The 110,625-nt window shown below is 63.0% G+C and carries 112 protein-coding genes, 2 tRNA genes and 3 pseudogenes (1 of these 117 only partly in view); 90 read left to right on the top strand and 27 right to left on the bottom strand.

The window, feature by feature from the left end:
- From AC54AF_RS12945 to AC54AF_RS12925, 5 genes are all read left to right on the top strand, one after another.
- Window positions 1-165: the 3' portion of a sugar dehydrogenase complex small subunit gene (locus AC54AF_RS12945; protein ID WP_496636860.1), read on the top strand. Its footprint begins 495 nt before the window's first position; 165 of the gene's 660 nt are visible here — the last part of the coding sequence; the start codon falls outside the window, past its left edge; its stop codon occupies window positions 163-165.
- Window positions 162-1,820, top strand: coding sequence for a GMC family oxidoreductase (locus AC54AF_RS12940; protein WP_496636859.1), 1,659 nt, complete (start codon window positions 162-164; stop codon window positions 1,818-1,820). The genes AC54AF_RS12945 and AC54AF_RS12940 overlap by 4 nt, the downstream gene beginning before the upstream one ends.
- Window positions 1,817-3,286, top strand: coding sequence for a c-type cytochrome (locus AC54AF_RS12935; RefSeq protein WP_496636858.1), 1,470 nt, complete (start codon window positions 1,817-1,819; stop codon window positions 3,284-3,286). Before AC54AF_RS12940 ends, AC54AF_RS12935 begins: the two co-directional genes overlap by 4 nt.
- 132 nt (window positions 3,287-3,418) lie before the next feature.
- Entirely contained in the window at window positions 3,419-3,820 is a 402-nt protein-coding gene (locus AC54AF_RS12930; protein WP_131687170.1) for a GtrA family protein, read from the top strand.
- Between the two features lie 72 nt (window positions 3,821-3,892).
- Window positions 3,893-5,191, top strand: a complete 1,299-nt coding sequence (locus tag AC54AF_RS12925; protein WP_496636857.1) for an NCS2 family permease — start codon at window positions 3,893-3,895, stop codon at window positions 5,189-5,191.
- 83 nt (window positions 5,192-5,274) lie between these two features.
- On the opposite strand, the gene AC54AF_RS12920 is transcribed toward AC54AF_RS12925, so the two are convergent.
- Window positions 5,275-5,982, bottom strand: a complete 708-nt coding sequence (locus AC54AF_RS12920; protein ID WP_496636856.1) for a GntR family transcriptional regulator — start codon at window positions 5,980-5,982, stop codon at window positions 5,275-5,277.
- A gap of 280 nt (window positions 5,983-6,262) precedes the next feature.
- On the opposite strand from AC54AF_RS12920, the gene AC54AF_RS12915 reads away from it, so the two are divergent.
- Window positions 6,263-6,338 (top strand) — tRNA-Asn (locus AC54AF_RS12915).
- Between the two features lie 152 nt (window positions 6,339-6,490).
- On the opposite strand, the gene AC54AF_RS12910 is transcribed toward AC54AF_RS12915, so the two are convergent.
- A complete protein-coding gene (locus AC54AF_RS12910; protein WP_496636855.1) occupies window positions 6,491-6,874 on the bottom strand; it encodes a hypothetical protein in 384 nt (127 codons plus the stop codon).
- Between the two features lie 338 nt (window positions 6,875-7,212).
- Between AC54AF_RS12910 and AC54AF_RS12905 the strand changes: the two genes are divergently transcribed.
- Window positions 7,213-8,004 (top strand): alpha/beta fold hydrolase, encoded by a 792-nt coding sequence (locus tag AC54AF_RS12905; RefSeq protein WP_496636854.1) that lies wholly within the window; start codon window positions 7,213-7,215, stop codon window positions 8,002-8,004.
- 5 nt (window positions 8,005-8,009) lie between these two features.
- On the opposite strand, the gene AC54AF_RS12900 is transcribed toward AC54AF_RS12905, so the two are convergent.
- Window positions 8,010-8,666, bottom strand: coding sequence for a hypothetical protein (locus AC54AF_RS12900; RefSeq protein WP_496636853.1), 657 nt, complete (start codon window positions 8,664-8,666; stop codon window positions 8,010-8,012).
- A gap of 139 nt (window positions 8,667-8,805) precedes the next feature.
- Here AC54AF_RS12900 and AC54AF_RS12895 point away from each other — a divergent pair, with 139 nt between their 5' ends.
- The 4 genes from AC54AF_RS12895 (at window position 8,806) to AC54AF_RS12880 (ending at window position 15,453) form a co-directional block, all read left to right on the top strand.
- On the top strand, window positions 8,806-9,645 hold the full coding sequence (locus AC54AF_RS12895) for a M15 family metallopeptidase (RefSeq protein ID WP_496636852.1): 840 nt from the start codon (window positions 8,806-8,808) through the stop codon (window positions 9,643-9,645).
- Window positions 9,646-9,862: 217 nt separating this feature from the next.
- Window positions 9,863-13,675: a type VI secretion system membrane subunit TssM gene (gene tssM / locus AC54AF_RS12890; RefSeq protein WP_496636851.1), complete on the top strand. Its 3,813-nt coding sequence runs from the start codon at window positions 9,863-9,865 to the stop codon at window positions 13,673-13,675.
- A complete protein-coding gene (tagF, locus tag AC54AF_RS12885) occupies window positions 13,672-14,652 on the top strand; it encodes a type VI secretion system-associated protein TagF (protein WP_496636850.1) in 981 nt (326 codons plus the stop codon). The genes tssM and tagF overlap by 4 nt, the downstream gene beginning before the upstream one ends.
- 9 nt (window positions 14,653-14,661) lie before the next feature.
- Window positions 14,662-15,453 carry an OmpA family protein gene (locus AC54AF_RS12880; RefSeq protein ID WP_496636849.1) on the top strand — a complete coding sequence of 264 codons (792 nt, stop codon included), beginning with the start codon at window positions 14,662-14,664 and terminating at the stop codon, window positions 15,451-15,453.
- 14 nt (window positions 15,454-15,467) lie between these two features.
- Here AC54AF_RS12880 and icmH read toward each other — a convergent pair whose 3' ends face one another.
- From icmH to tssJ, 3 genes are read right to left on the bottom strand one after another with little or no spacing between them, the layout of a single operon-like run.
- On the bottom strand, window positions 15,468-16,256 hold the full coding sequence (icmH, locus tag AC54AF_RS12875; protein ID WP_496636848.1) for a type IVB secretion system protein IcmH/DotU: 789 nt from the start codon (window positions 16,254-16,256) through the stop codon (window positions 15,468-15,470).
- A complete protein-coding gene (gene tssK, locus AC54AF_RS12870; RefSeq protein WP_496636847.1) occupies window positions 16,253-17,623 on the bottom strand; it encodes a type VI secretion system baseplate subunit TssK in 1,371 nt (456 codons plus the stop codon). The genes icmH and tssK overlap by 4 nt, the downstream gene beginning before the upstream one ends.
- Window positions 17,624-17,660: 37 nt before the next feature.
- Window positions 17,661-18,248 (bottom strand): type VI secretion system lipoprotein TssJ, encoded by a 588-nt coding sequence (gene tssJ, locus AC54AF_RS12865; RefSeq protein WP_496636846.1) that lies wholly within the window; start codon window positions 18,246-18,248, stop codon window positions 17,661-17,663.
- A 277-nt stretch (window positions 18,249-18,525) separates the two neighbouring features.
- Here tssJ and AC54AF_RS12860 point away from each other — a divergent pair, with 277 nt between their 5' ends.
- From AC54AF_RS12860 to AC54AF_RS12805, 12 genes and pseudogenes are all read left to right on the top strand, one after another.
- Window positions 18,526-19,122, top strand: a complete 597-nt coding sequence (locus AC54AF_RS12860; RefSeq protein ID WP_496636845.1) for a hypothetical protein — start codon at window positions 18,526-18,528, stop codon at window positions 19,120-19,122.
- 39 nt (window positions 19,123-19,161) lie between these two features.
- Window positions 19,162-19,671, top strand: a complete 510-nt coding sequence (gene tssB, locus AC54AF_RS12855) for a type VI secretion system contractile sheath small subunit (RefSeq protein WP_496636844.1) — start codon at window positions 19,162-19,164, stop codon at window positions 19,669-19,671.
- A 1-nt stretch (window position 19,672) separates the two neighbouring features.
- Window positions 19,673-21,168: pseudogene (gene tssC, locus AC54AF_RS12850) on the top strand (type VI secretion system contractile sheath large subunit).
- 31 nt (window positions 21,169-21,199) lie between these two features.
- The gene (locus AC54AF_RS12845; RefSeq protein WP_034750126.1) at window positions 21,200-21,691 is read left to right on the top strand and encodes an Hcp family type VI secretion system effector; all 492 of its coding nucleotides are present in this window, start codon (window positions 21,200-21,202) and stop codon (window positions 21,689-21,691) included.
- A 65-nt stretch (window positions 21,692-21,756) separates the two neighbouring features.
- The gene (gene tssE, locus AC54AF_RS12840) at window positions 21,757-22,230 is read left to right on the top strand and encodes a type VI secretion system baseplate subunit TssE (protein WP_131687186.1); all 474 of its coding nucleotides are present in this window, start codon (window positions 21,757-21,759) and stop codon (window positions 22,228-22,230) included.
- Window positions 22,227-24,869, top strand: coding sequence for a type VI secretion system ATPase TssH (gene tssH / locus AC54AF_RS12835; protein WP_496636843.1), 2,643 nt, complete (start codon window positions 22,227-22,229; stop codon window positions 24,867-24,869). The genes tssE and tssH overlap by 4 nt, the downstream gene beginning before the upstream one ends.
- 21 nt (window positions 24,870-24,890) lie before the next feature.
- Entirely contained in the window at window positions 24,891-25,922 is a 1,032-nt protein-coding gene (tssA, locus tag AC54AF_RS12830; protein ID WP_496636842.1) for a type VI secretion system protein TssA, read from the top strand.
- Window positions 25,923-25,955: 33 nt separating this feature from the next.
- Complete coding sequence (locus tag AC54AF_RS12825) at window positions 25,956-26,765, top strand: substrate-binding periplasmic protein (RefSeq protein WP_496636841.1); 810 nt, start codon at window positions 25,956-25,958, stop codon at window positions 26,763-26,765.
- A 21-nt stretch (window positions 26,766-26,786) separates the two neighbouring features.
- On the top strand, window positions 26,787-27,299 hold the full coding sequence (locus AC54AF_RS12820; protein ID WP_496636840.1) for a lipocalin family protein: 513 nt from the start codon (window positions 26,787-26,789) through the stop codon (window positions 27,297-27,299).
- A 263-nt stretch (window positions 27,300-27,562) separates the two neighbouring features.
- A complete protein-coding gene (locus AC54AF_RS12815; RefSeq protein WP_496636839.1) occupies window positions 27,563-29,332 on the top strand; it encodes a methyl-accepting chemotaxis protein in 1,770 nt (589 codons plus the stop codon).
- Window positions 29,333-29,403: 71 nt separating this feature from the next.
- Window positions 29,404-30,099 (top strand): tRNA-uridine aminocarboxypropyltransferase, encoded by a 696-nt coding sequence (locus AC54AF_RS12810; protein WP_496636838.1) that lies wholly within the window; start codon window positions 29,404-29,406, stop codon window positions 30,097-30,099.
- A gap of 80 nt (window positions 30,100-30,179) precedes the next feature.
- Window positions 30,180-31,370: a PA0069 family radical SAM protein gene (locus tag AC54AF_RS12805; protein WP_496636837.1), complete on the top strand. Its 1,191-nt coding sequence runs from the start codon at window positions 30,180-30,182 to the stop codon at window positions 31,368-31,370.
- On the opposite strand, the gene AC54AF_RS12800 is transcribed toward AC54AF_RS12805, so the two are convergent.
- On the bottom strand, window positions 31,367-31,993 hold the full coding sequence (locus AC54AF_RS12800; protein WP_496636867.1) for a gamma-glutamylcyclotransferase: 627 nt from the start codon (window positions 31,991-31,993) through the stop codon (window positions 31,367-31,369). The two genes, AC54AF_RS12805 and AC54AF_RS12800, sit on opposite strands and share 4 nt — an antisense overlap.
- Before the next feature lie 70 nt (window positions 31,994-32,063).
- Window positions 32,064-33,032, bottom strand: a complete 969-nt coding sequence (locus AC54AF_RS12795) for a LysR substrate-binding domain-containing protein (protein WP_131687193.1) — start codon at window positions 33,030-33,032, stop codon at window positions 32,064-32,066.
- Between the two features lie 127 nt (window positions 33,033-33,159).
- On the opposite strand from AC54AF_RS12795, the gene AC54AF_RS12790 reads away from it, so the two are divergent.
- The 15 genes from AC54AF_RS12790 to AC54AF_RS12720 all read left to right on the top strand — a co-directional run bounded on the left by AC54AF_RS12790 (window position 33,160) and on the right by AC54AF_RS12720 (window position 44,966).
- Window positions 33,160-33,693: a VOC family protein gene (locus AC54AF_RS12790; protein WP_496636836.1), complete on the top strand. Its 534-nt coding sequence runs from the start codon at window positions 33,160-33,162 to the stop codon at window positions 33,691-33,693.
- Between the two features lie 52 nt (window positions 33,694-33,745).
- Window positions 33,746-34,774, top strand: a complete 1,029-nt coding sequence (locus AC54AF_RS12785; RefSeq protein WP_496636835.1) for a fumarylacetoacetate hydrolase family protein — start codon at window positions 33,746-33,748, stop codon at window positions 34,772-34,774.
- An 11-nt stretch (window positions 34,775-34,785) separates the two neighbouring features.
- A complete protein-coding gene (maiA, locus tag AC54AF_RS12780) occupies window positions 34,786-35,436 on the top strand; it encodes a maleylacetoacetate isomerase (protein WP_496636834.1) in 651 nt (216 codons plus the stop codon).
- Window positions 35,437-35,571: 135 nt separating this feature from the next.
- Window positions 35,572-36,351, top strand: coding sequence for a uracil-DNA glycosylase family protein (locus AC54AF_RS12775; RefSeq protein WP_496636833.1), 780 nt, complete (start codon window positions 35,572-35,574; stop codon window positions 36,349-36,351).
- Window positions 36,352-36,389: 38 nt separating this feature from the next.
- Complete coding sequence (gene ybiA / locus AC54AF_RS12770) at window positions 36,390-36,941, top strand: riboflavin biosynthesis intermediates N-glycosidase (RefSeq protein ID WP_496636832.1); 552 nt, start codon at window positions 36,390-36,392, stop codon at window positions 36,939-36,941.
- 189 nt (window positions 36,942-37,130) lie between these two features.
- Window positions 37,131-37,607 carry a Fe-S cluster assembly transcriptional regulator IscR gene (gene iscR, locus AC54AF_RS12765; RefSeq protein ID WP_034779566.1) on the top strand — a complete coding sequence of 159 codons (477 nt, stop codon included), beginning with the start codon at window positions 37,131-37,133 and terminating at the stop codon, window positions 37,605-37,607.
- 42 nt (window positions 37,608-37,649) lie between these two features.
- Window positions 37,650-38,906, top strand: a complete 1,257-nt coding sequence (locus AC54AF_RS12760; protein WP_131687199.1) for an IscS subfamily cysteine desulfurase — start codon at window positions 37,650-37,652, stop codon at window positions 38,904-38,906.
- A gap of 54 nt (window positions 38,907-38,960) precedes the next feature.
- On the top strand, window positions 38,961-39,347 hold the full coding sequence (gene iscU / locus AC54AF_RS12755) for a Fe-S cluster assembly scaffold IscU (protein ID WP_034750082.1): 387 nt from the start codon (window positions 38,961-38,963) through the stop codon (window positions 39,345-39,347).
- Window positions 39,348-39,504: 157 nt separating this feature from the next.
- Window positions 39,505-39,825 carry an iron-sulfur cluster assembly protein IscA gene (gene iscA, locus AC54AF_RS12750; protein WP_010399774.1) on the top strand — a complete coding sequence of 107 codons (321 nt, stop codon included), beginning with the start codon at window positions 39,505-39,507 and terminating at the stop codon, window positions 39,823-39,825.
- Window positions 39,826-39,891: 66 nt separating this feature from the next.
- The gene (gene hscB / locus AC54AF_RS12745) at window positions 39,892-40,407 is read left to right on the top strand and encodes a Fe-S protein assembly co-chaperone HscB (RefSeq protein WP_100873814.1); all 516 of its coding nucleotides are present in this window, start codon (window positions 39,892-39,894) and stop codon (window positions 40,405-40,407) included.
- 108 nt (window positions 40,408-40,515) lie between these two features.
- Complete coding sequence (hscA, locus tag AC54AF_RS12740) at window positions 40,516-42,396, top strand: Fe-S protein assembly chaperone HscA (RefSeq protein WP_496636831.1); 1,881 nt, start codon at window positions 40,516-40,518, stop codon at window positions 42,394-42,396.
- Window positions 42,397-42,591: 195 nt separating this feature from the next.
- On the top strand, window positions 42,592-42,933 hold the full coding sequence (gene fdx, locus AC54AF_RS12735) for an ISC system 2Fe-2S type ferredoxin (RefSeq protein WP_035820570.1): 342 nt from the start codon (window positions 42,592-42,594) through the stop codon (window positions 42,931-42,933).
- 1 nt (window position 42,934) lies between these two features.
- Window positions 42,935-43,129 carry a Fe-S cluster assembly protein IscX gene (gene iscX, locus AC54AF_RS12730; protein WP_070288776.1) on the top strand — a complete coding sequence of 65 codons (195 nt, stop codon included), beginning with the start codon at window positions 42,935-42,937 and terminating at the stop codon, window positions 43,127-43,129.
- A complete protein-coding gene (locus tag AC54AF_RS12725; RefSeq protein WP_496636830.1) occupies window positions 43,116-44,033 on the top strand; it encodes a class I SAM-dependent methyltransferase in 918 nt (305 codons plus the stop codon). The genes iscX and AC54AF_RS12725 overlap by 14 nt, the downstream gene beginning before the upstream one ends.
- A gap of 174 nt (window positions 44,034-44,207) precedes the next feature.
- Complete coding sequence (locus AC54AF_RS12720; RefSeq protein WP_496636829.1) at window positions 44,208-44,966, top strand: rRNA pseudouridine synthase; 759 nt, start codon at window positions 44,208-44,210, stop codon at window positions 44,964-44,966.
- On the opposite strand, the gene AC54AF_RS12715 is transcribed toward AC54AF_RS12720, so the two are convergent.
- From AC54AF_RS12715 to AC54AF_RS12695, 5 genes are all read right to left on the bottom strand, one after another.
- Window positions 44,963-45,391: a group III truncated hemoglobin gene (locus tag AC54AF_RS12715; protein WP_496636828.1), complete on the bottom strand. Its 429-nt coding sequence runs from the start codon at window positions 45,389-45,391 to the stop codon at window positions 44,963-44,965. The genes AC54AF_RS12720 and AC54AF_RS12715 overlap by 4 nt on opposite strands.
- A gap of 63 nt (window positions 45,392-45,454) precedes the next feature.
- Window positions 45,455-45,991 (bottom strand): RDD family protein, encoded by a 537-nt coding sequence (locus tag AC54AF_RS12710; RefSeq protein WP_496636827.1) that lies wholly within the window; start codon window positions 45,989-45,991, stop codon window positions 45,455-45,457.
- Window positions 45,981-46,736 carry a DUF3106 domain-containing protein gene (locus AC54AF_RS12705; RefSeq protein ID WP_496636826.1) on the bottom strand — a complete coding sequence of 252 codons (756 nt, stop codon included), beginning with the start codon at window positions 46,734-46,736 and terminating at the stop codon, window positions 45,981-45,983. Before AC54AF_RS12705 ends, AC54AF_RS12710 begins: the two co-directional genes overlap by 11 nt.
- 2 nt (window positions 46,737-46,738) lie before the next feature.
- Entirely contained in the window at window positions 46,739-47,143 is a 405-nt protein-coding gene (locus AC54AF_RS12700) for a DUF3619 family protein (RefSeq protein ID WP_496636825.1), read from the bottom strand.
- A complete protein-coding gene (locus AC54AF_RS12695; protein WP_034779551.1) occupies window positions 47,140-47,709 on the bottom strand; it encodes an RNA polymerase sigma factor in 570 nt (189 codons plus the stop codon). The genes AC54AF_RS12700 and AC54AF_RS12695 overlap by 4 nt, the downstream gene beginning before the upstream one ends.
- A gap of 497 nt (window positions 47,710-48,206) precedes the next feature.
- Here AC54AF_RS12695 and AC54AF_RS12690 point away from each other — a divergent pair, with 497 nt between their 5' ends.
- The 9 genes from AC54AF_RS12690 (at window position 48,207) to AC54AF_RS12650 (ending at window position 57,928) form a co-directional block, all read left to right on the top strand.
- The gene (locus tag AC54AF_RS12690) at window positions 48,207-49,937 is read left to right on the top strand and encodes an acetolactate synthase 3 catalytic subunit (RefSeq protein ID WP_071650268.1); all 1,731 of its coding nucleotides are present in this window, start codon (window positions 48,207-48,209) and stop codon (window positions 49,935-49,937) included.
- 2 nt (window positions 49,938-49,939) lie between these two features.
- A complete protein-coding gene (gene ilvN, locus AC54AF_RS12685) occupies window positions 49,940-50,431 on the top strand; it encodes an acetolactate synthase small subunit (RefSeq protein WP_010399754.1) in 492 nt (163 codons plus the stop codon).
- Window positions 50,432-50,500: 69 nt separating this feature from the next.
- The gene (ilvC, locus tag AC54AF_RS12680) at window positions 50,501-51,517 is read left to right on the top strand and encodes a ketol-acid reductoisomerase (RefSeq protein WP_034750044.1); all 1,017 of its coding nucleotides are present in this window, start codon (window positions 50,501-50,503) and stop codon (window positions 51,515-51,517) included.
- Between the two features lie 149 nt (window positions 51,518-51,666).
- A complete protein-coding gene (locus tag AC54AF_RS12675) occupies window positions 51,667-52,077 on the top strand; it encodes a hypothetical protein (protein ID WP_496636824.1) in 411 nt (136 codons plus the stop codon).
- A 176-nt stretch (window positions 52,078-52,253) separates the two neighbouring features.
- Window positions 52,254-53,492 carry an MFS transporter gene (locus tag AC54AF_RS12670; protein ID WP_496636823.1) on the top strand — a complete coding sequence of 413 codons (1,239 nt, stop codon included), beginning with the start codon at window positions 52,254-52,256 and terminating at the stop codon, window positions 53,490-53,492.
- 207 nt (window positions 53,493-53,699) lie between these two features.
- The gene (locus tag AC54AF_RS12665; RefSeq protein WP_496636822.1) at window positions 53,700-54,455 is read left to right on the top strand and encodes an SIMPL domain-containing protein; all 756 of its coding nucleotides are present in this window, start codon (window positions 53,700-53,702) and stop codon (window positions 54,453-54,455) included.
- Between the two features lie 103 nt (window positions 54,456-54,558).
- Window positions 54,559-55,326, top strand: coding sequence for an SIMPL domain-containing protein (locus AC54AF_RS12660; RefSeq protein ID WP_496636821.1), 768 nt, complete (start codon window positions 54,559-54,561; stop codon window positions 55,324-55,326).
- Between the two features lie 157 nt (window positions 55,327-55,483).
- Complete coding sequence (gene pssA, locus AC54AF_RS12655; RefSeq protein ID WP_131687214.1) at window positions 55,484-56,335, top strand: CDP-diacylglycerol--serine O-phosphatidyltransferase; 852 nt, start codon at window positions 55,484-55,486, stop codon at window positions 56,333-56,335.
- 48 nt (window positions 56,336-56,383) lie between these two features.
- Window positions 56,384-57,928, top strand: coding sequence for a 2-isopropylmalate synthase (locus AC54AF_RS12650; RefSeq protein WP_131687215.1), 1,545 nt, complete (start codon window positions 56,384-56,386; stop codon window positions 57,926-57,928).
- An 18-nt stretch (window positions 57,929-57,946) separates the two neighbouring features.
- Here the strand turns inward: AC54AF_RS12650 and bamE are convergent, their stop codons facing one another.
- Window positions 57,947-58,444 carry an outer membrane protein assembly factor BamE domain-containing protein gene (gene bamE, locus AC54AF_RS12645; RefSeq protein ID WP_496636820.1) on the bottom strand — a complete coding sequence of 166 codons (498 nt, stop codon included), beginning with the start codon at window positions 58,442-58,444 and terminating at the stop codon, window positions 57,947-57,949.
- Window positions 58,445-58,629: 185 nt separating this feature from the next.
- Between bamE and rpsO the strand changes: the two genes are divergently transcribed.
- The 33 genes from rpsO (at window position 58,630) to AC54AF_RS12480 (ending at window position 88,283) form a co-directional block, all read left to right on the top strand.
- The gene (gene rpsO, locus AC54AF_RS12640) at window positions 58,630-58,899 is read left to right on the top strand and encodes a 30S ribosomal protein S15 (protein WP_010399743.1); all 270 of its coding nucleotides are present in this window, start codon (window positions 58,630-58,632) and stop codon (window positions 58,897-58,899) included.
- A 232-nt stretch (window positions 58,900-59,131) separates the two neighbouring features.
- Complete coding sequence (gene pnp, locus AC54AF_RS12635; RefSeq protein ID WP_131687217.1) at window positions 59,132-61,249, top strand: polyribonucleotide nucleotidyltransferase; 2,118 nt, start codon at window positions 59,132-59,134, stop codon at window positions 61,247-61,249.
- Window positions 61,250-61,456: 207 nt separating this feature from the next.
- Window positions 61,457-62,152, top strand: coding sequence for a hypothetical protein (locus AC54AF_RS12630; RefSeq protein WP_496636819.1), 696 nt, complete (start codon window positions 61,457-61,459; stop codon window positions 62,150-62,152).
- Between the two features lie 6 nt (window positions 62,153-62,158).
- A complete protein-coding gene (locus AC54AF_RS12625; RefSeq protein ID WP_496636818.1) occupies window positions 62,159-62,458 on the top strand; it encodes a hypothetical protein in 300 nt (99 codons plus the stop codon).
- A gap of 132 nt (window positions 62,459-62,590) precedes the next feature.
- Window positions 62,591-64,537 carry a methyl-accepting chemotaxis protein gene (locus tag AC54AF_RS12620; RefSeq protein ID WP_496636817.1) on the top strand — a complete coding sequence of 649 codons (1,947 nt, stop codon included), beginning with the start codon at window positions 62,591-62,593 and terminating at the stop codon, window positions 64,535-64,537.
- 151 nt (window positions 64,538-64,688) lie between these two features.
- The gene (locus tag AC54AF_RS12615; RefSeq protein WP_496636816.1) at window positions 64,689-64,898 is read left to right on the top strand and encodes a hypothetical protein; all 210 of its coding nucleotides are present in this window, start codon (window positions 64,689-64,691) and stop codon (window positions 64,896-64,898) included.
- 108 nt (window positions 64,899-65,006) lie between these two features.
- A complete protein-coding gene (locus AC54AF_RS12610; protein WP_496636815.1) occupies window positions 65,007-65,768 on the top strand; it encodes a GIN domain-containing protein in 762 nt (253 codons plus the stop codon).
- Between the two features lie 64 nt (window positions 65,769-65,832).
- Complete coding sequence (locus tag AC54AF_RS12605) at window positions 65,833-66,441, top strand: tetratricopeptide repeat protein (RefSeq protein ID WP_496636814.1); 609 nt, start codon at window positions 65,833-65,835, stop codon at window positions 66,439-66,441.
- A gap of 68 nt (window positions 66,442-66,509) precedes the next feature.
- The gene (locus AC54AF_RS12600; RefSeq protein WP_496636813.1) at window positions 66,510-67,490 is read left to right on the top strand and encodes an NAD(P)H-quinone oxidoreductase; all 981 of its coding nucleotides are present in this window, start codon (window positions 66,510-66,512) and stop codon (window positions 67,488-67,490) included.
- Between the two features lie 72 nt (window positions 67,491-67,562).
- Window positions 67,563-68,312 carry a triose-phosphate isomerase gene (tpiA, locus tag AC54AF_RS12595; protein ID WP_496636812.1) on the top strand — a complete coding sequence of 250 codons (750 nt, stop codon included), beginning with the start codon at window positions 67,563-67,565 and terminating at the stop codon, window positions 68,310-68,312.
- Window positions 68,313-68,340: 28 nt separating this feature from the next.
- Window positions 68,341-68,751: a preprotein translocase subunit SecG gene (secG, locus tag AC54AF_RS12590; protein ID WP_070255615.1), complete on the top strand. Its 411-nt coding sequence runs from the start codon at window positions 68,341-68,343 to the stop codon at window positions 68,749-68,751.
- Window positions 68,752-68,942: 191 nt separating this feature from the next.
- Window positions 68,943-69,027, top strand: a tRNA-Leu gene (locus AC54AF_RS12585).
- A 177-nt stretch (window positions 69,028-69,204) separates the two neighbouring features.
- The gene (locus AC54AF_RS12580) at window positions 69,205-69,564 is read left to right on the top strand and encodes an NADH-quinone oxidoreductase subunit A (RefSeq protein ID WP_071076971.1); all 360 of its coding nucleotides are present in this window, start codon (window positions 69,205-69,207) and stop codon (window positions 69,562-69,564) included.
- A gap of 3 nt (window positions 69,565-69,567) precedes the next feature.
- Window positions 69,568-70,044 carry a NuoB/complex I 20 kDa subunit family protein gene (locus AC54AF_RS12575; RefSeq protein ID WP_010399733.1) on the top strand — a complete coding sequence of 159 codons (477 nt, stop codon included), beginning with the start codon at window positions 69,568-69,570 and terminating at the stop codon, window positions 70,042-70,044.
- Between the two features lie 17 nt (window positions 70,045-70,061).
- Window positions 70,062-70,655: an NADH-quinone oxidoreductase subunit C gene (locus tag AC54AF_RS12570; RefSeq protein ID WP_496636811.1), complete on the top strand. Its 594-nt coding sequence runs from the start codon at window positions 70,062-70,064 to the stop codon at window positions 70,653-70,655.
- A complete protein-coding gene (locus AC54AF_RS12565) occupies window positions 70,655-71,908 on the top strand; it encodes an NADH-quinone oxidoreductase subunit D (RefSeq protein WP_034749992.1) in 1,254 nt (417 codons plus the stop codon). Before AC54AF_RS12570 ends, AC54AF_RS12565 begins: the two co-directional genes overlap by 1 nt.
- Window positions 71,909-71,920: 12 nt before the next feature.
- Window positions 71,921-72,400 (top strand): NADH-quinone oxidoreductase subunit NuoE, encoded by a 480-nt coding sequence (gene nuoE / locus AC54AF_RS12560; protein ID WP_035820520.1) that lies wholly within the window; start codon window positions 71,921-71,923, stop codon window positions 72,398-72,400.
- On the top strand, window positions 72,397-73,692 hold the full coding sequence (gene nuoF, locus AC54AF_RS12555) for an NADH-quinone oxidoreductase subunit NuoF (protein ID WP_496636810.1): 1,296 nt from the start codon (window positions 72,397-72,399) through the stop codon (window positions 73,690-73,692). The genes nuoE and nuoF overlap by 4 nt, the downstream gene beginning before the upstream one ends.
- Before the next feature lie 22 nt (window positions 73,693-73,714).
- Window positions 73,715-76,048: an NADH-quinone oxidoreductase subunit NuoG gene (nuoG, locus tag AC54AF_RS12550; protein WP_496636809.1), complete on the top strand. Its 2,334-nt coding sequence runs from the start codon at window positions 73,715-73,717 to the stop codon at window positions 76,046-76,048.
- Window positions 76,048-77,130, top strand: a complete 1,083-nt coding sequence (gene nuoH / locus AC54AF_RS12545) for an NADH-quinone oxidoreductase subunit NuoH (RefSeq protein ID WP_496636808.1) — start codon at window positions 76,048-76,050, stop codon at window positions 77,128-77,130. The genes nuoG and nuoH overlap by 1 nt, the downstream gene beginning before the upstream one ends.
- Before the next feature lie 14 nt (window positions 77,131-77,144).
- Window positions 77,145-77,633 carry an NADH-quinone oxidoreductase subunit NuoI gene (gene nuoI / locus AC54AF_RS12540; protein ID WP_010399726.1) on the top strand — a complete coding sequence of 163 codons (489 nt, stop codon included), beginning with the start codon at window positions 77,145-77,147 and terminating at the stop codon, window positions 77,631-77,633.
- Window positions 77,634-77,698: 65 nt separating this feature from the next.
- Window positions 77,699-78,331, top strand: a complete 633-nt coding sequence (locus AC54AF_RS12535) for an NADH-quinone oxidoreductase subunit J (RefSeq protein ID WP_034749981.1) — start codon at window positions 77,699-77,701, stop codon at window positions 78,329-78,331.
- Complete coding sequence (nuoK, locus tag AC54AF_RS12530) at window positions 78,328-78,636, top strand: NADH-quinone oxidoreductase subunit NuoK (RefSeq protein ID WP_010399724.1); 309 nt, start codon at window positions 78,328-78,330, stop codon at window positions 78,634-78,636. Before AC54AF_RS12535 ends, nuoK begins: the two co-directional genes overlap by 4 nt.
- A gap of 46 nt (window positions 78,637-78,682) precedes the next feature.
- Complete coding sequence (nuoL, locus tag AC54AF_RS12525) at window positions 78,683-80,767, top strand: NADH-quinone oxidoreductase subunit L (RefSeq protein ID WP_496636807.1); 2,085 nt, start codon at window positions 78,683-78,685, stop codon at window positions 80,765-80,767.
- Between the two features lie 29 nt (window positions 80,768-80,796).
- On the top strand, window positions 80,797-82,296 hold the full coding sequence (locus AC54AF_RS12520; protein ID WP_131687226.1) for an NADH-quinone oxidoreductase subunit M: 1,500 nt from the start codon (window positions 80,797-80,799) through the stop codon (window positions 82,294-82,296).
- 16 nt (window positions 82,297-82,312) lie between these two features.
- Window positions 82,313-83,815, top strand: coding sequence for an NADH-quinone oxidoreductase subunit NuoN (gene nuoN, locus AC54AF_RS12515; protein ID WP_131687227.1), 1,503 nt, complete (start codon window positions 82,313-82,315; stop codon window positions 83,813-83,815).
- Between the two features lie 3 nt (window positions 83,816-83,818).
- Window positions 83,819-84,148: a DUF2818 family protein gene (locus AC54AF_RS12510; RefSeq protein WP_496636806.1), complete on the top strand. Its 330-nt coding sequence runs from the start codon at window positions 83,819-83,821 to the stop codon at window positions 84,146-84,148.
- A gap of 57 nt (window positions 84,149-84,205) precedes the next feature.
- The gene (locus tag AC54AF_RS12505; RefSeq protein WP_496636805.1) at window positions 84,206-84,763 is read left to right on the top strand and encodes an NUDIX domain-containing protein; all 558 of its coding nucleotides are present in this window, start codon (window positions 84,206-84,208) and stop codon (window positions 84,761-84,763) included.
- Window positions 84,764-84,771: 8 nt separating this feature from the next.
- Window positions 84,772-85,467: a hypothetical protein gene (locus AC54AF_RS12500; RefSeq protein WP_496636804.1), complete on the top strand. Its 696-nt coding sequence runs from the start codon at window positions 84,772-84,774 to the stop codon at window positions 85,465-85,467.
- A 12-nt stretch (window positions 85,468-85,479) separates the two neighbouring features.
- Window positions 85,480-86,205 (top strand): 2-C-methyl-D-erythritol 4-phosphate cytidylyltransferase, encoded by a 726-nt coding sequence (ispD, locus tag AC54AF_RS12495; RefSeq protein ID WP_496636803.1) that lies wholly within the window; start codon window positions 85,480-85,482, stop codon window positions 86,203-86,205.
- A 17-nt stretch (window positions 86,206-86,222) separates the two neighbouring features.
- A complete protein-coding gene (gene ispF / locus AC54AF_RS12490) occupies window positions 86,223-86,723 on the top strand; it encodes a 2-C-methyl-D-erythritol 2,4-cyclodiphosphate synthase (protein ID WP_496636802.1) in 501 nt (166 codons plus the stop codon).
- Between the two features lie 36 nt (window positions 86,724-86,759).
- Window positions 86,760-87,923, top strand: a complete 1,164-nt coding sequence (locus AC54AF_RS12485; protein WP_496636801.1) for a PQQ-dependent sugar dehydrogenase — start codon at window positions 86,760-86,762, stop codon at window positions 87,921-87,923.
- A gap of 57 nt (window positions 87,924-87,980) precedes the next feature.
- A complete protein-coding gene (locus AC54AF_RS12480; protein WP_436503214.1) occupies window positions 87,981-88,283 on the top strand; it encodes a hypothetical protein in 303 nt (100 codons plus the stop codon).
- 4 nt (window positions 88,284-88,287) lie between these two features.
- Here AC54AF_RS12480 and AC54AF_RS12475 read toward each other — a convergent pair whose 3' ends face one another.
- A complete protein-coding gene (locus AC54AF_RS12475) occupies window positions 88,288-89,502 on the bottom strand; it encodes an MFS transporter (RefSeq protein WP_496636800.1) in 1,215 nt (404 codons plus the stop codon).
- 92 nt (window positions 89,503-89,594) lie between these two features.
- Between AC54AF_RS12475 and AC54AF_RS12470 the strand changes: the two genes are divergently transcribed.
- Complete coding sequence (locus AC54AF_RS12470; protein WP_496636799.1) at window positions 89,595-90,215, top strand: TetR/AcrR family transcriptional regulator; 621 nt, start codon at window positions 89,595-89,597, stop codon at window positions 90,213-90,215.
- Here AC54AF_RS12470 and AC54AF_RS12465 read toward each other — a convergent pair whose 3' ends face one another.
- Entirely contained in the window at window positions 90,216-90,596 is a 381-nt protein-coding gene (locus AC54AF_RS12465; protein WP_496636798.1) for an MmcQ/YjbR family DNA-binding protein, read from the bottom strand.
- Between the two features lie 472 nt (window positions 90,597-91,068).
- Here AC54AF_RS12465 and AC54AF_RS12460 point away from each other — a divergent pair, with 472 nt between their 5' ends.
- Window positions 91,069-91,725, top strand: a complete 657-nt coding sequence (locus tag AC54AF_RS12460) for a CCXG family PEP-CTERM protein (protein ID WP_496636797.1) — start codon at window positions 91,069-91,071, stop codon at window positions 91,723-91,725.
- A gap of 97 nt (window positions 91,726-91,822) precedes the next feature.
- Here the strand turns inward: AC54AF_RS12460 and AC54AF_RS12455 are convergent, their stop codons facing one another.
- From AC54AF_RS12455 to AC54AF_RS12430, 6 genes are all read right to left on the bottom strand, one after another.
- Complete coding sequence (locus AC54AF_RS12455) at window positions 91,823-92,803, bottom strand: FHA domain-containing protein (protein WP_496636796.1); 981 nt, start codon at window positions 92,801-92,803, stop codon at window positions 91,823-91,825.
- The gene (locus AC54AF_RS12450) at window positions 92,800-94,167 is read right to left on the bottom strand and encodes a S1 family peptidase (RefSeq protein WP_496636795.1); all 1,368 of its coding nucleotides are present in this window, start codon (window positions 94,165-94,167) and stop codon (window positions 92,800-92,802) included. Before AC54AF_RS12450 ends, AC54AF_RS12455 begins: the two co-directional genes overlap by 4 nt.
- Window positions 94,168-94,270: 103 nt before the next feature.
- Complete coding sequence (gene ribA / locus AC54AF_RS12445; protein ID WP_131687237.1) at window positions 94,271-94,924, bottom strand: GTP cyclohydrolase II; 654 nt, start codon at window positions 94,922-94,924, stop codon at window positions 94,271-94,273.
- A gap of 220 nt (window positions 94,925-95,144) precedes the next feature.
- Window positions 95,145-97,388, bottom strand: a complete 2,244-nt coding sequence (locus AC54AF_RS12440; protein ID WP_496636794.1) for a PhoX family protein — start codon at window positions 97,386-97,388, stop codon at window positions 95,145-95,147.
- A gap of 111 nt (window positions 97,389-97,499) precedes the next feature.
- Window positions 97,500-97,886: a DoxX family membrane protein gene (locus tag AC54AF_RS12435; protein ID WP_131687239.1), complete on the bottom strand. Its 387-nt coding sequence runs from the start codon at window positions 97,884-97,886 to the stop codon at window positions 97,500-97,502.
- Between the two features lie 31 nt (window positions 97,887-97,917).
- On the bottom strand, window positions 97,918-98,619 hold the full coding sequence (locus tag AC54AF_RS12430; protein ID WP_496636793.1) for a pirin family protein: 702 nt from the start codon (window positions 98,617-98,619) through the stop codon (window positions 97,918-97,920).
- Between the two features lie 166 nt (window positions 98,620-98,785).
- Here AC54AF_RS12430 and AC54AF_RS12425 point away from each other — a divergent pair, with 166 nt between their 5' ends.
- Together AC54AF_RS12425 and AC54AF_RS12420 are read left to right on the top strand one after the other, a co-directional pair.
- A complete protein-coding gene (locus AC54AF_RS12425; RefSeq protein WP_496636792.1) occupies window positions 98,786-99,712 on the top strand; it encodes a LysR family transcriptional regulator in 927 nt (308 codons plus the stop codon).
- Between the two features lie 154 nt (window positions 99,713-99,866).
- Complete coding sequence (locus tag AC54AF_RS12420) at window positions 99,867-102,026, top strand: putative bifunctional diguanylate cyclase/phosphodiesterase (RefSeq protein WP_496636791.1); 2,160 nt, start codon at window positions 99,867-99,869, stop codon at window positions 102,024-102,026.
- Here the strand turns inward: AC54AF_RS12420 and AC54AF_RS12415 are convergent.
- Entirely contained in the window at window positions 102,023-102,949 is a 927-nt protein-coding gene (locus AC54AF_RS12415) for a LysR family transcriptional regulator (RefSeq protein ID WP_496636790.1), read from the bottom strand. The two genes, AC54AF_RS12420 and AC54AF_RS12415, sit on opposite strands and share 4 nt — an antisense overlap.
- An 86-nt stretch (window positions 102,950-103,035) precedes the next feature.
- On the opposite strand from AC54AF_RS12415, the gene AC54AF_RS12410 reads away from it, so the two are divergent.
- Window positions 103,036-104,259: an MFS transporter gene (locus AC54AF_RS12410; RefSeq protein WP_496636789.1), complete on the top strand. Its 1,224-nt coding sequence runs from the start codon at window positions 103,036-103,038 to the stop codon at window positions 104,257-104,259.
- A gap of 13 nt (window positions 104,260-104,272) precedes the next feature.
- On the opposite strand, the gene AC54AF_RS12405 is transcribed toward AC54AF_RS12410, so the two are convergent.
- Window positions 104,273-105,163 (bottom strand): EamA family transporter, encoded by an 891-nt coding sequence (locus tag AC54AF_RS12405; RefSeq protein ID WP_496636788.1) that lies wholly within the window; start codon window positions 105,161-105,163, stop codon window positions 104,273-104,275.
- Window positions 105,164-105,240: 77 nt separating this feature from the next.
- On the opposite strand from AC54AF_RS12405, the gene AC54AF_RS12400 reads away from it, so the two are divergent.
- Entirely contained in the window at window positions 105,241-105,729 is a 489-nt protein-coding gene (locus AC54AF_RS12400; protein ID WP_496636787.1) for an Lrp/AsnC family transcriptional regulator, read from the top strand.
- A gap of 16 nt (window positions 105,730-105,745) precedes the next feature.
- Window positions 105,746-106,567, top strand: coding sequence for an APH(3') family aminoglycoside O-phosphotransferase (locus tag AC54AF_RS12395; RefSeq protein ID WP_496636786.1), 822 nt, complete (start codon window positions 105,746-105,748; stop codon window positions 106,565-106,567).
- A gap of 13 nt (window positions 106,568-106,580) precedes the next feature.
- Here the strand turns inward: AC54AF_RS12395 and AC54AF_RS12390 are convergent, their stop codons facing one another.
- Complete coding sequence (locus AC54AF_RS12390) at window positions 106,581-107,108, bottom strand: hypothetical protein (RefSeq protein ID WP_496636785.1); 528 nt, start codon at window positions 107,106-107,108, stop codon at window positions 106,581-106,583.
- Window positions 107,109-107,232: 124 nt separating this feature from the next.
- Here AC54AF_RS12390 and AC54AF_RS12385 point away from each other — a divergent pair, with 124 nt between their 5' ends.
- Window positions 107,233-107,616, top strand: coding sequence for a glutaredoxin domain-containing protein (locus AC54AF_RS12385; RefSeq protein ID WP_496636784.1), 384 nt, complete (start codon window positions 107,233-107,235; stop codon window positions 107,614-107,616).
- Between the two features lie 8 nt (window positions 107,617-107,624).
- Here AC54AF_RS12385 and AC54AF_RS12380 read toward each other — a convergent pair whose 3' ends face one another.
- The gene (locus AC54AF_RS12380; protein WP_496636783.1) at window positions 107,625-107,861 is read right to left on the bottom strand and encodes a DUF3820 family protein; all 237 of its coding nucleotides are present in this window, start codon (window positions 107,859-107,861) and stop codon (window positions 107,625-107,627) included.
- A gap of 351 nt (window positions 107,862-108,212) precedes the next feature.
- Here AC54AF_RS12380 and AC54AF_RS12375 point away from each other — a divergent pair, with 351 nt between their 5' ends.
- Complete coding sequence (locus tag AC54AF_RS12375; RefSeq protein ID WP_496636782.1) at window positions 108,213-110,051, top strand: esterase/lipase family protein; 1,839 nt, start codon at window positions 108,213-108,215, stop codon at window positions 110,049-110,051.
- A gap of 182 nt (window positions 110,052-110,233) precedes the next feature.
- A pseudogene (locus AC54AF_RS12370) lies at window positions 110,234-110,479 on the top strand (MFS transporter); the annotation flags it as partial.
- On the opposite strand, the pseudogene AC54AF_RS12365 reads toward AC54AF_RS12370, so the two are convergent.
- Window positions 110,466-110,625, bottom strand: a pseudogene (locus AC54AF_RS12365) (IS481 family transposase); the annotation flags it as partial. The pseudogenes AC54AF_RS12370 and AC54AF_RS12365 overlap by 14 nt on opposite strands.

The raw sequence follows: 110,625 nt of genomic DNA, 5'->3' as shown, positions 1-110,625 counted from the left end.
ACGGTGGCCGATGGCCAGGTCGTGCCCACCTATTGCAATTACGGCCCCCTGTGGTGGCTGAAGGCGCCGCCGGCCGTGCGCGTCGCCGCGCCCGTGGCGCCAAAACCCGTACCGGCCCCGGCCACCACTGGCACTCCCGAACCGAAAGGCAAGCAAGCAAAATGAAATCACCCCAATTCAAGAGTAATGGCGACGTCGTCGCCGATGTCGTCATCGTCGGGACCGGCGTCGTCGGCGCCATGATGGCCGACCAGCTGGCCGCGCAGGGCCATTCCGTGATCATGCTGGAAGCGGGCCTGCGCATCGAGCGGGGGCAAGCCGTGGAAAACTGGCGCAACATGCCGTTCGAGAACCGCGTCGGTTCCGACTTCCAGGGCCTGTATCCGCAGGCGGACAATGCGCCCGCGCCGCTGTATTTCCCAAAGAATAACTACGTGGAATTGTCCGGCCCCAGCGGCAGCAGTTTCCAGCAAGGCTATCTGCGCACGGTGGGCGGCACCACCTGGCACTGGGCTGCGTCGTGCTGGCGCCATTTGCCGTCCGACATGCGCATGAAAAGCGATTACGGGGTAGGGCGCGACTGGGCTATTTCCTACGATGAGCTGGAACCGTACTATTGCCGCGCCGAGCAGGAAATGGGCGTAGCCGGCCCCAACGATCCCGCCCTGCAATCGCCCAGCGAGCGCAGCGCGCCGTATCCGATGGACATGGTGCCATGGGGCTATGGCGACAAGCGCTTCGCCGAAGTGGTCAACCCGCACGGCTACCGCTCCGTGCCGATTCCGCAAGGCCGCTCGACGCGCCCGTGGCAGGGCCGCCCGACTTGCTGCGGCAATAACAATTGCCAGCCGATCTGCCCCATCGGCGCCATGTACAACGGCATCCACCACGTGGAGCGGGCCGAGCTGAAGGGCGCGGGCGTGCTGGCCGAGGCCGTCGTCTACCGCATCGATACGGACCAGAACAACCGCGTGACGGCCGTGCACTGGTATGACGCGAAAAAACAGTCGCACATGGCGACGGGCAAGGCCTTCGTGATCGCCTGCAACGGCATCGAAACGCCGCGCCTTTTACTCCTGGCGGCGAACCGGAACAATCCGAACGGCATCGCCAACAGTTCGGATCAGGTCGGCCGCAACATGATGGACCACTCGGGCTTCCACTGTACCTTCCTCGCCAACGAGCCGATCTGGACGGGCCGTGGTCCCGCACAGAGCAGCTGCCTGGTCGGACCGCGCGATGGGGCCTTCCGCGCGCAGTATTCGGCCAACAAGATGATCCTGAACAACATCACCAGGGTGGGACCTGCCACGCAGCAGTCGTTGAAGCTGGGCCTGGTGGGCAAGGATCTCGACGACGAGATCCGCCGCCGCGCCGCGTTCGGCGTGGACTTGTCGATCAGCCTGGAACCGTTGCCCGAGGCGCACAACCGCCTGACCTTGAGCAAGACGCGCAAGGACCCGCTGGGTCTGGCCTGCCCCGACATTTACTATGACGTGGGCGATTACGTGCGCGATGGCGCGAAGGCCGCGCATGCGCAGCTCGAGCACATCGGCAAGCTGTTCGGCGCCGTGGAATTCCACATCACCGACAGCCTGAACGCGAATAACCACATCATGGGCGGCGTCATCATGGGCCGTAACCGTCTTGACTCCGTCGTCGACGGTAATTGCCGCGCGCACGATCACGCCAATTTGTGGCTGCCGGGCGGCGGCGCCATGCCGTCAGCCAGCGTCGTGAACACCACCCTCAGCATGGCCGCGCTCGGTTTGCGCGCGGCCGACGACATCGCCCGTACCCTGGCAAGGGAGGCAGCATGATGCACCGTTTATTGCTGAGTCTGGCGCTGGCGGCTATCTTGCCCCTGGCCGCGCACGCCGTGCCACAGGCACCGCCCGTCACGCTGACGCCGGACCGTCCGGCCGCGCCGGCTGCAGTCGCTGCGGCTGGCCCCGATGCGCGTCTGGAGCGCGGCCGCTACCTGGCCATCGCGGCCGACTGCATGGCGTGCCATACGGCAGCGGGTGGCAAGCCGTATGCGGGCGGCTACGCCATCGACTCGCCGCTGGGCACGATCTACGCGACGAATATCACGCCATCGAAAAAAGGCGGCATCGGGCATTACAGCGAAGCCGATTTTGCGCGCGCGCTGCGCGAAGGCGTGCGCGCCGACGGCAGCCATCTGTATCCGGCCATGCCGTACACCAGCTATGCGCAGCTGACGGATGCGGACGTGGGCGACCTGTATGACTACTTCATGCAGGCCGTCAAGCCAGTTGACGAGCCGGCGCGCCAGACGGCCCTGCCATTCCCGTTCAATGTGCGCCTTTCCATGTTGGGCTGGAATACCTTGTTCCTTGACAGTAAACGCTTCGTGCCCGACCCGGCAAAGGGCGCGCAGATCAACCGTGGCGCCTACCTGGCCGAAGGCCTGGCGCACTGCAGCGCCTGTCACACGCCGCGCAACGCGCTGATGGCGGAAATCGGCAGCCAGACCCTGGCGGGCGCGTCGCTCGGTTCCTGGCATGCGCCGAATATCACGTCCGACAAGGTCAGCGGCATCGGCGCCTGGACGGATGCGGAACTCACGGCCTACCTGAAGACGGGCCATGTGGAAGGCAAGGGGCAGGCGGCGGGTGGCATGGCCGAAGCCATCCAGAACAGCCTGCAATTCTTGCGCGATGACGACGTGGCCGCCATCGTTGCGTGGCTGCGCACGGTGCCGCCCGTGCGCGCGCCGGGACAGACCAAGGCTGCCTTCAGCTATGGCAGCGCCGCCAGCGAAGAAGCTGCGCTGCGCGGCATGGCCAGTTCCACCGAGCACCATTCGCTCAACAGCGGTGCCGTGCTGTTTTCCGGCTACTGCGCCAGCTGCCATTCGGCCAGCGGCGCCGGCAGCACGGGCCAGGCGTATCCCGCTCTGTTCCACAACACGGCGACGGGCGGCAACACGCCGGCCAACCTCGTCTCGGCCATGTTGTTCGGCGTCGAGCGCAAGGTCGAAGGGGAGGAGCACGAAGCGTTCATGCCCCGTTTCGACCAGCGTTCCTACGTGCAGCCCTTGACGGACGAGCAGATCGCCGCTATCGCCAATTACGTGCTGAAACAGTATGGCAACCCGGCCGTGTCCGTCACCCCCGCGTATGTGGCGCAGGCGCGCAGCGGCGGCGAGAAACCCGTGCTGGCGCGCATGCAGCCGTTCATGCTGCCGGGCGGCATCGTGGGCATCTTGCTGCTGATCGCGCTGTTTGTATGGCTGCGCAGGCGCCGCCAGCGCAAGGAATAAGTGTCGAAGCGGCGGCGAATATGAACGTTGGGCGCAACTTGCAGTAAAATGCAGGCTGAAAAATGGTTACGAGCAATCGTAGCCATTTTTTATTCTGGCCCGATCCTGCTTTCGCTCATTTGAAAATTGACAATGTCCCATTCCCTGCATCACCAATTTTTGCGTTTCGCCGCCGTCGGCGCTTCCGGCACGGCCGTGCAATACAGCGTGCTGTGGGGCGGCGTGGAATGGGCCGGCATCAGCGCCGCCGCCGCGTCCGGCATCGGTTACATCCTCGGTTCCGTCGTCAACTACGTCCTCAATTACTTTTTCACGTTTAAAAGCGACAAGGGACATGGCGAGGCGGCTTCCAAGTATTTCACTTTGCTGGGCATCGGCTGGTGCATCAATACGGGCCTGATGTGGCTGCTGGTTCACCAGCTGGGCTGGTATTACTGGCTGGCGCAGGTGCTGGCGACGGGCATCGGGCTGGTCTGGAATTTTGCGGGCAGCCGCTGGTGGGCCTTCAAGCCGGCCAACGCAGCGACCAAATAAATAGTTGCAAGAAAAAAAGATGCGCATAGTCCAAGACCAGGCGCGCGGTTTTACCAAAACAAGGGGTTAATCATGCAGTTCCTGGAACGCTATTTCAAACTGAAGGACAACGGGACCAATGTGCGCACGGAGCTGCTGGCCGGCCTGACCACGTTCCTGACGATGGCCTACATCATCTTCGTCAACCCATCCATCCTCGGCGACGCGGGCATGCCGAAAGACTCCGTTTTTGTCGCCACCTGCCTGGCGGCCGCCATCGGTACCCTGATCATGGGCCTGTACGCGAACTACCCGATCGCGCTGGCGCCGGGCATGGGCTTGAATGCGTATTTCTCGTACACGGTGGTCAAGGGCATGGGCATGAGCTGGGAAGTGGCGCTGGGCGCCGTCTTCATTTCCGGCTGCCTGTTCATCCTGGTCAGCCTGTTCAAGGTGCGCGAGATGATCATCAACAGCATCCCGCCCGCGCTGCGCACGGCCATCACGGTCGGTATCGGCCTGTTTCTGGCCATCATTTCCCTGAAAAGCGCCGGCGTGGTGGTGTCGAACCCGGCCACCATCATCGCCCTGGGCGACTTGCATAAGCCGGCGCCCATCCTGGCCATCCTCGGCTTTTTCATCATCGTTGCGCTGGACCGCCTGAAGGTGCAGGGTGCTATCCTGATCGGCATTCTCGCCATCACCATTGCCAGCTTCTTCTTTGGCGGCAACCAGTTCAACGGCATCGTCTCGCTGCCGCCCGCCATCGAGCCGACCCTGTTCAAGCTCGACATCATGGGCGCGCTGTCGATCGGCATCATCAATGTGGTGCTGGTGTTTTTCCTGGTCGAATTGTTCGATGCGACGGGCACCCTGATGGGCGTGGCCAACCGTGCCGGCTTGTTGAAGGACGGCAAGATGGAGCGCATGAACAAGGCCTTGTTGGCCGACAGCACGGCGATCGCCGCCGGCGCCTGCCTGGGCACCTCGAGCACCACGGCCTTCGTGGAAAGCGCGGCTGGCGTCCAAGCGGGCGGTCGCACGGGCTTGACGGCCGTGGCGGTCGCGCTGCTGTTCCTGGGCAGCCTGTTCTTTGCCCCGCTGGCCCACACGGTGCCGCCGTACGCGACGGCGCCCGCGCTGCTGTACGTGGCTTGTCTGATGCTGCGCGAACTGACTTTCATCGACTGGGATGACAGCACGGAAAGCATTCCTGCCGCCATCACGGCGCTGATGATGCCGTTTACCTATTCGGTGGCCAGCGGCGTCGCTTTCGGCTTCATCACCTATGCGGTATTGAAACTGTTGACGGGCAAGGGCAAGCAGGTATCGGTGGTGGCTTACATCATTGCCGCCATCTTCCTGTTCAAGTTTATCTACTTGAGCGAGTAGCGCATTTGCCGGCAAGCGGTTGCTGGCGCATGAAACAAGGCCGCCCGTGCACCCGCATCGGCGGCCTTTTTTGATGGGGCGGCTTACATCAGCAGCGCCGCCACCAGGTCTTTCTTGGCCTCGCCGGCGCTGCCGTCGAAGCGCAAGGCTGCTTCCACGTGTGCCAGGTGCTCCACCATCAGGCGCGCCGCCAGGTCGGCGTCGCCGCTGCGCGCGGCCTGGAGAAAGCGGCCGTGTTCGTCGCACGAGCAGGCCGCGGCGTGGCCGGACTGGTACAGCATGGTGATCAGCGAGCTGCGGCCCACCAGTTCGCGCACGATGTCGCGCAGGACGGCGTTGCCAGCGATATCGGCCAGCAATACGTGAAAGTCGCCCAGCAGTTGCGAGCGTAGCGGCGTGTCCCGGGCCAGCGCCTGGCGCTCCGCTTTCAGGTGGCGCTCCAGCATCCTGTAGTCGGCGGCTTTGGCCCGCGCGACGAATTCGCGCGCCAGGGCCGCCTCGATGATGCGCCGCGCGGCAAAGATGTCGCGCGCCTCCGCTTCCGTCGGCTGGCTGACGAAGGCGCCCTTGTCGGGCACCATGCGTATGAGTTTGTCTTTCGAGAGAATCAGCAGGGCGGCGCGGATCTTGGTGCGGCTGACGCCATACAGCCGGCACAGCGCCTCTTCGCGCAGCCGTGTGCCGGGCGGCAATTGGCGCGCCACGATGGCGGCCGCCATATGCTCGGCAATTTCCGCCGAGCTGTCGCCGCTGCCGGGTTTGTCCACCAGGGTTGCGCTTGATTCTGTCATGTCGGATGAGAGCAGTCAGCCAGGGGCAAGGCGAACCTTGCAAGCGCATGTCCGCGCGGGGCGTGGTTGACGCCTCGCAGCCGGCATGCCGTTGTGTGCCTTGCGTGTCGGCAAGGCCTGGCTATTCTACTATCTTGCGTGACGCCGCGCAGACGGACACAGCCATCCGTCGAGGCTTGCCCGCTGGCGGCCTGTTTTGCCGGCCATGCAGCAACCGTGCAGCAACGATGTGGTAACGACTGGACATGAGAAATTTTGACGTATATAATTCGGCCTCCTTTCCCTGATAGCTCAGTTGGTAGAGCGACGGACTGTTAATCCGCAGGTCCCTGGTTCGAGTCCAGGTCGGGGAGCCAGAACAAGCAGTAGCGAAGGGCCACGTGGCAACACGTGGCCCTTTTGTCATGCGCGCACGGTTTCCGTCCACGCTTGGCCATCCCTTCAGTGCCTTAGCGACGTGCGCGCTGCCGGCCAGCTGGTGGCTGGGACACGCGCCGTGTTTCCCGGATCAGGGATCGACAAACACGTCGAAACGTACCTTGAGCGGGCTGCCCCAGGAGATATCCACCCAGGCACGGAAGCCGCCGTTGTACGGTGCGATGTTGTACACGGCCATGCGGGCGGCGCCAATGAAGCGGTCCTGGGCATTCGCGCCATATTCGCTGATGTTGAGCAACACGCGCGAATTGGCCTTCACATTGGCATTGACGAAGTTGACCGAAGGATGCACGCCATTGGCGGTCCACGTGTAATAGGTGGTGAAGGCGGCGGCGCTCAGGTTCAAGTCCTGTGCGGCTGCGCCTTTTGCGCTTTTTCCTTCCTGCTCCATCGGCGCATTGGTTTCTTCCAGTGCCAGGTTGCTGCCGGTGCGATGTTCTACTTTCATTTCCATGATGTACTCCTGATCGATAGTTTGGACGCCGCGCCTGTCGTCGTGCGGCAAGACGCCCTATCTGTTGCCGTGACGGCCAGTGTCACGGCCTGGCTGATAAGGTAGCCGCCTGCTCCATGCTGTTGGAGTAAGCCATTCTAGGTAAACGCGCAGGCAAAAAGCGCGCGGCGCCGCCGGAAAAACGGCACTCACTTGTGCTGGCGCAAACACCGTGCAGGCAAGCGGCCATATCTTTTCCTCCAGGCTATTTCTACGCAGGCGCCACGCATGCCGCGCAGGACAATGGCACAATAGGTCCAGCCGACCTGTCGATGCGCAACCCGTTGCGAGCCTAGCCCATGCCGATACTGAACCTGAGTGCCGAAACCGATATCTATTACGAACTGATCGAAGGCGATCCCGCCAAGCCCTGCCTGGTCTTCCTGCACGAGGGACTCGGCTGCTGTGCGATGTGGAAGGATTTTCCCGCGCAGCTATGCCAGGCGACGGGCTGCCGCGGCTTGCTGTATGACCGCCACGGCTATGGTCAGTCGTCGCCGCTGGCGGGGCGGCGCCAGCTCCATTACTTGCACGACTATGCGCTGTGCGAACTGCCGCAGGTGCTCGCCGCACTGCTGCCGGGGCAGGACCATTTTTTGATCGGCCACTCCGATGGCGGCAGCATCGCCCTGATCTATGCGGCGCAGCAGCCGCCGCGCTTGCGCGGCATCATCACCGAGGCGGCGCATGTGTTTGTCGAAGGCATCACGCTCGACGGTATCCGCGTGGCGGACGCGGCGTTTGGCGCGGGCAAGCTGCGCGCGCTGGCGAAATACCATGGCGACAAGACGGAGACCATCTTCAAGGCCTGGTCGGATACCTGGCTCAGCTATGGATTCCAGTTCTGGAACATCGAATACCTGCTGCCTTCCGTCGAATGCCCGGCGCTGGTGCTGCAGGGCAGCGAGGACCAGTACGGTAGCGCGGCCCAGGTCGACACGATCGTGGCGCAGGCGCTCAACGCCGTGTCCGCCATGGTCGAGCAGTGCGGCCATACGCCGCACCAGGAACAGCCGCAGGCCTTGCTGGCGCTGATGGAAGGCTTCTTGCAAGGCCGCATGGCCGCGGCCGCTCACCCGCGAAATACGTGAGTTTCTCAGTGGCAGGCCGGATCGCTGTCCCAGCGGCCCGAGCAAATGCGCGAGCGGCACAGCATGCCTTCGATCAGGCCCAGCTGCTGACAGCGCCGCAAGAGTTCCGCCGTCTCTTCTTCCTGCCTGCGCAGCACCACGTCGCGCGCAGGCGCTGCCGTGCCTTCTTGCCGGTGCGCATGGGCGACCATGGCCGTCAGCAAGGCGACGTCGCTGTCGCCGGGCGCGACAGCCGGCCTAGTCCCCTGTTCTCGCGCGGCGGCCTGGCGCACGGGCGGTGGCGTCTTGCGCGGCGCACTCGCGGCCGCCACCTGGGGCAAGGGCGGTGCCGCCGTATTGACGATGGTGGCCGCCTGCATCGCGTGCGGCAGTAGCGTTGGCGCCGGCATTCCGGGCGCCGTCATGGCCGCGGCGGGCGCTGGCGGCTGGGGCGGGACTTCCTTCTCATAGGCAAGTACGGCGGTGATCAGCACCGCCAGGCACAGCGCGCCAGCGCTCCAGTGCCGCCAGTCAGGATGCCAGCGCACGGCCGGCCTGGCCGCAGGCACGGCGACGCCGTGTTCGAGTTGTGACAGGATGCCCTTGCCTTCGATAGGCGCGCCCGCCTTGCTCAGCAGGTCAGGACCGCGCGCCTGGCCATTCCCGGTTTTCAATACAGACAAAATATCACCTCCGCAGTGGATCAAACTCGACTGACCTTGATGTAAACCGCGCTCATGCGGGCCGCGGACGCCTACGATCTAGCGATACCGCCGGGCAATTGCCTGTCCGGCCCCGACTATCCCCATCACGGAGCGCCCCATGTTCGTCGCCCTGGTCCTGATGTATTTCCTGCTTGCCTGCTTTGCCTGCTGGCTGCTGCTGTTCCCCGGCGGCCGCGCCATCGTGCTGCACACGCTCGTCAACCTGGGCTGGCGCATGCAGCGGCGCGCGCAACACCTGAAAGGCGGCAGCGGCGCGCAGTGGCAGCGCGTGCAGCAGCATACGGGGTCGGGCATGGCGCGCGCCTGGCAGCTGCTGTGGCGGCATCGCTGGCTGAGCCTGGCCGGCAGCGTGCTGGTCATCGTGCCGCCGCTGCTGGCCTGGCTGTCCAGCGACCGCATCGCCCTGCGTGGCTATGCGGACCAGCAACATGCGATCAATGAGCAGGTCAGCGACTTGCTGAAAGGCGAGCAGCTGGTGCCGCCGCCGGCCTTGCCGCCGCTGCTGTTTTCCACGGCGGAAGTGACGCAGCTGCGCCCGCTGCTGGGCGGCGCCAGCCGCAACTGGCAATTGCTCGACCACGATTTCGCGCAGCGCCTGCTGCTGGTCTTCAAGATCATGAAGGACGTGCATGGCTACGACATGGTCTTGCTGGAAGGCTATCGCAGTCCCGCGCGCCAGGATCAGCTGGCGGCGGCCGGCCCGAACGTGACGAACGCCAGGGCGTTTCAAAGCTATCACCAGTATGGCCTGGCGGCCGATTGCGCATTCATGCATGAAGGAAAGCTCATCATTTCTGAAAAAAATGCCTGGGCCATGCGCGGCTACCGTTTGTATGGCGTGACGGCCGAATCGGTGGGCCTGCGCTGGGGCGGACGCTGGACCATGATGGATTTTGGCCACACGGAATTGCCGCGACCGCGCGTGCTGGGCAAGTAAGCCGCGCCAGCCATTCTAGCGCCGCGTGGCGGCCCGATTTTCACAGCTGCAAGCTTGCTTGCGCAGAGTCAATGGCACGCCGGCGCCTGCCGCGCGCTGGCGCCTGGTACTTGTCATATGTCAACAAAGGCAGGCCGCATTGCTGTCAGCATGGGCCGACTCCGCCTCGCTGCGCGGCGGCATTCCCCCTGCTTTGCGACCTCACCCTGGGCTCATCATGCTGCGACGAATCTGGCATTTCCTCACCGACAGCCGTAATCTGACCATCTTCGGCTTCGTGGCGCTGGCCGTGTTCCTGTACCTGGGCGCCGGGGCGCTGGAAGTGGCGCTGATCTGGGCGCTGGCCTTGCTGCTGCTGGCCTTTGTCTCCTGGCTGGGCTGGTGGCTGTGGCGCCGGCGCCGGGCGCGGCGCGATGCGCAGGCGCTGGGCCAGGCCATCCTCAACGAGGCCGAGATCGCCGCCGCGCAAGCGGCGTCCGCGTCCACGGCCAGCAGCACCCAGCTGGGCGAACTCGACGCCGTGCGCACGGGCATGCTGGCCGCCATCGAGACCATCAAGACGTCCAAGCTGGGCCTCAAATCGGGCGCCGCCGCCCTGTACGAATTGCCGTGGTACATGATCATCGGCAATCCGGCAGCCGGCAAGAGCAGCGCCATCCTGCATTCGGGCTTGCAGTTCCCTTTCGCCGACGGCAAGATCATGCAAGGCGTGGGCGGCACGCGCAACTGCGACTGGTTTTTCACGACGGACGGCATCGTGCTCGACACGGCGGGACGCTATTCCGTCGTCGACGAGCACCGCGGCGAATGGTTCGGCTTTCTCGACCTGCTGAAAAAATACCGGCGCAAGGCGCCCATCAACGGCATCCTCATCGCCGTCAGCATCGCCGAACTGGGCGGCGACCCCGACGTCGGCATGCAACTGGCGCGCAGCCTGCGCAAGCGCGTGCAGGACGTCATCGAGCGCCTGGAAGTGTTCGCGCCCCTGTACATCGTGTTTACCAAGGCCGACCTGATCGCCGGCTTCACGGAGTTTTTCGCCGATGCCGAACGCAGCGAGCGCGAGCGCGTCTGGGGCGCCACCATGCCCTACCAGCGCAAGCTGCCCACGGCGGACTTGCTGGCGTTTTTCGACCAGAGTTTCGATGAATTGCACGATGGCTTGACGGAGCTGAGCCTGGCGAACATGGCGCACCGGCAACGCAAGACGATGGCGCCCGGCGTCTTTACCTTTCCGCTGGAGTTCGCCGCCATCAAGCCGGCCCTGCGCGCCTTCATCGCCACCCTGTTCGAGGAAAACCCGTTCCAGTTCCAGCCCGTGTTCCGCGGCTTTTACTTTACCAGCGCGCTGCAGGAGGGCGAGCCCGTGAGTGCCTCTTCGCAGCAGGTGGCGCGCCGCTTCGACCTGGCCTTCGCGCCGGCCCCGGCCGCGGCGCCGTCCGGCGCGCGCCAGCATGGCTATTTCCTGCTGGAGTTGTTCCGCAAGGTGATCTTTGCCGACAAGCACCTGGTCGCCAACTATGCCAACCGCGCCAAGCTGCGCTTCAAATATGCCGTGTTCTTTGCCGCGACGGTGTCGCTGGGCGCCTGCCTGGGCGGCTGGAGCTGGTCCTACCTGGGCAACCGGCAACTGGTGGCCAATGTCGAGGCCGATCTGAATAAAGTGGTGAAGCTGCAGGAGCGGCGCCTGGACTTGCAGTCGCGCCTGGAAGCGCTCGAGATCTTGCAGGACCGCATCGAGCAGCTGGAAGCGTACCGCACGCAGCGGCCCTGGTCCTTGCGCCTGGGCCTGTACCAGGGCGAATTGCTCGAACGCAAGCTGCGCGAGGAGTATTTTGCCGGCGCGCGCCAGGTCATGCTCATCCCCGCGGCGGGCGCGCTGGAAGCGCTGCTGTTCGAAATGAACGCCAGCGCCGACCAGCTGCAGCCCACGGCGCGCACGCCGCAGACGCCGGCCGCCGCGCCGCGCAGCGTGCAGTACCAGGCGGCCAGCGCGACGAATGTGGAAGACGCCTACAACGCGCTGAAAACCTATCTGATGCTGGCCGATAAGGCCCACGCCGAAAGCAGCCACCTGAACGACCAGCTGACGCGCTTCTGGCGCGGCTGGCTGGAGGCAAACCGGGGCGCCATGCCGCGCGAGCAGATGATACGCAGCGCCGAACGGCTGCTGACCTTTTACCTGGCGCAGATCGGCGACCCGTCCTGGCCGCGCATCGAGCAGAAGCTGGCGCTGGTCGACCAGGCGCGCGAAAACCTGCGCCGCGTGGTGCGCGGCATGCCGGCGCGCGAGCGCGTGTATGCCGACGTCAAGGCGCGCGCCTCGACGCGCTTTCCCGGCATGACGGTGGCGCGCATCGTCGGCGAACAGGATCAGGCGCTGCTGGCGGGCAGCTACGCCGTCTCCGGCGCCTTCACGCGCCGGGCGTGGGAAAAGTTCGTCGAGGGCGCATTTCGCGACGCCGCCAACCGCGAGCTGCAAAGCGCCGACTGGGTGCTGAAAAGCGCCTCCACCGACGACCTGACGCTGGAAGGCAGTCCGGAGCAGATCGAGAAAAACCTGGTGGCCATGTACAAGGCCGACTACGCGCGCGAGTGGCAAAAATTCGTGCAGGGCGTCGCCGTCGCCGACCTGAAAGGCTTCGACGGCGCCGTGCAGGCGATGAACCGCCTGGGCGACCCGCAAGCGTCGCCAATTGCCAAACTGCTGACGACCATTTACGAGGAAACTTCGTGGGACAACCCGGCGCTGCAGAATGCCCAATTGCGCAAGGCCGAGCGGGGCATCGTCGCCTGGTTCAAGGAAACCGTGCTGCGCCGGGCGCCATCGCAGCTGACGGCCAATCCCGGTCTCCATGCGCAGCTCGATCCGGCCCGCCTGGATAAACCCATGGGACCCGTGGGGCGCGAATTTGCCGGCGTGGGCAAGCTGGTGGCGACCAGGGACAACAATGCCTCGCTGATGCGCGCCTACCTGGAAGCGCTGTCGAAACTGCGCAGCCGTTTGAACCAGCTGAAGAACCAGGGCGACGCTGGACCGGGCGCGCGCCAGTTCATGCAGCAGACCCTGGAGGGCAGCGGTTCCGAACTGGCCGACGCCTTGACACTGGTCGACGAGCAGGTGCTCACGGGGATGAGCGACGCGCAAAAGCAGGCGATTCGTCCCATCCTCGTGCGCCCGCTGATGCAGACCTTTGCCGTCATCGTCGCGCCGGCCGAACTCGATATCAACAAGACCTGGGCGGCGCAGGTGTATGAGCCGTTCCAGAAATCGCTGGCCAACAAGTATCCGTTTGCGCCCACGGCGCGCATCGAGGCGAGCAACCTGGAGATCGGCCAGTTCTTCGGCCCGGAAGGCCTGGTGGCGAAATTCGTCACGACCTCCATGGGCCCATTGGTGGTGCGGCGCGGCGACGTGCTGGCGCCGCGTACCTGGGCCGACATGGGCATCAGCCTGGCGCCGCAGGTGGTGGCGCGCTTTCCCGGCTGGATCGCGCCGCTGGGCGCGGGCGGTGTGGCGGCCACCTCGACGGCGGCACAAACCGTGTTCCAGATCCAGCCGTCGCCCGCGCCGGGCACGCTGGAATACACGGTGGAGATCGACGGCCAGCAGCTGCGCTACCGCAATACCCCGGCGCAGTGGACGAACATGGTGCATCCGGGCCCGCAGGGTGCATCGGGCCAGCAAGGCGCGCGCATCACGGCCGTCACCTTCGACGGGCGCACGGTGGAGCTGTTCAACGAGCCGGGGCAATTCGGCTTGAAGCGCATGATCGATGCGGCCACCAAAAAGCGCAAGGAGGGCGGCGTGTTCGAACTGCGCTGGGCGCGCGGCGAGGTGGCCGTGGCGGTCGACCTGAAAATCACCAGCAGCGCGGAGACGGCCGGCGCGGGCGGGACTGCGGCGCTGCAGGAGCAGGGCTTTCGCGGCATGCAGCTGCCAGAGACCATCGTCGGCGCGCCTGCCGCGCCAGTGCAAGTGCCGGCGCCGGCCATCGCCGCCGCAGCCATGCCCGGGGTGGCGCCATGATGCGCGCGCAACAGCAGGTGCGCCTCGGTTACTTTGGCAAGATCCCCGCGCGCGGCGACTTCATCAAGGCTTGCGACAATCACGCGCTGGTGCAGCTGCTCGACGACTGGCTGGCGCAGGTCATGATTGCCCTGACGGTGGAACCGCGCTGGAAGCTCAATTACGACGCCTTGCCGCCGCTGCGCTTTGCCTTTGTCGGCACGCGCAGCCGGCGCGCCATCGCCGGGCGCCTGGAAGCGAGCAACGACCAGTCGTTGCGGCGCTTTCCCTTCATGGCCATGGGCGCGCTGGAAGTCGATGACGCCGACGCCTTTGTCGCTTGCAGCCCGCTGGCGCTGGCGCCGCTGTGGCGGCGCGTGGAGCAGCTGTCGCAAGGCATCGTGGCCAGCGCCGAACCGGGGCCGGCCCTGCTGGCGCTGGCCGGCAACGTGGTCGAAGTCGAACCGGACGCACCTGGCCACGCGGCGCGGCTGGCCGCCTTTTTGCAGGCGCAGACGGTGCATGGCCTGCAGATGATGCTGGCGTCGCCCGCGTTTCCCGTGACGGTGCGCGAATTGCTGCTGGGCCTGGGCCTGCTGCTGCAGCCCGTGCGCCAGAGCGGCTTGCCGCGCCTGGAAAAAAGCCTGGTGCTGCCGCTGCCGCAGGATGCGCAGCTGCGCGAACTGGTGGCCAGCTTCTGGCTGCACCTGATCGCGCCTTTCCTGCGCCAGGCCGATTTCGAACTGGCGCTGTTCTTTTCCCACCTCGACGAGGCGCCGGTGCTGGTGATCGGCTTTTGCGGCGCCGACCCGCACGGTTTGCGCGCGCTGATCGATCCGCAGGCGGGCTGCGAACGGCTGATCGTCTTCGACCAGCTCGACTGGGTGGAGGAGCAGCTGGGACGCGATGCGGCGCTGCGCCAGTTTTCCGCCTGCCTGCAGCAGGAGCAGCTGTCGCTGCGCTCGGCCTGCGCCATGTTTGCCGATACCTTTGTCTGAAGGATTGCGATGAAATCTCCTGTCATGTTCCTGCTGCTGCCGCTGCTGCTTCCTGCAGCCACTGCCTGCCGCGCGCAGGCGCAAGCGCCCCAGACGCCGATGCCGGGGCAGATCCTCGTCACGGGCACCCTGGCCGACGAAGCGGGCAAGGCGGCCGTGCTGGCCCGCCTGCGCGAACTGTACGGCGCCGAGCGCGTGGTCGACCAGATCGCCATCGGCAACGTGGCCGTGCCAGCCAACTGGAACGCCTACGTGCAAAAGCTGATCGCGCCGAACCTGAAGCTCATTTCACGCGGCCAGATCAGCATCGCCGGCAACAACGTCAGCGTGCGCGGCGAAGTGGCGAACGAGGCGCAGCGCCAGCAGATCGCCAGCGACATCGCCACCAGCCTCAATCCCACGTATGTCGTCAACAATGGTTTGCGGGTCAGGGCGGCCGAGGCCGAGCAGGGTTTGCTCGACGCGGCGCTGGACACGCGCATCATCGAGTTCGACAGCGGCAAGGCCACCGTCACGCCGGCCGGCCTGGCCATCCTCGACGAGATGGCGGCCGCCATGCTCAGGCTGCGGGGCCGCAAGGTGGAGGTGATCGGCCACACCGACGACACGGGCCTGCGCGCCAGCAATGTGGCCCTGAGCCAGGCGCGTGCCGAAGCCGTGCGCGCCTACCTGGCCAGCAAGGGCATCGTGGCCGATTCGGTGCTGGTGTCGGGCCAGGGGCCGGACCGCCCCGTGGCCAGCAACGCCACGGCCGATGGCCGGGCGAGGAACCGGCGCATCGAGTTCCGTATTGCGCAATGATCCGTGCGCAATGATCAGGGTAGTGTAATCGTCAGGTGCGCAGGACTTGGCGCCAGTTTGACCAGGTCCGCATATGCGGCCAGGGTCGTTTGCGTGCCGCGCGTCAGATGCGTTTTCAGGCCCAGGTAGGCGCAGATGGCCAGCAGGGCGAAAAAGCTCGACAGGGCCCACAACGGCACGTCGCTGCCGCGTTTGTTGACCACCTGGTCGGGCCGTTCCGCGCGCGGCGCGAAGCCGCAGCTCTTGCCCTTGATGTGGGCGATCTCGTCGCCCAGGCGTGCCGTCAGGTAGCTGAGCTTTTCGCCGCCGTCGATCGCATACTTGCCCTGGAAACCCAGCAATAAACACATGTGGAAGACCTGCAGCGCCTGCACGCGCATGGCGCCCTTGCCGCGCAGGGCGTCGAGGCGGTCGAAAAAGTGTTCGCCGGCCAGCTGGTCGCCGAAGATCAGCAGCTGCAGCGGGCGCCGCTCCCACTGTTTGCGCAGGGCGAAAGGCGAGGCCAGGATGATTTCATCGACGGCCGCGCAGAACGCGTATTTGGCCGCCGCGATATCGTCGCCATCGGCGCGGATCTTTTTTGCTTCACGCTCGAAGTCGTCGAGGAAGGCCGTGATGCGGTCCATGAAGCTTTGCTCGTCGCCGGGCGCCGAACCGTGCTTCAGCATGAACAGCATGTAAAAGCCTTCGTGCATCAGATCCAGCAGGGCGCTGCCGGCATGCCGGCTGGCCGTGCCGGCAGGGGCTGAACCGCGTGGTCCCAGCAGGGAGGGCGCCGCGCGCCGTTCGATGAGCTGGCTCATGCCGTCACCGCGATCAGTTCCAGCTGCAGGTCGCGTATGCCGGCCGGCACGTACACGGAAATCGACTGCGCCTTGAGCATCTGCTCATACTGCGCGCCACGGTTTTCAATCGCAAAGTAATAGGTGTCGGGGCGCACGGGGATGGCCGCCGGCACTTGCGGCGCATGCGACAATTTGAGGCCGGGCATGGCCGTGAGCACGCATTTTTCCACGTCGTCGGGCGCGCCCACTTTCACGCGCAGCGGCACCACGTCCACCAGTTCGATGGCGGGCATGGCGGCGCGAATGGCCAGGTACAAGGTGGTGTGCTGGTCGATCTTGCCCGAATCGAGCTTGCCCAGGTAGTACGACGGCTTGTCTTCCAGCAGGGCGATGGAAAAATACTTCGACGAGATGACGGTGTCGAGCAGTTCGCGGATGATCGCGTCGATGGCGTCGAAGCAGGCGCCTGGCTGTGCGTGGTCGTAGGCGGGCAGGCTGGCCAGGGTGTAGTGCTTGGAGTAGCTGAGCAGGCCACCCGCCAGGCCCAGCAGCGCTTCGTACAGGCGCTCCGGGTGCAGGGCCGGATGGCGCACGTAGTGCATCAGCGCGGCGGCGGCCGTGCTGACCGTGTGCAGCAGCCAGAACGAGGACACGTCGCCCGAGCGGAACTCGATCACGTTGCGGCTCGGTTCGCGGTGGTGGCCGTGCAGCGCGCTCACTTTCGCCTGCAGTGCGTCGAGCAGGTGTTCCAGCACGCCCTGCAGGCGCGGCGCGCCGGCGATTGCCAGGCTGGGCGCCATGAACGAGGGCACGGGCTCGAAGCCGCCCGACACCGTGCGCCGCAGGGCGATCAGCGGCAGGCAGTCGTAGGAGCCGCGCGCCTCGCTGTCGGGAATCAGGCGCACGGTCTTTTTCAGGTAGGCCACGTCGGCCACGGCGGACTCCGTAAACAGGTCGGGCGTGGCGCGCATGGCGTGGGCAAAGCGCGTGGCCGCCGGCGTGCCCGCCGTTGACGCCTGCGCCGTGTAATTCATGCCTTCGCGGTTGAGGATGGGCAGCGCCGCATAATAGGTCACTTCCTGCACCGCCGGCGGCAGCGCTTCCAGGTTCACCGGCGGGGGCAGGGTATCGCTGCCGGGCGCGCCGTCGCCCAGCGACTCGAACACCTCGCCGTCGCGGAAGATCGCCGACAGGGCATGCAGGCGCAAGGTGCCCGTCTTCAGCGCCGCCAGGTCCCACGCCATGTGCGCCACGCCCCACAGGTAGGGATGCAGCGCGCTGGCCGTGTGATGCAGGCGCGCTTCGTGATACTGGTCCTGGCGCTGGAAATGCTGCGGCCGCAGGAACAGGCCTTCTCCCCACAAGACTTTTGCTGCCATGCCCATCTCGTTTCTCCTTGAATGTGTGGCGTGTCGGTGTGCGTTACTGGCAGCGCGGCGCCGACAGCGTGGACATGCCGCCGATGCTGAGTGCGCAGGCGTGCAGGCCGACGGTGATGCCGCCGCGTTCCGCATCGGCGGCGGCAAAGGTGGCGCGCCAGCGCTGTGCCGCAGGCGCGCGGAACAGGGCCACCACGCCGATGAAATACGCTTCCTTGCTGACTTTTTCCTGCACTTCGTAGCGCTGGCCCGGCACCAGCAGCACCTCCTTCACTTCCATCAGGTCGGCGCCCAGCGCGGCCTTTTCGCGCTGCGTGTCGAGAAAACTGTCGTAGGGCGCCTGCTCGAAGGCGGCGCTCTGGCGCAGCTTGTAGATGCGCGCCACCAGCGCCAGCGGCCGGCCGTCGGCATCCGTGTTGAGGCGCTGCGCCGCATGCAGGCGGATGCTGACGTTGCGCGGCGGCTTTTGCGCGTCCGGCAGTTCCGGTGGCGGCTTGGCCACGCCGGCCATTTGCAGCGCCGCGTTGGCCAGGGTGCCGATGGCGCCGCCCGCGCAGCCGGCCAGCAGAAGGGCCGGCAGCAGTAGCGCGGTGGCGCGGACCAGGCGGCAGAGCGGGGCGTCAGATGGCATGGGTGATCTTTGCAAGGTGAAGGGTGGAAACAAAAGTGTTGCAGTCATTTAAGCGCATGCAGGGGCGACCTGCTTGCGTTGACGCAAAGTCCGTCTGCGATCAAGACAATTACTGCGCCAGATCAGGCTTCATGTCGCCGCACGCGGCTGTAGCGTGGAACTTCTTCTTTGCTGATTAATCTCAATCTGGCAAAAAAATTGGCGATCAATAATGGCCTCCACCAAGGCGCCGCCCATCTTTCCCAGCGGTAGCGTCCTCCACGTGAAGGAATGCCCGATGAAGCCAGCCACCATGTTGCCCCGTATTGCCTGCCTCGCCAGCGCCTTGCTGTTGGCCGCCTGCGCCACGCCGGACCAGCCGGCGCCCAAAAAACCTGCCGCGCCGACCCTGGCGCAAGTGATGAGCGAGGCCGATGCGGCCGCGCGCGCCGGCCAGTACGAGCGCGCCATGACCCTGCTTCAGGGCGGCGGCAGCAGCTACCCGGCCGACAAGGCGCCGTGGCTGCAAATGGCGCAGATGAAGTTCGACCGCGGCCAGTACGGTGACGCCATCGGCCATGCGCTCGAAGCGCTGGAGCGCGACCCCGACGACAAGGTCGCCAACAGCATCGTCGCCGTCAGCGGCTTGCGCCTGTCCGGCAAGGCGCTGGCCGACCTGTCGCGGCAAAACAATCTGAATGGCTCGCTGCGCTCGGAAGCGCAGGACCTTGCCAAGCTGCTGCGCGCGAGCATCGGCGAAGAGGTGCTGGTGCCGCCGGCCAAGCGCCCGCCGGCAGCCGGCAAGCGCGCTGCCAGATACGGTTCCGGCGCGCCGGCGGCGAAAGGCGAGGCGCAGCAAGGCAGCGCGTCCGATCCGTTCAGCGGCCTGAAATAAGCCGGCACTCCCACCATCCCCCTTAGCAAAGGAAGCGACATGGCCAAGTCCGACAGCGTGCAAAAACGCCTGAAGCAGATACGCGCGCCGCGCGTGCAAATGACCTATGACGTCGAGATTGGCGACGCGATTGAGAACAAGGAGCTGCCCTTCGTGGTCGGCGTGCTGGGCGACTTCGGCGGCAATCCGGACAGCGAGAAAAAACGCCTGAAGGACCGCAAGTTCGTCGCCATCGACCGCGACAACTTCGACGAAGTGCTGGCCGGCGTGGAGCCGGTGGCGCGTTTCGCCGTGCCGAACCGCCTCAGCGAGGCGGGCGGCACGTTCGCCGTCGACCTGCACTTCCGCTCGATGGATGACTTCCGCCCGGAATCGGTGGTGCGCCAGGTCGACCCCTTGCGCAAGCTGCTCGAGGCGCGCACCAAGCTGGCCGACCTGCGCAACAAGCTGGCCGGCAACGACAAGCTGGAAGACTTGCTGACGGAAGTGCTGAACAACACGGACAGCCTGGCCAGTTTGAAACCGCAGTTCCCAGTGCAGGAGGATTGAGATGAGCGCCCAGGCAGAAGCCCCAGAATCCCTCGCTGTCTCCGCATCCGATGCGCCGGCCGCCACCGACTTGCTGGACCAGATCGTCGAGCAAAGCCGCGTGGCCAAGTCCGGCGCCGAACATGCGCGCGCGACCTGATTTCGGAAGTGGTGGCGCAGGTGCTCGATGGCACGGTGCTGATGTCGGCCAGCCTGTCGGCCACCCTGGACGGGCGCGTGGCGGAAATCGACCGCCTGATCTCCGCTCAGCTCAGCGAAATCATGCACGCGGCGCCATTCCAGCAGCTCGAACAAAGCTGGACGGGGCTGCGCTACCTGGTCGGCAATTCCGACACGGGCACGCGCCTGCAGATCCGCATGTTCAACGCTACCAAGCGCGAGCTGGTGAAGGATTTTCAGGCCGCGCTGGAGTTCGACCAGAGCAGCATGTTCAAGAAGGTGTATGAAGAGGAATTCGGCACCTTCGGCGGCGCGCCGTTCGCCGCGCTGCTGGGCGACTTCGCCATTTCGCGCCAGCCGGAAGACATGTATTTCGTCGAGCAGATGTCGCACATCGCCGCCGCCGCGCATGCGCCGTTCATCGCCTCGGCCGCGCCGGAACTGTTTGGCCTGGAAAGCTACGGCGACCTGGGCAAGCCGCGCGACCTGGCCAAGGTGTTCGACACCATCGAGTACGCGAAATGGAAAGCCTTCCGCGAATCCGAGGATGCGCGCTATGTCGGCCTGACCTTGCCCCGCTTCCTGGGCCGGCTGCCGTTCAACCCCGTCGATGGCACCACCGTCGAAGGTTTCAACTTCGTCGAGGAAGTCGACGGCAGCGACCATCACAGATACCTGTGGTGTAACGCCGCGTATGCGTTCGGCTGCAAGCTGACGCGCGCCTTTGCCGACTACGGCTGGTGCGCCGCCATCCGCGGCGTGGAGGGCGGCGGCCTGGTGGACGACCTGCCCACCCACACCTTCAAGACGGACGAGGGCGACGTGGCCCTGAAATGCCCGGCCGAAGTGGCGATCACCGACCGCCGCGAAAAGGAATTGTCGGACCTGGGCTTCATCTCGCTGGTGCACTGCAAGAACACGGCGTATGCGGCGTTTTTTGGCGCGCAATCGGCGCAGAAAAGCCGCAAATACAACAGCGATGCGGCCAATGCGAACGCAGTGCTGTCGTCGCAGCTGCAGTACATCTTCGCCGTCTCGCGCATCGCCCATTACATGAAGGCCATGATGCGCGACAAGATCGGCAGCTTTGCCGCCGCCTCCAACGTGGAAGATTTTCTGAACCGCTGGCTGATGCAGTACGTGCTGCTCGACGATAACGCCAGCCAGGAACAGAAGGCGCAGTTCCCGCTGCGCGAGGCGTCCGTGCAGGTGCATGAAGTGCCGGGCCGGCCCGGCGTGTACCGCGCCGTGTCGTTCCTGCGTCCCCATTTCCAGCTCGATGAGCTGTCCGTTTCGCTCCGACTGGTCGCGGAGTTGCCGAAGTCGACCAATTCCTGATTCACCCATCTTTCAACCACAGGAGCACACCATGGCAATCGATGTATATCTGCAGATAGACGGCATCAAGGGCGAGTCCACCGATGACAAGCACAAGGACTGGATCGAGTGCAAATCGGTCAGCTGGAGCGTCGAGCAGCCGAAGTCCGCCACCGCTTCGACGGGCGGCGGCCACACGGCCGAACGCTGCGAGCACAAGGACATCGTCATCTCCAAGCTGGCCGACCTGGCCTCGCCGGTGCTGCTGCAGACCTGCTCGGCCGGCAAGACCATCCCCAAGGCGCGCTTCGAATTCATGCGCGCCGACGGCCAGGGCGAGCGCGTCAAGTACTTTGAAATCGAAATCGAGAACGTCTTGATCGGCGCCGTGACGCCGAACGTGGAAGAAGGCGACATCCTCGGTGAACACGTCGGCTTCAAGTTCTCGAAAGTGAAGTGGAAATACACGCAGCAAAAAGTGACGGGCGGCGCCGGCGGCAATACCTCGGGCGGCTGGGATCTGGCCGCGAACCGCGTGGCTTGACCCATCGTGCGCGGCGCGCGGCGGCGACTTTCGCCCCGCGCCGCGCCGACTTTTCAGGAGAGCGCATGGACGGTTATGTACCTGGCCTGTTCGACCGCCTGATGGACGACGGCGGTGCGGCGGGCGGTGTGGCGGCGCGCCTGTCGCTCGATCAATTGAAGGATGCGGTGGCGCGCGACCTGGAAGAGCTGCTCAATACGCGCGTGGCCCTGCCGCCCGGCGCGCTCGACGCCTTTCCGGAATGCGCGGCATCCATCGTCAACTATGGCCTGATCGATTTCGCCGGCATGTGCTTGTCCAGCAGCGATGACCGCGCCCGCATCTGTGCCGCGCTGAAGGCCGCCATCGAACGCCATGAACCGCGCCTGCGCAATGTGCGTGCCCGCCTGGAGCGCGAAGCGGGCGCCATCAATCGGGTCGGCTTTGTCATCAGCGGCACTCTGGCCGTGAGGTCCGGCGGCGAGACGGTCAATTTCGACGCCGTGCTGCAGCCGTCGTCGTTGCGCTATTCGATCAACCGCAAGGGAGCCGCCGCATGAGCAATCATTTGAAAACCCTGATCGCCAAACTGAATGACACGGCGCGTACGGCCGCCACCCGCGCCGCCGCCATCTGCGTGGGCCTGGGCCAGTATGAAGTCGATATCGAACATCTGTTTCTGGCCTTGCTGGAGCAGGAGTGCAGCGATTTCGTCACCATCGCGCGCTGCAGCGAGATCAGTCTGACGGCGCTGGAAGCGGACCTGCGCCGCGAGATCGGCGGCTTCAGGACGGGCAGTGCGCGCACGCCCGTCTTCTCTCCCCATTTGCCGCTGCTGTTCGAACACGCCTGGCTGATCGCTTCGCTGGACACGGCGCAGCCAGGCCCCATCCGCAGCCGCCACCTGTTACTGGCGCTGCTGACGGAGCCGGAACTGTCGCAGCTCGCGTACCGCGGCTCGAAGCTGTTCGCCCGCTTCAGCGTGGAGCAGCTGAAACACCATGCGGACAAGCTGACGGCCGGCTCTGGCGAGGAGGAAAGCGCGGCAGTGCCGCGGCTTTCCGAAACGACCGTTGATCCGGTAACTGTCCTGGCCAGCAAGACCCCGGCGCTGGACCAGTTCACCACCGACCTGACGCAACTGGCGCGCGACGGCAAGCTCGATCCCGTGATCGGCCGCGAGGGAGAGATACGCCAGGCCGTCGATATCCTGCTGCGCCGGCGCCAGAACAATCCGATTCTCACGGGCGAGGCGGGCGTGGGCAAGACGGCCGTGGTGGAAGGGCTGGCCTTGCGCATCGCTGCCGGCGACGTGCCCGAGGTGCTGCAGGGCGCGCACATCCACGCGCTCGACATGGGCTTGCTGCAGGCTGGCGCCAGCGTGAAGGGAGAATTCGAAAGTCGGCTGAAAAATGTCATCGACGATGTGGCGAAAAGCCCGCACCCCATCATCCTCTTCATCGACGAGGCGCACACGATGATCGGCGCCGGCGGCCAGGCGGGGCAGAACGATGCGGCCAACTTGCTGAAACCGGCGCTGGCGCGCGGCGCCCTGCGCACCATCGCCGCCACCACCTGGAGCGAGTACAAGAAATATTTTGAAAAGGATGCGGCGCTGGCGCGACGCTTCCAGGTGGTGAAGGTGGAAGAGCCCAGCGAAGACATCGCCTGCGCCATGCTGCGCGCCATGGCGCCGCTGATGGAGCGCCATTTCGGCATCCGCGTGCGCGATGCCGCCATCGTCGAGGCGGTGCGCCTGTCGCACCGCTACATCAGCGGACGCCAGCTGCCCGACAAGGCCATCAGCGTGCTCGATACGGCGTGCGCCAAGGTGGCGCTGGGCCAGCGCGCCACGCCGGCGCAGCTGGAAAACGCGCATCGGCGCCAGGAACGCATCGGCGCGGAAATCGCCGCCCTGATGCGCGAGGCGGCCGATGGCGAAGTGCCCAACAAGGCCGGCACCGCGCGCCTGGCGCAGCTGCGGCGCGAGCATGACGAAGGGCAGGCGATGATCGCGGCGCTGGCGCAGCGCTGGGAGCGCGAAAAGGCGTTGGTGACGCAGATCGGCGATTTGCGCGCGCAGCTGCGCGGCGAGCGGCCGGGCGAGATCGGCGCGGCGCGTCTGCTGGCGCTGAAGGAAGAACTGGCGGCGCTGCAGGGAGAAGCGCCGCTATCGCCGCTGGAAGTCGATGCCCAGGTGGTGGCCGGCATCGTCGCCGCATGGACCGGCATCCCGCTGGGGAAAATGCTCAAGGATGAAATTCGCACGGTGCTGACCCTGGATGGGGCGCTGCGCGAACGGGTGCTGGGGCAGGACCACATCATCGAGGCGGTGGCGCAGCGCGTGCGCACGGCGCGCGCCAGCCTGGACGACCCGAACAAGCCGCAAGCCGTGTTTCTGTTCACGGGGCCGTCCGGCACGGGCAAGACGGAAACGGCGCTGGCGCTGGCCGAGCTGCTGTATGGCGGCGAGCGCAAGCTCATTACCATCAACATGAGCGAGTATCAGGAGGCGCACAGCGTGGCCGGCCTGAAAGGCTCGCCGCCCGGCTATGTCGGCTATGGCGAGGGCGGCGTGCTGACGGAAGCCGTGCGGCGCCAGCCCTACAGCGTGGTGCTGCTCGATGAAGCGGAAAAGGCCCATCCCGATGTGCTGGAATTGTTCTTCCAGGTCTTCGACAAGGGCGTGCTCGATGATGCGGAAGGGCGCGAAGTCGATTTTCGCAACACCATCATCATCGCCACCTCGAACCTGGGTTCCGGCGCCATGATGGCCGCCTGCCTGAACCGGGCGGCGCAAGACTTGCCCACGCCGGGCGCGCTGGAAGAACTGGTGCGCCCGCAACTGGTGGCGCATTTCAAGCCGGCCCTGCTGGGACGCCTGAAGGTGCTGCCCTTCTATCCCCTGAACGACGCGGTGCTGGCCGAGATCATCGTGCTGAAGCTGGCGCGCATCGGGCAGCGCATCGCGCGCAACCACCAGGCGCAGTTCAGCCATGACGCGGGCCTGGTCGACGCCGTGCTGGCGCGCTGCACCGAGGTCGATTCGGGCGCGCGCAATGTCGACCAGATCCTCAACGGCAGCTTGCTGCCGGCGCTCGCCGAAGCGGTGCTGGCGCGCATGGCCGAAGGCGAGCCGGTGGCGTCGATACGCGTCAGCGCCGGCAAGCAGGGGCAGTTCAAATACACCATCAAGTAACGTCACCCTGCGGAGAACGCCATGTTCAATCTGGAACAGTTGCTGCACCCCGTCAGCGCCGTCAGCCCATGCGGCGAAGACATCACCTTCAGCCAGGAGCTCGACGCCATCGCGCGCGCGCGCCAGCACGACGATCCCAGTCTGGACCAGGGCGAGTGGGTAACGGCGCTGAAGGAAGCCGACTGGCCTTTCGTGGCGACGCGCTGCGAACAGCTGATCGCAGCGCGCAGCAAGGATTTGCGCCTGGCCGTGTGGCTGGCCGAGGCGCATGCGAAGACGCGCCACTTCCGTGGCCTGGGCGATGGCTACGCGCTGCTGGCCGGCCTGTGCGAGCGTTACTGGGAGGGCCTGTACCCGCCGGCGGAAGAGGGCGACCAGGAACAGCGCATCGGCAATGTCTTCTGGCTGTTGTCGCGCACGCCGCAGCTGCTGCGCGAGATTCCGCTGACCGAAGGCGCCGACGGCCTGTTTTCAGTGCAGGATTTCGATGTGGCGCGCCAGCGCGCGGCCGCCAGCCTGGCGCAGGGCGCGGCCGATCAGGGCTGGGGCGATGCGCGCCACGACGAAGGTCCGACCCTGGCGCAGATGGAGGCGGCGCGGCAAAGGAACACGCGCGCATTTTCCGATGGCTTGCTGGCCGATGCGCAATACTGCATGCAGTCGCTGCTGGCGTTCGAGCGCAGCGTCGATGCGCGTTTCGGCGCCGACGGCCCGAGTTTTCGCGCCGCGCGCGAAGCGCTGGAAAACGTCATTCACTTTATCGCGCCGCTGTCACCGGGCGCGGATTTTGCCGGCGTGCCGCCCGCTGCTGGCCAGGTCGCCGGCGGCAGCGGGGGCGCCATCGTGCAGCGCCAGCAGGCGCTGGCCCAGCTGCGCCAGGTCGCCGATTTCTTCCGCCGCACCGAGCCGCACAGCCCCGTCGCCTACCTGGCCGACAAGGCCGCCAGCTGGGGCGAGCTGCCGCTGCACCTGTGGCTGCGCGCCGTCGTGAAGGATTCGGGCACCCTGGCGCAGCTCGATGAAATGCTGGGCACGAACAGCGCGAACGGGTGATCGCTGCTGGCGCTTCCATGCTAATCTTTGGGCATGCTCAAAATGCTCATGTTGCCTGCCGCGCTATGCCTGTTCATCGCTGCTGGCGCTCGGGCCGGGGCTGCGCTGCCGCTGGTGATTTATGGCGACGATGATTATCCGCCGTACTCGTACGTGGAAAACGGCCAGCTGAAAGGCATCTACACGGAGATCGTGCGCGAGGCGGCGCAATCGATGCCGCAGTATGCGGTGCAGCTGCGCCCCGTACCCTGGAAACGGGGCGTGCTGATGCTGCAGACGGGCGAGGCGTTTGCCCTGTATCCGCCGTATTCGTGGCGCAGCGAGCGGCCGTACGTGCGCTATTCCGTGCCGCTGCTGATGGAGCAGCTGGTGGTGCTGTGCAACCAGGACGTGCTGGCCAAACGCACGCTGCGGCAGTGGCCCGTGGATTACGGCGGCCTGCACATCGGCGTGAACGCGGGTTTTCTGCTGGGCGATGCGGCGCTGACGGCGTCCTTGCGCGCCGAAAAAATCGTGCTCGCCCCGGCCAAGGGCACGCGCACGAATCTGCTCAAGCTGATGCGCGGGCGCATCGATTGCTATGTCAGCGACCGCCTGTCGGCGCAGTGGGAATTGCAGCGCATCCGGCGCGCAGGGTCGCCGGGCACGCCGATGCAGGCGCTCCAGGCGATACAGGAAACCGCGCAGCTGGCCAGCCAGCAGGGCCACCTGGGCTTTACGGCGCGCCGGCCGGCCGCCTACCCTTATCGCGATGATTTTATCGAACAATTCAATGCCGCTATCGTGCGCATGCAGAACGATGGCGCGATCCGCCGCATTGTCGACCGCGCGCTGCAACCCTGATTCCACCGTTTGGAGAAAAATATGAAAAAACTGCTGTTCCTGTGTGTGCTCGTGCTGGCCGGCTGCATGGGCCGGCCTGAGAATATTGTGCCAGTGAGCAACTTCGACACGACCCGCTATCTGGGGAAATGGTATGAGATCGCGCGTCTGGACCACTCGTTCGAACGGGGCCTGAGCCATGTGACGGCCGACTACAGCCTGCGCCAGGATGGCGGCCTGAAAGTACTCAACCGCGGCTACAAGGATGCGGACGCGAAGTGGAAGGAAGCCGAGGGCAAGGCATATTTCGTCGACAAGAAAGACGTGGGCTACCTGAAAGTGTCGTTTTTCGGCCCCTTCTATGGTTCCTACATCGTGTTTGATTTGGACCAGCAAGACTACAGCTACTCCATGATCAGCGGCCCCGACAAGTCTTACTTCTGGTTGTTGTCGCGCACGCCCACCATGGATCCTGCCTTGCAGCAGCGCCTGGTCGAGAAAGCCGCTGGCCTGGGTTTCGATACGTCAAAATTGATTTATGTGAAGCAAAACTGACCTTGCTTGCCCGCCGCCCGTTCGTGGCGGCATAGCGCCTTCAAATTGTTGCTTTTCTGCATGTTATTTCTTGCAATGCCACTCTGATTCACTCACAATCTGCTCCAAAGTGGTGCGCCGTGGCGTGCTGCCATTCTGGTGACGGGGCTAGCGTTGCGTCGCCGCTCGTGATTGCCGCACGGCAGATGCCTGCTATGTTGTACGTAGCGGCAAGTCGGTTTCGTGGCGTCTGTGCATTGTTTTTTTCAGATAGGGATCACGCAATGAAAAACCTCAAAATCGGCGTACGTCTCGGTGGCGGTTTTGCCGCCGTTCTGGCCCTGTTGACCAGCCTGACCGTGGTGGGCATCGTGCAGATGCAAAACGCCAGCAAGGAAACCGATGCGCTCGTCAACGTCAAGGTACGCAACGAGCGCCTGATCGGTGAATGGACCAAGGTCATCGAGGTCAACGCGGCGCGCACGGCGGCCGCCTGGAAAGTCAGCGATCCCGAACACCAGAAGCAGTTTGAAAAGGAAATGGCGGTCTCGTCGTCGCGCGCCACGGAAATTCAGGACGCTATTGGCAAGAGCCAGCTGAGCGCCGAAGAGCAGGCGCTGTACCAGGACGTGCTGAGCACGCGCAAGGCCTACACGGACGTGCGCAAGAATGTGTTCAAGGCCAAGAATGCGGGCGATCTGGAACTGGGCAAGCGCCTGTACGACGGCGATATGGCCGTCAAGCGCGACATCTATCTGGCGGCGCTGAAGAGACTGGAATTGCTGGAAGCCAGATTGCTCGATGAAACGGCGGCGCAAATCCGCGCGCGCTATGAAAACGGCCGTTGGCTGCTGATCTCGCTGGGCGTGGCCGCCATCCTGCTGGGCATCGCCTGCGCGTACTGGATCACGCGCTCGATCACGCGTCCCATCACGCGTGCCGTCGAGGTGGCGGAAGCCGTTTCCGCTGGCGACCTGACCAGCCATATCGTCGTGGAAAGCCGCGATGAGACGGGGCAGCTGATGCATGCGCTGAAAAACATGAACGATAAACTGGTCAGTATCGTCGGCCAGGTGCGCGCCGGCACCGAATCCATCGGCACGGCGTCGAGCGAGATTGCCGCCGGCAACCTGGACTTGTCGTCGCGCACCGAAGAGCAGGCCAGTTCGCTGGAAGAGACGGCGTCTTCCATGGAAGAGCTGACCTCCACCGTGAAACTGAACGCCGACAATGCGCGCAGCGCGAACCAGCTGGCCATCGACGCCTCGCAGATCGCCAGCAAGGGCGGCGTGGTGGTGTCGGAAGTGGTCAGCACCATGGGCTCGATCAACGATTCCTCGCGCAAGATTGTCGACATCATCAGCGTCATCGACGCCATCGCCTTCCAGACGAATATCCTGGCTCTGAACGCGGCAGTGGAAGCGGCCCGGGCCGGCGAGCAGGGCCGTGGTTTTGCCGTCGTGGCCTCCGAAGTGCGCAACCTGGCACAGCGTTCCAGCGCGGCGGCCAAGGAAATCAAGGGCTTGATCGACGACTCCGTGCAAAAGGTCGAGGCCGGTTCGCAACTGGTGGACAAGGCGGGCCGTACCATGGACGAAATCGTGCAAAGCATCAGCCATGTGACGCAGATCATGAACCAGATCACGGACGCCAGCGATGAACAGCGCGCCGGCATCGAGCAAGTCAACCAGGCCATCGGCCAGATGGACCAGGTGACGCAGCAGAATGCGGCGCTGGTGGAAGAGGCGGCCGCGGCGGCGGAATCCATGCAGGAACAGGCGGCCAAGCTGGCCGACGTGGTGGGCCTGTTCAAGCTTGATGCAACGCAGCACCATGTTTCCGCCAGTGCTGGTCCGTCCGTGACGGCGTCTGCAGCAGGAAAAGCTGCCATGCGAGCTGCCACGCGGCCCGCCATCCAGCCTGCCAAACACCGCGCGCCGGCACCAGCCGTGACTGCACCCGCGCCGGGCAAGGCAGCGCAAACGGAAGCGGTGCGCGCACGCACGCCGAAGACGCCGGTGGCATCCGGTGCCGATGAATGGGAAGAGTTTTAAGGGCTGATGCCCCGTGGCATGGCGCGGGCGCTACAATCGCGGCTTGAAGACAGCCGCGAACGCGCTCCGCCATGACCACCCGCCATATATCCCACCCTACCTCCAGTCCTGCCGCTGCACCGTCCAGCCTGGCTGAGCCGGCCAAACGCGCTCACTGCCCAGCCTGCCTGCGCGCCGTATCCAGCTGCATCTGCCGCTGGATCGCCCCCGTTGCCCACGCGGTGGACGTGCTGATCCTGCAACATCCGCTGGAAGTCCACAACGCCAAGGGCAGCGCCCGTTTGCTGCACCTGAGCCTGCCAAACAGCCGCATGCTGACGGGCGAGCAGTTTGCCCCGGATACGCTCGCCGAGTTGCTGGCCGACAAGCACAACGTGCTGCTGTACCCGGATACGCCCGGCGACCGTTCGCTGGGCATCGCGCCGCCGCCAGCGCTCGACCCCGCCATCTTGCTCGATCCGTCCCGATATTTGAGCCGATTGCGGCTGGTGGTGCTGGACGCCACCTGGCGCAAGAGCCGCAAGATGCTGTATCTGAATCCCCCGTTGCAGCAGCTGCCGCGCCTGCCCCTGCGCGACACGCCCGCTTCCCATTACCTGATCCGCAAGGCGCACGCGCCAGACCAGTTGTCGACCCTGGAAGCGACGTGCTATGCCCTGATGCAGTTGGAGCAGGACGCGTCCCGCTTCGTTCCCCTGATCGCCGCATTTGACGGCTTTGTCGCGCAGCAGTTGAGTTATGTCATGCCGCATGGTGGAAAAGCGTGAAACGGCATCACGCCAGCCCTTGATCTTGTCCGCACAGCGGCATAGTATACTGTACGTATATACAGTTAATGGGGCCGTTCATGAAAGCAATCATTCCAGAGCACGATGACAGCTTCGCCGGGCAAGCCATGTTGCCGCCGCAATCGCTGAAGGCCCAGAAGGGGCGCGGGGCCGTGTCGAACCTGCAAGGGCGCTACGAGGCGCACGCGCGCACCGGTTTCGATGATGGCTGGAGCGTGGGCGGCCTGGATGAAACGGCCGGGGAAGAGGGCGCGCCGGGCTGGAAGACGCAGGTCAGCGACGAGCAGGCGCGCACCATCCTCACGCGCAACGCTTCGCCCGATTTGCCGTTCAATGTATCGCTGAATCCGTACCGGGGCTGCGAACATGGCTGCATCTATTGCTTTGCCCGCCCCACGCACAGCTACCTGGGCCTGTCGCCTGGGCTGGACTTCGAAAGCCGCATCTACGCCAAGGTGAATGCCCCTGAGCTGTTGCGGCGCGAACTGGCCAGGCCGTCGTATGTGGCCGAACCGATCGCCCTGGGCGTCAATACCGATGCGTATCAGCCATGCGAACGCGAACGGCAGCTGACGCGGCGCGTGCTGGAAGTGCTGCACGAGTGCGCCCACCCGGTGGCGCTGATCACGAAATCGTCGCTGATCGAGCGCGATATCGACATGTTGGCGCCGATGGCTGCCAGGCGCCTGGCGGCCGTGGCCGTGACTGTCACCACGCTCGACCCAGCCATCGCGCGCACCCTGGAACCGCGCGCGGCGGCCCCGGCGCGGCGCCTGCGCACCATTCGCACACTGACCGAGGCGGGCATCCCCGTCGGCGTGAGCATCGCGCCCATCATCCCGTTCGTGACGGAACCGGAAATCGAGCAGCTGCTCGAAGCCGTGCGTGACGCGGGCGCCATTCACGCCCATTACGTCGTGCTGCGCCTGCCGTGGGAAGTGAGTCCCCTGTTCCAGCAATGGCTGGAAGCGCATTTCCCGGAACGGGCCCAGCGCGTGATGAACCGGGTACGCGAAATGCGTGGCGGCAAGGATTACGACAGCGCGTTCGGCGCGCGCATGCGGGGCGAAGGCGTGTGGGCTGACCTCATCCGCCAGCGCTTTGACAAGGCCGTGCACCGGCTGGGCTTGCATGGCAAGGGTGGCCGCTTCAAACAGCTCGACTGCACGCAGTTCCACCGGCCGCTGGTGGTGCCGCCGCTGGGCGCAAAAGTGAAAAATGGCAATGCGGGGCAGCTGGATCTGTTTTAGGTTAAACCAGCGTCAGCGCTGATGTCGCAGGGGTGCGCTGGGGCGCTGTCCTGGCTGTGTATCTGGAGCTGGTCCAGATGTTGCTCGATGGCGAAGACATGCGGATCGCTCTTGCCCAGCTCACGCAGGGCGCTGGCCAGGTGCAGCAGGTATTCGCTGTTCGGGCCGCTGGGGCCGTGTGAACGGGCGATCTGGCGCGCGATATCGAGTTCCGGGGCGGCACCGAGGAAGGCGGCGTTTTCCTCGTTGGCGATGTACACCAGGCCTTCGGCCTTGCTGCCATCGTCGAAGGTGATGTCGGTGGCCAGGCGCAGGTAGCCGTTCTTTTCGCGGTGGTCGAGGTGGGCGAAGACTTCGGGCGTGATCAAATAGGCCATGCCGTCGCACACGGCGCCTGCCTGCGGCACGATGGTGGCGACCCGGCCCGGCGCCATCGGCGTGCCCCGGTGGTCGTGCGAACCTTGCCAGAAGCGCCGCGTCCAGCCGGCGATGCTGGTCGGGCGGCGCTCGATGTAGGGGAAATCGGCCTTGTAGATCAGCGAGCCATAGCCGAACAGCCAGACCTGTGCATGGCCGTCGAATCGGTTCATGCGCTGGTTGATGGCGATGGTGGCGGCGTCGATGGCGGACAGGTCGTTCTGGACAGGCTGGGTCATGGCATGTTTGCAGTGTTTGCGGAGGGGCGATGCGCCATTATAAAACGCTGCCTGCCGCGCCGCTGGCCGGCAGGGCATCGCGCGCCGCACCGCCGCCCGCACCGACGTTCCACTCGTGCGTCTCGACGAACTGGAACAGGAAGGCCATGAAGCTTTCGGCGGCCGGCGACAGCGAGCGGCCCGTCTTCGTGTAGACGAAAAAGCGCCGCGTCAGTTCCGGCTCGTGCAGGGCGCGCATGTGCAATCGATATAGTTTGACCATCGGTTCCGCGTACGGCAGGCAGACGGTGATGCCCAGGTTGGCGCTGACCATGGCCAGCGCCGTCGTCATGAACGTGACTTCGTTATAGGGGTTGAGCGACAGCTCGCGAAACGCGCCGTGCATGTCGCGCAGCAGGCGTTCCGTGAACTGGCCCTGCAGCGAAATGAACGGGTAGTCGCCTACGTCGGCCCAGGTGACGCGCTCTTTCTGCTGCAGCGGGTGCTGCTCGGGGAAGACCAGCACGAAGGGCATTTCGAACAGCACTTGCGCGGCGATTTCCGCCGTCGGATCGCGTTCGGGGCCGATGCCGAAATCGACTTCGCCGCTGAAGACGCGCGCCGACACGTTTTCCACGGGGCAGTCGACCAGGCGCAGCTGTACGTCCGGGTGCGCCTGGCGGTAGGCGGCGATCACTTCCGGCAACAGGGTGCATGCCATCATCTGCGGCGCGGCGATGCGCACCATGCCTGTTTTCAGTGCCTTGCGCTGGGCGATGCCGGCCATGGCGCCATCGAGGTCTTCGATCATCTTTTCGAACAGCGGGTACAGTTCGCGGCCGATTTCCGACAGCTGTGTCTTGCGCGTGCTGCGCTCGACCACGCGCACCCCCAGCACGCTTTCCAGTTCCTTGATCAAGCCGCTCAAGGCCGATTGCGTCACGTGCAGGTATTCGGCGGCCAGGGTGAAGCTGCCGGTCTTGGCCAGCGCCACGAAGGCGCGCATCTGCCGCAAGCTTGGACTCATAAGATAATCCGATAAATCAATGGTTAAAAATTGTTTGTATGATAGCTGGAACTCGATTCTAATGGTGAAAAGCTGAAAAACAGGCCAGCCATTGCGCCCAGGGCGCCATCCATCGGAGACAGACCGCATGAAAATCAAGCAAATCCACCACGTCGCCTACCGCTGCATCGACGCGAAGAAAACCGTCGAGTGGTACGTCAAGCATTTGAACATGCATTTTGTCCTCGCCATCGCGGAAGACCTGGTGCCGTCGACCAAGGCGCCGGACCCGTACATGCACGTCTTCCTCGACGCGGGCCAGGGCAATGTGCTGGCCTTCTTCGAGCTGCCGACGCAGCCGCCGATGGACCGCGACCGCAATACACCGGCCTGGGTGCAGCACCTGGCGCTGGAGGTGGGCAGCATGGAAGAGCTGCTGGCCGCCAAGGAGCGCCTGGTGGCCGGCGGCATCGAGGTGCTCGGTCCCGTGAATCACGCCATCTTCCAGTCGATCTATTTCTTTGACCCCAACGGCCACCGCCTGGAACTGGCGGCCAACGTGGGCACGCCCGAAATGATGGCCAAACTGGACGCCGTCAAATGGGAAATGCTGGAAGAATGGTCGCAGACGCGCCGCGCGCCCAAGCACGCCGCCTGGATGCACGCGCCGGCCGAAGCGTGAGCGCCAAAGATCGACACCATCTGAACACTACGCCAAACAAGGAACACATTCCATGAAACTCGCAACCCTGAAAAACGGCAGCCGCGACGGCGCCCTGATCCTCGTCAGCCGCGACCTGCGCCAGTATCAGCGCGTGGCAGCCATCGCGCCCACCCTGCAGGCCGCGCTCGACAACTGGGACGCCGTGGCGCCCAAGCTCGAACTTGCCTACGCCGACCTGAACGCGGGCCAGGCGCCGGACGCGCAGCCGTTTGACGCGGCACTGTGCCACTCGCCGCTGCCGCGCGCCTACCAGTGGGCAGACGGTTCCGCCTACATCAACCACGTGGAACTGGTGCGCAAGGCGCGCAACGCGGAAGTGCCGGCCTCGTTCTACACGGACCCGCTGATGTACCAGGGCGGCTCCGACAGTTTCATCGGCCCGCGCGACCCGATCTTCGCCCTGTCCGAAGAGTGGGGCATCGACCTGGAGGCGGAAGTGGCCGTGATCACGGGCGACGTCGCCATGGGCGCCAGCGTGGACGACGCGGCGAAAGCGATTCGCCTGGTCATGCTGGTCAACGATGTCTCGCTGCGCAACCTGATCCCGGGCGAACTGGCCAAGGGTTTCGGCTTCTTCCAGTCGAAGGCGGCCAGTGCGTTTTCGCCCGTCGCCGTCACGCCCGATGAGCTGGGTGCCGACTGGGCGGACAGCAAGCTGCACTTGCCGCTGCTGGTAGACCTGAACGACAAGCCGTTCGGCAAACCGAATGCGGGCGAAGACATGACCTTCAACTTTGCGCAGCTGGTGGCCCATGCGGCCAGGACGCGCGAACTGGGCGCCGGCAGTATCGTCGGCTCCGGCACCGTGTCGAACAAGCAGGGCAACCTGTTCGGTTCCAGCATCGGGAACGGTGGCGTCGGCTACTGCTGCCTGGCCGAAGTGCGCATGTATGAAACCATCGAGCACGGCGCGCCAAAGACGGCCTACCTGAAGTTCGGCGATACGGTGCGCATCGAGATGCGCGACGCGGCGGGCGCCAGCATCTTCGGCAGCATCGAGCAGACCGTGGCCCTGTACGCCGGCGCCACGCGCGCCTGAGGAGGCCGCCCGTGAAGCTGTACACCTACTTTCGCAGTTCGGCCGCCTACCGCGTGCGCATTGCCCTCCACCTGAAGGGCATCGCCTACGACAGCATCCCCGTGCATCTGCTGCAGGATGGCGGCCAGCAGCTGCTGCCGGTCTACCGCGCCGTCAATCCGTCGGCGCTGGTGCCGGCGCTCGACGACGACGGCGCCATCCTGACGCAGTCGCTGGCGATGCTCGAATACCTCGACGAGACGCGCCCTGGCGTGCCGCTGCTGCCAGCCGATGCGCTGGGACGCGCCCGCGTGCGCGCCCTGGCGCTGGCCATCGCCTGCGATGCCCATCCGCTGACGAATCTGCGCGTCCTGAAATACCTGAAAGCCACCCTGGGACTGTCGGACGAGGCCAAGCAGGAGTGGTACCGCCACTGGATGGCCGAGGGACTGGCCGCCGTGGAAGCGCTGCTGGCGCAGGGCGACCCTGCCGGCACGGGCCTGTTCTGCCATGGCGACAGCCCGACCATGGCCGATTGCTGCCTGGTGCCGCAGGTGTTCAATGCGCAGCGCTTCGCCATCGACCTGGCGCCGTATCCGCGCGTGGCGCGCATCCACGCGCATTGCGCCGGCTTGCCAGCGTTTATCGCCGCGCATCCGTCGCAGCAGCCTGACGCCGAATAGTCTGGATGTGGCGCAAGACAAAAATCCCCGGCCTGGCAACAGACCGGGGATTTTTTATGCATGCTTGATTTGGGGCAGTCAAGTCCAGCTTGCCGGTGCGCTACAATTTGCGTTTGCCCAAATATTTCACGCCCCATGACCGCAACAACTGTTCCTGCCGGCATCACCGATGCCCTGTCCCTGGCGCATGCTTCCTGGCACCCCATCCTGCTGCGTGGCTTGCAGGCCGTGATGGCGGCCGATCCCGCCTACCTGCCGGCGCTGGCCGTTGACGACTATCTGCCCACGCAAGGCCGGCTGTTTGCCGCCTTTGCCTTGCCGCTGGCGCAGGTGCGCTACGTGCTGGTGGGAGAGGGGCCGTATCCGCGCGCCGACAGCGCCACGGGCGTGTGCTTCATGGATGGCGCTGTCGGCAGTTTATGGTCGGCCACGGGGCTGTCGAAGCCCGTGAATCGCGCCACGTCCCTGCGCAACTTCATGAAGATGCTGCTGGTGGCCGATGGCCAGCTGCAGGGCGGCGACACGTCCGGCTTGGCCATGGCGCCCGTGGCGGCCGCCGCGCAGCAAGCCAATAGCGGCGTGATCCAGACCCTGCCCGACTTGCAGCGCAAGATGACGGAGCAGGGCTTCTTGCTGCTCAACGCGGCGCTGGTGTTCCGTTCCCACGTGCCGCCCGTGCAGGATGCGCGCGGCTGGCTGCCTTTCCTGCAAGTGGTGCTGGAAGCGCTGGCGCAGCAGGGCGGGGCGGCTTCGCCGCAACTGGTACTGTGGGGCAAGATTGCCGAGCTCATCAAACGCCTGCCGGTGGCGGCATCCTTGCCGCAGGTGACGGCGGAACATCCGTATAATCTGTCCTTTATCGGCAATCGTGACATGCAGGCCTTGTTTGGCCCGATGCAACTATTGCGTGCTTGAGCTTGAATCATCGCCTGTCTGGCGGAAGTGCGGGGAATATGCAAATCAGTAACGTGGAAGAATTGAAGGCGTGGATCGCGGCGGGCGGCGTGCCCGACTATCTGTATTTCTGGGGCCACACGCCGGCGCAGCCGCAAGTGCCCGACAAAAGCTGCTTCAGCCAGTGGTTCCCGTCACCGTTCAGCCTGGCCGGCGTGACGTACGCCACTGCCGAGCACTACATGATGGCGCAAAAGGCGGCCCTGTTTGGCGACACGGGCGTCCAGGCGCGCATTGTGGCGGCCGGGCGGCCGTCGGAAGTGAAAAAGCTGGGGCGCGAGGTGGCGAACTTCGACGCCAGGGTATGGGAAGCGGCGCGCGCCGGCATCGTCTTCGATGGCAATTTCGCCAAGTTCTCGCAAAAGGCCGCGCTGCGCAAGTTTTTACTGGGCACGGGCGAGCGCGTCATCGTCGAAGCCAGCCCCGTCGACCGCATCTGGGGCGTGGGCCTGGCGTCCGACAATCCGCGCATCGGCGATCCCGCCACCTGGGACGGCTTGAACCTGCTGGGGTTTGAGTTAATGAAAGTGCGGACCGCTCTGCGCGCTTGACGAGTACTGTTGTTTTCCTGAAGCCGCCGCGCCTGGCGCGGCCGGCCATGCCCCTGCCAGCCCTGTGGTCATCGAGGGGCGCTCTGACAAACCCCGCCGAATTTGTTATACTTGACTAAATCATTCAACTACTCAGGGTTTGAGGAGTTGAAATACCGCAATATTTTAAACTAGTTGAACCGAGGATGTATGCGTCTGACTACAAAAGGCCGTTTTGCCGTGACTGCGATGATCGATCTTGCCCTGCGCCAGGGCAAAGGTCCGGTCACCTTGTCCGGCATCAGCCAGCGCCAGTCGATTTCCCTGTCCTACCTGGAACAGCTGTTCGGCAAGTTGCGCCGCCATGAGATCGTCGAATCGATTCGCGGCCCCGGCGGCGGCTACAGCCTGGCGCGCCGTGCAGACAAAGTGACGGTGGCCGACATCATCATCGCCGTCGACGAGCCGCTGGACGCCACGCAGTGCGGCGGCAAGGAACATTGCCACGGCGCCGACGCGGCCACGGGCGCGCGCTGCATGACGCATGAATTGTGGTCCACGCTCAACGAAAAAATGGTCGATTACCTGGATTCCGTGTCCTTGCAGGACCTGGTCGACCAGCAGAGACAAAAGATTGCCGAACAAAGCGTGATGGTGATGCACCGTAACCACGCCGCCCTCGGTTGAATATTACAAAATACTAAGTTGCTGATTGCATTGGAGTTATTGATGAACGCCCCTGAAAAAAACGTAGGCCAAGTGCACTTTGAAACCGCACCGCATTTCCCGATCTACATGGATTACTCGGCCACCACGCCGATCGATCCACGCGTCGCCGACAAGATGATTCCCTACCTGCGCGAGCAGTTCGGCAATCCGGCATCGCGCAGCCACATGTATGGCTGGACGGCGGAAAAAGCCGTGGAAGAGGCACGCGGCTACGTGGCGGCCCTGGTGAACGCCGATCCGCGCGAAATCATCTGGACTTCCGGCGCGACGGAAAGCAACAATCTGGCCATCAAGGGCGCGGCACAGTTCTACAAGACCAAGGGCAAGCACATCATCACCGTCAAGACCGAGCACAAATCCGTGCTCGACACGGTGCGCGAACTGGAACGCGTCGGCTTCGAAGCGACCTATCTGGAGCCGCAGGACAACGGCCTGATCACCGTCGAGCAGCTGGCCGCGGCCGTGCGCCCGGACACCATCCTCGTGTCGGTGATGCTGGTGAACAACGAAATCGGCGTGATCCAGCCGATCGACGAAATCGGCGTGTTCTGCCGCTCGAAAGGCATCATCTTCCATTGCGACGCGGCGCAAGCGACGGGCAAGGTCGTCATCGACCTGCAAAAGACCAAGGTCGACCTGATGACCTTCACGGCACATAAAACCTACGGCCCGAAAGGCGTGGGCGCCCTGTACGTCTGCCGCAAGCCGCGCGTGCGCCTGGAAGCGCAGATGCACGGCGGCGGCCATGAGCGCGGCCTGCGCTCGGGCACCCTGCCGACGCACCAGATCGTCGGCATGGGCGAAAGCTTCCGCATCGCCAAGGAAGAAATGGACAGCGAAATCGGCCGCATCAAGGCCTTGCGCGACCGCCTGGCGAAGGGCTTGCAAGAGATCGAAGAAGTCTACATCAACGGCGACATGGACCACCGCGTGCCGCACAACCTGAACGTCAGCTTCAACTACGTCGAAGGCGAGTCGCTGATCATGGCGATCAAGGATATCGCCGTGTCGTCCGGTTCGGCCTGCACCTCGGCCAGCCTGGAGCCATCGTACGTGCTGCGCGCCCTGGGCCGCAGCGACGAACTGGCGCACAGCTCGATCCGCTTCACCATCGGCCGTTTCTCGACCGAGGAAGACATCGACTTCGCCGTGAACCTGCTGAAATCGAAAGTACACAAATTGCGTGAGCTGTCGCCCCTGTGGGACATGTTCAAGGAAGGGATCGACATCAATTCGATCCAATGGGCGGCACACTAACCATCACGAAGGCTCCGCTCACGGGGCCGGCAAGAATATTAAAGGAGCATCAAAATGGCTTACTCGGACAAAGTACTCGATCACTACGAAAACCCGCGCAACGTGGGCGCTTTCGACAAGGGTGATGAAACCATCGGCACCGGCATGGTAGGCGCGCCTGCCTGCGGCGACGTGATGAAACTGCAGATCAAGGTCGGCGCCGATGGCCTGATCGAAGACGCGAAATTCAAGACGTATGGCTGCGGTTCGGCCATCGCGTCGAGCTCGCTGGTAACGGAGTGGGTCAAGGGCAAGACCCTGGACCAGGCGCTGGCCATCAAGAACACGCAGATCGCCGAAGAACTGGCCCTGCCGCCAGTGAAGATCCACTGCTCGATCCTGGCGGAAGACGCCATCAAGGCGGCAGTGCTGGACTACCAGACCCGCCATCCGGCAGCGTAGAGCGCCTGAGAAAACGCCCATGGCTGCGTTGCATTGCCTTGTCGTACTAGTCGTACTGCCTTCGGCAATGCGCCTTGCCCTGAACGTTTTTCAGGCACTCTAGAATTTGTTGGATTTTGATACCTGTTCCCATGTGGGAACAGGAGCGGAGAAATACATGATCACACTGACCGAAAAAGCGGCGAAACACATCAACCGCTATATCGAACGGCGCGGCAAGGGCATGGGCCTGCGCTTTGGCGTGCGCACCACGGGCTGCTCGGGCCTGGCCTACAAGCTTGAATATGTCGATGAAGTGGCGGCCGAAGACAGCGTCTTTGAGTCGCACGGCGTGAAGGTCTTCGTCGACCCGAAAAGCCTGCCTTACATCGACGGCACGGAACTCGATTTCGCGCGCGAAGGCTTGAACGAAGGCTTCAAGTTCCACAATCCGAACGAAAAAGACGCCTGCGGCTGCGGCGAGTCCTTCAGGATTTAAACAGCTGGCAAGACCCCGGTCGGTGCGCTGTACCCATCGATTGCGGTACAGCGACCACTGACCATTATGCAAAACCACTTCGAATTATTCCAGTTGCCGGCGCAGTTCGGGCTCGACATGAGCGCGCTCGACGCGGCCTACCGCGACGTGCAGGGCAAGGTCCATCCGGACCGCTTCATCAACGCCAGCAGTGCTGAAAAGCGCGTGGCGATGCAATGGGCCACGCGCGCCAATGAAGCCTATCAAACCCTGAAAAGCCCGCAAAAACGCGCGCAATACCTGTGCGAACTCCATGGCGTCGACCTGCAGACGGAGTCGAACACGGCCATGCCCGTCAGCTTCCTGATGCAGCAGATGGAATGGCGCGAGGAGCTGGGCGACGCCCGTGCCGGCAAGGATGCCGATGCGCTCGACGCCCTGGACCGCCAGCTGCGCGGCGAACGCAAGGCGCTGCTGGCCCAGGTGGCGGCCCAGCTGGACGCCGCCGACTATGTGAATGCGGCGCAAAGCGTGCGCGCCCTGATGTTCCTCGACAAATTCGGCGAGGAAGTGCGTTTTGCCTATGAGGCCATCGAGGCTTGACTGGCCAATCGCTTGACCGGCGTGCCAAGCGCCGGTCCGGCCACCGTCTTATAATGCGCACCAGGCATCAGCTGCATCACGCAAAAAATTAATCGAGGCACGAATACAATGGCACTTCTGCAAATTTCCGAACCAGGCATGTCGACCGCGCCGCACCAGCACCGCCTGGCCGTCGGCATCGATCTGGGCACCACCAATTCCCTGGTCGCCACCGTGCGTAACAGCATCCCCGAGGTGCTCAACGACGAAGACGGGCGTTCCCTGCTGCCCTCCGTCGTGCGCTACCTGCCGAACGGCCACGCGAACATCGGCTACAAGGCCCTGTCCGCGCAAACCACCGACCCGAAAAATACCATTGTGTCCGTGAAGCGCTTCATGGGCCGTGGCCTGGCCGACATCGCCTACGCTGAAAACCTGCCGTACGACTTCCAGGACACGCCAGGCATGGTGCAGCTGAAAACCGTCGCCGGCGTGAAAAGCCCGGTCGAAGTGTCGGCGCAAATCCTTGCCACCCTGCGCCAGCGCGCGGAAGATTCGCTCGGCGACGACCTGGTGGGCGCCGTGATCACCGTGCCCGCCTACTTTGACGACGCGCAGCGCCAGGCGACCAAAGATGCGGCGCAGCTGGCCGGTATCAACGTGCTGCGCCTGTTGAGCGAGCCGACGGCCGCCGCCATCGCGTATGGCCTCGACAACGCCTCCGAAGGCGTGTACGCCGTGTATGACCTCGGTGGCGGCACCTTCGACATCTCGATCCTGAAGCTGAGCAAGGGCGTGTTTGAAGTGCTGTCCACGGGCGGCGACTCGGCCCTCGGTGGCGACGATTTCGACCGCCGCCTGTTCTGCTGGATCAGCGAACACGCCAAGCTGGCGCCCCTGTCGGACGAAGACACGGCCATCCTGATGGTGAAAGCGCGCGAGATCAAGGAAACGCTGTCGACCAAGTCGGAAACGATGATCGACGCGGCCCTGAACTCGGGCGAAGAAATCCACCTGCGCATCACGGCAACGGAATTTGCCGCCATGACGCAGCACCTGGTGGGCAAGACCATGAACGCCATCAAGAAAGCCCTGCGCGACGCGAACGTGGATGCGGACGACGTCGACGGCGTGGTGATGGTGGGCGGCGCCACGCGCATGCCGCACGTGCAGCGCGCCGTGAGCGAATTCTTCCACACGACGCCGCACGCGAACATCGACCCGGATAAAGTCGTGGCGCTGGGCGCGGCCATCCAGGCGAACTTGCTGGCTGGCAACCGCGCCGCCGGCGACGACTGGCTGCTGCTGGACGTGATCCCGCTGTCGCTGGGCATCGAGACCATGGGCGGCCTGGTGGAAAAAATCATCCCGCGCAACTCGACGATCCCGTGCGCCCGTGCGCAGGAATTCACGACATTTAAAGATGGCCAGACGGCGCTGGCCGTGCACGTGCTGCAGGGCGAGCGCGAACTGGTGAGCGACTGCCGTTCGCTGGCGCGCTTCGAGCTGCGCGGCATTCCGCCGATGGTGGCGGGCGCCGCGCGCATCCGCATCACGTATCAGGTCGATGCGGACGGCTTGCTGTCGGTGTCGGCGCGCGAGCTGCGCTCGGGCGTGGAAGCGTCGATCAGCGTCAAGCCGGCCTACGGCCTGGGCGACGACGACATTGCCCGCATGCTGCAGGATTCCTACACCTCGGCCGACGTCGACATGGTGGCGCGCGCGCTGCGCGAAGAGCAGGTGGAAGCGGAACGCATCCTGCTGGCCACGCAGTCGGCCCTCGATGAAGACGGCGGCTTGCTCGATGACGCCGAGCGCGTCACCGTGGATGGCTTGATGCACAAGGTGCGCGAGGCGATTGCGCAATCGCAAAGCGGCGCCATCGACCACCAGGCCCTGAAGCTGGCGATCGAGCTGCTCGCCGACGGCACCGAGGATTTCGCCTCGCGCCGCATGGACCGCAGCGTGCGCACGGCCTTGACGGGCAAGTCCCTGGACCAGGTCGTGTGAGGACACCTGACCAAACCTACTGCGCGTCGCGCTTTGCGGCCGGCGATGCTCACCGTACTAGAGTACGGTTGCGCTTCTCGGCCACAAATCACTGCCGCTCGCTACGGTTTTGTCAGGTGCTGTAATAGTGTTGACATGCGCGCCGTGTGCCATTGCTGCGGCAGCGCCCCAAATCATTGAAATTGTAGAGGTAATATGCCCCAAATCGTCATTCTGCCGCACGCCAAGCTTTGCCCGGACGGCGCCGTCATCGAAGCCCCTGCCGGCAAGTCCATCTGTGACATCCTGCTGGAAAACGACATCGACATCGAGCACGCCTGCGAAAAATCGTGCGCCTGCACCACGTGCCACGTGCTGGTGCGCGAAGGCATCGAATCCCTGAACGAAGCGACGGAACTGGAAGAAGACATGCTGGACAAGGCCTGGGGCCTGGAAGCCGTGTCGCGCCTGTCGTGCCAGTCCATCGTGGCCGATGCCGACCTCGTCGTCGAAATCCCGAAATACACGATCAACCAGGTCAGCGAAGGCAGCCACTAACATGAAATGGTCCGACATACACGCGATCGCCGAGGCTTTGTTCGACGCGCATCCGGATATCGATCCCCTGACCGTGCGTTTTACCGACCTGCACAACTGGGTGGTGGAACTGGACGGCTTCGACGATGACCACACGCGCGGCGGCGAAAAAGTGCTCGAAGCGATACAGATGGCGTGGATCGATGAAGCGCGCTAAGGGCGCGGCAGCCGCCGCCACCGCAGTCGCTGCGCCGAAAGACGTCATCACGGCCGCCAGCAACATGCCCGAGATCAAGGATGGCCAGTCGGTCGCCTTGCTGCAGGAATTGCACATCCTGACGCGCGACGGCAAGATGAACCAGGACAGCCGCCGCAAGCTGAAACAGGTATATCACCTGACGCAGTTCATCGAGCCGCTGCTGCGCGAAGTGCAACTCGACCACCCCGGCGTCTCGCTGGTCGACCACGGCGCCGGCAAGTCCTACCTGGGTTTCATCCTGTACGACCTGTTCTTCAAGAACGGCAACGACGGTTCGCACATCTACGGCATCGAGACGCGCGAAGAACTGGTGCAGCGCTCGCAAGAACTGGCGAAGAAATTCAAGTTCCCCGGCATGTCGTTCTTGCCCCTGTCTGTGGCCGAATCGACGGAATCGAACTTGCTGCCGCAGCAGATCGACATCGTCACGGCCTTGCACGCGTGCAACACGGCCACCGATGACGCGATCCATTTCGCCCTGAAGAAGAAGGCGAAATTCATGGTGCTGGTGCCATGCTGCCAGGCCGAAGTGGCTTCCGTCTTGAAGAAGAACAAGGGCAAGAGCCTGGGCAAGAGTGCCTTGACGGAATTGTGGCGCCACCCGCTGCACACGCGCGAGTTCGGCAGCCAGATCACCAACGTGCTGCGCTGTCTGCAGCTGGAAGCGCATGGCTACCAGGTCAGCGTGACGGAGCTGGTGGGCTGGGAGCATTCGATGAAGAATGAACTGATCATCGCCAGTTACAAAAACCTGCCGCGCCAGCGTCCGACGGAACGCCTGCAGGAAGTGCTGCAGACCCTGGGCCTGGAAGAGATGGGCCACCGTTTCTTTGCCGAGGAATTGGCCAAGGCCACGGCCTGATTGTTGGATTACGCGGCAAGCCGCTAATCCAACCTACAAAATCTGTCACGGCCGCGTAGGTCGGATTAGCGCGCAAGCGCGTAATCCGACAACCACTAGCGCACTCAACAAGAGGGGAGGAGCGGGTCGGTTACAATACCGGCTTTCTCCTCCTCTTGCTTTTTGCGCCTCCCCATGACCACACCACACGAAATGCCCACCGTCCGCCTGGCCAAGCGCCTGTCTGAAGACGTACCCTGTTCGCGCCGCGAGGCCGAGCTGTATATCGAGGGCGGCTGGGTCACGGTCGATGGCGTGCTGGTGGAAGAGTCGGGCGCGCGCGTGGCCGACAATCAGGCGGTGGTGCTGTTGCCGAACGCGACCCTCGACGAAATGCCGCCCGTGACGATTCTGCTGCACAAGCCGGCCGGGATCAACGGCGGTGTCGGCGCGGAAGGCAAGCCAGCGTTGAGCTGCCTGCATCCCGAAGAAATTTTCACGCCGGAAAATGTGGCGCCCAGCTCCGTTACGCGCTTCCTCAAGCGTCATCTGATCGGCCTGACCATCACCAATCCGCTCGAGACCATGGCGTCCGGCTTGCTGGTGTTTACCCAGGATTTCCGCGTGGCCCGCAAGCTGGTCGACGAAGCGAAAACGGTGGAGCAGGAATTCATCGTGGAAGTGTCGGGCGCCATTGCCGACAACGGCCTGGCGCTGCTCAATCACGGCTTGCCGTTCAATGGCAAGCCTTTGCCGCCGATCAAGGTCAGCTGGCAGAACGAGACGCGTTTGCGCTTCGCCCTGAAAAACGTGCAGCCGGGCCAGATCGCCCATATGTGCAAGATGGTGGGACTGGACGTCGTCGCCATGAAGCGCTTGCGCATCGGCCGCATCCCGATGGGCGCCATGCCCGTTGGCCAATGGCGCTACCTGCAAGGCTACGAGAGGTTCTAAAGCTGCGGCGCCACGATGGAATGGCTTTCCGCAAAGCTTTTCCATAGCCGTTCGGCAATATTCAAGGCGATGGTATCGGCTTTCTCTTGCAGGGCCGCATTGCCCATGCTTTCGGTCGTGGCGAAGAACAGGGTCAGCCAGCGGCGGAACATGCACGGCGTCAGGTGTTCCATTTGCGCGTGCTGGGCCAGCGGCTTGCCGTGGTAGCGCATGGTGCCGCGCAGCAAGCCTGACCAGAAATCGATCAATGTTGCCAGGTGGGCATCCCAATCCTTGACCTCGGCGGCAAAGATGGGGCCCAGCATGGCGTCGTCGCGCGCGGCCGCATAAAAGGTGTGGACGAGATGCTTGACTTCGTCTTCGCTGCAGACTTCTTCGCGGTACGGAGCGAAGCGTGTGTGGGGGAGGGGGGCGGTATTGTTCATGGCATGCCATGATCGCAGAGCCCCCGTGGCACTTCAATGACCCAGGTCAAGCCGTGCAAAAACTCAGGCGGCGACTTTCTTTGGCTTCTTCGCGGGGGCTGGTAATTGCACGATGTGCGTGCCGACCAGCTTGTCGTGCAGGAATTGCCCATTGCCCGTGAACAGGGCCGTGCTTGACCAGGCCAGGATGCCCACGCCGATGGCGCCCAGTGCCGCCCAGTGCTGCAAATCGAATGCATACGACACCAGCAGGGCTGGCAGCAGCCACATCCATGACAGCACGTAGCGGTACGCGGCCACGCGCAGCGGCACGTGGGCGTGGTCCGCCAGCACCAGTTGCAAGCGCCACGTCTTCATGGCCAGGGTCTGCCCTTCGCGGCTCCATTGATGGATGAAATACGCCCCCATGACGAGGAAGGCCAGGCATTGGCGCATGTGTTCCGTCAACGGCGTATGTGCGCCTTGCACGGCCAGTTCAAACAGCAGGAAGGGCAAGAACAGCACGGCCAGGGCCAGCAGCGACTCGTACACCATGGAAATCAGGCGGCGCTTGATCGTGGGATGGGAAGTGACGCAGGCGGCAGGCGTGCTATTTGGCATTGGTTGGCAGTGGGGCAGGCGTGGTGGGTGGCGTGACAGGCACGGTGGCGGGGGGCGCGGCAGGATCGCTTGCCGGCACGGCCGTCGCTGCGGGAGCGGGCGGCGGGACGGGCGCGGCGGCAGGCGCTGCCGGCGTGGCGGGCGCCATGAGCACGGGCGGCTTGCTCGTGTTGGAATTGATCGCGGGCACTTTCTCCAGCGGTTTTTTCGGCACGAGTTCCGTCGCCAGCTTTTTCTTTTGATCTTCCGGCAATTGCTGGTATTGCTCCCATTGTGCGGTTTTCTGACCCGGATCAATCTTCTTCGTGCGCGTATAGTTTTCGCGCACCAGGCTGCGCTGTGCCGGCGTCAGCTTGACCCATACACGCATGCGTTCATGCACGCGGGTTTGCTCGTTGGGCGACATGGAGGCAAAGCGGCTGGCGATATCGAGCCATTTCTGCTTGCGCAGCGGTTCCAGCTTGTTCCATTCGCCCGCCAGCGGCTGCAGGGCTTCCTGCTGCGCGCGCGACAGCTTGTTCCACGCTGGATTCTCGCCGGTCTTCGGCGTGCCGCCTTTGCCGGCAGTGCGGGGCGAGCCGGGCTTGGCGGCCGGCGCCGGCGCCACCACGGGTGCGGCTGCCACGGGAGGCGCGGCGGGCGCGGCATGTTGCTGCGCGCCTACCCAGGCGGCGCCAGCGAGGGCGCAGGCACCCAGGGCGATGCCGCCAGCCAGCCAGCCTTTGCGTACGCTCGAGCGTGCCATGCTTATTGCTCGCGTTTCGTCAGGTAGGCATTGAAGCCATGGTCCATGTAGGCGGAGAGCGGCAATTCATCCGACAGCACGGCGGCGTCGATTTCTGCCAGTTCGGCGATATGTTGTTCCTGCTCAAACTGATAGATGCCCACCAGGCCGCCGGCCAGCAGCAGCAGGGGGATGATGACGCTCATGCGGCCCAGCCACGACAGCGGTGCGACCAGCAAATGGCTGGCGACGCCGGCGAACACGTTCTGGCGCACGCCAACGGCGCCGGGCGCGTTCGCCTTCTTGCGCGACAGGGCCAGCTTGCGTGCCGCTGCCAGGCGATCGGTGGCCGATGCGGGCAGGTCGTCGAGCTTTTCGTTCAGTGCATGGCGCACTTTATAGGCGAAATTGAGATCGTCGGTGTTCATAATTTAATTCCCTTGGCTTTCAGCGATTCGGCGAGCGTGTGGGTAGCTCTAGAGCAATGTGTTTTCACGCTACCTTCGGAGCAACCCATCGCTTCCGCTGTTTCAGCCACATCCATGTCCTGCCAGTAACGCATGAGGAAGGCTTCGCGTTGACGTGAGGGCAGTTTTTGTACCTCTGCATCAATCAAATCAAGGATCTGCGCGCGTTCGACCTGGTCGGCCGAGGATTCGGCGGCGCTGCTGCCCTGTTCCGATTCATAGGTGTCAAGTATATCAAAATCCTCATGCTCGTCGCCCGAGGGTTTCATGCCGGAAAACAGACTGACCCAGGTGTTGCGCACTTTTTCGCGGCGGAAATAGTCGAGTATGGTGTTTTGCAAGATGCGCTGGAACAGCATCGGCAGTTCGGCGGCCGGCTTGTCGCCGTATTTCTCGGCCAGTTTGATCATGGCATCCTGCACGATGTCGAGTGCCGATTCTTCCTTGCGGACCGCGTAAGCGGCCTGCTTGAAAGCGCGCCGCTCGACATTTTCTAGAAAGTCGGATAATTCTTTGTCTGTTGCCATGCGGTATGGGGCGAGCTAACGGCTGCGTGTGCTGTGGGCGGAAGGGAGGCGGGACTGCTTTTCGTAAACTGAGCGCATGCTAGCAAAAAATGTGCGTTTCCGCAGGGTTTTTGCATATCGGATGAGCAAAAAGGCGGCGGCGCTGACATTTTCCTTGACCATAATGGTGCAACGCGATACCGTATAGGACGCTTTGAACACCCCAAAGCCCTATGGTCAGGTCGCGACCGGCACACAAGGCCATCCGCGGCAAGACGCGCTTTCATTTGTAGGCAGTTTGTTCTAACCCGCGCCACAAGCGCGAGCGGTTCGTACAGGCGCCACAGAAACTCCGGCCAAACGAGTTGCGTTAAGCGTTGTTTTGTAAGGTATCTATGGGTGCCCAAAGAAATTGCGTGACCGCATGAAAAGGGAAGCAGGAGCACTGTTGCGTTAGGCGTACCTCGTCAGGAAAGAACATCCGATCAATCTCCAATGGACCTTGAAAGGAATGTTTCATGAATACCGAAGCAGCAGCAGGACCAATTACTGGCGCAGAAATTGTCGTGCGCTGTCTGGCTGAAGAGGGCGTCGAGCACGTCTTTGGATACCCGGGCGGAGCCGTACTCTACATCTACGACGCCATCTTCCAGCAAAACAAATTCCAGCATATCCTGGTACGCCACGAGCAGGCCGCGATCCACGCCGCCGATGCCTATTCGCGCAGCTCGAACAAGGTCGGTGTCGCCATCGTCACGTCCGGTCCGGGCGTCACGAATGCCGTCACGGGCCTGTCAACCGCGTACATGGACTCGATTCCCATGGTGGTGATCTCCGGCCAGGTGCCGAGCCACGCCATTGGGCAGGATGCGTTCCAGGAATGCGACACGGTCGGCATCACGCGTCCCGTGGTCAAGCACAACTTCCTCGTCAAGGACGTCAAGGACCTGGCAGCGACGATCAAGAAAGCCTTCTTCATCGCCCGTACCGGCCGTCCAGGACCCGTGCTGGTCGATATCCCCAAGGATATCAGCATGCACAAATGCCATTTCGACTATCCGAAGGAAGTCGAGATGCGTTCCTACCGTCCCGTCGACAAGGGCCACTCGGGCCAGATCCGCAAGGCCGTGCAGCTGCTGCTGCAAGCCGAACGTCCGATGATCTACACGGGCGGCGGCGTGATCCTGGCAAATGCCTCGGCAGAGCTGAACAAGCTGGTCGACCGCCTGGGTTTCCCGTGCACCAACACCTTGATGGGCCTGGGCGGCTACCGCGCATCGAGCGAGCAGTATGTCGGCATGCCCGGCATGCATGGCACCTATGAAGCGAACATGGCGATGCAGAACTGCGACGTGCTGATCGCCATCGGCGCCCGTTTCGATGACCGCGTGATCGGCAACCCGAAACATTTCGCCTCGCATCCGCGCAAGATCATCCACGTGGACATCGATCCCTCGTCGATTTCCAAGCGCGTCAAGGTCGATATTCCCATCGTCGGCAACGTCAAGGACGTGCTGATCGAGTTCCTCGCGCAACTGGACGCGGCCGAAGCCAAGCCGAACGTCAATGCATTGAGCAACTGGTGGAAGCAGATCGCCGAATGGCGTGGCCGCGAATGCCTGAAATATCCGACCTCCGACCTGGTCATCAAGCCGCAATCGGTGGTGGAAAAGGTGTTCCAGATCACCAAGGGCGACGCCTTCATCACGTCCGACGTGGGCCAGCACCAGATGTGGGCCGCACAATATTATGGCTTCGACAAGCCGCGCCGCTGGATCAATTCCGGCGGCCTGGGCACCATGGGTGTCGGCTTGCCATACGCCATGGGCGTGCAGATGGCCAATCCGGACGCTACCGTTGCCTGCATCACGGGCGAAGGCTCGATCCAGATGTGCATCCAGGAACTGGCCACGTGCAAGCAGTATCACCTGACGCCGAAGATCATCATGCTCAACAACCGTTTCCTCGGCATGGTGCGCCAGTGGCAGGAAATCGATTACGGCTCGCGCTATTCCGAGTCGTACATGGATTCGCTGCCCGACTTCGAAAGGCTGGCTGAAGCGTATGGCCACGTGGGCATGAAAATTGAAAAACCGGGCGACGTCGACGGCGCCTTGAAAGAGGCGTTTGGCATGAAAGACAGGCTGGTATTCATGAATTTCATTACCGACCAGTCTGAAAACGTGTGGCCCATGGTGAAAGCCGGCAAAGGCCTGTCCGAAATGATGCTCGGCTCGGAGGACCTCTGATCATGCGCCATATTATTTCTGTCTTGCTGGAAAACGAAGCGGGCGCCCTGTCGCGCGTGGTGGGCCTGTTCTCGGCACGCGGCTACAACATCGAAACATTGACGGTGGCGCCGACGGAAGACTCGACCCTGTCGCGCATGACCATCGTCACCAGCGGCTCGGACGATATTATCGAGCAGATCACCAAGCACTTGAACCGTCTCATCGAAGTGGTGAAGGTGGTGGACCTGACCGAAGGCCAGCATATCGAACGCGAGTTGATGCTGATCAAGGTTCGTGCCGTGGGCAAGGAGCGCGAGGAAATGAAGCGCACCGCCGATATCTTCCGCGGCCGCATCATCGATGTCACCGAAAAGACGTACACGATCGAACTGACCGGCAACAAGGTCAAGCTTGACGCGTTCATCGATTCGATCGACCGCGCCGCCATCCTGGAAACCGTCCGCACGGGTGGTTCCGGCATCGGCCGCGGCGAACGCATCCTCAAAGTATAAAAAGCAGCACTACGCGGCCCAGGGGCCGCATTTAAAACAACAACGCATCATCAAATTATAGGAAATACCATGAAAGTTTTTTACGACAAAGACGCTGACCTCTCCTTGATCAAAGGCAAAAACGTTGCCATCATCGGCTACGGTTCGCAAGGCCACGCGCACGCACAAAACTTGAACGACTCGGGCGTCAACGTCACCGTCGGCCTGCGCAAGGGCGGCGCTTCGTGGACCAAGGTCGAGCAAGCGGGCCTGAAAGTGGCGGAAGTCAACGACGCCGTGAAAGCGGCCGACGTCATCATGATCTTGCTGCCAGATGAAAACATCGCCCAGGTCTACAACGAAAACATCGCCCCGTTCGCCAAGCAGGGCGCCGTACTGGCCTTCGCCCACGGCTTCAACGTGCATTACGGTCAAGTCGTGCCACGCGCCGACCTGGACGTGATCATGGTCGCGCCGAAAGCCCCGGGCCACACCGTGCGCGCCACCTACACCCAGGGCGGCGGCGTGCCCCACCTGATCGCCGTGTACCAGGACAAATCGGGCATCGCCCGCGATATCGCCCTGTCGTACGCCTCGGCCAACGGCGGCGGCCGTGCCGGCATCATCGAAACGAACTTCCGCGAAGAAACTGAAACGGACTTGTTCGGTGAACAAGCCGTGCTGTGCGGCGGCGCCGTGGAACTGATCAAGGCCGGTTTCGAAACCCTGACGGAAGCGGGCTACGCGCCTGAAATGGCGTATTTCGAGTGCTTGCACGAACTGAAACTGATCGTCGACCTGATCTATGAAGGCGGCATCGCCAACATGAACTACTCGATCTCGAACAACGCCGAATACGGCGAATACGTGACCGGTCCTAAAGTCGTGACGTCGGCCACCAAGGATGCGATGCGTCAATGCCTGAAAGACATTCAAACGGGCGAATACGCGAAGAGCTTCATCCTGGAAAACAAGGCAGGCGCACCGACCCTGATCTCGCGCCGCCGTTTGACGTCCGAGCACCAGATCGAAGAAGTGGGCGCGAAACTGCGCGCCATGATGCCTTGGATCGCCAAGAACAAGATGGTCGACCAGTCGAAAAACTAAGCAATCATAGTTCTTCACAAGAAGCCGGCGCAAGCCGGCTTTTTTGTGCGCAACTGCCTGGCAGGCAACATCCGTTACAATCAGGCCCATTCAACAATACCGTCAGCCTCATGCTTGTTTTTTCTAAAGTTTTTGTCGGCAATCTTCATGTGCTCAAGCGCCCCGTCTCCGTTGCCATCAGCTGCTGGTTTCTGGTCCTCGGTTCGCTGTTGGCGCTGGTGTCGGCTTACCTCGGCCGCAACGATCCCGCCATGCTGGCCGGAATGGGGGGCGGCGTGATTCCCGCCGAGGCGCAATACGCGATTTTGCTCTTCAGCCAGGGCGTTACCCTGGTGGCAGCGCTGGCCATGCTGCAAAGGCAGCGTGGCGCGCGCACGGTGTATCTGGTGTGGGGTGTGATCGACATTGCGCTCTGCCTGGCGACCTTGCCGGTCAAGATGAACGTCTTGCCTGGCGCGCTCATGTTCGCCGTCATCTGCGCCTTCCTGTACAGTCCGAAATCGAATGCCTGGTTTTCGCCACGCAAGGCGGCCAATGATGCCTGCATGACGCCAGCTTGAGCACGGCTGATTTTGCGCGCACGCTTTTCGCCCGCCTCCTATATAATCCCGCCCTTCCTTTGCAGTTTTCCATGGACTGCATCTGTTTCGGTATCTGCCGACCGCAACGCGCATCACCGCTTTTGTAGCACGCCAGGCGCTAATTGATCAGCCGCTTGGCAACCTGAAGGACCCCTATGACCGACCGCATCACCGCCACAGTACCCATGCCGGGCACTGCTGAATCTTCCATTTCCGAACGGCTTCCCGTCCTGGCCTTGCTGGCCCTGGCCATGACGGCGTTTCTCGCCCTCCTGTCCGAAACCTTGCCGGCCGGCTTGCTGCCGCAGATTGCCAAGGACCTCAATATTTCCGAAGTCATGACGGGGCAACTGGTGACCGTCTACGCCATCGGTTCCATCCTGACGGCCATTCCCCTGACGGCGCTCACCAGCACCTGGCGCCGGCGCAATGTCTTGCTGCTGGCCATCATCGGCTTCTTGATCTTCAATACGGCGACGGCCCTGGCGCCCAACTACATCGTCGCCCTGATCGCGCGCTTCGTGACGGGCATGGCCGCTGGCCTGGCCTGGGGCTTGATGGCCGGCTACGCGCGCCGCATGGTGAGCGTCGAGCAGCAGGGCAGGGCGATGGCCATTGCCATGATCGGCACGCCGCTGGCCCTGTCGCTGGGCGTGCCGCTGGGCACCCTGATGGGGGGCGTGCTGGGCTGGCGCAGCATCTTCGGCATCATGTCGGGCCTGGCCGTGGTGCTGGTCGCGTGGGTGTTGCTGCTCGTGCCCGATTATCCGGGGCAAAAGAATGGCGAACGGCTGTCCATCCGCGCAGTGTTCATGACGCCGGGCGTGCGGCCGATCTTGGCCGTCATCGTTGCCTGGATGCTGGCGCATAACATTCTGTATACCTACATCGCGCCGTTCCTGGCGCCGTCCGGCTTGCGCCCCCGCGTCGACCTGGTGCTGCTCGTGTATGGCGTCGGTTCGCTGGCCGGTATCTGGCTGGTCAGCCAGCTGATCGACCGCTGGCTGCGCCCGCTCGTGCTGGGCTGCATCGCCGCCTTTGCCCTCGCGGTGGTGGTGCTGGGGCTGGCGATGGACTCCCCCATCGTCATCTATGTCAGCATGGCCATCTGGGGCATCACCTTTGGCGGCGCCGGCACCTTGCTGCAGACGGCGTCGGCGGACGCGGCCGGCGACGGCATGGATGTGGCGCAGGCGATGGTGGCGACCATCTGGAACGTGGCCATCGCGGGCGGCGGCCTGGCGGGCGGCATGCTGCTCGATGGCTATGGCGCGGCGTCGTTCCCATGGGCCATGCTGGCCTTGCTGCTGGTGGCATTGACTATCGCCTGGCGCGCGCACCGGCACAGCTTCAAGCCGGGCCGGCGCAGCGGCGGCGCGGTGCTGGGTCACTAAAAACACTGTTATTTTGTGTAGCGGTGTGTTGAAATGTGAGCAGATGTGACTGGCAAGCGCATTTTGTGACGATTTGTTAATTTGCGCCACAGGAATGAATGAGGCGTTAGAATCTACACAGTTTGACAAGTTTCTCAGGCGAAAGGGATGGCAAAAGCGTCCCTTTCGCGGGCTGTCAGCCATATTAACTAGCTAGGAGTACCCCCCATGACCGTGATGAAATCCGTCCTTGTTGCCGCCGCAGCCACTATTGCCCTGAGCGCACAAGCGCAAACCTTGCCAACCTCCGGCACCCTGGTGGTCGTACCCGCATTTGGCGAAGTCAAGCATGTCAATGACCAGGTGGTCGCTACCCTGGCTGTCGAAGAACAGGACAAGGACAAGGCCGCCGCCGCGTCGCGAGTCAATCAGAAGATGAACAAGGGCATCGCCATCGTCAAGCAGGCCGACCCATCGGCAGCGCTGAAATCGTACGGCTACTACACCTATCCCGTGTATCCGGAAGAGCGCCCATTGCCGGCCGGCGCCGTGGCCAAGCCACGTTTGCCAACGGCCTGGAGAGTCGGCCAGTACCTGGAAGTGACGACGGCCAACCTGGCGTCCTTGCCAAAAACCGTGTCGGCGGCGCAAGGCGTGCTGACCCTGAATGGTCTGAATTTCGGCCTGAAGCCTGAAACCATCCGCCTACTCGATGACCAGCGCATCGCCGCCACGTATAAGAACCTGAACGAGCGCGTGGCCGCCATCGCCAAGGCCATGGGCCGCAACGTGTCCGATGCCGTGCTCGATACGGTGGACTTCGAAGGTTCGGGCAACTACGCCACGGAAAGCCGTCCTGCCGCCGCGCCGATGATGATGCGCAGCGCCAAGATGGCCGAAGACAGCACCGTCGCCGAACCGAGCTTCGAGCCGGGCGAAACGACGCTCGACATGCGTGTCGTCGGCAAGGTCAAGTTTAAGTAATATTATCAAAGCGAAAATATTTTCGCGTTAGCATGTTTGTAAAAAATCATGGGGCTGTTGGCCCCATGCTTGTTTTTGCCCCATTATTTTCCAGGAGAACACCATGACCGTCATGAAAACCATGCTGGCCGCCGCTGTCGTTACCACCGCCGCTACCGTTGCCCTGTCCGCCCAGGCGCAAAGCCTGCCCACCTACGGCACCCTCGTGGTAGTGCCCGCGAATGGCGAGGTGGTGCATGCGAACGACCAGGTGACCGTTACCCTGGCCATCGAAGAGCAGGACAAGGACAAGGCCGCCGCCGCCTCGCGCGTCAACCAGAAGATGAACCAGGGCGCGGCCATGGTCAAGAAAGCCGATCCGCAAGCCGTGCTGAAGACCCAGGGCTACTACACGTATGCCGTGTACCCGGAAACGTCGCCCCTGCCGCCAGGCGCCGCCGCCAAGCCTAGAGTGCCGACCGGCTGGCGCGTGGGCCAGTATCTGCAGGTAACGACGACCAACCTGGCTGCCTTGCCGAAAACCGTTTCCGCAGCGCAAGGTGTGCTGACCTTGAACCGCCTGAACTTCGGCCTGGCGCCCGCCACCATCCGCAAGCTCGATGACCAGCGCATCGCCGCTGCGTACAAGAACCTCAACGAGCGCGTGGCCGCCATCGCTGGCGCCATGGGCCGCAATGTCAATGACGCCGTGATCGACACCATCGATTTCGAAGGTTCGGGCAACTACGCGCAGCGCGCTAGCGTGGCCGGTGCGCGCGCCATGAGCGCCGACGCCATGGGCTATGGCGGCAACCAGGTGGCCGAGCCGAGTTTTGAGGCGGGCGAAACGACCCTGAACATGGGCCTGGTGGCGAAGATCCGCTTCAAATAAAGCTTGAATCGGTGTCAATATTGCCAGCTTGACGCCGCCGCGCTTTTCTTTGGCGGCAGCTCCTCTATAATGGCAAGATCGGCAGGCGCATGCCGCAAGACGAATGCGCCTGCCATCTGGCACCGAATCCCCCGCAGTACACAAGATATGGAACAACATGGCAAACTTCCCCCGTCGTAGAGGCAAGAACGGCACCCCCGCAGTATCCAAAGCGTCCCGCTTCAGCAAATTCGTGCGCCAGCCGGTGACCGATGGCACTGGCAAGAAAACCTTGCGCCGCCGCGGCATCTATCTGTTGCCGAACGCCTTCACGACGGCAGCCCTGTTTTGCGGTTTCTACGCCATCGTCATGGCCATGAACCAGAAATTCGAACATGCAGCCTGGGCCATCTTCATCGCCATGATCCTCGACGGCCTCGATGGCCGCATCGCCCGCCTGACGAATACGCAGAGCGAATTCGGCGCCCAGTACGACAGCCTGTCCGACATGGTGTCGTTTGGCGCCGCGCCGGCGCTGGTGATCTATGAATGGTCGCTGCGCGGCATGGGCAAGCTGGGCTGGCTGGCAGCCTTCGTGTATTGCGCCGGCGCCGCCTTGCGCCTGGCCCGTTTCAACACGAATATCCAGGTCGTCGACAAGCGCTTCTTCCAGGGCTTGCCCAGCCCGGCGGCGGCGGCCATGGTGGCCGGCTTCATCTTGCTGATGAATGACCTGGAGTTTGCCGGCAACCAGCTGGCCTGGGTATCGTGGACGATCGCCCTGTTCGCCGGCCTGACCATGGTCACCAACGTGCCGTTCTACAGTTTCAAGGACGTGAATTTCCGCAAGTCCGTGCCCTTCATCGTGGTATTCCTGCTGGCATTGTTCTTCGCGCTCATATCCATCGACCCGCCGAAAGTGCTGTTCCCGATTTTCGTCGCCTATGGCCTGTCCGGCTACGCCGTGTTTTTCTGGCGCATGGCGAAGGGCAAGCCCGTCAGCATCATCCAGACCGACCCCGAGCATTGATGCGCCGAGTCGGTCGCATCGCCAGTCTTCAGCCAGCCAGGAGCAGCCATGAACACCAGCAACCGACTCATCATTTTTGACACCACCTTGCGCGACGGCGAGCAATCGCCGGGCGCTTCCATGACGCGCGAGGAAAAGCTGCGCATCGCCAAGCAGCTCGAGCGCATGAAGGTCGACGTGATCGAGGCCGGCTTCGCCGCCGCCTCGCAGGGCGACTTCGAGTCGATACGGGCGATTGCCGGCGCCGTGCGCGAGTCCACCATCTGTTCGCTGTCGCGCGCCAACGACCGCGACATCGCCCGCGCCGCCGAAGCCCTGCAGCCGGCCGAGCGCAAGCGCATCCACACTTTCATTGCCACCTCGCCCCTGCACATGCAGATGAAGCTGCGCATGACGCCCGAGCAAGTGCTGACCCAGGCGCAAAACGCCGTGCGCTACGCGCGCCAGTTTACGGACGATATCGAATTCAGCCCCGAAGACGGCAGCCGCTCCGACGAGGATTTTCTTTGCCGCGTGCTGGAGGCGGTGATTGCCGAGGGCGCCACCACCATCAATTTCCCCGATACGGTCGGCTACGCCGTGCCCGAAATCTTCGGCAATACCATCCGCCGCTTGCGCGAACGCATACCGAACTCCGATAAAGCCATCTGGTCTGTCCATTGTCATAACGACCTGGGCCTGGCTGTGGCCAATTCGCTGGCCGGCGTCATGATCGGCGGCGCGCGGCAGATCGAGTGTACCGTCAATGGCCTCGGCGAGCGGGCCGGCAACACGGCGCTGGAAGAAGTGGTAATGGCGCTGCGCACGCGCGCCGCCTATTACAACTTGACGGTGGGCATCGACACGACGCAGATCGTGGCGGCGTCCAAGATGGTGTCGCAGATCACGGGCTTTGCCGTGCAGCCGAACAAGGCCGTCGTCGGCGCGAACGCCTTTGCGCACGCCTCCGGCATCCACCAGGACGGCATCTTGAAGGCGCGCGAGACATATGAAATCATGCGCGCCGAAGACGTGGGCTGGACGGCCAACAAGATCGTCCTGGGCAAGCTGTCGGGCCGCAATGCCTTCAAGCAGCGCTTGCACGAGCTGGGCATCGCGCTGGAGTCGGAAGCGGAAATCAACGCCGCTTTCCTGCGTTTCAAGGAGCTGGCGGACCGGAAATCCGAGATTTTCGACGAAGACATCATGGCCCTCGTCAGCGAGGAGCAGCAGGCGCAGGAGAGTGAGCACTACCGCTTTATTTCGCTGACGCAGCAGTCGACAACGGGCGCCGTGCCGCATGCGCGCGTGGAATTCCTCGTCGGCGGCAAGCAACTGAGCTGCGAAGGGCAGGGCGACGGCCCAGTCGACGCCACTGTCAACGCCATCGAAAGCGCGGCCGCCAGCGGCGCGGAGCTGGTCTTGTTCTCCGTCAACGCCATCAGCACGGGCACGCAGTCGCAGGGCGAAGTGACGATGCGCCTGTCGCGCGACGGGCGCATCGTCAACGGCGTGGGCGCCGACCCGGACATCATCGTCGCGTCGGCCAAGGCGTATTTGTCGGCGCTCAACAAATTGCACGCCAAGGATGAGCGCATCGACCCGCAACCGTAAAAGGGCGCTAGTAATCTGTCACCAGAAAAAGCGCCGCTCTTCCTTGGCCGGATCGGGGCCGTTCATCATCATGCGCACGATGCCGTCGTGGTCGAAGTGCACGTGCATCATGGAATCCCACACGCCCGATTCCTTGTAGCGGTAGGACCAGACATGCAGTTTCGGCAGCGACAGGTACGAGGTTTCCGTCGGGCGGCCCAGCAGGTGCAGCACGTCCTGCTGGGTCGACACGCCCACCTTGACCCGGGCAAAGCCCGGCGTGTCGAGTACTTGCTCATAGGAAATTAACTTGTCGTCGGGGCCGAAGCGGGCCATATACGTGTACTGGCCGTAGGGGCCCGTGGCGTACTCCAGTTCCAGCCCCGTGGGCAATGGATAGATATTCGTCGGCCGGCCCAGGCGCGCTTCCACGGCGGTCCGCGGTTCGCCCGGCTGGGGCGGCGGGATGTTCCAGCTGGCGCAGCCGGTCAGCACGGCAAACAGCAGTGGCGTTGCTAAATTGAGCAGTTTTTTCATGTCTGACCTCCTGAAATGCAGGAAAATCCTATCATGCGCCGAGAAAAGCCCGCACGACAGGATACAGGCGGGCTTTTTTCCGATATACTTGCGCGTCTGGTTGGCAGCATAGGCCAGTATTTCAATCATCGTAGTTCACGGTGGATAGGGTTCAGACTCTGTGCACCGCATGTGAAAGGTTTATCATGACAGTAGAAAACATCAACAAAGCCGCTATCATCGCGGACAACGCACGTGGTCAAAACGACACCGGCTCCCCTGAAGTGCAAGTTGCACTGCTGACAGCTCGCATCAACGAACTGAACGGCCACTTCAAAGCCCACTCGAAAGATCACCACTCCCGCCGCGGCCTGATCATGATGGTCAACCGTCGTAAGAGCCTGTTGTCCTACCTGAAGGCTAAAGACGCTACCCGTTATCGCGACCTGATCGCTAAACTTGGTCTGCGCAAGTAATTTTTGCCGTACAAGGTTTATACAGAAATGCCTGCGCCAGTTCGCTGACGCGGGCATTTTGTCATTTGAATTCCGGATTTTTGTCGGTAAGTGCAGTATTCTCTACCGATATCATGTTTTAAAAGTAAAGTAGCAAAGGTGGCAACAAGTAAAGGCAGCATTTTTACGCCGCCTGTGGTGAGGTGAACGACAGCCCCTGAAAATCTGTCGGCAATTAGAAAAGGGATACCCCATGTTTAACAAAGTTACGAAAACCTTCCAGTACGGTCAACACCAAGTGACCCTGGAAACCGGCGAAATCGCGCGTCAGGCATCCGGCGCAGTGCTGGTGTCGATCGAAGATACCGTCGTTCTGGCAACGGTGGTGGCACGCAAAGATGCCAAGCCAGGCCAGGATTTCTTCCCTTTGACGGTTGATTATGTCGAGAAAACCTATGCTGCCGGTAAAATCCCGGGCGGTTTTTTCAAGCGCGAAGGCCGTCCTTCCGAAAAAGAAACACTGACATCCCGTCTGATCGACCGTCCTATCCGTCCGCTGTTCCCGGAAGGCTACCTGAATGAAGTGCAAGTCATCATTCACGTGCTGTCGGTCAACCCTGAAATCGATCCGGACATCGCCGCCATGATCGGCGCATCGGCTGCCCTGTGCGTCTCGGGCGTGCCTTTCAACGGTCCTATCGGCGCCGCGCGCGTCGGTTACGCCAACGGCCAGTACATCCTGAACCCGACCGTCCAGCAACTGAAAACGTCGGAAATGGACCTGGTGGTCGCCGGCACCGAAACGGCCGTGCTGATGGTCGAATCGGAAGCGAAACAGCTGTCCGAAGAAATCATGCTGGGCGCCGTGGTCTTCGGCCACGACCAGATGAAAGTCGTCATCGACGCGATTCACGACCTGGTGCGCGACGGCGGCAAGCCGGAAGTGGAATGGGCGCCTGCGCCGAAAAACGAAGCACTGATCGCCCGCGTCGCGCATTTCGCCAACGCCAAGATCAATGACGCGTATCAAACCAAGGATAAGCAAGAGCGTACGGCCAAGCTGAAAGCGGCGACGTCGGAAGTGATCGCCGACCTGACGGCCGAAGCGGCTGCCGCCGGCGGCGCAGCGATCGACAGCGCCGAAGTGAACAACATCCTGTTCGACATCGAAGCGAAAATCGTGCGGTCGCAAATCCTGGACGGCGAGCCACGCATCGACGGCCGCGATACGCGCACCGTGCGTCCGATCTCGATCCGCACCAGCGTGCTGCCACGCACCCACGGTTCGGCCCTGTTCACGCGCGGCGAAACGCAGGCGCTGGTCGTCGCCACCCTGGGCACCGCCCGCGACAGCCAGAAGATCGATGCGCTGATGGGCGAGTTCACCGATTCGTTCATGCTGCACTACAACATGCCTCCGTTCGCCACCGGTGAAACGGGCCGTGTCGGTACGCCGAAACGCCGCGAAATCGGTCACGGCCGCCTGGCCAAGCGCGCGCTGATCGCCGCCCTGCCAGCAGCTGAAGAGTTCAGCTACTCGGTGCGCCTGGTCTCGGAAATCACGGAATCGAACGGTTCCTCGTCGATGGCCTCCGTGTGCGGCGGCTGCCTGGCACTGATGGACGCCGGCGTGCCGATGAAAGAACACGTGGCCGGTATCGCAATGGGCCTGATCAAGGAAGGCGGCAAGTTTGCCGTGCTGTCCGACATCCTGGGCGACGAAGATCACCTGGGCGACATGGACTTCAAGGTAGCCGGTACCCGCAACGGTATCACGGCGCTGCAGATGGACATCAAGATCATGGGCATCACCAAGGAAATCATGCAAGTGGCACTGGCGCAAGCCAAGGAAGGCCGCGAGCACATCCTGGGCGAAATGCAAAAAGCCATGCCGCACGTCAAAACCGAACTGTCCGATTTCGCACCGCGTCTGATCACCATCAAGATCAATCCGGAAAAAATCCGTGACGTGATCGGCAAGGGCGGCGCCGTGATTCGCGCGCTGACCGAAGAGACGGGCACCCAGATCGACATCAGCGACGAAGGCGTGGTCACCATCGCTTCCGTCGACGCTGCCGCCGGCCAGGAAGCCAAGCGCCGCATCGAAGAACTGACGGCCTCCGTCGAAGTGGGCAAGACCTACGAAGGCACCGTGCTGAAACTGCTGGACTTCGGCGCCATCGTGCAAGTCATGCCAGGCAAGGACGGCTTGCTGCACATCAGCCAGATCGCCAACGAGCGCGTCAACGCCGTGGCCGATTACCTGAAAGAAGGCCAGCTGGTGCGCGTCAAAGTGCTGGAAACGGACGACCGCGGTCGCTTGAAGCTGTCGATGAAAGCTGCCGAAGGCAACGAAGCGCCAGCCGCTTAAGTTGTTGGCTTGAATGCGGCTTGGTCCGCATGCTGAAAAACCGCCAGCGCGCAAGCCCTGGCGGTTTTTTTACGTCTCGTTTGCGCTGTATCGAAGGTGTGTGCCGGCTTGTGCATCTGCCTTGATGCAGCTCACATTGGCCGCCGCCGTTCTCTGTAGATTCGGGAGAGGATCTTCCCCTGAACGAGTCTTCCAAGGAGATGCAGCATGCGCACATTCTGCGGGCTGGCCGCCGCCTTTCTGCTTGCCGTCGCGCCCGGCGTCCGGGCACAGCTGGACAACGTGCCCACGCCGGTGCCGCTGCCCATCCCGATCACCGCCGCATCCGCGACCATGCCGGCGCAGGACCTCGACGCCTTGCGCGCCGTGCATGCGCGCGAAATCAATGACCTCAGCACCTTCAAGACGGCGGGCTTGCAGCGCGAAGCGATCGATCCCTACCTGGACAGCGCGCCGGGCCAGCAATTCCTGCGCGAACTGCGCGCCGCCGATCCCGCCGCTCCGGCCGAGACGATTTACGCGCGGGCCGTCGAGCAGCTCGCTTCCGGCAGCACCTTGCCCGATTTGCAAGCCATGTCGGCCGCATTGGTCAAAATCGTGCCGCATGGCCAGAATGTGTCGCCGTACTCACCGTATTTCACCACCAGCGCGCAATTGCAGCTGGCCTCAGGCCGCTGCGTGACCCTGGCCGACTGTTTCGGCTTGCCCTTGAAGAGCGAGGCGCCGCTGTATGATGTGTATCAAATACTGCCCAAGGGCACCGTCAACGTGTTTGTCAGCCAGGTGGCGCCGACAGAAGAGCTGGGCGGGCTGGTGCGGCGCCGTGGCGGCGCGCAACAGTATCTATTGCCCAACCGCAGCCTGTGGTCGGCCCCCGTGCTGATCGGCACGATCAAGAATTGAGGAGAGATGATGGAGCAACAGCGTTTGCAAGCCCATGCCGCCGAACTGGAGCAATTGCTGGCACGCCTGGCATCCGCCGACGGGGAGGTGGCCGACCTGCGCAGCGCGCTGGAACCGCTGCTGGCCCTGGCCGGCAGCGGCGCCTTGACCGCACCCCTGCCGTGGGGCGATATCCCCGGTGGGCGCTACTTTACTGAGGGCAGTTTGCGCCGCTACCCCGCGCTGGAACAGGCATTTGCCCGCTTCCGCATCGAGGCGACGGGCGGCGAATCGCCGGCCCTGCGCAAGCTGCGCGGCGAGACGTAGCTGAGATGTAGTTAATATATGGTATCAATTGTTGTTTATGGGTAATTGAGAGTCGGTATTGCTTGACGACAAAATCTTATTCCCTGACCATGGCGCATCCCTCCCGATTTTCTCTTTTTTATTGGATGCACCATGTTGTCCTCCCTTAAGGCGCGGCTGATCGCCATCGCCGTTTCCATCGTCGTGCTGGCCATGCTGGCCGTCGCCATCGCCAATTTCTTCACTACGCGCTCCAGCACCCTGGCCGCGCTCGACACGCAGATGCTGCAGTTGTCGCACAGCCATGCGCAGGCCATCGCCGAATGGCTGCGTTCCAAGCAAGCCGTCGTGGGCTCGCTCAAGCAGGGCGCCACGGCGGCCGATCCGCTGCCGGCCCTGAAGGCGGCCGAGCAGGCGGGCACCTTCGACATGGCGTATATCGGCTTTGCCGACAAGCACGCCGTCTTTTCGCAGGAGCGCAAGCGCGCCGCCGACTACGATCCCACGGCGCGGCCCTGGTACAAGCTGGCCTCCGAAGCGGGCGGCCCCGTCATCACGGCGCCGTATATCGGTGCCAGCACGGGCAAGCTGGTGGTGACGTTCGCCGAGCCGCTGGGCGGCAAGGGCAGCGTGACGGGCGTGCTGGCGGCCGACGTGATGATGGATGCCGTGGTGCAAAACGTCGCTTCGATCAAACCGACGGCGTCCAGTTACGCCTTCCTCGTTGACGGCGGCGGCAAGATCATCGCCCACCCGGATGGCAAGCTGACCCTGAAACCGCTGGCCGAGCTGGACCCGGGCCTGAGCGCGCAGGCGCTGGGCAATATTGAAAAGAGCGGCGACGGCGCCGCCATTCGGCTGGGCGAACGCGACGGTATCTTGCATGTAAGTAAGGTGCCAGGCAGCGACTGGCTGCTGGCGACCGTGCTCGACCGCGCAGAAGCGACGCAGGCACTGAGCTCCATGCTGCGCGCCTCGGCCCTGACGGCCTTGCTGGTGCTGGCCCTGGCCGCCACGGTCTTGAGCGTGCTGGTGGCGCGCGCTTTGCGCCGCCTGGGCCTGGTGCGCGATGCGATGGAAGCCATCGCCACGGGCGACGGCGACCTGACCAGCCGTCTCGACGCGCAAGGCTCGGACGAGCTGGCGCAGATCGCCAAGGCGTTTAACCTGTTCGTCGAAAAGATCGCCACCGTGCTGGTGCAGATCCGCAGCATCAGCACCCTGGTGCGCAGCGAATCGGCCGATATTGCCGCTGGTAATGCCGACTTGTCCTCGCGCACGGAAGCGCAGGCGGGCGCGCTGGAAGAAACAGCCAGTTCGATGGATGAGCTGACCTCGACCGTCAAGCAGAATGCGGAAAACGCGCATGCAGCCAATGAACTGGCCGTATCCGCCTCGGAAGTGGCGGCCAAGGGCGGCCGCGTGGTGCAGCAGGTGGTCGGCACTATGGCCGGCATCCAGGAAAGCTCGCGCAAGATCGTCGACATCATCGGCGTGATCGACGGCATCGCTTTCCAGACGAATATCCTGGCATTGAACGCGGCCGTCGAGGCGGCGCGCGCGGGCGAGCAGGGCAGGGGCTTTGCCGTGGTGGCATCCGAAGTGCGCAACCTGGCGCAACGGTCTGCTGGTGCGGCGAAGGAAATCAAGGCATTGATCGGCGATTCGGTGGAGAAGGTCGATGCGGGCGGCCGCCTCGTCGATGAGGCGGGCCAGACCATGGATCAGGTGGTGGCGTCGGTGCAGCAATTGACGACCATCATGAGCGAGATCACGGTGGCCAGTCGAGAACAGAGCGCCGGCATCGGCGAGATCAATACGGCCGTCACGCACATGGATACCATGACGCAGCAAAACGCGGCCCTCGTCGAGCAGGCCGCCGCTGCCGCGGAAAGCCTGCAGGAGCAGGCCGTGGACCTGGCGCAGGCCGTCGGCATGTTCCGCCTCGGTGATGCCGGCTCTGCCGCAGTACCCGCGCCCGTGACGCGGCTCAAGGCGAAGCCGGCCGCTCCTGCGCAGCGCGCGCCGTCCCGCGTGCTGCCGCCCGTTAAACCGGTCAAGGCGGCCAAGTCCGGCGCTGACGAGTGGGAAGAGTTTTAATCGCTCTGCAGTAAATGAACGTTTATCCGCGTTTTTGTCAGGCCAGCCTGCCAAAAGCGCAGTTCGTCGCAATCGGCGTGTCTGCCGGGGGCGGTATGGCTATAGTGACACCATACCGCAAGCCCATTGCCAGACACCCGAGGAGATTCAAATGAACGTCGCTAACAACATGGAAGTCATCGCCATTGCCGCCGCCATCGTGCTCGGCGCCAGCTGCTACGCCATCGCCCCGGCCGCCCCGGCCCTGCAAGTGGCCAGCTCCAGCCACGTCAGCGCCGCGCCAGCGGGCAAGGCTGCCATGCACGTGGTGGTGGTCAAGGCCAAGCGCCTGAGCGCTACCGAAAAAGCCCGTTTCGCATAATCGATTGTCAGCAGTTTTCGGCGCTGCTACAGTGCTAGCCAATGGCAATGCGCGGGAACCCCGCGAGGCGCCGCGACACATAAAAACAAGATACCGAGGATGCACTACATGAAAAAGATATTGCAACTGGCGCTGCTGTTCCTGGCGACTTTGGGCCTGGTGCGCGGCGTCGCCGCCGAGACCCGCTTGCTGGAAATGCGCAACGTCGACGCCCGCGTCGTGCGCGTCAAGCTCGACGGCGTGATGGAGGTGCGCATTCGCCAGGGCAACGTGGCTTCGCTGAGCATCACGGCCGACAAGCGCTACATCGCCGATGTCAGCACGGCGCAAAGCGGCGATACCCTGCACATCGAAACGGAAGTGCGCGGCTTCAAGCTCGGCCCTTCGTCGATCCGCGCCGACCTGGTCTTGCCGCACTTGCGCGAACTGAGCTCGGAAGGTTTTGGCAGCACGGACATCACGGGTTTCAAGGGCGAGGAACTGACCCTGTCGCTGGAAGGGGCGGGCAGCATCAAGCTGGTGGGCGACTACCGCAAGCTCAATGCCAGCCTGGGCGGCGTGGGCAGCATGCAGATATGGATAGGCAACAATGAGCACGCCGAGCTGGATTTGCAGGGCGCCGGTTCCGTGGTGCTGGGCGGACGCGGGCGCATCCTGAAGGCCAGTCTGGGCGGCCTGGGCAGCCTGAATGCGAAGCAGTTCGAGGCCGATGCCGTCAACCTGGAATTGAGCGGCCTGGGCAATGCCACGGTGAATGCCCATACGAATGCCAAGCTGAACCTGAGCGGACTCGGTTCGGTGGTGGTGTACGGCAAGCCGGCCAACCGCGATGTCAGCGTCGAGGGCCTGGGCAAAGTTAGCTGGAAATAAAAGCATCCTGCCGCAGCCGTTATTGGCAGGACAAGAATAAGTAGTCAGACCACATCCCATTCCGATGAAAAAACTGATCATTACCTTACTCATGCTGTTGACGATACAGCTACCCGCGCGGGCTGGCTTCGTCGAAGGCGCCAGCGCCTACAACAACAAGAATTACGCGCTGGCTTACAAGGAAATATTGCCCCTTGCTAAGACCGGCAACGCCGATGCCCAGCATTTGCTGGGCTTGATGTATTACATGGGGCGGGGTTTGCCGCAGGATTACAAGCAAGCCATGTTCTGGCACCGCAAGGCGGCCGAGCAGGGCAAGGCCGATGCCCAGTATGTGGTGGGCGCCATGTATTACACGGGCAACGCCGTGCTGCAGGACCACAAACAGGCCGTGGGCTGGTTTCGCAAGGCGGCCGAGCAAAACCATGCCGAGGCGCAGCAGGTGCTGGGCCTGATGTACCGCTACCACATGGGCGGCGTGCAGCAGGATAACGTCATCGCCTACATGCTGTGGAACCTGGCGGCGGCGAATGGCAACGCGAATGCGGCCGACCAGCGCGCTGCCGTGGTGCGCAAGATGACGCATGAGCAAGTCGAGGAAGGACAAGCGCTGTCGGCGAAATGGAAGCCGGGCACGCCCTTGCCGCGCCAGTCGAAGACGGGCGGCGCTTAGCGGGAGGCCTTCAGCAAGGGGCGGCGGCTTGGCGTACAATCGCCGTTTTCCCTTGAAAGAGTCCCGCCATGCGTGCAGTTGCCATCAGCCAGCCAGGTCCCGCCGACGTTTTGCAGATCGTGGAACGTCCCATGCCGCAATATAAGGCGGGTGAACTGCTGATCAAGGTGCGCGCGGCCGGCATCAACCGTCCCGACGTGCTGCAGCGCCTGGGCAAATATGCGCCGCCAGCTGGCGCATCCGACTTGCCCGGCCTGGAAGTGGCGGGCGAAGTCGTCGATGGCGATTTCAGCAACACGGCATTCAAAAAGGGTGACCTGGTCTGCGCGCTGGTGCAGGGCGGCGGCTATGCCGAATACTGCGCCGCGCCCGCCGGCCAGTGCCTGCCCTTGCCGCAAGGCTTGACGGCGCTGGAAGGCGCGTCCCTGCCGGAAAATTTCTTTACCGTCTGGAGCAATGTCTTCGACCGCTGCGCGCTGGCCGGCGGCGAAACCTTGCTGGTGCAGGGCGGCACGTCCGGCATCGGCGTGGCGGCGATCCAGCTGGCCGCTGCCCTCGGTCATCGCGTCTTCGCCACGGCGGGCAGCGACGAGAAGGCGCGCGCCTGCGAGCTGCTCGGCGCCGAACGGGGCATCAACTATCGCACGGAAGATTTCGTCGCCGTCGTCAAGGAATTGACCGATGGCAAAGGCGTCGATGTCATCCTCGACATGGTGGGCGGCGACTACCTGCCGCGCGAAATCGATTGCCTGGCCGATGATGGCCGCATCGGCCTGATCGCCGTGCAGGGCGGCACCAAGGCGGAGCTGGACCTGGGGCAAGTGCTGCGCCGCCGCCTGACGGTGACGGGTTCCACCTTGCGTCCCCGTTCAGTCGCCTTCAAGGCGGCCATCGCCAACCACCTGCGCACTACCGTCTGGCCGCTGATCGAAGCGGGCAAGATCAAGCCTGTCATCTACAAAACTTTCCCGTTGGAAAAAGCCAACGAGGCGCATGCCTTGATGGAAGCGAGTACGCACGTGGGCAAGATCATGTTGCAAGTTGCCTGAAACGGGGCACTGCCTGTTTGACCGGCATCGGTGCCGGAGTTAGAATGACGGGTTATTAGAATTTAGGCTACTATGCGTCGCAAACTCGTCGTCGGAAATTGGAAAATGAACGGCAGTCGCACCTCGAACGCGGTGTTATTGTCTGAAATAGTTGCTGGCCTGGCTGCCTCTGGCGCCGCCAGCGCCGTCTGTGTGCCAGCGCCGTATCTGGCGCAGTGCCAGGCGCAATTGGCAGGCACGGCTCTTGGCTGGGGTGCGCAGGATGTGTCCGCGCACGCCAGCGGCGCCTACACGGGAGAAATCTCGACCGCCATGCTGCAGGATTTTGGCTGCAGCCATGTGGTGATCGGGCATTCCGAGCGCCGCGCCTACCATGGCGAGAGCGATGCGCAGGTGGCGGCCAAGACGGTTGCCGCGCTGGCGGCAGGCATTACGCCTATCGTCTGCATCGGCGAAACCCTGGCGCAGCGCGAAGCGGGCCAGACCAATGCCGTCGTGGCGCAGCAGCTGGGCGCCGTGCTGGCGGCCATTGGCGACGACGACGTGGCGAAACTGGTGCTGGCCTATGAGCCAGTCTGGGCCATCGGCACGGGCAAGACAGCCACGCCGCAAATGGCGCAGGACGTGCATCAGGTATTGCGCGGCCAGTTGGCGCAAAAGAATGCGGTAGCGGCCGCCGGCGTGCAAATCCTGTACGGCGGCAGCATGAAGCCAGAGAACGCAAAAGAATTGATGGCGATGCCGGATATCGATGGCGGTCTGATCGGTGGAGCGGCATTGAAGGCGGCGGATTTCCTGGCGATTATTCACGCCGCTGATTGAATTACTTTAAACTAAGAATGGAATTGCAATGAACATGATGTTCAATCTGGTAGTGGTAGTACAGGTTATTTCGGCATTGTCGATTATCGCGCTGGTGTTGCTGCAGCACGGCAAGGGTGCCGACATGGGCGCCGCCTTCGGTTCGGGTGCCTCGGGCAGCCTGTTCGGTGCGACGGGTTCGTCGAACTTCATGTCGAAATCGACGGGCGTTGCCGCCGCGATCTTCTTCGGTGCCACCCTGGCCCTGTCGCTGATGGCCAATCAGCGCGCCACGACGGTCGGCGGCGGCGTGATGGATAAAGTCGTCAAGCCAGTGCCGGTCACCGGCGCGGGCGCGATCCCGACGACGGTGCCGGCAGCCCCTGCGGCACCAGCGGCCAGCGCTCCGGCAGCGGCGGCACCGGTTGCCAGCACTCCGGCAGGCGCGATTCCGAAGTAATTCTGTATTCACTCGATACCTCATCGAGAGTAATTCTCATTGCGAGCAGATTATTGCTCAATGTTTTGGCAGTGCGGCAGGAAAAAATCGTGGCGCGCTGGAAGATGTAAAAATTTATCGTTTTTATCTGTGTTTTGATGCATTTGTGCATTAACTTTAGCGGCAAAGCAGAGTAGAATACGGGCCTTACCGCCGACGTGGTGAAATTGGTAGACACGCTATCTTGAGGGGGTAGTGGCGCAAGCTGTACGAGTTCGAGTCTCGTCGTCGGCACCAGAAATCAGAAGCCAGCAACGGCGCACGAGCCATGGCTCGTACAAAGTTGCTGGCTTTTTTTACGAGGATGTGTCGTTCGATCCTGGTCTTAGCTTTGATTGGGGTCGTGCGTTAGATACGCTGCAAATGATCGCAGCGTCCTCATTTAACCGATCGTTCAATATAAGCTCATCAATCGTGAACCTCGAAAATTACTTCCCCGTCCTGCTGTTCATTATTATCGGCCTTGGTGTCGGTATCGCTCCCCAGCTCCTGGGGCGCCTGTTAGGCCCTCACAAGCCTGATGCAGCAAAACTCTCCCCGTACGAATGTGGCTTTGAAGCATTCGAAGACGCGCGCATGAAATTTGATGTGCGCTACTATCTGGTCGCAATCCTGTTTATTTTGTTCGATCTGGAAACGGCATTCTTTTTCCCATGGGGCGTTGCAATGCGCGACCTGGGCTGGGCCGGTTTCGTCACGATGATGGTGTTCATCGCTGAATTCGTGGTCGGATTTTGGTACATTTGGAAGAAAGGTGCCCTTGACTGGGAATAAGCCATGGCTATTGAAGGCGTATTAAGCGAAGGTTTCATCACCACCTCGGCCGACAAGCTGATCAACTGGGCGCGCACCGGGTCTATGTTCCCGATGACGTTCGGTCTGGCCTGCTGTGCGGTCGAAATGATGCATGTGGGCGCAGCCCGCTATGATATGGACCGTTTCGGCGTCGTGTTTCGTCCGTCGCCGCGTCAGTCCGACGTCATGATCGTTGCCGGCACCCTGTGCAACAAGATGGCGCCGGCCCTGCGCAAGGTCTACGACCAGATGGCGGAGCCGCGCTGGGTCATCTCGATGGGTTCCTGCGCCAATGGCGGCGGGTACTACCATTACTCCTACTCCGTGGTGCGCGGTTGCGACCGCATCGTGCCCGTCGACGTGTATGTGCCTGGCTGTCCTCCGACCGCTGAAGCCTTGTTGTACGGCATCATGCAGTTGCAGAACAAGATCAAGCGTACCAGCACGATCGCACGCTAACCGGGCCGCTTCAGATTATGACAACACATTTAGAAGTATTGCAAAACGCCCTCGGCACTGCCCTGGGCGATCGCGTTAGCACGACGGTTGCACTGGGCGAAGTCACCCTGGTCGTCAAGGTCGAGGACTACCTGGCCGTGATGCAGACCTTGCGCGACGATCCGACCCTGCATTTCGAGCAGCTGCTCGACCTGTGCGGCGTCGACTACTCGACCTATGGCGACGGTAGCTGGGATGGCCTGCGTTTCGCGGCCGTGTCGCACTTGCTGTCGGTCAAGCACAACTGGCGCGTGCGCGTGCGCGTGTTCGCGCCCGACGACGACATGCCGCTGCTGCCTTCCGTGGTGAGCATCTGGCGCGCCGTCAACTGGTACGAGCGCGAAGCGTTCGACCTGCTCGGCATCCTCTTCGAAGGCCACAACGACTTGCGCCGCCTGCTGACCGACTACGGTTTCATCGGCCATCCGTTCCGCAAGGATTTCCCCGTCTCCGGCTATGTCGAGATGCGCTACGATCCGGAACAAAAGCGCGTGATTTACCAGCCCGTGACGATCGAGCCGCGGGAAAACGTGCCGCGCGTGATCCGCGAAGAACATTACGGGATGAAATAATGGCTGAGATTAAGAACTACACCCTGAACTTTGGGCCGCAGCATCCGGCCGCGCACGGTGTGCTGCGCCTGGTGCTGGAGATGGATGGCGAAGTCATCCAGCGCGCCGACCCGCATATCGGCCTGCTGCACCGCGCCACCGAAAAGCTGGCCGAGCAAAAGACCTACCTGCAATCCGTGCCGTACATGGACCGTCTCGACTATGTGTCGATGATGTGCAATGAACATGCGTACGTGATGGCCATCGAAAAGATGCTGGGCCTGGAAGTGCCGCTGCGCGCGCAATACATCCGCGTCATGTTCGACGAGATGACGCGCATCCTGAATCACCTGATGTGGCTCGGTACCCACGCGCTCGACGTCGGCGCCATGGGCCCGTTCCTGTATTGCTTCCGCGACCGCGAAGACTTGTTCGACGCCTACGAGGCAGTCTCGGGCGCGCGCATGCACGCGGCCTACTACCGTCCGGGCGGCGTGTACCGCGACCTGCCGGACGCGATGCCGCAGCACAAGGCGTCGATCATCCGCAACGCCAAGGCGATCGGCAAGCTCAACGAAAACCGCCAGGGTTCCCTGCTGGACTTCATCGAAGACTTCGCGCGCCGTTTCCCGAATTCCGTGGACGAGTACGAAACGCTGCTGACCGATAACCGTATCTGGAAACAGCGCACGGTCGGCATCGGCGTGGTCTCGCCGGAAGATGCGCTGGCCATGGGCTTTACGGGCGCCATGCTGCGCGGCTCGGGCGTGCAGTGGGACTTGCGCAAGAAACAGCCGTACGAAGTGTACGACCTGATGGATTTCGACATTCCTATCGGCACCAACGGCGATTGCTACGACCGCTACCTGGTCCGCGTGGAAGAGCTGCGCCAGTCGAACCGCATCATCAAGCAGTGCGTCGAGTGGCTGCGCAACAATGAAGGTCCTGTCATGACCAGCAACCGCAAGGTGGCGCCTCCGGGTCGCGTCGACATGAAGACCAACATGGAATCCTTGATTCACCACTTCAAGCTGTTTACGGAAGGTTTCCACGTGCCGCCAGGCGAGGCCTACAGCGCCGTGGAGCATCCGAAGGGCGAGTTCGGCGTCTACCTGGTGTCCGATGGCGCCAACAAGCCGTACCGCATGAAACTGCGCGCGCCAGACTACGCCCACTTGCAGTCGCTCGACGAGATGGCGCGTGGGCACATGCTTGCCGACGCCGTGACCATCATCGGGACGCAAGATATCGTGTTCGGCAGTATTGACCGCTAAGAGGCAAAAAGTATGTTGTTATCAGAGCAATGCTATAAGAAAATTGACCGCGAGCTGGCCAAGTACCCGGCCGACCAGCGTCAGTCGGCCGTCATGGCCGCGCTGGCCCATGCCCAGGATGAACTGGGCTGGCTGGCGCCGGAAACCATGAAGGAACTGGCCGATTACATCGGCATGCCGGCGATTGCCGTGCAGGAAGTGGCCACGTTCTACAATATGTACAACGTGAAACCCGTGGGCAAGCACAAGATCACCGTGTGCACCAACCTGCCATGCGCCCTGTCGGGCGGCGTGCGCGCTGCAGAATACCTGAAGCAGAAACTGGGTATCGATTTCCGCGAAACCACCGCTGACGGCCAGTTCACCCTGGTTGAAGGCGAGTGCATGGGTGCTTGCGGCGATGCGCCTGTCTTGCTGGTCAGTAATAAAACCATGTGCAGCTGGATGTCGAACGAGAAAATCGACGCCATGCTGGAGGAACTCAAGAAATGACGTCACTCCACAATCGCCATATCGATCCATTGATCCTGAAGGATCTGGATGGCAAGAACTGGCATTTGCAAGATTATGTGAACCGCGGCGGCTATAGCGCTCTGCGGCGTATCCTGGAAGAGAAAATCACGCCGGAACAGATCATCGCCGACCTCAAGGCTTCGTCCTTGCGCGGCCGTGGCGGCGCGGGTTTTCCTACCGGCTTGAAGTGGAGCTTCATGCCGCGCCAGTTCCCGGGTCAAAAATACCTCGTCTGCAATACAGATGAAGGCGAACCGGGCACTTTCAAGGACCGCGACATCATTCGTTACAATCCCCATGCCCTGATCGAAGGCATGGCCATTGGCGCTTATGCGATGGGCATCACCGTCGGCTATAACTATATCCACGGCGAAATCTGGGCCGAGTACGCCCGTTTCGAGGAAGCGCTGGAAGAGGCGCGCGCCGCCGGTTTCCTGGGCGGCAAGATCATGGGCAGCGAGTTCTCGTTCCAGTTGCATGCGCACCATGGTTATGGCGCCTACATCTGCGGCGAAGAAACGGCCCTGCTCGAATCGCTGGAAGGCAAGAAAGGCCAGCCGCGCTTCAAGCCGCCTTTCCCTGCCTCGTTTGGCCTGTACGGCAAGCCGACGACGATCAACAACACGGAGACCTTCGCGGCCGTGCCATTCGTGCTGAACATCGGTCCAGAGAAATACCTGGCGATGGGCAAGCCGAACAATGGCGGTTCGAAGATCTTCTCGATCTCGGGCGACGTGGAAAAACCGGGCAACTACGAAGTGCCGCTCGGCACCCCGTTTGCGACCCTGCTGGAACTGGCAGGCGGCATGCGCGGTGGCAAAAAGATCAAGGCCGTGATCCCTGGCGGTTCGTCCGCGCCGGTGATCCGCGGCGACATCATGATGCAGACCGACCTGGACTACGACTCGATCGCGAAAGCCGGTTCGATGTTGGGTTCGGGCGCCGTTATCGTGATGGACGAAACACGCTGCATGGTAAAGGCGCTGGAACGCCTGTCCTACTTCTACTTTGAAGAATCGTGCGGCCAGTGTACGCCTTGCCGTGAAGGCACAGGCTGGATGTACCGCATGGTGCACCGCATCGAGCAGGGGCAGGGTCGTCCAGACGACCTGGACATGCTCAACTCGATCGCCGACAACATCCAGGGCCGCACCATTTGCGCGCTGGGCGATGCGGCTGCCATGCCGGTACGGGCCTTCATTAAGAATTTCCGTGAAGAATTTGAATATCATATCGAGCACAAGCATTGCTTAGTGCCCGCATATATCTAAGCTGCGTCAGGTAACGATCACCATGGTTGAAATCGAAATAGACGGCAAAAAAGTCGAAGTCCCTGCTGGTAGCATGGTGATGGACGCCGCCAACAAATTGGGAACCTACATTCCGCACTTCTGCTATCACAAGAAATTGTCGATCGCAGCGAACTGCCGCATGTGCCTGGTCGAAGTGGAAAAGGCGCCCAAGCCTTTGCCCGCTTGTGCGACCCCGGTCAGTGCCGGCATGATCGTGCGCTCCGCCAGCGATAAAGCTGTGCAGGCGCAAAAGTCGGTCATGGAATTCTTGCTGATTAATCACCCGCTCGATTGCCCTATCTGCGATCAGGGCGGCGAATGCCAGTTGCAAGACTTGGCAGTGGGCTACGGCAAGAGCGAATCGCGCTACAAGGAAGACAAGCGCGTGGTGCAGCCGAAGGAAGCCGGTCCGCTGGTGTCCATGCAGGAAATGTCGCGCTGCATCCAGTGCACCCGCTGCGTACGCTTTGGCCAGGAAGTGGCCGGCGTGATGGAGTTGGGCATGATCGGCCGCGGCGAACACTCGGAAATCGTGTCCTTCGTCGGCCAGACGGTCGACTCCGAACTGTCGGGCAACATGATCGACCTGTGCCCGGTTGGCGCACTGACGTCGAAGCCGTTCCGCTACAGCGCCCGTACGTGGGAACTGTCGCGCCGCAAATCCGTCAGCCCGCATGACGGCCTGGGCGCGAACCTGATCGTGCAAGTGAAAGCTGGCAAGGTCAAGCGCGTATTGCCGCTGGAAAACGAAGCCGTCAACGAGTGCTGGATCTCGGACAAGGACCGTTTCTCGTACGAAGCGCTGGACAGTGCCGAACGCCTGACTTCCCCGATGCTGAAACAGGGCAACGAGTGGAAAGAAGTCGATTGGCAAACGGCGCTGGAATACGTGGCGCACGGCCTGAAAAATATCAAGCACGAACATGGCGCCGACGCCATCGCCGCGCTGGCAACGCCGCATTCGACCGTCGAAGAGCTGGTCCTGCTGCAAAAAGTGGCCCACGGTCTCGGTTCCGAGCACGTCGACTTCCGCCTGCGCCAGACCGACTTCGCGCTCGACGCAAGTGTCAAACCATGGCTGGGCATGCCGATCAGCGAATTTGGCCAGATCAAGCGCGCCTTCGTCATCGGCTCGTTCCTGCGCAAGGATCATCCATTGCTGGCCACGCGTTTGCGCGCGTCCGTCAAGGGCGGCGCCAAGCTGTCGATCCTGCACGCCGCCGACGACGATCAATTGATCAGCATCGCCAACAAGATGATCGTCGCGCCGAGTGATTGGCTGGCGGCCTTGTCGGAAGTGGTCGTCGCTGTTGCCAAAGCCAAAGAAATCGCCGCGCCAGCCGGTTTTGAAGCGGTGACCGCTTCGGACGTGGCTGTCGCCATCGCTGCCAGCCTGATGGCGGGCGACCATGGCGCCGTGCTGCTGGGTAACGCGGCGACGCAACACCCGCAAGCGTCGCAACTGCATGCTGCCGCGCAATGGATCGCCGAACAGACGGGCGCCAAGCTCGGTTACCTGACGGAAGCGGCCAACACGGTAGGCGCGCACCTGCTCGCCAAGCCGCGCACCAATGTGCAAGCCGCGTTCGCCGTACCGAAGAAAGCCTACGTGCTGCTGCACGCCGAGCCGGAACTCGATGCCGCCAATCCACAAGCGGCCCGTGCCGCCCTGGATGGCGCCGAGATGGTCGTGGCGATGTCGGCCTTCAAGCACGGCATGGATTACGCCGATGTCTTGCTGCCGATCGCTCCGTTCGCTGAAACCTCGGGCACCTTCGTCAACTGCGAAGGCCGCGCGCAAAGTTTCAACGGCACCGTCAAACCGCTGGCCGATACCCGTCCAGCCTGGAAAGTGCTGCGCGTCCTGGGCAACATCCTGGGCCTGGCCGGTTTCGACTACGACACCTCCGAAGCGATCCGCGACGAAGCGTTTGGTGCCGGCGTGACCGATCTGTCGGCACAGCTGAACAACATCGCGAAAAATGCACCGGAAGCGGCAAGCTACGCACCGGCGTCGCCGGCACTGCAACGCATCGCCGACGTGCCGATCTACTTCGCCGACGCGCTGGTACGCCGCTCCGAACCGCTGCTGCGCACGGTCGACGGCGCCGCGCCGCAAGCCCATCTGTCGCCAGCATTGGCCGAGAAGCTGGGCATCAAGGCAGGCGACAAGGTCAAAGTGGCGCAAGGCTCCGGCAACGCCATCCTGGTGGCGGCAATCCATGCCGGCCTGCCAGCCAATGTGGTTAAAGTGTCGGCGGCGCATGCCTCGACGGCTAGCCTGGGCGGCATGTTCGGTGACATCACAGTTGAAACAGCAGAGGGGAAAATCTGATGGCTCTGCCTGAATTTGTAAACGTCATCAACAGCAGCGGCCAGGATTTGCTGGGCGGCTCCTGGCCGTTCTTCTGGACCCTGATCAAGATCCTGTGCGTGCTGTTGCCGCTGATGGGCCTGGTTGCCTACCTGACCTTGTGGGAACGCAAGCTGATCGGCTGGATCCAGATCCGCGTCGGCCCGAACCGCGTCGGTCCATTGGGCCTGCTGCAACCGATCGCCGATGCGCTGAAACTCTTGTTCAAAGAGATCATCATCCCGTCCAAGGCCGCCAAGGGCCTGTTCGTGATCGGCCCGATCATGACCATCATGCCGGCCCTGGCCGCCTGGTCGGTCGTGCCGTTCGGCCCGCAAGCCGTGCTGGCCAACGTCAACGCGGGCTTGCTGATGCTGCTGGCGATTACCTCGATGGAAGTCTACGGCATCATCATCGCCGGCTGGGCCTCGAACTCGAAGTACTCGTTCATGGGCGCCATGCGCGCTTCGGCTCAGATGATTTCGTATGAAATCCCGATGGGCTTCGTGATGGTCATCGTGCTGATGGTCTCGGGCAGCCTGAACTTCATCGATATCGTCAGCGGCCAGCAAATCGGCTTCTTCGCCGACAAGGGCGTGAACTTCCTGTCGTGGAACTGGCTGCCGCTGCTGCCGATGTTCGTCATCTACCTGGTGTCGGGCCTGGCTGAAGCCAACCGTCACCCGTTCGACGTCGTCGAAGGCGAGTCGGAAATCGTCGCCGGCCACATGGTCGAGTACTCGGGCATGGCCTACGCCATGTTCATGCTGGCCGAATACGCCAACATGATTCTGATCGCCGCCCTGGCTTCGATCATGTTCCTCGGTGGCTGGTCCGCACCATTTGCTTTCCTTGAGTTCTGGGGTGGTTTCGGCGGCTTCTTCTGGCTGTTCGTCAAGACCTTCTTCATCGTGTCGGTGTTCATCTGGGTGCGCGGTACTTTCCCACGCTACCGTTATGACCAGATCATGCGCCTCGGCTGGAAAGTGTTTATCCCGTTGACGCTGGTCTACCTGGTCTTCGTCGCTGCCTGGATGCAGACATCCTGGAATATTTGGAAGTAAGAGAGTGCATACGAATGGATAAGGTAAAAGATTTCTTCAGCAGCCTCTTGTTAGGCGAGCTGATCAAGGGCATGGCGCTGACAGGCAAGTACATGTTTTCGCGCAAGATCACGGTGCAATTCCCGGAAGAGAAGACACCGATCTCGCCGCGTTTCCGTGGCTTGCACGCGCTGCGCCGCTACCCGAACGGCGAGGAACGTTGCATCGCCTGCAAACTGTGCGAAGCGGTTTGCCCGGCGATGGCCATCACGATCGAATCGGAACAGCGTGACGACGGCTCGCGCCGCACCACGCGTTACGATATCGACTTGACCAAGTGCATCTTCTGCGGTTTCTGCGAAGAGTCCTGCCCGGTCGATTCGATCGTCGAGACGCAAATCCTGGAATACCACGGCGAGAAACGCGGGGATTTGTATTACACGAAAGAGATGTTGCTGGCCGTGGGTGATCGTTATGAAAATGACATCGCCGCTGCGCGCGCCGCCGACGCACCTTATCGCTGATGGATGCGCCGTAGCCCCAGGCTGCGGCGCGCCCCTCGTTCATCTGTACGTCTATTGGGTTTTTTATGGACTTTAAAACAATTTTGTTTTACGCCTTCGCGCTGATCTTGATTCTGGCAGCGACGCGCGTTATCACGGCCCGTAATCCGGTCCACGCAGTACTGTTCCTGGTGCTGTCCTTCTTTTCCGCAGCGGGCATCTGGATGCTGCTGCAAGCTGAATTCCTGGCCATCGTGCTGGTATTGGTGTATGTCGGCGCCGTGATGGTGCTGTTCCTCTTCGTCGTCATGATGCTCGATATCAATATCGACCGCATGCGCGAAGGCTTCTGGGGCTATCTGCCATTGTCGGTGACGGTGGGCGTGATCATCGTGCTGGAAATGGCCGCCGTCCTGTGGCACGGTTTCCGCAACTTTGCGCCTAGCATCGCCCCGGTGAACGTCAACCTGGGCGGCACCAAGGAACTGGGCCTGCTGATCTACACGGAATATGTGTTCGCCTTCGAGATCGCCGCCGTCGTGCTGCTGGTGGCCATCGTTGCCGCGGTTGCACTGACTTTGCGCAAACGCAAGGACACCAAGCATTTTGCTCCAGGCGATGCCGTGCGCGTCAAGCGCAACGACCGCCTGAAGATCATCAAGATGGACGCGGTGGTCGAGCGTCCTGCGGCTGAGCCGGAAGTTAAGGAGGCACCATGACATTATCGCTCACACATTTTCTGGTCCTGGGCGCGATCCTGTTCGCAATCTCGATCGTCGGTATTTTCCTGAACCGCAAGAACATCATCGTATTGCTGATGGCAATCGAATTGATGCTGCTGGCGGTGAATATGAATTTCATCGCGTTCTCCCATTTCATGGGCGACGCGGCCGGTCAGATCTTCGTTTTCTTCATCCTGACGGTTGCCGCCGCTGAGTCGGCTATCGGTCTGGCTATTCTGGTGGTGATGTTCCGTAATCTGGATACCATCAACGTCGAAGACCTGGACAGCCTCAAAGGCTGATGTTTTTCAGACTCGATCTCTCGAATAATAACGATTAAGGTTCATCATGGCGGGGCAACTCCTCAACCCTAACCTCCTTCTTGCCGTACCGCTGGCGCCGCTGGCCGGTGCCGCGATTGCAGGCTTGCTTGGCACCCAGTTCCTGGGTAATTTGGTCGGACGCAAGACGTCGCATACCGCGACGATCCTGGGCGTACTGATTGCGTTCATCCTGTCCGTGCAGACACTGCTGGCAGTGATGGATGGCGCGACATTCAATGGCACGATCTATAACTGGATGACGATCGGCACCCTGAAGATGGAAGTGGGCTTCCAGATCGATTCGCTGTCGGCGATGATGATGTGCGTGGTCACCTTCGTCTCGCTGATGGTGCACATCTACACGATCGGCTACATGAAGGACGACGAAGGCTACAACCGCTTCTTCGCCTACATCTCGCTGTTCACGTTTTCGATGCTGATGCTGGTCATGGCCAACAACTTCCTGCAACTGTTCTTCGGTTGGGAAGCCGTGGGCCTGGTCTCCTACCTCCTGATCGGTTTCTGGTACCAGCGTCCGACGGCCATCGTGGCCAACATGAAGGCTTTCCTCGTCAACCGCGTGGGCGACTTCGGCTTCATCCTGGGCATCGGCCTGCTGCTGGCTTACGCCGGCACCATGAACTACCAGGAAGTGTTCGCCAAGAAAGACGAACTGGCGCTGTTGAGCTTGCCAGGTACCGACTGGGCCCTGCTGACCGTTGCCTGCATCTGCCTGTTCATCGGCGCGATGGGCAAGTCGGCGCAGTTCCCGCTGCACGTGTGGCTGCCTGACTCGATGGAAGGTCCTACCCCGATCTCGGCTCTGATCCACGCCGCGACGATGGTGACGGCCGGTATCTTCATGGTTTCGCGCATGTCGCCGCTGTTCGAACTGTCCGACACGGCACTGTCCTTCATCCTGGTGATCGGCTCCATCACGGCGCTGTTCATGGGCTTCCTGGGCATCATCCAGAATGACATCAAGCGCGTCGTCGCTTACTCGACCCTGTCGCAGCTGGGCTACATGACCGTGGCGCTGGGCTCGTCCGCGTACTCCGTGGCCGTGTTCCACCTGATGACGCACGCATTCTTCAAGGCACTGCTGTTCCTGGGCGCCGGTTCCGTCATCATCGGCATGCACCATGACCAGGACATCCGCAACATGGGCGGCCTGCGCAAGTACATGCCGATCACCTGGATTACTTCCCTGGTCGGTTCGCTGGCCTTGATCGGCACGCCGCTGTTCTCCGGCTTCTACTCGAAAGACAGCATCATCGAAGCCGTCGAAGCGACGCACATCTGGGGCGCTGGCTTTGCCCAGTTCGCCGTGCTGGCTGGCGTGTTCGTCACCGCCTTCTACTCGTTCCGCATGTATTTCCTCGTCTTCCACGGCAAGGAACGTTTTGGCCAAGCGCATGCGCACGGTCACGACGACCATCACGCACCAGCGGCCAAGCATGATTCGGACGCGCACGATGAAGAAGACGAAGACGACCACGCGCACCACGGTCTGGAACCTGGCCAGAAGCCGCACGAGTCCCCATTCGTCGTATGGTTCCCGCTGGTGATGCTGGCGATTCCTTCGCTGATTATCGGTTACCTGACGATCGGCCCGATGCTGCATGGCGATTTCTTCAAGGGCGTGATCTTCGTTGGCGAAAACCATCCAGCAATGGAAGAGTTGTCGCATGAATTCCACGGCGCGATGGCGATGGCGATCCACGGCCTGTCGACGGCACCGTTCTGGCTGGCATTGTCCGGCGTCGTGGCAGCCTACTACTGCTACATGGTCAACCCGCGTGTACCGGCCTGGTTCTTTGCCAAGTTCCACGCGATCCACACCCTGCTGGACAACAAGTACTACATGGACAAGTTCAATGAAGTCGTGTTCGCCGGCGGTGCCCGCTTGCTGGGTAATGGCCTGTGGAACTTCGGTGACAAGAAGCTGATCGACGGTTTCGTCGTCAATGGTAGCGCCAAGGTCGTCGCCTGGCTGTCCTCGCTGTCGCGAGTGCTGCAGACCGGCTACATCTATCACTATGCATTCGTGATGATCCTGGGCGTGCTGGGCTTCCTGATCTATTTCCTGCCATTCTGGCCCGCTAAGTAAGCTGACCTGATAAAAGAATACTGAGAACCATGATGCAGTCTACGATTTCTACACTACCTCCTTACCTGAGTCTGTCGATCTGGGTGCCGATCATTTGCGGCGTCCTGGTCCTGGCTCTCGGCCGTGACAGCAAAGCGGGCTTTACCCGCTGGCTGTCGCTGGCTGGCGCCGTGCTCAGCATGCTGTGCACCTTGCCGCTGATCCAGCATTTCGACAACGCCGCACACGGCATGCAATTCGTCGAAAAAGCGCCATGGATTGAAACCTTCAATATCTGGTATTCGCTGGGTATCGACGGCCTGTCGCTGTGGTTCGTGCCACTGACGGCCTTCATCACCGTCATCGTCGTCATTTCGGCCTGGCAAGTGATCGAGAAGCGCATCGCCCAGTACATGGGATCGTTTTTGATCCTGTCGGGCCTGATGATCGGCGTGTTCTGCGCGCTCGACGGCTTGCTGTTCTACTTCTTCTTTGAAGCAACCCTGATCCCGATGTTCATCATCATCGGTATCTGGGGCGGTTACAACCGCGTGTACGCGTCGTTCAAGTTCTTCCTGTACACCTTCTTCGGTTCGCTGCTGACCCTGGTTGCCATCATCTACCTGCGCAATGTGTCGGGCACCTTCGACATCCTGGCCTGGCATGCGTTCAAGCTGACGATGAACGAACAGATCTTCATCTTCCTGGCCTTCCTGATGGCGTTTGCCGTCAAGGTGCCGATGTTCCCCGTCCACACGTGGTTGCCGGACGTCCACGTGGAAGCGCCTACCGGTGGTTCCGCCGTGCTGGCCGCCATCATGTTGAAACTGGGCGCCTACGGTTTCCTGCGTTTTTCGCTGCCAATCACGCCGGACGCCAGCCACTACCTGTCGGGTTTCATGATCGCCTTGTCGCTGATCGCCGTCATCTACATCGGTCTGGTTGCCCTGGTGCAAACGGACATGAAAAAACTGGTCGCCTATTCGTCGATCGCGCACATGGGTTTCGTGACCCTGGGCTTCTTCATGTTCAACGACATTTCGGTGCAGGGCGGTATCGTGCAGATGGTCTCGCACGGCTTCATCTCCGGCGCGATGTTCCTGTGCATCGGCGTGCTGTATGACCGCATGCATACCCGCAACATCGCCGACTACGGCGGCGTCGTGAACCGCATGCCGAAATTTGCCGCCTTCTTCGTCCTGTTCTCGATGGCCAACTGCGGCTTGCCAGCCACGTCCGGCTTCGTCGGCGAGTTCATGGTGATCCTGGGCGCGGTGCAATACAACTTCTGGATCGGTCTGCTGGCTGCAACGGCACTGATCTGGGGCGCGGCGTACTCGCTGTGGATGGCCAAGCGCGTGGTGTTCGGCAAGATCAAGAACAAGCACGTGGCCGAACTGACCGACATCAACAAACGTGAATTCTTCATGCTTGCTGTGCTGGCCATCGCCGTGCTCGTGATGGGTCTGTACCCAGCCCCGTTCACCGACACGATGCAAACTTCGGTTGCCGACCTGCTGCAGCATGTCGCCATCAGCAAGTTGCCTTAAATAGAAGACCGATAACATGACTAATGCACCTAATCTGGTACCGCTGTACGCGGAAATCTTTCTGCTGATCGCCACGTCGGCGCTCTTGCTGATCGATATGTTCTTGCCTGCGGCGAAGCGTTCGATCACCTATGCGCTGTCGCTGCTGACCCTGGCCGGCTGCGCCTTGCTGACCGTGGGCGACTTCAACGCGGGCACCACCGTCTACACGTTCCACAACATGTTCGTGTCGGACCCGATGTCGCAGCTGCTGAAACTGTTCTCGTACGGCGCCGTGGCGCTGACCCTGATCTACTCGCGTGCCTATGCCACCGACCGCAACATGCTGTCGGGTAACCTGGGCGGCGAGTTCTACGTGCTGGCCCTGTTTGCATTGCTGGGCCAGATGATCATGATCTCGGCCAACAACTTCCTGATCATCTACCTGGGTCTGGAACTGATGTCGCTGTCGCTGTACGCGCTGATCGCCTTGCGCCGTGACAATGCCAAGGCCACGGAAGCGGCCATGAAATACTTCATCCTGGGCGCGCTGGCTTCCGGTTTCATGTTGTACGGTATCTCGATGCTGTACGGTGCGTCCGGCACGCTGGACCTGGGCGAACTGCGCGTGGCGCTGGAAAACGGCAAGACCAACGGCACCATCATGGTCTTCGGCCTGGTGTTCCTCGTTGCCGGCCTGGCCTTCAAACTGGGCGTCGTGCCATTCCACATGTGGGTGCCTGACGTGTATCAAGGTTCGCCGACGGCCGTGACCTTGCTGCTGGGCGGCGCGCCGAAACTGGCCGCGTTTGCCATTACCCTGCGTTTGCTGGGCGAGGGCTTGCTGCCGATGGCGCATGACTGGCAGCAAATGCTGCTGGTGCTGGCCGTGATGTCGCTGGCCATCGGCAACTTCACCGCCATCGCGCAAACCAATCTGAAGCGCATGTTGGCGTACTCGACCATCGCGCAAATGGGCTTCGTTCTGCTGGGCCTGCTGTCCGGTACCGTCGATGCGCCGAACAACACCCTGAACGCGGCTGGCGCAGCCACCGCCTACGGCGCCTCGATGTACTACGTCATCACCTACGTGTTCACGACCCTGGGTACCTTTGGCGTGATCATGTTGTTGGCACGTAATGGTTTCGAAGCAGAAGAACTGGCCGACTTCAAGGGCCTGGGCAAACGCAGCCCGATCTTCGCGCTGGTGATGACCCTGTTCATGTTCTCGCTGGCCGGCGTGCCGCCGCTGATGGGCTTCATGGCCAAGTACTCGGTGCTGGCCTCCGTGCTGGCCACGGGCCAACTGTGGCTGACCATCGCCGCCGTGCTGTTCTCGCTGATCGGCGCCTTCTACTACCTGCGCGTCGTGAAGATGATGTGGTTCGACGAGCCGACCGATACCAACGCGCTGGTCGTGCATGGCGACATGCGCGTCGTGCTGGCCCTGAACGGCGTATTCGTCCTGGCCCTCGGTGCGATGCCTAACAGCATCCTGGCTGCCTGCGCGACGGCCATCACCAAGACCCTGGCGTCCTGACCGATGGATGTCACCGCCTCGAGCTGGCTGGTGATCGTCCTGGGCATCCTGGGCGCCAACCTGCCGTTCCTGAACGAGAAACTGTTTGCCGCCGTGCCCCTGAAAAAGGCGGCGCAGGCAGACGGGGGCAAAGGCTGGCGCAAGCCGCTGGCGCTGCGCCTGCTGGAGATGGTGATTCTGTACTTCATCGTCGGCGCCGTGGCGTTCGCGCTCGAAGCGCGCATCGGCAACGGTTTCCCGCAGACGTGGGAGTTTTATGCCATCACCGGGTGTCTGTTCCTGGTGCTGGCTTTCCCAGGCTTTGTCACACGTTACCTGCGCAAACGACATTAGCCCCATCGACCGAAAGCGGCGCCTCTGGCGCCGTTTTTTATTGAATAAAGGAATTCCATGGATACGAATCTGACTGAAACCAAAGTGGACGGCGAGCTCGTCTATCAGGGCGGCTTCCTGCGGGTGCAGCGCGACCGCGTTGCACTGCCGGACGGCAAGATCACGGCGCGTGAATTCGTCCTGCACCCGGGCGCCGTCGTCATCCTGCCGCTGCTCGACGATGGCACCGTGCTGATGGAGCGCCAGTACCGCTATCCGCTGGACCGGGTCTTCATTGAATTCCCGGCCGGCAAGATCGATGCGGGAGAATCGCACCTGGCCTGTGCCCGGCGCGAGTTGCTGGAGGAAACGGGCTACACGGCCAGCGACTGGCAATTCGTCTCCACCATCCACAACGCCATCGCGTATTCGGACGAGCACCTGGAGCTGTTTCTGGCGCGCGGCCTGGTCGCGGGCGAACGCCAGCTCGACGAGGGCGAATTCCTGGAAACGTTCACGGCCACCGTGCCGCAGCTGCTCGACTGGGTCAGGGATGGCACCATCACGGACGTGAAAACCGTCATCGGCATCTTCTGGCTCGACAAGATCACCAGCGGCGCCTGGCAACCGGCCTGATTCCGCGCATGCGCACGGCTCTTTTCCTGCTGCTTGCCTGTGTCACCCTGGGTGCGCAGGCGCAGGCGCGCACGCCGTTCCAGGTGCGCTGCGAAGACACGATCAGCAAGACGGTGTCCGTGCTGACGGCGCAGCAGAACGGCTACAGCATCGACACGCATCTGCCATACAAGGCCCTGACGGTGATGAAGGGCACGGCGCGCGCCAATACCTGGGTGCTAGGACTGACGAAAACGGATTCGCAGGTGCGGATCGCCCTGGCCGGCCCCATGCTGCAGGACCCGGCCAGCGGCTATGAATGCGTGGCGCCGCAGATTACCGTGTCCCTCACGTATGCGCCCGTGGTGATCTATATCGGCCGCGAGTTTGCCCCCGGCACTTGCGCGTATGATGAGATACTCGCGCACGAGCTGCGGCACATGAAAACCTATATGGAACACTTGCCGCGCGTGGAAAAGACCGTGCGCGCGGCGCTGGCCAAACGCTTCGAGGCGCGGCCCCTGTATGCGCCCAGCGGCACGGCCAAGGCGGCACTGGCGCGCGAGATCGACACGGGCTGGTTGCCGTACATCAAGGCCGAAATGCGCAAGGTGGAAACCTTGCAGGCGGCCATCGATTCTCCACAGGAATATGCGCGCCTGGGCAAGGCGTGCAAGGGCGAGATCCAGAACATCCTGGCGGGCAAGGCAGCGCCCGCCAACTAGACAAGGAATGGCATGACAGCAGCACCGAACACCGTCCGCTACTTTGCGCTGATCCCCGCCGCCGGCGTGGGTGCGCGCATGGAAGCGGGCAGTCCCAAGCAATACCTGAACATCGCGGGCAAGCCCATGCTGCGCCACGCGCTCGACGCCTTTCTCGCCAGCCCGCTGATCGCGCATACGTATGTCGTCGTCAGCGCCGAGGATGGCCTGATTGATATGGTCGTGCCCGAGCAAGGCGCAGGGGTTGGCATATCGGTGCTGCGCTGCGGCGGCGCCACGCGCATGGAAAGCATCCTGAATGGCTTGCACGCCGTGCACGGCAGCATAGCCGCCCACGACCAGGTGCTGGTGCACGACGCGGCGCGTCCCGGCCTGACGCCGGCGCTGATCGCAAAGCTCATTGCCGAAGTCGGTGAACATCCGGCCGGCGGCCTGCTGGCCTTGCCCGTGGTCGATACCGTCAAGCGGGCGGGAGCGGGCACGGGTGCCGCCAGCATGTCGGCGCAGACGGTGCCGCGCGACGGCCTGTGGCTGGCGCAGACGCCGCAAATGTTTTCCTATGCCTTGCTGCACAAAGCTTTATCCGAAGCACCCGATCCGCAAGCGATTACCGACGACGCCAGCGCCGTCGAAGCGCTGGGCCTGGCGCCCAGGCTGGTCGAAGGCCACCCGCGCAACCTGAAGGTGACCCTGCCGCGCGACATACACACGGCCGAGCTGTATTTGGCTAACCCTTGAACTTCAGAGAGACCCGCATGCACACAACGACTCCCGTCCTCCCTTTCCGCATCGGCCAGGGCTATGACTGCCACGCGCTGGTGGAAAACCGCGACCTGATCATCGGCGGCGTGAAAATCCCCCATCACCTGGGCTTGCTCGGCCACTCCGACGCGGACGTGCTGCTGCACGCGATTACCGACGCCATCTTCGGCGCCGCCGCCCTGGGCGACATCGGCCGCCATTTCCCCGACACGGACGCGCAGTTCAAGGGCGCCGATTCGCGCACCCTGCTGCGCGAAGCCGTGCGCCGCGTGCAGGCGACCGGCTATATCATCGGCAATATCGACGCCACCATCATCGCCCAGCGCCCGAAAATGGCGCCGCACATCGCCGCCATGTGCGCCAACGTGGCCGAAGACCTGGGCGTCGCCGTGGGTCAGGTCAACATCAAGGCCAAGACGAATGAAAAACTGGGCTACCTGGGCCGCGAAGAGGGGATTGCGGCCGAAGCCGTCGCCTTGCTGCTGCGCGCCTGATACGCCACCGACCATCGACCACTGACAGGAGAGAACATGTTCCAGCTACGCCGTACCAGTATCTTGCTTGCGTGGGCACTGGCCGCCGCGCCATCGGCCTGGGCCGAACTGCAAGCGACGGGCGAACCGCCCGCCGCGAAACAGGCATGGAAGGCCGAGACCGTCGCGCAGGGCGTGCGCCAGCCGTGGGGCATCGCCTGGCTGGGAGAGGGACGCGCGCTGGTCACCAGCAAGCAGGGCACCTTGCATCTGCTGAATGGAAAGACTTTTACCGACGTGGCGCTGGAAGGCATGCCCAAGGTGTTTACGGGCGGGCAGGGCGGCTTGCTCGATATCGTGATTCACCCGCAGGATGCGGGCAAGGCCGCGCCAAGAGTCTATATGACGGTGTCGACGGGCACGAATGACGCGAACCGCACGACCCTGGTGCGCGGCGTGTTCGATGGCAAGAAGGTGACGGGCATCCAGACCCTGTTCAAGGTGGCCACGGACAAGAGCGGCGGCCAGCACTTCGGCTCGCGTCTGCTGTGGCTGCCGGATGGCACTTTGCTGATGAGCGTGGCCGATGGCGGCAACCCGCCGCTGCGCATAGGCGACCGTCTGGCACGCGAGCAGGCGCAAAACCTGGCCACGCACCAGGGCTCCATCCTGCGCCTGACGGACGAGGGCAAGCCGGCGCCCGGCAACCCGCTGGCGGCCAAGGGCGCCTTGCCGGAAATCTGGTCGCTTGGCCACCGCAACGTGCAGGGCCTGGCGCTCGACCCCGTCTCGGGACGCGTGTGGGCCACGGAACACGGTCCGTATGGCGGCGATGAGCTCAATCTGGTGGCGGCGGGCGGCAACTATGGCTGGCCGCTGCAAAGCTATGGCGCCGACTACAAGACGCACGAACCCGTCGGCAAGCACGAAGTGGCCGGCATGCTCAATCCGAGCGTGGCCTGGGTGCCGTCGCCGGCGCCGTCGGGCCTGGCCGTCTACACGGGCGACAAGATTGGCGCCTGGCGCGGCAGCATCTTCAGCGGCGGCCTGGCGGCCAAGGATATCCGCCGCATCGCCGTCGATGCGAATGGCAAGGTGACGGGGCAGGACCGCCTGGCCATCGGCGCGCGCGTGCGCGACGTGCGCCAGGGGCCGGACGGCTATCTGTATGCGCTGACGGATGAAGACAACGGCCGCCTGCTGCGCATCGTGGCGCAGTAACACGGCAGGCGCCCACTTCGCTTAAGATGGCGCCTTTACTTCATTCAAGGTGGCGGCATGGCCCGTGATACTTATGCATACCGGCACGTTGCCGTCGAATCGCGCGCGATTCATGGCCGCGTGGAAATCCGCCCCGTGCCGGGCCAGGCCTTCTCTCCCGAACTGGCCGTGCAGTGTTCGCGCCGCCTGGTGGACGTGCAGCGCTACCCGCTGGGCAGCCGCTTTTTACTCTTTGCCAAGCTGACGGACCGCCTGGGCGGCACGCCCTTCCTGTATGCGTATCACGGCGATGCGGATGTGGTCATGACGCCGGCCGAAGTGACGAAATTCCTCGGCGAGTTCCGCCGCGGCCGCATCTGACCTTCTACGAGGCGATGCAGGCCGCGCCAGCCTTGGCGCTGGCCTGCGGCTTGCCGAAGAGCGCGATCGTCAAGGTGCAGCCGAGGGCGAACAGGCCGCCGACCACCATCGCGCTCGCTACGCCCAGCCGGTCGACGGCCATGCCTCCCAGCAATGCGCCGGACGCCAGCGACACTTGCACGATGGCGACAAACAGCGCGCTGCTGCCTTCCATCAACTCCGGCGCCGCCTTGAACATCCACGTCTGCACGGCGATCGGCATGGCGCCAAAACCGAAACCCCACACGGCCACCAGCAGCATGGCTGTGAGCGAATGGCCGCCGAACGCGGCCAAGGCAAGGGTGGACAGACCCAGCACGGCGCCCGTCACCATCAGCGCGGCCCGTTCGTGGCGGCCGGCGGCCCAGCCGCCCACGAGGTTGCCGATGAAGCCCGCAGCGCCGTACACGAGCAGCATGGCGCTGACCGTGCCGGCCGCCAGGTGCGAGATTTGCGTCAGGAATGGCGCGATATACGTGTAGGCGGCGAACTGGCCCGTGAAGAGCATGGCTGTGGCGAGCAGGCCCAGCCTGGCCTTGCGGATGCCGAAAATCATCGGCAACTGGTGCAAGCGGATGGCTTGCGTCGGCGGCAGCTTGGGCAGCAGCAACAGCTGGCCTGCGAAGACCAGCACGGCAATGGCGCTGGCCGCACCGAAAGCAACCCTCCATCCGACCAGTTCGCCCACCAGTGCGCCGGCCGGCACGCCCGCCACCGTGCCCAGCGAGACGCCGGCAAAGATGATGGACATGGCGCGCGACGCATGCTGCGGCGCCACCAGGCGCGGGCCGATGGCGCTGCCGATGGCCCAGAAGCCGCCCACGCCCACGCCCAGCATGGCGCGGCCCAGCAGTATCCACGCATACGAGGGCGCCAGCGCCACCAGCAGGTTCGAAACGACCAGCAGGGCCGTGAGGGCCAGCAGCACGATGCGGCGGTCCAGGCGGCCCGAGCCGACGGTGACGAAGATGGCGGCAAAGGCGGCGACGATGCCGGGCGTGGTGATCATCAGCCCCGCCTGGCCCTTGCTGATGGCCAGTTCGGCGGCCATGGCGGGCAGCAGGCCGACGGGCAGGAATTCGGAGGTGACGAGGGCGAAGGCGCCGATGCCGACCGACAGGACGGCCAGCCACGGCGCCGCGGTGGTATCGTCGCCAGTAGCGTTGGAAGGTGTTTGCATGTGAGGTTCCTGAAAAGCCGGGAGGTTTTTAACCGGTCGGTATATAATCAGGGCTGGCAGACAGTGTTGTCAATAATTTTTTACCGATCGGTATGAAACAAGATAAAAAAGAAGAAGCGGCCAAGGCGAAGACGGGGCGGCCGCGCACCTTCGACGCGGACGAGGCGCTCGATTGCGCCATGAAAGTGTTCTGGGAAAAAGGCTATGAGGGCAGCTCCCTGCCGGAATTGACGAAAGCCATGGGCATGAACCGGCCCAGCCTGTATGCCGTCTTCGGCAACAAGGAGCAATTGTTCCACAAGGCGCTCGAGCGCTACAGCGACACGCGCATGCGGTTTTTCGATGCGGCGCTGGAACAGCCGACGGCGCGCCAGGTGGTGCAAGCGTTGCTGACGCAATATGTCGACGCGCAAACCATGCCCGATGGCCCGCACGGCTGCATGGGCGTCAATGCGGCGCTCGCCTGCAGCGACGATGCCTTGCCGATCCGCGATGAATTGTTCGCGCGCCGCCTGCGCGGTGAAATCAAGTTGCGCGACCGCTTGCGGCGCGCCAGGGAAGAGGGGGATTTGCCGCCCGACTCCTGCCCGGAGCAGCAGGCGCGCTTTGTCGTGACCCTGTCGCAGGGCATGGCCATCCAGGCGGCGGCAGGGGTATCGCGCGAGCAATTGCAGCAGATGGTGGGATTGCTGCTGCGCAATTGGCCGCTGTAACTACCCGGTCGGGGCGATGGTCTTGGCCAGGTCGCTGGGCGCCTTGCGCCGCCAGGCGGCCGTCAGGGCGGCGGCCAGCATGTCCAGCTCGGCGTCCGCCAGGCACACCGTGATACCCGCCAGGCGTTCGCCCCACCAGAGTTTCTCGCAACCCGATGGCGTGATGACGGTGGCGATATGCGCCGCTTCCGCATCGAGCAGCACGTTGATGTGCTCGTCATCGGGCAGGGTGGCAAAGATCTTCCCGCCCACGCGGAAGGCCGGACGGTCGTGGTGTTCTTCCTCGGTGGTGTCGGGAAACGACAGTGCCAGATAGCGTAGTTCTTCCAGGTCGACCATTCCTCTTTCCCCCTGTTCGGACAGATAGCTGCATGACTGCATTTTGCCATGCTGTGTCGTTGCGTGGTGCAGCGGCATGCGAAAAGAAATGCGCGCCATGCGACAGTGGCGGGCTGGTCTGTGGTGCCGCCGCGACACGCCACGCATCGCGCACGGTCATCGCTGCAGAGTGGGGCGCGGCGTTTTAGGCCCGCCTGAAAACTGCTTGCCAGAAAAATATCGTTCATGGTTAAAAGAAAAATACTTTTCTTGTAGGGAATTTAAGTTAGAATAGCTCCAACGCTTTACCTGACCCGTCAATTGTCTGGCCTTGTCCCGGGAACCCGAACCCTTTCCAGGACGCTTGCAGTGCCGCCATGGCACGCCGCAAGTCCGCGCTGTTATGCGGAAAGCCACGTCCCCGACCGCTCATCCTTGCAATTCTTGCGCTACGCCGACACGCCTCAATGCAGCGTGTATTGAGCTCCAGCGCTCCTTGCTGCGCCTACTGAATGCTTACTTACTGGATACCATCATGAAAAACTTGCCTAAAATCGCCCTGTCCCTGATCGCCGCTGGTGTGTTTGCCCACGCGAACGCCAGCACCATCACCGTGTCCACCGGCTACTCGAACGCCGGCGCGCAAGCTTCCGCCGCCGCTTACCAGTCCGTCGTGAATGCCGCCGTGGCCACGCCGGGCGCCGGCTATGGCTCGACGACGATTGCCAGCTACAACAACGTCGACAACAGCAGCCTGTTCGGCAGCGGCTCGAACATCGCCTTCAAGTCGGTGATCAATTTTGGTGTCAGCGCGGCCGATGCGGGCGCCTGGAGCTTCCGCAGCGGCGTCGACTTCGGCAAGGGCGGCGCCCTGTTCCTCGACGGCGTGGCGCTGGACTTCAAGAGCAATGACATGTGGTGGGCAGGCAACTACAACAATGGCAGCCAGTTCCTCGCCGGTTCAGGCACCTTGGCGGCCGGCAACCATACCCTGAGCATCTACGGCCTGGAAGGCTGCTGCGATGGCGGCCAGCAAGCACAGTTCAAGGCGGGCAACAACAATTTCGTCAGCTTCGGCGCGAATGACGGCTTGATCTCGGCAGTCCCTGAGCCAACCACCTACGCCATGCTGCTGATCGGCCTGGGTTTGCTGGGCTTTACGGCGCGCCGCAAGCAGGAAGCCAAGTTCTAAGCAGGTTTCAAGCAGCGATACTTTGAGCGCCTCGCGGCGCCCGTTAAAAAGCCCGCCGGTCTGTCAGGACACGGCGGGCTTTTTGCATGACGGCGGCTTAATCGCCGCTGTCGTCGTCTTCGTCGGCACCCTTGGCCGCCTTGCCCCGCTCGGCGTCGACGGCGCGCTGCAGGCTGGCCGCGTCGCGCAAGAAGGCGTCCGTCGTGTGGTCCGGGCTCAGGCGCAAGGCGGGCGGGTAGATCACCGACATGTACGCCTCGTCGGCCAGGCGGCCGCTGCTCTGCAGGTTGCTCAGCAGGATCAGGGTCGAGCCAAGGATGGCCAGCACGATGGCCACGAGGCCGAAGCGGCGCGGGTGCTGCGGCTTGATCGTGCACAAATGGTAGTAGATCATGGCGCAGACGATGACGATGAACATGTGCCGTCCGTAGCGCGTCAGCACTTCCAGCGACAGCGCATACGCCGCCATGTTGCTGCCCAGTTCCCACACCTCCATGGCCAGCAAGCCGCAGCCGATGATGAACAGGTGGCGGCCGAAGCGCGCCACATGGCCGAACAGGCGGTTTGCCACGGCCCAGATCGACGCCCAGACGAGGCCGCCGGCCAGCGCGTAGGCGACGATCATCAGGTAGGAAATCGGCTCGAAGGCTTCCGCATCACTGAGCCAGTTGCTGAAGGCGGCCGAAGCGCCGATCATGGCCAGGCCGGCGACGGCGGGGCGCACGCCTTCCCAGTCATGCCTGGTGGTGTCGCCCAGTTCGGGCGCCACGCGATGATCGCTGGCGCGCACGCGCAGGCGCGTGTGGCCCAGGCGCACGATGCTGTTGCCGCTCATGGCCACCTGCAGTTGCCGCTGCCCCCGGTGGATCACGCCATTCTGGCTGCCCAGGTCGCGCAGCAGCAGGCCGTCTGCACCGTCGTCCTCGACGATGGCGTGCGCGGCTGCCGTATGCGCATCGTCGAGGATGAAGTCGTTGTCGTAGCCGCGGCCGATGCGGATCGGCAGGGACTCGATCCGCTGGCGTTGCCGCACTTCGCCATTTTCGGCGAGGATTTCGATGAAGTACGGTGCTTTCATGGCTTGCGGCTGCTTTCCCGCGACAGCGCTTCGAGGAAGGTGCGCGTGACGCGCATGCCGTTGGCGTAGGACACGCCGCGCGCGTCGATGCGGCTTTGCAGGCTCATGAGTGGTTCGTCGGTGCTGGCGGCCAGCAGGGCAAAGTCGTACAGGCCGGTAAACTTGCGGTAAGCGCGCACGCACAGGACGGCGCGCAGGGGGAGCGTCTTGTTCTTGACGAACTGTTCGGTGCACTGCGGGCCTGTCAGATTCACGCTCTTGTAGCTGCCGAAACTTTCATTCTTGAACGAAGCGCTGGCCAGTTCGGAAAAGCGCAACGCGCCCAGTTCGCTGCTGCGCAAAAATTCATGGCGCATCGACACTTGTCCCGTCTGCAGGGCACCGGAGATGAAGATGGCCGACTCCATTGCGCAGCTGGTGTTGTCGAGCATGTAGGGCTTGTCGGATTTGACGTTGGAGCGGCCCCAGCAGCGCATCTGGTCCGACTCGCGCACGGGCACGCGGTACGGGCCCATGGCTTTCAGGCTCAAGGGCGTATCGAGCAGGCGCGCCAGCATGACTTCCTGGTGCGCCAGCAACTGCGCCGTTACCAAAGGCTTGAAGTCCTTCGGCGGCTTGCCTTGCTGCGCCACCTTGGCCAGCAATTGCTGGGCATAGCGGGCGGGCACGAGAAAACTGACGAGTTCGCCATCGAGGCGTTTCGAGACATTGATGCCGGCGACGTCGCCATTCGCTGTCACGCTGGGGCCGCCGCTCATGCCGGAATTGATCGGTCCCGTAAACATCAGCTGGTCGTAGAAGCTGCGCGTGACGACGCCGTTGTACGAGCCTTCCGAGATGGCGAAGCCCAGGTCCAGCGGATTGCCCATCGAATACAGGTACTGGCCCTGCGTCAGCGGCGCCAGTGGTTCCGGCATCTTGAAAAAGCCCGTGCCATGGCGGTTCACGCGCAGCACGGCCAGGTCGTGCAGCACGTCGACGGCCAGCAATTCCACATTGCCGCGCTGGCCGCTGGTGTCGACCCATTCGCCCACATAGGTATCGGGGTCGAGCGCGAATTGCGACACGACGTGATAGTTGCTCACCACCAGGTCGCCCGTGCCGATCAAAAAGCCCGAACCGACGGACGACTGCGTGCGGCCGTTTTTCAGCAGCACGCGCACTTGCAGGATGTCGGCGCGCGCGGCCGTGTACAGCTTTTGCGCGGCCGACGAGGGCGGCGGCAGGGCCGCATGTTCGGTGGCGGCGGGCGCGGCGGTGGCCGGTGGCGGCTTGATGGGGGGAGTCGAAGCGGTGGGGGCCGCGTGTGCGCCTGCGGCAGCGCACAGGCTGGCCAGCAGGCAGGCGTAGTCAGATAATTTCATGCATCCTTTGTGCGTGAGCAGGAGCGAAGCGGGCGCGGGCCAGCTCGGCAAGCCGGCGCGGCAAGCCGGTGCGGCAAGCCGGAGCGGCAAGCCGGAGCGGCAATTACAGGGCGCCGTCTTCCAGCGCCGGCGCCGTTTCCGGCGTCATCATGTGACCGAGCTTGCTTTGCTTGGTATTCAGGTAGTGCTGGTTGAAGGCGTTGCGGTTCACCAGCAGCGGCACCCGCTCGGCCACCGTGATGCCCAGCGCTTCCATGGCGGCGATCTTGCGCGGGTTGTTCGTCATCAAACGCAGGCTGCGGATGCCAAATTGCGCAAACATGGGTTGGCACAAGGTGTAGTTGCGCGCGTCGGCCTTGAAGCCCAGCTGTTCATTCGCCTGCACCGTGTCGGCGCCGGCCTCCTGCAGGCGGTAGGCGCGGATCTTGTTGATCAGGCCGATTCCGCGCCCTTCCTGGCGCAGGTACAGCAAAATGCCGCGGCCTTCCTCGGCGATGCGTTTCAAGGCGCCTTCGAGCTGGGCGCCGCAGTCGCAGCGCTGGGAAAACAGTACGTCGCCCGTCAGGCACTCGGAATGCACGCGCGCCAGCACCGGTTCGCCATTGCCGATATCGCCCAGCACCATGGCCAGGTGTTCCTTGCCCGTGGCGTGCTCGACAAAGGCGTGCAAGGTGAACTGGGCCCACGGCGTCGGCAGTGCGCAGGAAGTCGTGTAATCCAATTCGCCTGTCGCCAGGAGGTCTGCGCCGCTTTGCATGGTTGTGCTCATATAAGTAATTATCAAAAATAAAAGGCGCGCAACACCACTGCGGTGCCGACGCGCCTTGCCATCATACCAAAAAGCAGGGAAACGTTATCCCTGGCTGCCATTCGGTCGTTGCAATGTCTGGTGATGAGCCTTACTTAGGGACACTTCCTCCTTTTACAAGGTGAATTGCCGGCTTTGCCTGGCGGATGCCTCCGCCAGGCACGGGACGTCAGCTGCCGATGCGTCCGCCGTCGTTCTTGGTGATCACGATGGTGGCCGAGCGGGGACGCTTGCCGGCGCCATAACCGGCGTTGGCCGGCCACTGGCTCGTGTATTTGGACGGATCGCCGATATTCGCCAGCGCCGTGTTTTCGCCCGGATGCTGGATGTTGATGAACATGGTCTTGCCGTCGGGCGTTTCGCTGATGCCCGTGATTTCCGAGCCGACCGGCCCCACCAGGAAGCGCTTGAGCGTATCGGCGGTAGGTTTCTTGCCGATGAAGGTATCGACCGCCAGGTTGCCGCCGGCCGCCGTGGCGTAGTTCAGGGTGGACTTGGCGCCGTCGCCGACCTTGCCGGGAATGGCTGCCAGCATCATGCAGTTGGTCACATCCGTGTACGCGCCGTCGTCGGTCTGGATCCAGCAGATGCCCGTGTACGGGCTGAAGGCCAGGCCATCCGGGCTCGAGAAATCCTGGTCGGCCGTCAGGTTCGACAGGTTGATCTTGCTGGCATCGGCGCCGCTCTCGGCGCCAAACAGGTAGACATCCCAGGTAAAGCTGGTGGCCGCGGCCGCGCCCGTGCCTTCCTTGAAGCGGATGATGTGGCCGTTCGGGTTGCCGTTCTGCGCGCTGCTGCCCTTCATGTCCGTGTAGGCGCGCGGGTTGGCGCTGTCCGGCGCCAGCTGCGACGAGCCGCTCGGATTGACGGTGCGGTTCGAGTTGTTGGTCAGCGTGTAGTAGATCTCGCCATTGGCCGGGTTGACCGAGCACCATTCCGGGCGGTCCATCTTCGTCGCGCCCACGGCGTCGGCCGCCAGGCGGGCATTGACCAGCACATCGGCCAGGTCGGCGAACTTGTAGGCGCCGTACGCCTGGATCAGCGCGTTCGACATGGTCAGCTCGATCCACTGGCCCGTGCCATCGGCGGCCAGCTTGGCCACGTACAGCTTGCCCGAATCGAGGTATTTGTCGCCGGTGGCCATGCGGTCGGCCGGGTTGGCGTCGGCGGCGGCCCAGACTGCCGCCGTGACAAACTTGTAGATGTATTCGTTGCGCGAATCGTCGCCCATGTAGACAGCCAGCTGCTGGCCCACGGCCGGCACGCTGAAGGCGGCGCTTTCGTGCGCGTAGCGGCCCAGCGCCGTGCGCTTGCGGATAGCCTTGGTTTTGTCGTACGGGTCCATCTCGACGATGTAGCCCATGCCGTTCAATTCATTGCGGTAGTCGTCGCTGCCATTGGCGGATGTGCCAATCTTGCTCAGATTCCAGCGCGCGTATTTGTCGTCGCTGCCGCCCGTTTCCCAGCCGTGGCGCGAGCCGGCGCCCTGGCTGCGGCCATAGCGGTTCAGCGAAGCGACGGACTTGTCGCCGCGCGCGGCATTGTCGGTGGCCGAGCGGGTGAAATAGCCGGCCCAGTTTTCTTCGCCGGACAGGTAGCTGCCCCATGGCGACTTGCCCGTGCCGCAGTTGTTGATGGTGCCGCGCGTCTTGGTGCCGGTCGGCGAATACTTGGTCACCACGAGGGCGTTGCCGCGCACCGGGCCGGCGATCTCGATGTCCGTCAGTGGCGTGACGCGGCGGTTGAAAGCGGAATCGTTGACGGTGGCCCAGGCGCTGCCCGTCTTCTTGACTTCCACCACGCTCAGGCCGTGGACGGCCACTTCCTTGTCGACTTCGGCGGCGGGACGCGGCAGCGAGGTGGTGCCGCCATTCACGTGCAGGAAGTGCGAGGACAGTTTTTCATCCGTCGTCGCTTCATGGTTCATGGCCAGCAAGCCCCGCTCGGCGCCGGACGCCAGCGGCGCGCCGGCGGCGGACAGGCCGTAGTATTCCATGCCGTCGTGGTGGTCGCCGGCGCGGTTGTCGAAATCGGTATCGCTGCCGTCGTTCTTGTAGGCTGGCGTGGCCGCGCGCAGCGAGTCGCCCAGCGCATACAGGGCGGTGGCCGTGTAGCCGGCCGGCACCGACACGACGTCGGCCAGGCTTTTCGGCACGGCCGTGAAGGCCAGCAGTTTTTCGGGTGTCGGCGTCGGTGTCGGCGTGACGGCGACCGCATCGCTGCCGCCGCCGCAAGCGGACAGGCCCATCGAACCCATGACGGCGGTAGCGGCCGTGACGGCGCTGCCGCGCAGCCAGTTGCGGCGGCTCAGGCGGGCATTCAGGATGCTGTTGAAGTGGTTGTCGTGGGACGCGTTGCTGTCGATGTCGTTCAGATCGGTGGCGTTGATGGCCAGATCGTTGGGCTTGTTCATGGGCTGCGATGTCCTGTGGTTGCGTGATTAAATGGCAATCGCATGATAGTCAGCTAATGTGACAGCGCCATGTCAGCTTGATGACAAAACGGTGACAGGCAGCCCCCGGCCTCATCTGGCCTGGCGAAAACCGCGCTCCACCAGCAACAGCATGCCGCCGAAGATGGACAGGTTCTTCAGGAAGTTCGTCAGCTGGTCCTGGAAGTGGGCCGCGTCCGCGCTCCAGAAGGCGTGGAAGATCACGGTGGTGGGGATCAGGAACAGCGCCAGGGCCAGGGCCGCCCAGCGCGCCTGCCAGCCCGTGATCAAGAGCAGGCCGCCGCCCACTTCCAGCACGATCACGCCCACCAGCAAGATATTGGCGATTGGCAAGCCCTGGCTGGCCATGTAGCCGGCCACGCCCGCAAAGCCGCTGATTTTCAGCAAGCCCGAGACAAAGAACAGCACGCCAAGGGCGGCACGGCCGAGGGGGAGCAAGACGTTGGTTTTGTTTTCCATGATTTTCTCTTTCTGTATATTTATTTGTTAATTATTTAGGCAGATCGAAGAGCAGAAATTCCGCGTCTTCCGGTTGGGTAATGGTCACGGCCGTTTCCTGCGTCAGTTTCAGCGCATCGCCCGCTTTCAAGGGCGTGCCGTTGACCACCAGGCTGCCGCGGATCAGGTGCACATAGGCGAGGCGGCCTTCTTCCAGTGCATGTTCGGCCTGTTCGCCTTCCTGCAGGATGCTGGCGTAGATGGCCGCATCCTGGTGGATCAGCACGGAACCCTGGCGGCCGTCGGCGGAAGCGATCAGGCGCAGCTTGCCCCGTTTGCTTTCCGGCGTGAAGTGTTTCTCTTCATAGCTGGGCGGAATACCCGTCACGTTCGGCTGGATCCAGATCTGCAGGAAGTGCAAGCCATCCGTGGCAGAATGGTTGAACTCGCTGTGGCGCACGCCGCTGCCGGCGCTCATGCGCTGCACGTCGCCGTAGTGCAGAACGGAACCGGTGCCCATGCTGTCCTTGTGTTCCAGCGCGCCGTCGAGCACATACGAAATGATTTCCATGTCGCGGTGGCCGTGCGTGCCGAAACCCTGGCCTGGCGTCACGCGGTCTTCATTGATCACCAGCAGGGGGCCAAAGCCCATGTGCAAGGGATCATGGTAGCTGCCGAAGGAAAAGCTGTGGTGGGAATTGAGCCAGCCGTGGTTGGCGGCGCCGCGTTCTTCGCTATGACGAATCTGTAACATGGTGGACTCCGTTTCTAAAGGTTAATGTGCGATAATTTCGAAGGACCGTTGCCTGGCGCTATGCCGTGGCTTCTTTCTGCCCTTCGCTGTACGATGGAGAAAGTATAGGCCCCTCTATAGAGAAAGAAAAACGGAAAATCTTGCGACCTATGATCGAAAAAATCGAATGTTAAGACTGAGCCTGGAAGCCCTGCAAATTGTCGACGCCATCGACCGCCGCGGATCGTTCTCGTCGGCCGGCAAGGAGTTGCATAAAGTCCCGTCTACCATTTCCTATACGGTGGCCAAGCTGGAAGACGACCTGGGCGTGCAAGTGTTCCAGCGCAATGGCCCGAAAGTCATGCTGACGGCGGCCGGACAGGAATTGCTGAAGGAGGGCCGCTATTTATTGAAGGCGGCGCAGGATCTCGAGCACCGCGTGCGCAGGGTGGCGTCCGGCTGGGAAACGGAATTGTCCATCGGCATCGATTCCATGTTTTCCGCCGTGGCCCTGGCCGACGACGTGCGCGCCTTTTACGACGTGGCGCAGCAGACGCGCTTGCGCCTGTCGCAAGACACCCTGTCGGGCACCTGGGAAGCGCTGCTGGACCGGCGCGCCGACTTGCTGGTGGGCGCCCCCGGCGACGGGCCGGCGGGCGGCGGCTATATCGCGCAGCCGATCGGCATGCTCGACTTCGTCTTTGCCGTGGCGCCCACGCATCCACTGGCGCAAGTGCAGGAACCCTTGTCGCGCGGCCACCTGCAGCAGCACCGGGCCGTGGTGGTGGCCGATTCGGCGCGCCAGATGGCGCCGCGCACGGTGGGGCTGCTGCTGGGACAAGATGCCCTGAGCGTGCCGAACATGCAGGTCAAGTTCGACTACCAGGTACTGGGACTGGGTTTTGGCTTCCTGCCGGGGCCGTGCGCCCGCGCCGCCATCGCGCGCGGCTTGCTGGTGGAAAAGGCCGTGGAAGAGCCAAAACCGTCGGAAACGTTTTACCTGGCCTGGAGAGTGGGCGAGGATGGCGCCGCATTGCGCTGGTGGATGGCGCGCATGCGCGAACCGGATGTGTTTTCCCGCCTGGCGCAGCATCTGCCGGGCCATTCGGCGTAGGCCGTAAAATGTTGACATACGCCAACACTTTTAAGTTACCATATTCACAGTATTTCCCGCCCGACCTCCACGCCCCGTAGTGGGATTTTGATGATTACACACACCGCAGCGCCCCTGATATGTTCCCCTGACCTGGCCCTGGAGTGGGGTTGCCATGCTTGAGGCGAAGGTTGCGCTGTGCCTGCGCCTGGCCCAGGATGCCCGTGAACAGGCGGGGCCGCAGCAGGCCGCCACCCTGGCGCGGCTGCAGGAAGAACTGGAGCGGCTGCGCGGCGCCAGCCGGCCCGTGGTGCGCGTGGCGCCAGCCGACGCCTTGCTGGAAATCGATCCCGACGGCTTCTTGATCGGCTGGAACCATGGCGCCGAACAGATGTTCGGCTATTCCGAACTGGAAGCGCTGGGCCAGCACATCCTGTTTTTGTATCCGGAAGACGACGCCGAAGCGAGCGTGCTGGAGCTGCATTTCACCCAGGGCGACGTGGCCACCGACGTGCGCCGGCGCAAGAAGTCGGGCATGGTGACGTGGCTGCGCATGCACCGCCACGTGATCTTCGATCAGGCGGGCAAGGCGTGCGGCATGGCCGTGCGCCTGTCGGCCATGAGCGAGCCGCTGTCCGACGTGGACAAGGTAAGGTTGCACGCGCGCATCATCGAAGACAGCGAGCAAGCCGTGCTGATCACGGACGCGGAAGAGCGCATCGTCTCGATCAACAGTTCCTTCAGCCGCATCACCGGCTACTCGCCAGCCGAAGCCATCGGCCGCACGCCCGACTTGCTGCGCTCGGGCGTGCACGACCCCGACTTCCGCGCCAAGGTGCGTGCCGCCATGCGGGGACACGGTTCCTGGCGCGGCGAAATCATCGGCAAGCGCAAGAATGGCGAACTGTTCCCGCAAGACGTCACCATCAGCGTCGTGCGCGACGAGTTCGGCGAAATCAGCCACGTGTTTTCCCTGTTTTCCGATATCTCGGTGCACAAGGATGCCGAGGCGCGCATGCAGCGCATGGCCAACTACGACAGCCTGACGGGCTTGCCCAACCGCTGCCTGCTGAACCAGCTGGTGAACCAGGGGCTGGCCGAAGCGAAACGCCAGGGCACGCATGGCGCACTGATGGTCATCGACATCAGCCGCATCGGTTCCATCAGCGACACGCTCGGCCATGAAGTGGGCGACCAGCTGGTGATCGCCATCGGCGAGCTGTTCCGTGGCGCCCTGCGCGACGCCGACATCCTGGCGCGGGTCGACAACAGCAAGTTCGTCGTCGCCCTGCTGCATATCGAAAAGCGCGAACACGCGGCAAACGTGGCGCAAAAGCTGCTCAACCTGTTAGAGGCGCCGATCAATATCGATACGCACGCTCTGCACGTGGGCGCCAGCATCGGCATCACCGTGTATCCGGAAGACGGCCTGGAAGCGCCAGCCCTGTTCCGCTTTGCCGACGTGGCCGTGGCCAAGGCGGGGCAGACGATCGAATCGACCTTCCTGTTCTATCGCGAAGACATGAACCGGAGGGCCAAGGAACATTTGCGCCTGGAAAGCGAAATGCGATTGGCGCTGGGCGACAAGGAGCTGGAATTGCATTATCAGCCGAAAGTGAGCCTGGCCAGCGGGCGCATCGTGGGCGCGGAAGCCTTGCTGCGCTGGAAGCATCCGATGCGCGGCATGGTCTCGCCCGGCGTCTTCATTCCCGTCGCCGAGGAGACCAGTCTGATCCTGGAGCTGGGCACCTGGGTGCTGGACGAGGCCTGCCGCCAGATCCGCAGCTGGGAAGACCGGGGCCTGCACATGCCGGCCATCGCCGTCAACCTGTCGGCGCGCCAGTTCGACGAACAACTGCCGGCGCGCATCGCGGCCGTGCTGGAACGCTACGGCGTGCGGCCCGACCAGATCATGCTGGAAATCACGGAAAGCCTGCTGATGCGCGGCGCCGACAAGGTCATCGACATCATGAACCAGCTGGTGGCCATGGGCCTGGCGCTGGCGCTGGACGACTTCGGCACCGGCTATTCCAGCCTCGCGTATCTGAAGAAATTCCCCATCAGTACATTAAAAATCGACCGCTCCTTCGTCATCGGCTTGCCGTTCGAGGAAAACGACTGCGCCATCGCCCGTGCCATCGTCACCATGGCGCAGCAGCTGCGCCAGGAAATCGTTGCCGAAGGGGTGGAAACGGCCGAGCAGATGCGCTTCCTGCGCGAACTGGGCTGCGACCAGCTGCAAGGCTATCTGTTCAGCCCGGCAGTGCCGGCGGCGGAATTCGAGCTGATGCTGGGCGAGGGCCGGCAGCTGCGCCTGGATGCGGCGGTGGCTTAAGCCTCGCCCAACTTCACCTTTTCCAGCAGGTAATCGAGCATCACGCGCACGCGGGCCGGCACTTGCAGGCCCGGACCCACGAAGACGGCGTGCACGAGTTCTTTGTCGCCCGGATTGCAGTCCTGCAGCACCTCCACCAATTGACCTTGCGCAATGTCGCGCTGCACGTGCTGGCGCGAAAAACGTCCCAGTCCCATGCCTGCCAGCACCAACTGGCGCATGCTTTCGCCATCGCTGACGCAGGTATTGCCCTGCGGCGCCACTTGCACGGTGTTGCCCGCCGCATCGAGAAAGGGCCAGGTTTCGTTCTGGCAGCGGAAGTTGAACGCCAGCAGATTATGCGATGACAGCTCCTGCGGCGTGCGCGGCAGGCCATGCCGCGCCACGTAGGCAGGGGCGGCCACGACGACCATCGCATCTTCACCGAGTTTGCGCGCCACCAAGTTCGATTCCTTCAGCTTGCCCGTGCGGATGGCGATGTCGGTGCGGTCTTCCAGCAAGTCGACGATGGCGTCGCTGACGACGACGTCGAGCACGATGTCGGGATAGCGCTGCGCGAACTCGGGCAGGATGGGCAGCAGATGGCGCACGCCGAACGGCACGAAACAGTTGATGCGCAAGCGTCCGCGCGGCGCGGCGCCCTGCGATGCTTCGCGCTCGGCGCCATCGATATCGTCGAGGATGCGCTTGCACTGCACAAAGAAGGCGTCGCCCTCGGGCGTGGTGTGCAGCTGGCGCGTGCTGCGCTGGAGCAGCCGCGCGCCGAGCCGCGCTTCCAGGCGATTAACGAGCTTGCTGACGGCCGACGGCGTCAGGGACAGGCGGCGCGCGGCGGCGGAAAAGGCGCCCGTTTCCACCACGGCCGCAAACACGGCCATCTCGAACGCGCGGTTGATGTCTTGCCGGGCCATTATTGAATCCATTTCACAGGTGTTTCCATTATCGAAGTCTATATCAAAAGTAATTCCATCGATACACTGGCTGGCTTGAACTCTGCCGGAGAAATACCATGACCACCGCAAGCCCTGTTTCCCCTCCAGCCCGCAGCATGCCGCCCGGCGTGCTGGCGCTGGCCGTCGGCGCCTTTGCCATCGGCGTCACCGAATTCATCGTCGTCGGCATCTTGCCGACTATCGCGAAGGATTTGCGCATTTCCATCGAATCGGCTGGCTCGCTGGTCAGCCTGTATGCGCTGGCGCTGGCCATCGGCACGCCGCTGCTGGTGCTGCTGATGTCGCGCCTGCCGCGCAAGGCGGCCTTGCTGGGGCTGATGAGCGTGTTCCTGGCCGGTAACTTGCTGGCGGCTTTTTCGCACACGTTTGAATGGTTGCTGGTGGGGCGGGTCATCACGGCCGTGGCGCACGGTACCTTCTTTGCCATCGGCGCCACCGTGGCCGCCAGCCTGGTGGGCAAGGCGCAGGCTGGCAGGGCGATTTCCGTGATGTTCGCGGGATTGACCCTGGCGATGGTGGTCGGCGTGCCCTTCGGCAGTTTTCTCGGCAACCTGATGGGCTGGCGCTTGCCCTTCTTTGCCGTCGTCGTGCTCGCTGCGCTGGGCCTGCTTGCCATGGCGCGCTGGCTGCCGGCAGGTTTAGCGCAAGGCAAGGGCGGCAAGGCCATGACGCAGCTGGCGGCCCTGGGCAGCGGTCCCATCCTGACCATGATGGCGGTGACCACGTTCGGCTTCGGCAGCAGCTTTGCCGCCTTCACTTTTATTACGCCCATCCTGACGGAGGTGACAGGCTTTTCCGCCACCTTGGCCAGCGCCTTGCTGATCGTGTTTGGCGCGGCCACCTTTGCCGGCAACCTGGCGGGCGGCTACCTGACCAGCCACCTGGGCTGGCAAAAGGCCTTGCGTGTGATGCTGCTGTTGCTGGCCGTCACGCAAGCGGGCGTGGCCCTCAGTATCAGCTCGCCATGGATGATGACGGTGATGCTGTTCGTCTGGGGCGTGTTCGCCTTTGGCCTGTCGCCCGCCCTGCAGGCTGGCATGCTGGCCACGGCTGAGCGCTACACGCCGCACGCCGTCGATTTCGCCTCGGGCCTGAACATTTCCGCGTTTAATCTCGGCATTTCCTTCGGCTCCATGCTGGGGGCGCTGATGGTCTCGCGCCAGCTGATGGCGTCGTCTCCATGGGCCGGCGTGGCCGCCGCCTTGCTCGCCTTGCTGCCGCTGGCGTGGCTGGCGCGCCGCAATCTGGCGTCCCACGTGGCGGGCGCTGCCGCGCATTGAGGGCAAGGAGGATTCAGGTATGCACGGCGGCGGCCGGCGCCGGTTTCCTCATGCGCTGCGCCATGTACGAGCTGCCCATCGAGGCGGCCATGATCATGGCGATGGCCAGCCACTGCCCGGCACCCAGCCGTTCGTCGAGCAGGAGGTACGCCAGCATGGCCGCGACGGCCGGTTCCATGCTGCTCATGATGCCGAACGCTTGCGGCGTCAGCCGCTTCAGGGCCACCATTTCCAGCGAGATCGGTATCGCGCTGGAAATGAGGGCCACGCCCAGCCCCACAGCCAGCACGACGGGCGAGAGCAGGGCGGCGCCGCTGTGCGCCACGCCGACGGGCACGACCACCAGCGCCGCCATGGCCAGGCCCAGCGACACGGAGTGGCCCGCATGCAAATGGCTGGCGCGCTTGCCGAAGACGATGTACGAGGCCCAGCAGACGGCGGCGCCGAGGGCGAACAGCACGCCGGTGGGATCGAGATTGCTGACGTCGTGACCGAGCGGCAGCAGCAGCGCCAGTCCCGCCACGGCCAGGGCCACCCAGACGAAGTCGATGGGGCGGCGCGAGGCCAGCAGTGCCACGGCCAGCGGGCCGGAGAACTCGATCGCCACGGCGATGCCGAACGGTATCGTGCGCAAGGCCATGTAGAAACACAGGTTGGTCAAGCCCAGCGCCGCGCCGTACAGGGCCACCGTGCGCAGGTCGGCGCGGCTCAGCTGCCAGCGCCACGGGCGCCAGAACAGCAACAGCAGCAAGGCAGAAAAGCCCACGCGCACGGCTGTCGTGCCCTGTGCGCCGACCAGCGGGAACAGGCTGTGCTTGGCCCATGAGGTGCCCAGTCCCAGGCAGGTGACGGAGCCGAGGATGGCGAGCAGGGGAATCAATGAGGAATAGCGACGCAATGGCATGGTGATAAAAGGCTTGATATCGGAATAGCGAAAGTTTATTGTGTCTGCTCCGATATTTGTACTGCATTTTGACCTCCATGACGCAACTTTCGCTCACGCCTTCCATCGCCCTCGATGCCTTCGATCTGGCCATCCTGGACATTTTGCAGCGCGATAACACGACTTCGCAGCGCGAAATCGCCCAGGCCGTGCATTTGTCGGCGCCGGCTGTGCAGCGGCGCATCCGCCGCCTGCGCGAGAGCGGGGTGATCCGTCATGAAGTGGCCGTGCTCGATGCGAGCCGCCTGGGTCGCCCCCTGATCTTGACGGTGGAAGTGCATTTGCACGACGAGCACCCGCAGCGCACGGCCGGCATGCGCGCGCGCATCATGGCCGAGCCTGCCATACAGCAGTGCTATGGGATCACGGGCGAGGCCGACTACCTGCTGATCATTACCGCCAGCAGCATGGCCGAGTACGAGGCGTTGACGGAACGCCTGTTCGGCGGCGATGACAATATCCGGCGCTACCGCACCTCGGTGGCCCTGACTTGCCTCAAGATGGGCTTGCACGTGCCGCTGGCATAGCGCAAAGACCAGGCAGATGAACATCCCCAAAAAGAAACAAGCCGCCATGCTGGCCGCCATGCCCGCCAGCCTGCGCGCCGCCGTGGCCGATTATCACTGGGCGCGCGACAGCGTCGGTGAGTCGGACGCTGCCGTCTACCGGCTGCAGGGCAGGGACGGTGCGCCGGACCTGTACCTGAAGCACGGCAGGGGTGTTGCTGCCGCCGACATCGCCGATGAACTGGCGCGCTTGCGCTGGCTGGCGCAGTACCTGCCCGTACCGGCGGTGGTGCAATTCGCCCGCGCGGCAGGTCCTGACCAGGCCTGGCTGCTGATGAATGCCATGCCAGGCACAACGGCGTCTGCGGTGCTGGAGGCGGACCCCGCGTCGGCTCCCGCCGTGGCCGACGCGCTGGCGGCCTTCCTGCGCCGCCTGCACGCGCTGTCCGTGAACGCCTGCCCGTTCGACGCCGGCGCTGCCGTTCGGCTGGCCCAGGCGCGCCAGCGCATCGATGGGGGCCTCGTCGATGCCGACGATTTCGATGCCGGGCGCCAAGGCTGGACGGCGCAGCAGGTGTGGGCGGCGCTGCAGGCCTGCCTGCCGATCACGCCCGACCTCGTCGTCACGCATGGCGACTTCTCGCCGGAGAATATCGTGATGCAGGAAGGCGCCGTCGTCGGCTGCATCGACGTGGGACGGGCCGGCGTGGCCGACCGCTATCAGGACCTGGCCATCGTCTGGCGTGCGCTCGGTGAGTTGGACGCTTCGCTACAGCAAAGGTTTGTGCAGCAATATGGGATCCTTGATGTCGATCAAGGCAAGCTGCAATTTTACTCGCTGCTCGACGAGCTGTTTTGAACGTCATCCGCCATCACGGCTCTTCGCGCTCCGCGTCGCGTTCGCGGCAGCTCATTGCGGCGTAATGGCCCTTGGGCAGCCTGGTCTGGATGGCCACCTCGCTCAGTTCATGTTGAACATCGACAGGATCGGTCAAGGTGCAGCGCTGGGCGCGGGCGAACGCTTGCAGCGTCTGCGTGCTGCCGCGCACTTTCACCGTCACGCCGGCCCCGGGGCTGACGCAGCAGCCGATGTAGTGCGTGATGTATTCTTCCTCGATCAGCACCAGTTCATGTCCCATGAAGCTGGCCGGTTTTTTCAGCAGGTAGTAATCGGTGTAGTCGACGCGCTGCTCTGGGTGCTTGCCGATGTAGCCTTCGCGCATGTAGGCGGCGATGGCCTTGCCCGAGGTGCCGACTCTTTCCGTGGTGCCCTTTTTCAGGTGCAGCGCCTGGATCAGGCCGCTTTCAAGGCCGGGATCGGCCGCAGCGTACGCGCTGGCGCCACTGGCAGCCAGCAGAAGCGAGCCGAGCAGGCGGCGGGTGCGGCGCCATTCAGGCATGGGATGGATTTCTTGCATATATTTGACGCGCAGGGGAGAAGAGGTGCAGTGTAGCCCACGCCAGCCTGCGTGCGTGGCACAATGCGTGATCCGCACGCCACGTGCCACTGACCCCAGGACTTTCATGACCCGCGCCCTCCTTGACGAAGCCCAGATCCATCCCGCCGCCCGCCCCTTGATCGGCAGCAAGCACAAGGACATCGTGCGCGAAGTGCAGGCGGCCATCGCCGCGCACCAGGTGGTGGTGGTCGGCATGGCGCTCAATCCGTTTCCCCGCAAGGCGCGCAAGATTCTCGACGTGCTGGGCACGCCCTACCAGTATCTGCAATACGGCAGCTATCTGAACCAGTGGCACCGCCGCAATGCCCTGAAAATGTGGACGGGCTGGCCGACTTTCCCCATGGTCTTTGTCAATGGCGTGCTCATCGGCGGCGCCAGCGAGCTGCAAACGCTGGTGGAAAATGGCGAGTTCAGCGCCATGCTGGCGAAGAAGGTGCGCCAGTTTTAAGTGCTGGCTTATTCGCCCGGCCGCCACGGCGACTTGCGCGTGCGCAAGGGGTCGAGCAAGCCGCGCAAATCATTGTGGTCGAGCTCGTACATCAGCGCGATTAAACTGCCCAGTTCGCCAGAGGGGAAGCCCTCGCGCGCGATCCAGCCCAGGTAGTGTCCCGGCAAATCGGCCAGCAAGCGTCCCTGATACTTCCCATATGGCATTTCGCGCGTAACCAGCAGCGCCAGTTTTTCTGAATTCATGTGACTGCTCTCCCTTGCTAGCGGGGCAGTGTAGCAGAGCTGGTTCGCGCCGGTTTGTAGGTCAATTGCGACCATTGGTTCCATGGTGTTGGCGACAGTTGTAGGCAGATCAAACAATCGGCTAATCGTGCCATGCGCGGGTGCTGGCGGCGCATACTGGTTTGGCAGTGCGCCGTGACGCCAGCATGCAGGTGCGCGTGACCATGGTGACCATGGAAAGGGAGTGCAACGATGCGAACGGCTATCGTTTTTTGCCGCCAGTGGTGGTGGCGAGCCCTCATCGCTGCTTGCCTTGCCGCTGGCCCTGCCGTTGGCCTTGTTTTGCTGGCCGCATGCCACAAGCCGGCGCCCGTGAATAGCGAGGATCCGGGCTGGGTTGAGCGTGCCGATCCCCGGCATAAAATCGCCGTGGTGTTCGTGCATGGCATCTTTGGCAGCACGCGCGGCACGTGGACGGGCGCGCATGGCGAGAGTTTCTTTCGCTTGCTCAAGAACGATGCCAGGCTGGGGCCGCAAGTCGATAGCTACGCCTTCGGCTTCAGCTCCAACATCATGACGGGCGGCTCGCTCGATATCCGCGAAGCGGCCAACAAGCTGCAAAGCTATCTGCGGCCATCCGGCGTGCTCGATTACCCGGCCGTCGTGTTTGTCGGGCACAGCATGGGCGGACTCGTCATCATGCGTTACCTGGCCAATAATCTGGACAAGGCCCCCGAGCTGGCCGACAAGGTGCCGCTGATTGTCTTGTTCAGTGCTCCCATGGAGGGGGCGCAGGTGGCGCAGCTGGCGGACCTGGCGGCGCGCCATCCCGCGCTGTCGCACCTGCGGCCGGTGGACAGCAATGACGTGCTCAAGCAGCTCAGCGACGACTGGGCCAGCCTGGCGGTCAAGCCGCGCGTCAGTTGCGCCTATGAAACGGCCGATGTGAGCGGCGTGCGCATCGTGCAATGGGGCAGCGCCACGCGGGTGTGCGGCGGGCGCCCGGTGGCGATCGATAATGCCGATCATATTTCGCTCGTCAAGCCTGACCGTGCCACGCATCCTGCCTATATGTTCCTGTCGGGGCAACTGATCGAGCATGTGCTGCCGTTGCAGATGGGAGTGCCGCTGGAGTTGCCCGATTTTCAGCGCGACAAGGACGTCTATACGTTTACCCTGGCCGCGCCCGAAGAAAATGCCCGCCTGATGAACACGGGGCGTGCCAGGATGAAGTACTGGATCGCGGAAAAGTCCAGCCGCGCCTTGCTGGTGTCGCCTGGCACCAGTCCGCAGCCGATCGATGGACACTCCACCGAGATGCTGACCGTGGCGCTGCGCGTCGATGCCGATGAAAACGCCTATGCATTCACCTTGAGAAGCGATCTGCCCTCGGAGCAAAGGGTGCGCGTGCTGGTACCCGACTTGTCCCGCCTGCGCATGGGCCACCAGCGCAATGCCATCAAGGTGACGGCTGGTCTGGCCCGGTACCTGGGCGATCCTGCCAATGCGGAAAAAATCGCGGCATTGCAGCGCGATCCCGGTCAGCTGAATGCGCAGCTGGCGACAGTGGCGCACGCCGCCCTTGGCGAGTCCATCAAGCGCCTGCCCAGCGCCGAACAATGGCTGCTGACGGCAGATCTGCTGGCCGCCGCCAACCTGAAGCAGGTCGCTTCCGCCGCGCTGGTCCACAGCGCCGGCATCGATGCCTTTTATCAGCCGGCAGCAAACGAGCTGCGCAGCAAGTTGCTGGCGCAGGGGCGCGCGGAGTTGCTGCTGCGTTCAGGAGTCGTGGATGTGCGTGAGCGTTCGCCCGATGGGTATCCCGACAAACCGTTCAGCGCCGGCCAGGCCGACCCGGTGTCGCTCATGCCCGCCATTCCGGCATGGCTGGACACGGAGGCGTTTCGCCAGTCATCGCTGCAACTGGTGCGCAAGATGGAGAAAGTCGCCCCGCTGCGGCAAGACGCGGCCAGCCTGGAAGTGGCGACAGTGAAAATGCCGGTCGATGCGGCAATGGGCGTCATCCTGCGGGCAGAGCGCGAACGCTTGCCGCAGCTGCCTGCCGCGCAATGGCGCAATGCCGAGTCCCCCGCCGCCAAGGCGGAGCGGCGGCTTCCCAGCCTGCCTGAGCTGGAGCCGCAGGTCAAGGCGAAAAAGATGGAAAAGCCGGAGCCGCGCACCAGTCCCGGTAGCAGTTCCCTGTCACGCTAGGCGCCTGGCGTGCCAGGGCCTACTGCCGCTGCCACTCAGCCCATGGCGCGATGGCATCCTCTATTATTGATTATGAAGCAAGTATCTTCTTCCTGTGGAGGTATTTTTCGAAACAAAGAAAGCCCCGATACTGCAAGCCTCGCACCGCATACCCTTTGCATGCACTTATATCGGAGTCTTTCATGCCCATTGCCTTGCTCGCGCTGACCCTCAGCGCATTTGCCATCGGAACCACCGAGTTTGTCATCGTGGGGCTGTTGCCCACCATTGCCGCAGACCTGGGCGTCAATCTGCCATCGGCCGGCCTGCTGGTCAGCCTGTACGCGCTGGGCGTTGCCGTCGGCGCGCCCGTGCTGACTGCCCTGACGGGCAAGATTCCGCGCAAAATATTGTTATTGTCGCTGATGGTCTTGTTCACCTTGGGTAACTGTCCAGTCCCGTTTGATCATAAACGCGCTTAACGAATAGCTCCGGTTTCTTTTGCTGCCATTCTTTGAGCGCCTGGATGGGTGTTTTGGCACCGATGGCCCGTTGTGGAATGTGGTGGTTGTAAAGCTTTAAATAGTTGAGCAAG

The sequence above is a fragment of the Janthinobacterium sp. JF4 genome (assembly GCF_059617925.1).
This window is presented reverse-complemented; position numbering and strand designations above follow the sequence as displayed.

What these genes read in the sequence shown, in the direction of transcription:
- AC54AF_RS12940 (WP_496636859.1), top strand. Translation starts at nt 162, where the DNA reads ATGAAATCACCCCAATTCAAGAGTAATGGCGACGTCGTCGCCGATGTC.
- AC54AF_RS12935 (WP_496636858.1), top strand. Translation starts at nt 1,817, where the DNA reads ATGATGCACCGTTTATTGCTGAGTCTGGCGCTGGCGGCTATCTTGCCC.
- AC54AF_RS12930 (WP_131687170.1), top strand. Translation starts at nt 3,419, where the DNA reads ATGTCCCATTCCCTGCATCACCAATTTTTGCGTTTCGCCGCCGTCGGC.
- AC54AF_RS12925 (WP_496636857.1), top strand. Translation starts at nt 3,893, where the DNA reads ATGCAGTTCCTGGAACGCTATTTCAAACTGAAGGACAACGGGACCAAT.
- AC54AF_RS12920 (WP_496636856.1), bottom strand. Translation starts at nt 5,982, where the DNA reads ATGACAGAATCAAGCGCAACCCTGGTGGACAAACCCGGCAGCGGCGAC.
- AC54AF_RS12910 (WP_496636855.1), bottom strand. Translation starts at nt 6,874, where the DNA reads ATGGAAATGAAAGTAGAACATCGCACCGGCAGCAACCTGGCACTGGAA.
- AC54AF_RS12905 (WP_496636854.1), top strand. Translation starts at nt 7,213, where the DNA reads ATGCCGATACTGAACCTGAGTGCCGAAACCGATATCTATTACGAACTG.
- AC54AF_RS12895 (WP_496636852.1), top strand. Translation starts at nt 8,806, where the DNA reads ATGTTCGTCGCCCTGGTCCTGATGTATTTCCTGCTTGCCTGCTTTGCC.
- tssM (WP_496636851.1), top strand. Translation starts at nt 9,863, where the DNA reads ATGCTGCGACGAATCTGGCATTTCCTCACCGACAGCCGTAATCTGACC.
- tagF (WP_496636850.1), top strand. Translation starts at nt 13,672, where the DNA reads ATGATGCGCGCGCAACAGCAGGTGCGCCTCGGTTACTTTGGCAAGATC.
- AC54AF_RS12880 (WP_496636849.1), top strand. Translation starts at nt 14,662, where the DNA reads ATGAAATCTCCTGTCATGTTCCTGCTGCTGCCGCTGCTGCTTCCTGCA.
- icmH (WP_496636848.1), bottom strand. Translation starts at nt 16,256, where the DNA reads ATGAGCCAGCTCATCGAACGGCGCGCGGCGCCCTCCCTGCTGGGACCA.
- tssK (WP_496636847.1), bottom strand. Translation starts at nt 17,623, where the DNA reads ATGGGCATGGCAGCAAAAGTCTTGTGGGGAGAAGGCCTGTTCCTGCGG.
- tssJ (WP_496636846.1), bottom strand. Translation starts at nt 18,248, where the DNA reads ATGCCATCTGACGCCCCGCTCTGCCGCCTGGTCCGCGCCACCGCGCTA.
- AC54AF_RS12860 (WP_496636845.1), top strand. Translation starts at nt 18,526, where the DNA reads ATGAAGCCAGCCACCATGTTGCCCCGTATTGCCTGCCTCGCCAGCGCC.
- tssB (WP_496636844.1), top strand. Translation starts at nt 19,162, where the DNA reads ATGGCCAAGTCCGACAGCGTGCAAAAACGCCTGAAGCAGATACGCGCG.
- AC54AF_RS12845 (WP_034750126.1), top strand. Translation starts at nt 21,200, where the DNA reads ATGGCAATCGATGTATATCTGCAGATAGACGGCATCAAGGGCGAGTCC.
- tssE (WP_131687186.1), top strand. Translation starts at nt 21,757, where the DNA reads ATGGACGGTTATGTACCTGGCCTGTTCGACCGCCTGATGGACGACGGC.
- tssH (WP_496636843.1), top strand. Translation starts at nt 22,227, where the DNA reads ATGAGCAATCATTTGAAAACCCTGATCGCCAAACTGAATGACACGGCG.
- tssA (WP_496636842.1), top strand. Translation starts at nt 24,891, where the DNA reads ATGTTCAATCTGGAACAGTTGCTGCACCCCGTCAGCGCCGTCAGCCCA.
- AC54AF_RS12825 (WP_496636841.1), top strand. Translation starts at nt 25,956, where the DNA reads ATGCTCAAAATGCTCATGTTGCCTGCCGCGCTATGCCTGTTCATCGCT.
- AC54AF_RS12820 (WP_496636840.1), top strand. Translation starts at nt 26,787, where the DNA reads ATGAAAAAACTGCTGTTCCTGTGTGTGCTCGTGCTGGCCGGCTGCATG.
- AC54AF_RS12815 (WP_496636839.1), top strand. Translation starts at nt 27,563, where the DNA reads ATGAAAAACCTCAAAATCGGCGTACGTCTCGGTGGCGGTTTTGCCGCC.
- AC54AF_RS12810 (WP_496636838.1), top strand. Translation starts at nt 29,404, where the DNA reads ATGACCACCCGCCATATATCCCACCCTACCTCCAGTCCTGCCGCTGCA.
- AC54AF_RS12805 (WP_496636837.1), top strand. Translation starts at nt 30,180, where the DNA reads ATGAAAGCAATCATTCCAGAGCACGATGACAGCTTCGCCGGGCAAGCC.
- AC54AF_RS12795 (WP_131687193.1), bottom strand. Translation starts at nt 33,032, where the DNA reads ATGAGTCCAAGCTTGCGGCAGATGCGCGCCTTCGTGGCGCTGGCCAAG.
- AC54AF_RS12790 (WP_496636836.1), top strand. Translation starts at nt 33,160, where the DNA reads ATGAAAATCAAGCAAATCCACCACGTCGCCTACCGCTGCATCGACGCG.
- AC54AF_RS12785 (WP_496636835.1), top strand. Translation starts at nt 33,746, where the DNA reads ATGAAACTCGCAACCCTGAAAAACGGCAGCCGCGACGGCGCCCTGATC.
- AC54AF_RS12775 (WP_496636833.1), top strand. Translation starts at nt 35,572, where the DNA reads ATGACCGCAACAACTGTTCCTGCCGGCATCACCGATGCCCTGTCCCTG.
- ybiA (WP_496636832.1), top strand. Translation starts at nt 36,390, where the DNA reads ATGCAAATCAGTAACGTGGAAGAATTGAAGGCGTGGATCGCGGCGGGC.
- iscR (WP_034779566.1), top strand. Translation starts at nt 37,131, where the DNA reads ATGCGTCTGACTACAAAAGGCCGTTTTGCCGTGACTGCGATGATCGAT.
- AC54AF_RS12760 (WP_131687199.1), top strand. Translation starts at nt 37,650, where the DNA reads ATGAACGCCCCTGAAAAAAACGTAGGCCAAGTGCACTTTGAAACCGCA.
- iscU (WP_034750082.1), top strand. Translation starts at nt 38,961, where the DNA reads ATGGCTTACTCGGACAAAGTACTCGATCACTACGAAAACCCGCGCAAC.
- iscA (WP_010399774.1), top strand. Translation starts at nt 39,505, where the DNA reads ATGATCACACTGACCGAAAAAGCGGCGAAACACATCAACCGCTATATC.
- hscB (WP_100873814.1), top strand. Translation starts at nt 39,892, where the DNA reads ATGCAAAACCACTTCGAATTATTCCAGTTGCCGGCGCAGTTCGGGCTC.
- hscA (WP_496636831.1), top strand. Translation starts at nt 40,516, where the DNA reads ATGGCACTTCTGCAAATTTCCGAACCAGGCATGTCGACCGCGCCGCAC.
- fdx (WP_035820570.1), top strand. Translation starts at nt 42,592, where the DNA reads ATGCCCCAAATCGTCATTCTGCCGCACGCCAAGCTTTGCCCGGACGGC.
- iscX (WP_070288776.1), top strand. Translation starts at nt 42,935, where the DNA reads ATGAAATGGTCCGACATACACGCGATCGCCGAGGCTTTGTTCGACGCG.
- AC54AF_RS12725 (WP_496636830.1), top strand. Translation starts at nt 43,116, where the DNA reads ATGAAGCGCGCTAAGGGCGCGGCAGCCGCCGCCACCGCAGTCGCTGCG.
- AC54AF_RS12720 (WP_496636829.1), top strand. Translation starts at nt 44,208, where the DNA reads ATGACCACACCACACGAAATGCCCACCGTCCGCCTGGCCAAGCGCCTG.
- AC54AF_RS12715 (WP_496636828.1), bottom strand. Translation starts at nt 45,391, where the DNA reads ATGAACAATACCGCCCCCCTCCCCCACACACGCTTCGCTCCGTACCGC.
- AC54AF_RS12710 (WP_496636827.1), bottom strand. Translation starts at nt 45,991, where the DNA reads ATGCCAAATAGCACGCCTGCCGCCTGCGTCACTTCCCATCCCACGATC.
- AC54AF_RS12705 (WP_496636826.1), bottom strand. Translation starts at nt 46,736, where the DNA reads ATGGCACGCTCGAGCGTACGCAAAGGCTGGCTGGCTGGCGGCATCGCC.
- AC54AF_RS12700 (WP_496636825.1), bottom strand. Translation starts at nt 47,143, where the DNA reads ATGAACACCGACGATCTCAATTTCGCCTATAAAGTGCGCCATGCACTG.
- AC54AF_RS12695 (WP_034779551.1), bottom strand. Translation starts at nt 47,709, where the DNA reads ATGGCAACAGACAAAGAATTATCCGACTTTCTAGAAAATGTCGAGCGG.
- AC54AF_RS12690 (WP_071650268.1), top strand. Translation starts at nt 48,207, where the DNA reads ATGAATACCGAAGCAGCAGCAGGACCAATTACTGGCGCAGAAATTGTC.
- ilvN (WP_010399754.1), top strand. Translation starts at nt 49,940, where the DNA reads ATGCGCCATATTATTTCTGTCTTGCTGGAAAACGAAGCGGGCGCCCTG.
- ilvC (WP_034750044.1), top strand. Translation starts at nt 50,501, where the DNA reads ATGAAAGTTTTTTACGACAAAGACGCTGACCTCTCCTTGATCAAAGGC.
- AC54AF_RS12670 (WP_496636823.1), top strand. Translation starts at nt 52,254, where the DNA reads ATGACCGACCGCATCACCGCCACAGTACCCATGCCGGGCACTGCTGAA.
- AC54AF_RS12665 (WP_496636822.1), top strand. Translation starts at nt 53,700, where the DNA reads ATGACCGTGATGAAATCCGTCCTTGTTGCCGCCGCAGCCACTATTGCC.
- AC54AF_RS12660 (WP_496636821.1), top strand. Translation starts at nt 54,559, where the DNA reads ATGACCGTCATGAAAACCATGCTGGCCGCCGCTGTCGTTACCACCGCC.
- pssA (WP_131687214.1), top strand. Translation starts at nt 55,484, where the DNA reads ATGGCAAACTTCCCCCGTCGTAGAGGCAAGAACGGCACCCCCGCAGTA.
- AC54AF_RS12650 (WP_131687215.1), top strand. Translation starts at nt 56,384, where the DNA reads ATGAACACCAGCAACCGACTCATCATTTTTGACACCACCTTGCGCGAC.
- bamE (WP_496636820.1), bottom strand. Translation starts at nt 58,444, where the DNA reads ATGAAAAAACTGCTCAATTTAGCAACGCCACTGCTGTTTGCCGTGCTG.
- rpsO (WP_010399743.1), top strand. Translation starts at nt 58,630, where the DNA reads ATGACAGTAGAAAACATCAACAAAGCCGCTATCATCGCGGACAACGCA.
- pnp (WP_131687217.1), top strand. Translation starts at nt 59,132, where the DNA reads ATGTTTAACAAAGTTACGAAAACCTTCCAGTACGGTCAACACCAAGTG.
- AC54AF_RS12630 (WP_496636819.1), top strand. Translation starts at nt 61,457, where the DNA reads ATGCGCACATTCTGCGGGCTGGCCGCCGCCTTTCTGCTTGCCGTCGCG.
- AC54AF_RS12625 (WP_496636818.1), top strand. Translation starts at nt 62,159, where the DNA reads ATGATGGAGCAACAGCGTTTGCAAGCCCATGCCGCCGAACTGGAGCAA.
- AC54AF_RS12620 (WP_496636817.1), top strand. Translation starts at nt 62,591, where the DNA reads ATGTTGTCCTCCCTTAAGGCGCGGCTGATCGCCATCGCCGTTTCCATC.
- AC54AF_RS12615 (WP_496636816.1), top strand. Translation starts at nt 64,689, where the DNA reads ATGAACGTCGCTAACAACATGGAAGTCATCGCCATTGCCGCCGCCATC.
- AC54AF_RS12610 (WP_496636815.1), top strand. Translation starts at nt 65,007, where the DNA reads ATGAAAAAGATATTGCAACTGGCGCTGCTGTTCCTGGCGACTTTGGGC.
- AC54AF_RS12605 (WP_496636814.1), top strand. Translation starts at nt 65,833, where the DNA reads ATGAAAAAACTGATCATTACCTTACTCATGCTGTTGACGATACAGCTA.
- AC54AF_RS12600 (WP_496636813.1), top strand. Translation starts at nt 66,510, where the DNA reads ATGCGTGCAGTTGCCATCAGCCAGCCAGGTCCCGCCGACGTTTTGCAG.
- tpiA (WP_496636812.1), top strand. Translation starts at nt 67,563, where the DNA reads ATGCGTCGCAAACTCGTCGTCGGAAATTGGAAAATGAACGGCAGTCGC.
- secG (WP_070255615.1), top strand. Translation starts at nt 68,341, where the DNA reads ATGAACATGATGTTCAATCTGGTAGTGGTAGTACAGGTTATTTCGGCA.
- AC54AF_RS12575 (WP_010399733.1), top strand. Translation starts at nt 69,568, where the DNA reads ATGGCTATTGAAGGCGTATTAAGCGAAGGTTTCATCACCACCTCGGCC.
- AC54AF_RS12570 (WP_496636811.1), top strand. Translation starts at nt 70,062, where the DNA reads ATGACAACACATTTAGAAGTATTGCAAAACGCCCTCGGCACTGCCCTG.
- AC54AF_RS12565 (WP_034749992.1), top strand. Translation starts at nt 70,655, where the DNA reads ATGGCTGAGATTAAGAACTACACCCTGAACTTTGGGCCGCAGCATCCG.
- nuoE (WP_035820520.1), top strand. Translation starts at nt 71,921, where the DNA reads ATGTTGTTATCAGAGCAATGCTATAAGAAAATTGACCGCGAGCTGGCC.
- nuoF (WP_496636810.1), top strand. Translation starts at nt 72,397, where the DNA reads ATGACGTCACTCCACAATCGCCATATCGATCCATTGATCCTGAAGGAT.
- nuoG (WP_496636809.1), top strand. Translation starts at nt 73,715, where the DNA reads ATGGTTGAAATCGAAATAGACGGCAAAAAAGTCGAAGTCCCTGCTGGT.
- nuoH (WP_496636808.1), top strand. Translation starts at nt 76,048, where the DNA reads ATGGCTCTGCCTGAATTTGTAAACGTCATCAACAGCAGCGGCCAGGAT.
- nuoI (WP_010399726.1), top strand. Translation starts at nt 77,145, where the DNA reads ATGGATAAGGTAAAAGATTTCTTCAGCAGCCTCTTGTTAGGCGAGCTG.
- AC54AF_RS12535 (WP_034749981.1), top strand. Translation starts at nt 77,699, where the DNA reads ATGGACTTTAAAACAATTTTGTTTTACGCCTTCGCGCTGATCTTGATT.
- nuoK (WP_010399724.1), top strand. Translation starts at nt 78,328, where the DNA reads ATGACATTATCGCTCACACATTTTCTGGTCCTGGGCGCGATCCTGTTC.
- nuoL (WP_496636807.1), top strand. Translation starts at nt 78,683, where the DNA reads ATGGCGGGGCAACTCCTCAACCCTAACCTCCTTCTTGCCGTACCGCTG.
- AC54AF_RS12520 (WP_131687226.1), top strand. Translation starts at nt 80,797, where the DNA reads ATGATGCAGTCTACGATTTCTACACTACCTCCTTACCTGAGTCTGTCG.
- nuoN (WP_131687227.1), top strand. Translation starts at nt 82,313, where the DNA reads ATGACTAATGCACCTAATCTGGTACCGCTGTACGCGGAAATCTTTCTG.
- AC54AF_RS12510 (WP_496636806.1), top strand. Translation starts at nt 83,819, where the DNA reads ATGGATGTCACCGCCTCGAGCTGGCTGGTGATCGTCCTGGGCATCCTG.
- AC54AF_RS12505 (WP_496636805.1), top strand. Translation starts at nt 84,206, where the DNA reads ATGGATACGAATCTGACTGAAACCAAAGTGGACGGCGAGCTCGTCTAT.
- AC54AF_RS12500 (WP_496636804.1), top strand. Translation starts at nt 84,772, where the DNA reads ATGCGCACGGCTCTTTTCCTGCTGCTTGCCTGTGTCACCCTGGGTGCG.
- ispD (WP_496636803.1), top strand. Translation starts at nt 85,480, where the DNA reads ATGACAGCAGCACCGAACACCGTCCGCTACTTTGCGCTGATCCCCGCC.
- ispF (WP_496636802.1), top strand. Translation starts at nt 86,223, where the DNA reads ATGCACACAACGACTCCCGTCCTCCCTTTCCGCATCGGCCAGGGCTAT.
- AC54AF_RS12485 (WP_496636801.1), top strand. Translation starts at nt 86,760, where the DNA reads ATGTTCCAGCTACGCCGTACCAGTATCTTGCTTGCGTGGGCACTGGCC.
- AC54AF_RS12480 (WP_436503214.1), top strand. Translation starts at nt 87,981, where the DNA reads ATGGCCCGTGATACTTATGCATACCGGCACGTTGCCGTCGAATCGCGC.
- AC54AF_RS12475 (WP_496636800.1), bottom strand. Translation starts at nt 89,502, where the DNA reads ATGCAAACACCTTCCAACGCTACTGGCGACGATACCACCGCGGCGCCG.
- AC54AF_RS12470 (WP_496636799.1), top strand. Translation starts at nt 89,595, where the DNA reads ATGAAACAAGATAAAAAAGAAGAAGCGGCCAAGGCGAAGACGGGGCGG.
- AC54AF_RS12465 (WP_496636798.1), bottom strand. Translation starts at nt 90,596, where the DNA reads ATGCAGTCATGCAGCTATCTGTCCGAACAGGGGGAAAGAGGAATGGTC.
- AC54AF_RS12460 (WP_496636797.1), top strand. Translation starts at nt 91,069, where the DNA reads ATGAAAAACTTGCCTAAAATCGCCCTGTCCCTGATCGCCGCTGGTGTG.
- AC54AF_RS12455 (WP_496636796.1), bottom strand. Translation starts at nt 92,803, where the DNA reads ATGAAAGCACCGTACTTCATCGAAATCCTCGCCGAAAATGGCGAAGTG.
- AC54AF_RS12450 (WP_496636795.1), bottom strand. Translation starts at nt 94,167, where the DNA reads ATGAAATTATCTGACTACGCCTGCCTGCTGGCCAGCCTGTGCGCTGCC.
- ribA (WP_131687237.1), bottom strand. Translation starts at nt 94,924, where the DNA reads ATGCAAAGCGGCGCAGACCTCCTGGCGACAGGCGAATTGGATTACACG.
- AC54AF_RS12440 (WP_496636794.1), bottom strand. Translation starts at nt 97,388, where the DNA reads ATGAACAAGCCCAACGATCTGGCCATCAACGCCACCGATCTGAACGAC.
- AC54AF_RS12435 (WP_131687239.1), bottom strand. Translation starts at nt 97,886, where the DNA reads ATGGAAAACAAAACCAACGTCTTGCTCCCCCTCGGCCGTGCCGCCCTT.
- AC54AF_RS12430 (WP_496636793.1), bottom strand. Translation starts at nt 98,619, where the DNA reads ATGTTACAGATTCGTCATAGCGAAGAACGCGGCGCCGCCAACCACGGC.
- AC54AF_RS12425 (WP_496636792.1), top strand. Translation starts at nt 98,786, where the DNA reads ATGTTAAGACTGAGCCTGGAAGCCCTGCAAATTGTCGACGCCATCGAC.
- AC54AF_RS12420 (WP_496636791.1), top strand. Translation starts at nt 99,867, where the DNA reads ATGCTTGAGGCGAAGGTTGCGCTGTGCCTGCGCCTGGCCCAGGATGCC.
- AC54AF_RS12415 (WP_496636790.1), bottom strand. Translation starts at nt 102,949, where the DNA reads ATGGATTCAATAATGGCCCGGCAAGACATCAACCGCGCGTTCGAGATG.
- AC54AF_RS12410 (WP_496636789.1), top strand. Translation starts at nt 103,036, where the DNA reads ATGACCACCGCAAGCCCTGTTTCCCCTCCAGCCCGCAGCATGCCGCCC.
- AC54AF_RS12405 (WP_496636788.1), bottom strand. Translation starts at nt 105,163, where the DNA reads ATGCCATTGCGTCGCTATTCCTCATTGATTCCCCTGCTCGCCATCCTC.
- AC54AF_RS12400 (WP_496636787.1), top strand. Translation starts at nt 105,241, where the DNA reads ATGACGCAACTTTCGCTCACGCCTTCCATCGCCCTCGATGCCTTCGAT.
- AC54AF_RS12395 (WP_496636786.1), top strand. Translation starts at nt 105,746, where the DNA reads ATGAACATCCCCAAAAAGAAACAAGCCGCCATGCTGGCCGCCATGCCC.
- AC54AF_RS12390 (WP_496636785.1), bottom strand. Translation starts at nt 107,108, where the DNA reads ATGCCTGAATGGCGCCGCACCCGCCGCCTGCTCGGCTCGCTTCTGCTG.
- AC54AF_RS12385 (WP_496636784.1), top strand. Translation starts at nt 107,233, where the DNA reads ATGACCCGCGCCCTCCTTGACGAAGCCCAGATCCATCCCGCCGCCCGC.
- AC54AF_RS12380 (WP_496636783.1), bottom strand. Translation starts at nt 107,861, where the DNA reads ATGAATTCAGAAAAACTGGCGCTGCTGGTTACGCGCGAAATGCCATAT.